Raw genomic sequence first — 115,343 nt, forward strand, 5'->3', positions numbered from 1 at the left:
ATGCCGTCAGGGTGTTGACGGATTTCACCCCGTCGGGTGCCTCCAACTTCATCACCGCCCAGGTTTACCTGGCGTTTGTCCTGAGGCTCCTGCTGGCGTTCGGCATCGCCTTCCTGGTTCCCGTGGTGCTCGTTGGGCTGAACCTTGCCGGGATCGTCAAAGGCAAGCAACTCATCAAGAGTTGGCGCATTACCATCTTCCTGGTCTGCTTGTTCGCTGCGATGGCCGCTCCCGGCGCTGACGCCATGAGCATGTTCTATCTCGCAGCACCCATGCTGCTCCTGTTCTTTGCGGCCATTGGAGTCTGCGTCCTTAACGACCGTCGCCGTGAACGCCGTGCCATCAAGCGGGCAGCTGAGACTGAAGCCACGGCGGACATCGCCACCCGGGCATCGGATCTGGAGAATCTCTAGACCGTGGGCCACTAGGCTTGATGCATGTCCTCCATCTCCGGGTCTCCATCACCATCAGAGAGCTACCAGGCTGCAGCGCAGCGGGCCTCTGAGTCCAAAACCTATCTGGGCGCCTTCGCCCGTTCCTTGGATTTTGACCTGGATGACTTTCAACGCGAGGCATGCAGGTCCCTCCAGGAGGGCCGTGGCGTCCTGGTGGCAGCACCCACGGGGGCAGGCAAGACGATCGTGGGGGAGTTCGCGATCTACCTTGCTCTGGAACGAGGCCTCAAGGCTTTCTACACCACCCCCATCAAGGCGCTGAGCAACCAGAAGTTCTCGGAGCTGGCATCAAAATACGGCGCTGCGAACGTAGGCCTGCTGACAGGCGATACCACCATCAATGGCGACGCCCCTGTGGTGGTCATGACCACCGAAGTCCTGCGGAACATGCTGTATGCAGACTCCGAGACCCTGGGCGACCTGGGGTTTGTGGTAATGGACGAAGTCCATTACCTGGCTGATCGCTTCCGGGGTGCAGTCTGGGAAGAAGTCATCATCCATTTGCCCAGCGAGGTCCAGGTGGCTTCGCTCAGTGCCACCGTTTCCAACGCTGAAGAGTTTGGCGCCTGGCTGGATACTGTCCGGGGTGATACAGACGTCATCGTCTCCGAACACCGGCCGGTACCGCTGTGGCAGCACGTCATGGTGGGCCGCGAAATAGTCGATCTCTTCGCCGGCGACACCACCTTCGATGAAATTGCACCCCAGGCCACCGGGGCGCCGGAGACTGAGGTGCCCGATATTTCCGAGGCCGCCGAGGTAGCCAGCGAACCCGCCCCCACGGACCGGCGAAACGTCCATGCCAAGCGTTCCTCCGCCGCCAAAGTCCAGCAGGCCGTCACTGGACCTGAGTTTGAGGTCAATCCGGATCTGCTGGCCATGGCCCGTTCCGAGAGCCGCATGAACATGAGCGGCCGTTTTGGCCACGGGGGACGCAGCCGCCGCCGTCAGGACCGTCACCGCGATGAACGCCAGCAGTCAGAGCAACGCAGCCCGGTTCGCAAGGCAAGCCGGCCCCAGGTCATTGAGAGCCTCAGGCGCCAGGATCTGCTGCCTGCGATCACGTTTATTTTCTCCAGGGCCGGCTGTGACGCAGCCGTCGCACAGTGTGCAGCCTCCGGGCTATGGCTGACAACGGAGCGTGAACAACAAATCATCGCCCAGCGCGTGGACGAAGCCAGTCACGAAATTCCTGCAGACGATCTCGACGTCCTCGGTTTCTGGGGCTGGCGCGACGGACTCCTCAGGGGCTTTGCCGCCCACCACGCGGGTATGCTGCCCACCTTCAAGGAAGTGGTGGAAAAACTCTTTGCCGATGGCTTGGTCAAGGCCGTCTTCGCCACCGAAACGCTGGCCCTGGGCGTCAACATGCCGGCCCGCTGCGTGGTGCTGGAGAAACTGGAAAAGTTCAACGGTGAAGCCCATGTCAATATCACAGCGGGGGAGTACACCCAGCTGACGGGCCGGGCAGGACGCCGGGGCATCGACGTCGAAGGCCATGCGGTGGTGCTCTGGCAGCCGGGGACCGACCCCGCAGCCGTGGCAGGCTTGGCCTCACGGCGGACGTACCCCCTGAACTCCAGCTTCCGGCCCACCTACAACATGAGCATCAACTTGATTGCCCAGTTTGGCCGTGTTCGCGCCCGCGAAATCCTGGAGTCCTCTTTTGCCCAGTTCCAGGCAGACCGCTCCGTGGTGGGTATCGCCCGGCAGGTGCGGGGGCGCGAAGAGTCTCTGGCTGGCTACGCCAAATCCATGCAGTGCCATCTGGGTGACTTTACCGAGTACGCAAAACTCCGGCGGGAGCTGAGCGACGCAGAGAATTTCGCGGCCCGCGACCATCAGCGCGCCCGCAAGTCCCACGTTGCCGATTCCCTGGCCCGGCTGATCCCCGGCGATGTCATCAGTATCTTCAGCGGCAGGCTGGCCGGCCATGCGGTTGTTCTCGAAGTGGATCCGAATGCCCGTGAGCCCCGGCCATCGGTGCTGACCTCGGATAACCAGCTTCGCCGGATCGGCGTGCACGATCTCGACGGACCGGTCTCGCCCGTGACGCGGATCCGCATACCCAAATCGTTCAATGCCAAGGTGCCCAAGGCCCGCCGCGACCTCGCCTCCTCCATGCGCCACGCCATCAGTGAAGATGCACCGCACAGCCGCCGCAACAGCAGGCACGAGGACTTCGGCCTGGGGGCCCGCCTGCCCGACCAGGAAAAGAAGATCGCCGATCTGAGGCGTGCACTGCGCGCCCACCCCTGCCACGGCTGCAGCGAACGCGAAGACCACGCCCGCTGGTCGGAGCGCTGGTGGAAGTTGCGGAAGGAAACCGACGGACTGGTCCGCCAGATCCAGAGCCGCACCAACACCATCGCCAAAACCTTCGACCGCGTGTGTGATCTGCTCTCCGCGTATGGCTACCTGGAGACGAACGACGCCGGCCACGTCAGCATCAGTTTCGACGGGCAGCGGCTTCGCCGGATCTATGGCGAGAAGGATCTGCTCATTTCACAGTCGGTCCGACGCGGGGCATTGAACGATCTCGATGCCGCCGAGTTGGCGTCCTTGGCCAGCACGCTGGTCTACCAAGCCAAACGCGAAGACCGCGGCCTGCGGCCCAAGATGCCCAGTGTTTCGCTGGAGACCGCCGTGGATATTGTCGTCCGCGAATGGTCCCAGCTGGAGGATACCGAGGAACATTACAGGCTCCCTTTGACGGGCGAGCCGGAACTTGGACTGATGTGGCCCATGTATAAGTGGGCCAAGGGCCGCCACCTGCAGGATGTCCTGAGCGGAACCGACCTCGCCGCCGGCGACTTTGTCCGTTGGGCCAAGCAGGTAGTGGACCTCCTTGACCAATTGGCCAAGATCCCCCAACTCGACCCCAGAGTGGCAAGGATCTGCCGTGAGGCCATTGAGCTGGTTCGTCGCGGCGTTGTTGCCTACTCCACTGTGGCCTAGCGCCACCCTTCACTGATTGACCGTTTCCAACGCTCAAGGAGCACAACGCATGAACCAGCCAGGCGTGCCAGCCGGCCACAACCGTACCGCTGAGGGCCGCAAGGTCACCATGTACCGCAACGGATCCATTTATACGGCCGCTGATCCCTTTGCCACGGCCATGGTGGTGGACGGCGATACCGTCGCCTGGGTGGGCTCCGAGCAAGCCGCCACGTCCATCGCTGACTCATCCATGGAGATCATCGATCTCCGCGGCGCCCTCCTTGCGCCCGGCTTTGTGGACTCGCATGCGCACCTCACAGAAACGGGCCTTGCCCTTTCCGGCGTGGACCTCGCCACCGTGCGCTCAGCCAAGGAACTGCTCGACGCCGTTGCCACTGCCGGCGGCGACGGCACCATTATCGGGCACGGATGGGATGAGACAGCGTGGAACGACTCCTCGCTGCCCACCATCGAAGAACTTGACCGGGCAGGGACTGGACGGCAGGTCTACCTCTCCCGCATTGATGTCCACTCCGCCTTGGTTTCTTCATCGTTGGCCGCAGCTGCCGGCCTGAAAGGCGTGGACGGGTTCTCCGGCGGCCCACGGGTTGTACGTGCAGCGCATACCGCTGCGCGCCTCACAGCCCGGCAGTTTCCCGAAGCGGTGCGGCGGGGACTCCAGGAACGTGCCCTCAAGGAAGCGGCGTCCCAAGGCTATGTAGCAGTGGCTGAAATGTCGGCACCCCACATCTGCGGCCCGGACGACTTGCGACTGGCAGCGTCGTGGAACGACCTCGGTGGCAGCCCTGAAGTGCTCCCGTACTGGGGCGAGCTGGCCTCGTCTGTGGAGCACGCCGAGAACATTCTGGGCGGCCTGGGGACCAAGGTCCTGGGTCTCGCCGGAGACCTTAACGTAGACGGTTCGCTTGGTTCCCGAACAGCTGCCCTCCTGGATGACTATTCCGATGCGCCTGGGCACCGCGGCAGCCTGTACCTCTCCGTGGATGATGCAGCCCGGCACCTTGCTGCAACCTCCCAGCTTGGCGTCCAAGCGGGCTTCCACGTCATTGGCGACGCTGGCCTCGCCACCGTTCTGGAAGCCTTGGACGTTGCCGCAGCTGAGGTAGGGGAGCAGCGGATCCGGGCCGCGGGCCACCGGCTGGAGCACGTTGAACTGGCCGATCAGTCCGCCATCGACAAGCTGGCCAAGTACTCCATCACCGTCAGCGTGCAACCTGGCTTCGACGCCGCGTGGGGCGCTCCAGGCGGGTTGTACGAGCAGCGCCTGGGAGGTCGAAGCAAGGCCATGAACCCCTTCGCGTCCTTCTACGCGAGTGGTGTCCCTATCGCCTTTGGCAGCGACAGCCCTGTCACGCCTCTTCGTCCGTGGACCAGCGTGCGCGCGTGCTTGGAACACAGCAACCCGGAACAACGGATATCCGCCAGGGCCGCTTTCCTGGGCCATACACGCGCCGGCTGGCGCGCCGCGAAGTACCGCAACCCCCTGATGGGCCAGCTGGTGCCCGGTGCACCTGCCAGTTTCGCGGTGTGGGAAGTGGAGGAGCTGATGGTCCAGGTGGCAGACAGCCGCGTCCAATCATGGAGCACGGACCCGCGGGCGCGGACACCGCTGTTGCCCGCACTGGATACCGGCAGCGACCCCCGGTGCCTGCAGACCGTCCGTGAAGGACAAGAGCTGTTCGCCCACGGGTCGCTCCGGGTTTAGGGGAATCAATTTCCAGCCGCCAGTAGCCTGCTGAACTGGGCCGATGCCAGGATCCGCAGGTCACCGGGCGGTTGACAGCGTGGGGTGAATCCGTAGCATTGAGGCTCAACGGATGATCAGCCCGCGGGCGAAAGCCACGGTTTGATGGTTCGGTCGCGGCCGGAGCACGTTCATGGTGGCGGCAAACAGGTGGGCAGGTCCGCAGCGACCCAGAAAACAGTTCGTCCGGGACTCAGTTGCCCGGCGCCACTGGACCTGGGCTTGTGGACCTGCCCGCGGCATGCCGCCTCCGGCACCTCCGCCTGTGTCCCACGCCACTACCGCCCAGGGAGCGCGCTGCGGCGTCCTATAATGGAGAGTTGCGCCAGAATGCCAGCCGCCACGGCTGGTCCGGCACACTGACCGCTCCATCAAGGAAAGGCCTCTTCTTGCGTGTCCTGACGATCATTCCCACCTACAACGAGCTCGAATCGCTCCCGGTGACCCTGGGGCGGCTGCGCGCAGCAGTTCCCGAGTCCGATGTTCTAGTGGTTGACGACAACAGCCCTGATGGTACCGGACAACTGGCCGATGAGTTTGCTGCCAAAGACCACCAGGTTCATGTCTTGCATCGTAAGGGCAAGGAAGGCCTCGGTGCGGCCTATATCGCCGGTTTCAAGTGGGGGCTCGCCGCCGGATATGACGTCCTGGTGGAAATGGACGCCGACGGTTCGCACAAACCGGAACAGTTGCCGTTGCTCCTGGATGCCGTCAGGGATGGAGCCGACCTCGCCATGGGCTCACGCTGGGTCCCCGGTGGCAGCGTGGTCAACTGGCCGCTCTACCGCCAGGCCATCTCACGTGTCGGCAGTACCTATGCCCGCATCATGCTCGGCGTGAAGATCAAGGATGTCACCGGAGGCTACCGCGCCTTCAAGCGCAGCACCCTGGAGGCGCTGAACCTGGATGAGGTCGAGTCGGTCGGCTACGGCTTCCAGGTGGACCTCGCCTGGCGGGTGGCCAAGCTGGGCCTCCGCATCGAGGAACGCCCCATTACCTTTGTGGAGCGGGAGCTGGGTGCGTCGAAGATGAGCGGCAACATTGTGGTGGAAGCCATGATCAACGTCACCAAGTGGGGATTGGCGGCCCGCTGGGCAAAGCTCACCCGCAAGACGCCCGCCACGGCAAAGTAGCTCTGCCAAAAGAAAGGCCGGGTCTGGTTCCCTAGGGAACCAGACCCGGCCTTTCTTGGTCTGGGCGTGCTTTTGTCTGGGTTGCAGACTAAGCCGAGCGGCGCTCTCCGCGGCGCTCACGCAGAATGTTCAAACGATCTTCAAGGATCTGCTCCAGCTCAGGAAGGCTGCGGCGTTCCAGCAGCATGTCCCAGTGAGTGCGGACGGCTTTCTCGTTGGCATCCACAGGACGCTCGCCATCGACCAGAAGAGCTTCCTTGCCGGTCTTCGAAACCCAAACCGGGGGAATCTCTGCCTCGGAGGAGAAAGTTACGAAGACCTGCTCGCCGTCCTCGCAGCGGTACTCGACCCGCTGGCGCGGTGCCGGTTCAACGCCGGATTCGGTTTCCATGCTTTGGGCGCCAAGACGCATACCCCGCAGGCTGCGATCGCTCATGATTACTCCCTCTGTCTGTACGCGGAGCAGGAACCCCGCGCTGGCCGTAAGCCGTTTTCACGATCCTTACGGACTACTTCTGCACACCTTGCATCACTAATTGCAACGCCTGGCCAAGCTTTTATGTTCCATCCAGGCTGAACCAGCCGGACAAATATCCCATTATACGCGGAACATCTCCTACTACTCAAAAGCCACGACACGCAACGAGCGGCCAGCCGGAATGGCTGACCGCTCGTAAAGCCTTAACCTCTGGTTATTCGGCAGGCCGTGCATGCTCCGCGGACGCTGCGGGAGCGGGCGTCTTACTTTCGTCCCCGCCACCGAAAAGACCTACGGGGGAGTCCCCGTTGTTCCCTCCGAGGGCGCCGCCGATGCCCTTGAGGGCTTCGCCGACTTCGCTGGGAATGATCCAGAGTTTGTTCGAGCTTCCTTCAGCGATCTTCGGGAGGGTCTGCAAATACTGGTAAGCAAGAAGCTTCTGGTCCGGGTTGCCCTTGTGGATGGCGTCGAAGACCTTCTGGATGGCCTGGGCTTCACCGTCGGCGCGGAGGATGGCCGCCTTGGCATCACCCTCAGCGGCGAGAATGGCCGCTTGGCGCTGGCCTTCAGCAGTGAGGATTTGCGACTGCTTGGTACCTTCGGCGGTCAGAATGGCCGCACGGCGATCCCGCTCTGCGCGCATCTGCTTTTCCATCGAGTCCTGGATCGAATGGGGCGGATCAATCGCTTTCAGCTCCACGCGCGACACGCGGATTCCCCAACGGCCCGTGGCTTCGTCCAGGACGCCACGCAACTGACCATTGATCTGGTCGCGCGATGTGAGCGCCTCTTCGAGGTTCAGCCCACCGACCACGTTGCGGAGCGTGGTGGTTGTCAGCTGCTCGACCGCCTGGATGTAGTTGGCGATCTCATACGTAGCCGCCCGGGGATCGGTGACCTGGAAATAGACCACGGTGTCGATCGAGACCACCAGGTTGTCCTCAGTGATAACAGGCTGCGGCGGGAAGGACACCACTTGTTCGCGGAGGTCCAGGAGCGGCAGGAGCCGGTCAACAAACGGGATCAGGATGGTGAGGCCCGGGTTCAGCGTGCGCTGGTACTTACCGAGTCGTTCAACGACGCCGGCGCGGGCCTGCGGGATGATCCTTACCGAGCGGACCAACACTATGATGACAAAAATAACGAGAACAATCAGCACAATTGCTGCTGCTGTTCCTCCTAAGCCGTCCATACATCTCCTTCGTTCCCCAATTGCGTGGTTTGATGCGCCGGTCCGGCCAGGCTGCCGAACCGCGTGAATTCAAGGCGCGTGGTCAGCGCGGGCTGTTGTCGGCCGGCGAGGTGACTACCGCCGTCGCGCCGTCGATTTTGGTGACCTGGACTGTGGCGCCGGCGTCGATGACACCGGCGGTGCTGCGGGCGCTCCAGACGTCACCGCCAATTTTGACGAGCCCACTGGTGCCGCTCACGGCTTCAATGACGAGAGCGGGCTGGCCAATCAGCCGGTCGATGTTGGATCGCTGCTCTTCGGGACCCTTGTGAAGGTGCTTGAGCGCTACGGGCCGCACAAAGGCGATCATCAGGAGGGAAACCACGCAGAAGATGACAATCTGAAGCCAGAAATCCGCGCCGGCGAAGTCGGCAACCAGGCCGGCCAAGGCTCCTCCGCCCAGCATGATGAAGAAGAGGTCCAAGGTGAGCATTTCCACCACTGCGAACGCGAGGAAGACCGTGAGCCAGAGGGCCCACCAATTCTCGCCGAGCCATTCAAACATCATTCCCCCTTGGTCCCGGACCCCGCAGGCGGGATCACAGTCGCTGTTCTTCCATCCTAGCCCGCTGCGCTGTCCCACGTCAGGGCACGGTAAAGACGTTGATCCGGAATTTCGCGGTGGTGGACACAGAACCAGTGGGCTCACCCATCTGTCCCTGATCCCGGAGATGGTGGCCGGCAGGACCCATGTAGGCGAGGTCGCCCAGCTGCGGTCCGGTCAGCTCCAAGGGCACATCCAGTCCGTACACCGCAGCGGGGCTGAAATACTCCTTCATGGTGTCAGCCAGACGTTCCTCCTTGCCCTCTTCGATGCCCAGCATTCCTGTCCTGGCAGCAACCTCGGCGAGATGGCCCGGCCGGGGTGTCACCACGATCAGTTTCCCGCCTGGGCGGGTGACCCTCGCGAACTCGGCTGGGTTGCGCGGGGCAAAGACCACCATGACCACGTCCACCGAATTGTCAGCCACCGGTAATGGACGCCAAATGTCCCACACGAGGTTTGCCGCCTGGGGGTTGAGCCGGGCCGCCCTGCGGAGCGCGAACTTGGAGATGTCCAGGCCGATCGCAGCAGCCCCGGATTCTTCGACAACCGCGTGGAGGTAGTGACCTGTGCCGGTGCCTGCATCCAGAACCACCGCACCGGGAAGGCGGAGCGCGCCGGCCGCTTCTTCGGCGACGGCGGCGGCTAAAGCAGCGTAGTGGCCTGCGTCCAGGAACCGGTGACGTGCTGCCACCATGGCTGCAGTGTCGGATTCAAAGACTGTTCCCTTGCCTGTCAACAGATTGAAGTACCCCTGTTTGGCGGAGTCGAAAAGGTGCCCGGACGCGCAAGCCAACGTCCTCTGCGGATCTTCCTTCAGCTGGAGCGCTCCTTGGCACAGCGGACAACGGAGGGCAGCGACGGCTTCGGACAACATGGCTTCAATCCTACGGCTGGACGGAGTGTCAGGTGCCGGGCGCCGGGCTCCCGGGCTAGGCTCACCCTCGTGAAACCCGAGCAACTGCCACTGCTGAACTCCGTGTCCGCCCCTGCCATCCACCCCGATGGGACCAAGGCGGTGGTTTCTGTCACCAGGCCGGATTTTGACGCAGACAGTTATGTTGGCCAACTGTGGACGGTCCCCTTGGACACCACCAAACACCCGCGTCGCATTACCCGCGGCTTCAGGGACAGTTCGCCTGCCTTCTCACCCGACGGCCTTGTCCTGGCCTTCCTCCGGAGCGATCCGGACGGCAAGCCGCAAATATTCGTCGTGGAGGCTGCCGGCGGCGAGCCGCAGCGGATCACGGATCAGCACACCGGAGTGGCAGGATTCGTGTGGGCGCCCGATTCGCACCGGATTGCTTTCCTGGCGCGCGTCCCGGAACAAGGACGTTACGGAACGGTGGAGGGTGTGACCTCCGGCGGCGAGGATGCCCGACTGCTCACTGCGAACCAGTACAGAATGAACGGCGTGGGGTACACCTCCGATCAGCGCCAGCAGGTCTTCGTTGTTGAAGTACCGGAATTGGGCGGTGAGCCCGCGGTAGCGCCCCGTGGGCGCGCGGCCCACGAACGGCCAGCACCTGCTGCGCCCGGGATTCCAGCGGCCAGGCAACTGACGTTTGGTGATTCAGACCACGAGTCCCCGTGCTTTTCTGCCGACGGCGCGCACCTCTACTTCGTGGCGGCGCTGCATGAAGGGCACGACGACGATCTTGTCACCTCGGTTTACAGGGTGGAGGCCGGCGGAAGCCAGCCGTCCGTCGTCGAACCATCCAATGCAGGCCTTCAAACCGTCACCGGCGTCCGGACCTCCTTGGATGGACGCTGGCTGTTCTATACCGCCCAGGACCTGGGCACTACAGGCAAGGACTTTGTTGCCCGGAACGGTGTCCTGTACGTCATGCCGGTGGACGGGGGAGAAGCAACGGCCCTGACCGATGAAGAACATCTGGACGTTTCAGGGCCTTTGGAACCGAGCGGACCTGCCAGCGTGCTTGTCCTGAATACCGCCCTGGGCAGCGTTGAACTGCTCGACGTTCCCGCCGATGGCGAGATCATGCCGCTGGTCCATGGTGCCAGGGTAGTCATTGGCGCAACGGTTGCCGCCAACGGTGAGATCGCCGTGAGTCTCGCGGACGCTTCAACCATGGGCGACGTCGCTTCCCTGGTTCGTGGGGAACTGCGCTTGTTGACCGACTTCTCAGCCGCGCTCAGGAACAATTCCCGCGTCAGCGAGCCCTTGGACTTCGACACCGAATCCTCTGATGGGCATCCGGTGCATGGTTGGCTGGTCCTGCCGGACGGGCCCGGACCGCATCCGGTGCTGCTGTCCATCCACGGTGGTCCATTCGCCCAGTACACGGGAGCTTATTTCGATGAAGCGCAAGTCTACGCTGCCGCCGGATACGCAGTAGTGATGTGCAATCCCCGTGGCTCAGCCGGTTACGGCCAAACGCACGGCCGCGCCATCAAAGGGCGCATGGGAACCTTGGACATGCAGGACGTGCTGGCATTTCTGGATGCGGCCTTGGCCGCCCATAGCACGGTGCTGGACAAGGACCGGGTGGGCATCATGGGTGGTTCCTACGGGGGTTACCTGACCGCCTGGACCATCGCCCACGATCACCGCTTCAAAGCAGCAATCGTTGAACGCGGATTCCTGGACCCGGTCAGCTTCGCGGGGTCCTCGGATATCGGCTGGTTTTTCGGCGGTGAGTACACGGGTGGCACTCCTGAGCAGATGACGGCCCAGAGCCCCATGGCAGTTGTGGGTGCCGTTCAAACTCCAACGCTGGTGGTGCACAGCGAAAACGATCTTCGATGCCCCATCGAACAAGGGCAGCGCTACTACTCACACCTGAAGGCCCAGGGCGTTGAGACCGCTTTGTTGGTTTTCCCCGGCGAGGACCACGAGTTGTCCAGGTCCGGGACGCCGCACCACCGCAAGCAGCGCTTTGACCACATCCTTGACTGGTGGGCACGGTATTTGCCTACTGCCTCGAATCAGGCGGAGGGCCAGGTGCACTAACCCAGCGGGCCGCTTGACCTGACCTGGCCGTCAGCGCAGGAAGCCCAGGCTCCGGCGTGCATCCTCGATCTCCGGAGTTGCCCAGCGGGCCGAGTGCTCCGCGTTACTGGACAACGACCTGATTTCGGCACGGTCCAGGTACAGCGTGCCGAGGAGATGGTCCGTCTCATGTTGCACTATGCGCGCCTGCCAGCCTGAGAACCATTCCTCCACTGGCTCACCCGCGGGCGTAACGTAGCTCAGTTCTACATTCCGGTGACGGGTCACCACAGCCTGGTAACCGTTGACGGAGAGGCAGCCCTCATAGAAGGAGGCCGTCTCCACCCCCAGCGGACGGCACTGCGGGTTCACGATGGCGAAAAACTCCATATGCTCCCGATGCCGTACCGCGGCGGAGGCGGGGTCAAGATCGTACTGGTCCTCCAGCACGGCCAACTGCAGGGGGATGCCCAGCTGGGGTGCAGCCAACCCGACGCCGGGAGCGTCGTGCATCACCTCGCGCATCCGCTCCACCAACGCCATCAGTTCGACGTCGTCCAGCTGGCCATCGAAGGGGGCGGCGAGTTGACGCAGCACGGGGTGTCCAGCCTGGACGATCGTGGGAAGTTCTTCCGCATCAAGCAACCTGCGGACGGCGTCCCGGATCTGGGTGGGGTTGTAGTCCGTGGCTGGGCTCGCGGCCTCGTGATGAGGTTGATGGTTCATGGCACGAGCCTATCGCCATGCCAGTCTGTTGCGTTGGGCTAGGCTCGATGAATGACCGATTCATCTTCTTTGGACCACGTATTGGGGTTCGTCAGGACTGTTGAAGCCGGCGGCGGAGCTGCTGAGCTGCGGCCCTACCTTGCTGAGGACTTCCAACTCACGGAGTGGCCCCATGCGTTGTCCAAAACAGGTTCCACCAGGAACCTGCAGGACACTCTGGCCGGCGCCGACCACAGCAAGGACATTGTTGCCGATCAGCGTTTCGAGGTGGTCCGCACCACCAGCGAAGGCGACCGCGTGGTACTCGAGATGAACTGGTCGGCCACGCTGCTCCTTGACCTCCCGCACTGGGACCGCGGCGATACCATCAGGGCCAGGAGCACAGCGGTCTTTGAGCTGCGGGACGGGCTGATAGTCAGCCAGGATACGTACGACTGCTATTACACGACGCCGGAGTAGCTAACGCATGGTGAAACGCCGTTCCACCACCCCTGCTATTGATGGAAGCCCGAGCACGCCGGCGAAGAACCTGTTCCGGGCGTCCATGACCGACGGTGGCAACGGCCTGCCCAGCGCCATGTTAAGTCCGGCCTGACGCGAAGCCCGTTGGGCCGCCTTTTTGCGGGACCGTTCGAAATGCTCCAGCAGCCGCCCCACGTCGGCCCCACCAAATGAAGCATCCATGATCGGTGCAAGTGCCGCGGCGTCCAACCAGCCCAGGTTCATGCCTTGACCACCGATCGGACTGATTTCGTGGGCGGCGTCGCCGAGCAACACCACCCGGCCGTGGACCATTCGCGCCGCAAGCCGGGACCGCACCTCGAAGGCACTCAGCATGGTGTTGCTGCGGGCGTCCGGAACTTCGCCCGTTCTGGCGCCGATCAGCTCAGCCAGCCCGGCCGCCGTCGTGCCCTTGTCGGGTGACCCCAGCCTCACCACCCATCGGCGCACCCCGTCCGGCAGCGGAAACGACTCCACAATCCCGGCCGGTTCCAGATAGAGGACGGCATCCGTGCCATGGGGAGTGGCATCAGCGAAATCACCCATGATGTAGCAGTCCGGATAGCTCCGTGACGGCAAGTGCGGCAGGATCCTTTGGCGGATCGCTGAGTGCGCCCCGTCTGCGGCTACCACCAACCGGGCGCGGAACTCCAGGCCTCCAACGGCTGAATCCGCCAAGACGCGCACGGACCTGAAGTCATCCACCACTTCCTGGACATCCGCACCGCGGACGATCGCCGCGGAGTCCAGATCCATGACAGTCCTTTCCAGGACCTTTTCGGTAACCGTCTGCGGTACCGCAAGGATGAACGGGAAGTGGGGGTCGCCGTCGAACGCCAGCCGGGCAACCATGCGCCCCTGGCTGTAGGCAACTCCACGGTGGATATGAACGCCGGCTGCAATCAACTCTCCGGCAACCCCGGCGCGGGCCAGCTCCGCCAACGCCGGTGGATGGATACCGATGGCCCGCGAACTGTCACTGTGGCTGGCCCTCCGTTCCAGTATCCGCACCTGATGCCCTTGCTGAAGCAACAGGGCTCCCATGAACAGTCCCACGGGCCCGGCACCGACGATCACTACGTCAAACATTCTCTTCCCTTGTTTCCGAATCCGGGCGCTCCTCGTGGACCAGCAGGTGATGCCAAAGACCATTTGCCTGGACCCTCCAACTCGCCGGAACGGTGGATGCCAGTTCCGCGGCGGTGTAGCTGCGCTTGATGGATACAAGGCCGTCGCCCCAGATAAAGGAGCCCAGGCCCAAGGGCCAGAAAAAGGCCATGAACAGCAGGTAGGAGACGTTGCTGCGTTTGAGGTCGTTGTGGAGGACGAGGCCGCGGCTGAGCGCCTCCGAGTCGCGCAGGACACCGGCGATCTGCCCGGCGTCGAGGTGGTGAAGGATGTGGTTGGAGATAACGAAATCGAACACCAGCCCTTCTGCGACGAGCTCGGAACTGTGTGCTTGACGGTAGGTGACACCCTCCATCGCGGGAAGCTTCGCGGCAAAGGCAAAAGCCCTGGCATCCGGATCGATCGCAGTCACAGTGAGACGGAAGCCATCCTTCCGGGCCCACCCAGCAAGGCTCCGTGCCACGTCACCACTGCCGCACCCGATGTCCAACAGCGACGCTGCGCCCTTGGCAGCCAACACCGGGCGGATCCTGCGGCGATAGGTACCGCTCCACCCCGAAAGAAGACTGTTGACCACCGGAAACCTGGCATAGGTCCGGGTGAGGCGGTCGGGGTCGCAGTCAGCCCTGTCCATCTCCTCCACAGACGACAGATCCCTGTCCCGAAGGGACCCCCAAGGACTCACAGATCGGGGGAGACCAGCGTGAAGAGGCCCGTCTCCACCGTCAGGCCTGGACCGAACGCCATGGAACAGATACGTTCTTCGCGTTCGGTAGCGGCCTGGCCCAACATGTACTTCAGGACGAAGAGCACCGTAGCGCTGCTCATGTTGCCGTATTCACGCAGTGTCTCCCGGGCCGGAATCAATTGTTCCTGGGTTAGCTCCAGCTTGGACTCGACCTTGTCAAGGATGCTGCGGCCGCCCGGGTGGATGGCCCAATGGGTGATATCCCGGTAAGGGAGCCCAGCGAGATTGGGTTCCTTGGCGAGGAGTGGTTCCAATGCCCCTGTGATGTGTTCCTCGATGATGTGGGGTACGTAGGAGCCCAGCACCATTTCGAATCCTTCGTCGCCGATGTTCCAGGCCATGGCTTCCTCGCCCACAGGCGTGAGAACCGTTTCGAAGTGGTCCAGCCTGATGACCGGTTCCGGTCCTTCGGGTTCCCGGGCCGTCACGACGGCTGCCGCCGCGCCGTCACCGAAGATGGCCGAACCCATGATGGTGTCGGGATCGTTGGAGGTGCGGACGTGAAGGGAGCAGAGTTCAACACAGATGACCAGGACCACGGCCTCCGGATCAGCCACGCAGAACTGTTTGGCGGCTTTGAGGGCAGGGAACGCGGCGTAGCAGCCCATGAAACCCAGGTGGTAGCGCTGGACGGCAGGGTTCAGGCCCAAGGCCCTGACAACCTTGTAATCGGGGCCCGGATTGAAGAAGCCCGTACAGGACACGGTGATGACGTGGGTGATGTCGTCGAGGTCGATACCGGAAGCTTGGGCAACCGCCGTCTTTCCGGCCTCCACAAACAGCTTGGTGGCTTCGGTAGCGAAAATTTCGTTGCGTACTTTGGTGCTGGGGCTAAGGACCCTGTTGGTTTCGGGGTCGAAGAACTTGGGATTCTCCGGATGGGCATCAAGGCTGAGCTCGGCAACGGCCGTGTAGCGGGTGTCGATTGCCGCCGAGTCGAAACAGGTGGTGACCAGGCGCGTTCCCAGTCGTGTCAGGCCTGGTTGGGAGGCGAAGACTTCGCGGGCCTGCTGCTGCACGAGGATTGTTGGCGGAACTGCGGTTTCAAGGGACCTCACGTATACCGGCATGCTTCATTCTTAGCGAGTAAACGGAGGAAGACAATGGCAGAATCGAACTTACTGACCGAGGCTGGTCACGGAAAGCCAGGCGACGCCGACGGGGGACTGTTGGGCAGCGTCGCCCCACAGATGGAGAAATGATGACTATTGCCGCGAGCACTGACACAGAGTTTCCCGAGCCGCATGTCGCAGACACCCACGATCTCATCAGGGTCCAGGGTGCGCGCGAGAACAACCTGAAGGACGTCAGCATCGAGATTCCGAAGCGCCGGCTGACGGTGTTCACGGGCGTCTCCGGCTCAGGAAAGAGCTCCCTGGTTTTCGCCACGATCGCTGCAGAGTCGCAGCGCATGATCAACGAAACGTACAGCGCTTTTGTCCAAGGGTTCATGCCCTCGCTGGCCCGCCCCGACGTGGACGTGTTGGAAGGCCTGACGACGGCCATCATCGTTGACCAGGAGCGCATGGGCTCCAACCCCCGTTCAACAGTTGGCACCGCCACGGACGCCAACGCCATGCTCCGGATCCTCTTCAGCCGTCTCGGCCAACCACACATTGGTTCACCCAACGCCTACTCCTTCAACGTCCCCACGGTGAAGGCCAGTGGAGCCATCACAGTAGAGCGCGGCGAGGGGAAAACGAAGACAGAGAAAGCCACGTTCAACCGCTTGGGCGGTATGTGTTCACGCTGCGAAGGCATGGGATCCGTCAATGACTTCGATCTCACGGCACTCTACGACGACACCAAGTCGCTCAGCGAAGGCGCGCTCACCATTCCCGGGTACACCATGGATGGTTGGTATGGACGGATCTTCAGCGGTTCCGGGTTCTTCAATATGGACAAGCCCATAGCCAAGTTCACCAAGAAGGAACTCCACGATCTCCTGTACCGTGAGCCCACCAAAATCAAGGTGGAGGGAATCAACCTCACCTACGAAGGCGTCATCCCCAAGATCCAGAAGTCGATGCTCAGCAAGGACGTGGACGCCTTGCAGCCCCACATCCGCGCATTCGTTGAGCGGGCCATCACGTTCACCACATGCCCGGAGTGCGAGGGCACCAGGTTAAGCCCCGAAGCACGGTCTTCGAAGATTAACGGCAAGAGTATCGCCGATGTCTGCACCATGCAGATCAGCGACCTCGCTGGCTGGATCCGCGAACTCCATGAGCCCTCAGTGGCGCCCCTCCTGAAAGGACTCCAGCACCTTTTGGATTCTTTCGCGGAGATCGGCCTGGGCTATCTGTCGCTCGACCGGCCTGCCGGCACGTTATCCGGGGGAGAGGCGCAGCGTACCAAGATGATCCGGCACCTGGGATCCTCCCTCACCGATGTGACGTACGTTTTTGATGAACCCACCATCGGACTCCACCCGCACGACATCGAGCGAATGAACCAACTGTTGCTGCAGTTGCGGGACAAGGGCAACACGGTGCTCGTGGTGGAACACAAGCCCGAAACGATCGCAATCGCAGACCACGTGGTTGACCTTGGCCCCGGCGCAGGAAGCGGCGGGGGCTCTGTCTGCTACGAGGGAGATCTGGAGGGTTTGCGGGGGAGCGACACCATCACTGGGCGCCACCTGGACGACCGTGCTTCGATCAAGGATTCAGTACGTTCTGCCACCGGCCAGCTGGAGATCCGGGGCGCCTCAACCAACAACCTCAAAAACGTCGACGTCGACATCCCCTTGGGCGTTCTCTGCGTTCTGACCGGCGTGGCAGGCTCAGGCAAAAGCTCACTGATCCATGGCTCGGTGGCCACGCGTGAGGGCGTGCTGGTGATCGACCAAGGCGCCATCCGCGGCTCGCGCAGGAGCAACCCCGCCACCTACACCGGACTCCTGGAACCCGTCCGTAAAGCCTTCGCGAAGGCAAACGGTGTGAAGCCGGCCCTGTTCAGCTCCAACTCGGAAGGCGCCTGCCCTACATGTAATGGCGCCGGTGTCATTTACACTGACCTCGGAGTCATGGCGACCGTGGAATCCACCTGTGAAGAATGCGATGGAAAGCGCTTTCAGGCATCAGTTCTGGAATACAGGCTGGGGGACCGCAATATTGCAGAAGTGCTTGCAATGTCTGTGGATGAGGCGGAAGTCTTCTTCAAAGAAGGAGAGGCCAAAACGCCGGCCGCGCACAAAATTCTGGACCGCTTGGCAGATGTTGGCCTCGGCTATCTGACCCTTGGCCAGCCGCTGACCACGTTGTCCGGCGGTGAGCGCCAGCGCCTGAAGCTCGCCACGCAGATGTCCGAAAAGGGTGACATCTACATCCTGGACGAGCCGACCACCGGCCTACACCTGGCCGATGTCCAAAATTTGCTGGGAATGCTGGACCGCCTGGTGGAGTCGGGCAAATCCGTGATTGTGATCGAACACCACCAAGCAGTGATGGCGCACGCCGACTGGATTATCGACCTGGGACCTGGCGCAGGACACGACGGCGGAACGATAGTTTTCGCCGGAACGCCGGCTGAGCTTGTGGCCGGGAAATCAACGCTGACGGGCAAGCACTTGGCGGCTTACGTAGGTGCCTGACGGCTCCAAGCACTGCTGGCCGATAGATTTACGCCGGCCAGCAGTGCCGTTGTGGGCTCTTCCGCGGTAGATCTCAGGCAGGACCCTCACCCCTTCCTGATACCTTTCCAGAACGCCGATAATCTACATTATGTAAAGTAAGGTGGATGAGGTCCTCCCCGTTGACGCCAGCCGCATCGCGCCTTGCCTCATGCTGCTTTATTTCACGCCGAACTTCGCACTAGTGCGGCCAGCATTGGGCTGACGTCAGGACATTCTGCGGCGCCGAGTCAGGGAAACCAACCGTCTTCGCTGCACTTGACCCTTGCTGCACTCCTGCTAGTATCGAAAAAACGAAAGCATGTCCTATCAAAAGAACAAAGGGTGACATACTCGGCGCGTCGTACGTAGTGGCGGAGCGGAGTTGAGCCGGGAACGCGGGGAACATTCAGTGGCGAATCAACTTGGCCTGAACATCGACCGATCCTCCCCCGTGCCCCTTTACCATCAGGTCGTCCAAGGCATCGAAGCCGCGATCCACAGCGGCCTCCTGGAGCCCGGAAGTCGGCTGGATAACGAGATTGACCTCGCAGCACAGCTCAACCTGTCCCGGCCCACCATGCGTAAAGCCATGGATGAACTGGTCCGTTCCGGCCTTCTGGTCCGCAAACGCGGCGTCGGAACCCAGGTGGTCTCCAGTCAGGTTCGTCGGCCGCTGGAGCTCTCAAGCCTGTTTGACGACCTCACCAACAACGGCAAGAAACCCACCACGGAAGTACTGAGTTTCTCCCACATGGAGGCTGACGCGCCAACTCTGGCAACTCTGCAACTCCCGGCCGGTTCCAAGGTTTACCACTTCACCCGCCTACGCAAAGTGGGCGGTAAGCCATTGGCGTTGATGGAGAACTGGGTTCGCGACGACATCGCCACTATGGACGAAGCCATGCTTGCGGCCGAGGGCCTCTATGCGATTCTGCGCAGGGGTGGTGTGAACTTCCGCTTGGCCACGCAGCGGATCGGCGCAATGATCGCCAATGACTACCAGGCACCCCTTCTTGAAACCGACGTCAACTCTGCTTTGGTCACCATGGAACGCACCGCGGTAGACGACACCGGGCGACGGGTCGAAACCGGCCATCACGTGTACCGCGCCGATTCCTACAGCTTTGAAATGACCCTCGTACAGCGCTAAACGCAAAGGACTCCCCTGCCATGACCAATTGGGTCTACCCCCTGGGCACCGCCGCAGACGGCGACTGGGATATTTCACTCGGAACCTCCGACTCCGCAACGGTGGTGGACGGCTGGGCCCATACGGGACTGAAGGTCGCGACGCTCGCCGCGGGCGCCGCCGTCGAACTTCCAGCGGTGAGTGAGGAACGGATTGTGGTTCCCCTCAACGGATCATTCACTGTCACAGTGGACGGCGTCGAACACCCCCTTGGGGGACGTTCATCCGTATTCAACGGTCCCACTGACGTCTTGTATTCAGGCATAGGCAAAGCAGTCACCATCAGTTCGTCCGACGGCGGTCGCGTCGCTGTGGCCACTGCCCCGGCACAAGCCTCCCACCCAACGCGACTGGTAACAGCTGCTGAGACGCCTGTTGAATTGCGTGGAGCCGGCAATTGCTCACGGCAAGTCCACAATTTCGGGACACCGGCTGCCCTGGAAGCAGACCGTTTTATTGTCTGCGAGGTCATCACCCCTGCCGGCAACTGGTCCTCCTATCCCCCGCATAAGCATGATGAGGAGAAGGACGGAGAAACGCACCTCGAGGAAATCTACTATTTCGAGACCCAGGTTGCCGCCGGCTCCGGCGCTCCTTCCGACGCGGATGCCATTGGCTATCAGCGCGTTTATGCCTCTGATGAGCGCCCCATTGATGTTTCGGCAGAGGTCCGCACGGGTGACGTAGTCCTGGTTCCCTACGGCTGGCATGGCCCCGCCATGGCGGCTCCTGGCTATGACATGTATTACCTCAACGTGATGGCTGGTCCCGGACCGGTCCGCGAATGGCTTATCAGCGACGACCCCCACCATGGCTGGGTCCGGCAGAGTTGGGACGGCCAGGACATCGACCCACGGCTTCCGTTCGGGGTTTGATCCGGCCGGTGGCCTTTCGCTGCAAAGAGAAAGCCTCCTCCAGAATCCTTTGGATCCTGGAGGAGGCTTTTCGTTCGTCAGAACGTGACTGTCAAGGCCACCTTTACCGGCGATCCGGTGACCAACGATTCCTGGGCCGCGTCTGCCACCCGGGATGCTGCTACGGCATCTTCAGGCGTGCACGGGTTCTCCCGCTCCCCCAGAATCAACTCAACGAATGCCGCCATTTCGGTGCGGTATGCCGCCTCGAAGCGCTCGGCAAAGGTCTGGTGCGGAGTCCCCGCCGGGAAGTTGACACCCGGTTCAGCCGAAACCATGGCAGTCTTCGCGTCCAAGCCCACCATGACTGATTTGTTGGAACCCTGGATCTCCAGGCGGACGTCGTGGCCCGCCCCGTTGTAGCGGCTTGCCGAGACTGTTCCCATGGTGCCGTCGTCGAAGGTGACCACGGCAAGTGCCGTGTCCACATCGCCCACAGCACCAATGGCGGGATCACCGTTGTTGGAACCCTTGGCATACACCTCAACGATTTCCCGCCCCGTCAGCCAGCGGAGGATGTCGAAATCGTGAACCGAGCAGTCGCGGAACAGACCACCGGATGTCGCCAGGAACTCCACGGGCGGCGGGGTCATATCGCAGGTAACGGCACGCAACGAATGGATCCACCCCAGTTCTCCGGCCTGGTAGGCGCGTTGAGCTTCGAGGTAGCCCGCGTCGAACCGGCGTTGATGGCCGATTTGCACCACGCCGTTGTTGTCCCTGATGTAGTCCAGCACCGGAAGCGCATCAGCCACGTTCATTGCCACCGGCTTCTCACAGAAGACCGGAATGCCGGCGTCCACACCCGCCCGAATGAGCTCGGGGTGTGTCCCTGTTCCAGTGGCTATGACCAGGCCGTCCAGTCCGGACGCGACGAGCTCCGGGACAGTCGGCACAAATTCAGCGCCGAGGTCCGCCGCAACCGTCCTCGCGTGCTCAGATGCAACGTCAGTGAGGCGAAGTCGCACCTTGACACCTTTGTTACTGAGGTCCGCGTTCAAGGCAGTGATGTTGTTCGCGTGCATGACGCCGATGCGTCCCACGCCGACCAAGCCGAGAATGATGTCTTTCATGATGTTCCTTCCGGGAAAGTACTGCTACAAGATCGGATGGGCTGAGCCGTCATGTCGCCTTCGCCAGGGAACACGATTCCCACCTGGCGGCGGATCACGTCAGCAACTTCAAGTGTGCGAATGGAATCTGCGAGCATTCGTTGGCCCGCCTGCAGGCCACCCTCGGCAATGGTGCGGGCCACGGCTACAGCCTCGTAGTGCAGGCCTTCGAAATGTCCGCCTCGTGCTTCGTCGTAACGAAGCCGGTGACCCTCGGGGAATCTGACCTCGAACGCGCCCGGCATATTAAAGGGGCCTTCAATCACCAGAGTCGCCAGGGTACCCACAATCGTGGCTGCCGTGGGTGTGAAATTGTGCAGGTGGGTGTTCACGGTTGCCTGCGCACCGCCGTCGAACGACATGATGGCTGATAATTGGGCATTGACCCCTGTCTCGTGGGGCTGACCCAGTGAATGGAGCCGACGTGGACTGCCCAACACCTCCGTGACCAGTGCCAGAGGGTACGTCCCGAGGTCAAGAAGCGGGCCTCCGGCCAGTTCGGGATTAAAAATTGTCAATGGCCAGTTGTTTCTGCCCATGGACGGCCACTAAAAGTGCCCGCTGGTGGCCAGTAAAACTGCCCGGTGATGGCCAACAGATCTGCCCACTGATTGGTTCGGCGGGATTGGCCATCGTGGGGTTGATCAGTTCAGTCGGGTTACTCCTTTCCCGGCGAGGGCCTGGGTGAGGCGGACGGAATCGCCGCTGGTCTGACAGACGTGGGCGTGGTGCAGCAGCCGGTCAACGGTGGCGGTTGCGAGGGTTTTGGGCATGAGCTCGTCGAATCCGGCGGGGTGGAGGTTGGAGCTGATCGCGATGGACCGTTTTTCGTAGGCTGCGTCCACGACCCGGTAGAGACCTTCGGCGGCGTCCGTGGCCACCGGCAACAGGCCAATATCGTCAATGACCACGAGCTCCGCGCGGAGAATCCTGGCCACGGCCCGGGTGACGCTGTCGTCGGTTCGGTGGGCGCGGATCAGGACGCCGAGGTCTTCGAGCCTGAACCAGGCGACCCGCATTCCGGCTTCAACGGCCTGCTGGCCGAGGGCTTCGAGGAAGAACGTCTTCCCGGTCCCGGAGGGCCCGCAGACGACGAGGTTTTCCCTGCGGGTGATCCATTCCAGGGTCCGGAGGGCCTGCTGGGTCGGGGCAGGGATGGAGGACGCTGCAGGGTCCCACGCCTCGAAGGTCTTCCCGGTCGGGAAGCCTGCTGCTTTGCGGCGGGAAGCGAGCATGGACCGGGCCCGACCGGCGGCTTCCTCGGTGAAGAGTGCTTTGATGACCTCGGTTGGTTCCCACCGCTGGGCGCGGGCGGTCGCGATCAGGTCCGGTGCCAGTGCACGGGCGTGGGGCATTTTCAGGGACCGCATAAGGGCTTCCAGGTCCGCCGGCAACGGCGGAGCGGCGGTGTTGGCTGTGGTGACGGGGCTCATCGGGCCTCCTCCGGCGTGATTTTGGTCGTGGTGTTGGTTGTGGTGTTCAGGGTCGGGTTGCCGATCGCGGCCCACGCGCCGGTTCCCTGAGTCAGGGAGGTGGCTTCGTTGGCCGCGTGGGTGGTCGTGCGGCGGATGTTGGCGTTCAGGATCGAGGCGAGGTCCTGGTGCGCGAACCGGCCATGTAGTGCGGCGTCGCCCAGGGCCCGGTCGACCTGGTCGGTGCCGGCGATTTTGGCCAGCGTGACGGCTTCTGCCATTTTCACGTTGATCCGTGCGGTCCCGGCCGCGGCGGCCTCCATCAGCCAGGTCCTGGCGCCTTCGCCGATGGCCAGGAACGCTGCCTCGTCCGCGCTGCGGGCCCTGACCTCGTAATCGCCGGGGACCCTGGTCCGGGTTCCCGGGAAGTGTTCGTCGTTGATGGCGGGACTGCCGGGCCGGGCCCGATCATGGCGGGCGACTTCGACGGGCCCTGCAGTGCCGTGGTGGACGATGATGACCTGCTCGCCGGGCCCGGTCCCGTGGGTGCGGACGAACACCCGGGCTCCGAGCAGGTGGGCCGGGACGGAGTACTGGGCGTTTTCGAAGGTGACCATTGGGGTGTTCTCCGGAACCATGCGGGCGAGTCCGAAGGCGACCGTGTGGGCGGTGTCCGGGATACGGTGCAGCCGCGGGGCTTCCTCGGCGAGCATGGCTGCGGGTTTGCGCCGCGTCGTCCGGTGCTCACGGTGATTGACCTCGTCCATGAACGCCGTGCAGGCGGCCTCGAGCTCGGCGAAGGTGGCGTATTCGTCGCGGAGGTTGGTGTCTTTGGGCACGAGGTCGGCCTTGGCGAGCTTCACGGACGCTTCCACCCCGCCTTTGGTGGCCGGGTCCGCGGGCTGGCAGGTCAGCACGGTCACCCCGTAGTGCCGGGCGAAGTCCAGGGTCTGCTGGTTCCGCACCGGGACCCCGGCAACGTGGGAGGTGGTCACGGTCTTCTCGTTGTCCGTGAGGACATAGGTCGGTGCTCCGCCGAGGATCCGGAAGCACCGGTCCAGGGCCGCGAACACGCTCGGCGCCGTCCTGTCCTTGAGCGGGATCACGATGCGGAAGCGTGAGAACGCCAGCCACGCCACGAACAGGATCGTCTTCACCCCGCCGATCCGTGGCCCGTCGCCGAAGTCGTACTGCAACCACATCCCAGGTTCAGTGATCCACGGCCGATGGACGCGGGTGTGGCCCAGCCGCCACGCGTCCTTGACCTGCGCAATCGCCCGGCGGGTGGAGCGCTCCGAACCCGCATAGCCCAGAGCGAGGAGCTTCTCGTGGGCCTTGTCAGCGCGGATCCGGCCCTTGGAGGCTTCCACCCATTCTTCGATCTTGGGCAGGAACGGGTCGGTGACCCGGCCCCGTGCCGTCGGTTCCCCGATCGGCCGGCCTGCGTCCCGGGCGGTCACGTGTTTGGCAACAGTGTGGTGCGAGCAGCCCGTGAGCTCCGCAGTGGCGCGCAACGATCCGGTCAGGTCGTAGGCAGCAAGAATTTCCATGATTTCTCCGTCAGACTTCATACAGGGCCTCTTCCTGGTTCGCTTGGTGCGCTTAGACACCGTCATCAAACCCCAGGGAGAGGCTCCCACCGCTTAAGACGCGGTCGGTTCAGTAAGGAAGTGGGCAGATCTCATGGCCACCATCGGGCAGTTTTACTGGCCGTCAGTGGGCACTTTCGTGGCCGCCTATGGGCAGTTTTTCATGGCCGCTAACAAAAAATGCGGTGTGCGGGATCGAAGTGCTCACCATACTCGGCAACAACAGTGGTGATGGAACCCAGCGTTCCGGCCTCCAGGAGTTGCCTGATCACATCGAACTTCGGCAGGAAGAAGGTCCACATGGCTTCGGCGGCAAACACTCCCGCGGCCCCTGCCCGCGCAGCAATGTCCTTCGCTTCGCGGGCATTGAGCCCCAGGGGCTTTTCGATCAGTACATGCTTGCCGGCGTCGATCGCCAATACCGCTGACGCGTGATGCACGGTGTGGGGCGTACAGACGTAGACAATGTCCACGTCCGCAGCGGCGGCAAGTTCCTCATAGCTGCCATAGGCGGCTGGTATGTTGAATGCCTCCGCAAAGGCTTTTGACCGGCTTAGCGAACGGGATCCGACGGCGGTTATCACCTGCCCGGTATGCGCCTGGACAGATTCCGTGAACCGTTCGGCGATCCACCCCGGTCCCATGATGCCCCAGCGAAAGGCCGGAGCATCCCGGGATTCCGGGACACGGGACTGTGGCAGCAAAGCAGGCCTCATGAATAGCTGACTTTCGTAGAGGCACCGTCGTGGTGCAGTGACTGGATCATTGCCTGCGCAACGAGTGCTGCGTTGAGTCCTTCCTGCGCGCCGGCCAGCGGAGGCTTCCCTCCGTTGGCAAGTGCGGAGATCCAGGCCTGCAACTGGATCCGGTACGCATCGGCGAACCGGGGACGCCAGTCAGGCGGAATGGCCTGTTGCTTTGTTCCGTCCTGTTCCATACCGAGCAGGGAAGTATCCCGCAACGCCGTAGTTCCCAGCTCGGAGACCACCTCACAGCGTGTGGTGTAGCCGTACCGGGCATTGAGGTACAACTCCAAAGTAGTGAGTGTTCCATCCGCGGTACGAAGTGTCATGAACGACGGATCCTGAAGTCCGTCTCCTGCATTTCGGGTGCACTTTCCTGCCTGCCACGACACTTCTGCAATGGGCGAGTCCAAGAGCCAGGGAATGATATCCAGCTCGTGAATCGCTGAATTGGTAATAGCGGATTCCGAAGTGGTTCCGGGTGCTGCGGAAGCATTGCGACTGATGCAATGAACCATCAGGGGCTCCCCTTGCGACCTCTCCTGCACGGTTTTCCGGAGTGCCACGTAGCCAGGGTCAAAACGCCTCATGAAACCAAGGGAAAGAAGCGAGGTTCCCGTTGCGGCAACCATGTCGGCGTCGGCTGCCACCACTTCCAGGCTTTCCAAAAGCGTCGGTGCCAGCGGCTTCTCGCACAGCACCGGGGTCATCGCCTCGAAGCACTCCAAAACCAAGCCGGCGTGCGTGGCATCGTGTGAGGCAACCACCACGGCGTCCACCACGCTGGAATTGATCAGTTCTGACGGGTCCGTAGTGACGCGTGCGGAAGCCGGCGCCGCCGCGGCTGCGCGTTCGGCGTCGAGATCTGCCACAAAAGTGACTTCGGCTCCGCCGATGGTGGTGGAGAGGTTCCTGATGTGGTCCGCGCCCATGATTCCGGCGCCAATGACGCCTACACGGATCGGCATGGTGTTCCCTTCTGATGTATGACGTGAGTCCCGCCTGGATGGAGTGCACAGCGACGCGGGGTGCTCCGGAACAAGCTCCGGAACACCCCGCCTCCTGCTCGCGTCAGGCGTGTTTCGGGCCGCCCGCGTTGACAGTGTCGTCGACGTCGGCAACCTCGGCCTTGACCGCTTCGACCACATCGCCATGGCCCCCCAACTGCTCCAGCTCGTGGGCGAGTTCGGCAAGCTCTGCACCGCCGGCCATCTGGGCCGTCAGCTCGTCCAGGGTGATGTCCTTCTTGTCGTAGTAGCCAATTGATTTGCCGCGTTTGAGCAGCAGGAACCGATCACCCACTGGGAACGCGTGGTGCGGGTTGTGGGTAATGAAGATGACGCCGAGGCCGCGGTCGCGGGCTTGGAGGATGTAGCGGAGCACCACACCGGACTGTTTGACGCCCAACGCCGCCGTGGGTTCGTCCAGAATGAGGACTTTGGCGCCAAAGTACACGGCACGGGCAATCGCGACACACTGGCGTTCGCCGCCGGAAAGCTGCCCAATGGGCTGCTCCACATCGCGCAGGTCAATGCCCATCTCGGCCAGTTCCTTGAGCGTGATGGCCTTCATCTGTTCAACATCCATGCTCTTGAACGGTCCGAAGCCCTTGGTTAGCTCCGAGCCGAGGAAGAAGTTCCGCCAGATCGGCATCAACGGAACCACTGCAAGGTCTTGGTAAACAGTTGCGATACCCGCATCCAAGGCATCACGGGGGGAACCGAACTTGCGTTCCTCCCCCATGATGTTGAGCAGGCCTTCGTCGTGCTGGTGGAGGCCCGCGATGATTTTGATCAGCGTTGACTTGCCCGCGCCGTTATCGCCCAGCACACAGGTCACTCGGCCGTTGTCCACGGCCATGGTGACGTCACTCAGCGCGATGATGTTGCCGTAGTGTTTGCCCACTCCCTCAAGGGAGAGAAGGTGCACAGGTGTATGGGTCAGGGGGTCGCTTTCGTTCTTAAGCAGTGTTTCCTGGTCGATTGCTTTGGCATTCATTTCCTTGGCCCCTTACTTGAGTTCCGCGCGGCGCTTGACGATGAGGTTGACGATGGTGGCGAGCAACAGCATCAGGCCCAGGAAGAACTTGAACCAGTCCGGGTTCCACTGTGCGTACACAATTCCCTTGTTGGCCATGCCGAAGATAAACGCGCCGATGGCACCGCCCACCGCTGAGCCGTAGCCACCCGTCAGAAGGCACCCACCGATGACTGCGGCGATGATGTAGAGAAACTCATTGCCCACGCCTTCGCCGGACTGCACCGTGTCGAAAGCGAAGAGGTTGTGCATGCCCAGGATCCAACCGCAGAAGCCAACGCCCATGAACAACCCAATCTTGGTGGCCTTGACCGGAACACCAACAGCCCGGGCGGCATTCGCGTCGCCTCCAACTGCGAAGATCCAGTTCCCCACCCGGGTCCGCATGAGGACCCAGGTGGCGACGGCTACGAGGGCGATCCAGATGAACACGGTGATCTTTACGTCGATGCCCGCGATGTTCACCGACGAGGCAAAGACACCACGTGCGGAGTCAAATCCGTCCATGTTCGAGATGGACGGTGAGGAGACGGAGCCACCGATCAACCGGGTCAAACCCAAATTAAGGCCGGTCAGCATCAGGAACGTTGCGAGGGTGACGATGAAGCTGGGGAGCTTGGTCTTCATAAGGATCCACCCGTTGATGAACCCTATGGCCAGTGACACCAGCAAGGCCAGGATCACACCGACCCAGACATTGGTGCTGAAGTACCAGCTGAACATCGAGGCAGTCAGGGCCGACGAGATCACAGCGACGCCTGTGGAAAGGTCGAACTCTCCACCGATCATCAGAAGCGACACTCCAACGGCCATGATTCCGATGGTTGAGCTTCCGTACAGCACGGTGGCGAGGGCATTGGGCTGGGTGAACGTCGGGGAGACCAAAGCAAAGAAGATAAAAAGTACGATGGCACCGACGAGGGCACCCACCTCGGGCCGGCCGAGCATCTTCTGCAATGGGCTGCGGCGGGCGACCCGCTCATCAAGGGCGGGAGGAGTGAGCTTTTGAGTGATGGTCATGATAATTCTCCTTGTTGCCGGGCCGGCCGCTGGGCCGGCCCGGCCAGCTGGCTGTTAGCGGATACCCTGTTCAGCGAACTTCAGGACGTCGGCAGCGTTGGACTGATCAACGATGGCAGGTCCCGTGAGCACTGACTGCCCGCCGCCGACTTTGAAACCGCCACGCTTGTTCTGCCACAGCGCATCCACGGCCCCGTAACCCTGGAGCCACGGCTGCTGGTCCACAGTGAACAGGACGCTGCCATCGGCAACCTTTTGGGCGAGTTCCTTATTGAGATCGAAGCTCGCGACCTTTGCCGAACTCCCGGCCGTGCTGACTGATTTCAACAGTGTCAGGGTGATGGGCGCACCGAGGCCGATGATGACGTCGGCATCCTTGGAGGCCTGCAGTTTTGCAGTGGCCGTTGACTCCACCGATGTCATGTCAGCTCCATTGACGTAGAGGATCTCCGTCCCAGGGACTTTTGCCTTAACACCTGCGCACCGGGCTTCCAGTCCTACGTGCCCTTGCGCCTGGATGACGCATACCGGGTGCTTGTATCCGCCCTCTGCCAGGCGCGAACCCACTGCCTCACCGGCGAGCTTTTCATTTGAACCAAAGTGCGTAAACGCTCCAAGCTGCGCGGAGGCCGCCTCCCCCGCATTGAAGCTGACGATCGGAATGCCGGCGTCCGCTGCCTTCTTCAAGGCATCTTTTAATGCATCCGGGGTGGCAAGCGTTACGGCGATGCCGTCAACCTTCTGATCCACAGCCTGCTCAATGAGCTGCGCCTGCCGGCCGGCCTCCGGATCGGAGGTGTACAGGAGCTCCACATTGTCCTTCGCCGCGGCTTCCTCAGCACCTTTCCGTACGGTGTCCCAGAAGGTGTCACCCGCGGGTGCGTGGGCAATCAACGCAATCTTCATCCGCTCCGTGGTGGCCACCTGGCCTCCCCCACCGGCGGAGCCAGCCTCGGGAGCCCTCCCGCCGGTACTCGAACAAGCACTCAGAGCCACCATCGGCACAACTGCCGCAACCAGTGCTGCTTTGCGCCACGAAAAACCAGTCACCATAATCTCCTTTGATCCCAGGCCCGGGCCGCCACCTTGCAGCCTCCGGAGCACCGTCTACGTTTGATCATGGTGACTTGGCTCACGAATGTCAATAGTTTGTCCTGACATTAGTATGTTTGGACGTGGCCGCCGTTGGTTTTATTGCCTGCCCGCCGCGGGGACAGCGGTTGTTCCCCGGATAACCAAAGCTGGCTCGATCAACTTCCTGTGGGAACCCGCCGGGTTGCCTTGGATTCGATCCAGCAGCGCCCGCGCCACCGCCATGCCCACCATGTCGCTGCGGTTGTCAACGGACGTCAGCTCCAAAAAGCGCGACTTTGCCAGGGACGAATTGTCATAACCGACCAACGAAATATCCTCCGGCACCGTCAGGCCGCGGGACTTTATGGCGCCGAGGGCGCCCAGCGCCATGGTGTCATTGGCAGCGAAAATCGCTGTAATGCCGGGATGATGGTCTAAAAGCCAGCAAGCGGAGGCGTAGCCGTCCTCTTCCGAGGTACCTCCCTCCTCCCCCACAATCACCGGATCCATGCCGGCCTGGCGGGTACGCCACTGAAAACCATCCCTTCTGTGGGCAGCGGCGCCACCAGTTCCCGAAAGGTGTCCGATGCTGCGATGCCCAAGGCGCATCAGGTGGTCCGCGGCCATGGCGCCGCCACCATCGTCATCGTTGGTTATCAGGCTTACCTCCTCCGGCACGCCATGACGCCACCCAGCCACGACGGTGGGAACCTCGGCGCCGCCCAGCGCAGTGCCCCCAGGTTCCGCCGCAATGACCAAGCCATCAACGTGCATCGCCAGCAAGCCATCCGCGGCCTCCTTGATGCGGTTTTCACCCGGACGCGAGTCAGCGAGCATGACCTGGAAGCCCGGTTCCGTCAGGACGGATTCCATCCCGCGCAGCAGGTCAACAAACCATAGGTTGCGGTAGTCGTCGATGACGAGCCCGATACTTTTAGTCCGGTTGCTCGCGAGCGTGGTCGCCGCCCGACTGGGACGGTATCCCAGCTCCGCAATGGCATTCCGGACCGCCTCGCGGCGCTTGTCACTGACCCGATCAGGGTTCTGCAGGACCAGCGAAACGAGCGACGGCGAGACGCCGGCCGACTTTGCGACATCGTAAATGGTTGGTCGTCGAGCCTGGGGTATGCGTGGAGTCATGAGGCATATCCCCCACGGGCCTGGTCACGGCACAGGCAATGATTGACAGGACATATAGACATAGTTACGCTCAAAGTCAGCATACAAAATTGTAGCGCTACAAAATGCCGTTGAGCCTCCCGCCACGGCTGAATTTCAAAGGAGAAATCATGGCTGACAGCCTTGGTGTCGCGGTTATCGGCGCAGGTATGGCCGGTAAGGCCCACGCGGCGGCCTACCGGACAGCGTCTACCCTCTACAGCCCGGTGTTGCCGCAGATCCGATTGGTTTCCATAGGTGACGTCAACGCCGAATTTGGCTCACTTGCTGCCCGCCGCTTTGGCTACGAGCGCCATGACACCTCGTGGCAGGCCATCGCCGACGCAGACGATATTGACGTCGTCAGCGTGGTCATTGCCAACTCGCTCCATCGCGAGGTAGTTGAAGGCCTCCTGGCCGCCGGCAAGCACGTGCTGTGTGAGAAGCCCCTCAGCGATTCGTTGGAGGACGCTCGCGCCATGGCCGAAGCTGCGCGGGCTGCCGAGGGCCGCGGAAACCTGGCCCGAATCGGCTTCACCTTCCGCCGCACCCCGGGCATTGCCTATATCCGGGACCTCATTCAGAACGGTGTTCTTGGCAACGTCCTGCACTTCAGCGGCCGGTACTGGACCGACTACGGCTTCAGCCCCTCCGCCCCCATGAGCTGGCGCTATAAGGGCGGCCCCGGTTCCGGCGCGCTGGCCGACGTCGGAAGCCACCTGACCTATGTTTCCGAATTCCTCTGCGGCGACATCAAATCCATCAGCGGCGGCCGCCTGACCACCGCGATCGACAAGCGGCCCCTGCCGCTGAGCGCCGTCATGGGTCATGACCACGTTGCCGTCAGCGACACCTTCGAGGCCGTCGAGAACGACGACTATGCAGCCTTCAACGCAGAGTTCGCCAACGGCGCTGGCAGCTTCGAGGTCTCCCGCGTCGCCGCAGGACACGCCAACAGCCTCCAGTTTGAGGTCTTCTGCGAAAACGGCGCAGCAAAGTTCGACCAGCGCCGCCCCAGCGAAATCCAGCTGTTCCTCACCGACGGGTCCGGCAACGAGAATGGCTACCGCCAAGTCATCCTCGGCCCAGGCCACCCCTACATCACTGGCGGGCTGGCCATGGACGCTCCGGAGGTCGGCTTCGGCCAGAACGATGCGTTCGGTTACCAGGCCCGCGCGTTCCTTGAAGAAGTGGCAGGGCTCAGCGATGAAGCATCACTGCCCCGCTGCGCCACGTTCGAAGACGGCGTACGCAACATGGAACTTCTCGGCGCCGTTACCGAATCCGCCCTGAACAACGGAAAGAAGATCCAGCTATGAAGCTCGGCGTCTACAACGCGATTCTCCATGACCGTCCCCTGCCGGAGGCTTTGAAGGTCATTGCGGATCTGGGACTTACGGGAATTGAGATCAACACCGGCGGTTTCCTGCCTGCCGTGCACGTCCCAACTTTTGACGAGATCCTTCAAAGTGATGCCGCCCGGGACGATTACCTCGGAATTTTCGAGGGAACCGGGGTTTCCATTGCAGGATTGAACTGCAATGGCAACCCGCTGCACCCCAAGCGCGAAATCGGTGAGAAGCATTCCGAAGACATCCGCCGCTCGATCCGTTTGGCCGAACGCCTCGGACAGAACCGCGTGGTGACGATGTCCGGTCTGCCCGGCGGTGAGCCCGGAGCCACAACGGTCAACTGGGTGGTCAACGCTTGGAATTCCGCAGCACTGGATGTACTCGACTATCAGTGGGGCGTCGCCGCGGAATTCTGGAAGGAAACCGACCGCCTTGCTGCGGACCATGGGGTAAAAGTGGCCTTGGAACTGCACCCGCAGAACATCGTCTTCAACACCGCGGACGTCCACAAACTGATTGAGCTCACGGGCGCCACGCACGTCGGGGTCGAACTGGACGCTTCCCACCTGTTTTGGCAGCAGATGGACCCGGTCGCTGTAGTCCGCGAACTGGGGCCGCTGGTATTCCAGGCAGCCGCCAAGGATGTCCGCGTCAACACGGAGAATGCTGCACTCTACGGCGTACTGGACAACAGCTTCCGTCGGCTTTCCCCAGAGGAGAACCGCACCAACCTCGGCGGGGACGAATGGGCCAACGAATGGCCGAAAAATTCCGCGTGGGACTTCGTGGCCCTGGGCCGGGGACACGATACGGGGTTCTGGACAGAGTTCCTCCGCGCACTGCATGAGGTGGACCCTGAGATGCTGGTCAACATCGAGCATGAAGACGTCTCCCTCGGCCGGATCGAAGGATTGCAGGTGGCAGCCCAAGTTCTGCTGGACGCAGATTCGGCTCTTTCAGCTTCCTTGAAGCCTGCCCAAGGCTAGACGGCTTTGAACTGTCGGGCATGACATCCCGACCCTGAGGGGGACAGCGCCAACGCGCCGTCCCCCTCATCTTTTACCCTGGGACACCGACAGGAGGAAAGATATGCGCATTGGCATTGTCGGCTGCGGAACAGGGGGAAGCGGCAACTTCCATAACCGCCGCTGGGATGCGGACATCCTGACGCTCGCCACGGTGTTGGCATCAGGCGAGCCGGGTGAGTTATGGCGCGCGCAGGGCCAGCATGGGCTTGTCCCGTCCGCGCAGGGCCAGCATGGGCTTGTCCCGTCCGCGCAGGAAAACTACGCCGGCTTCCACACAGAGTTCCCAGGGGCAATCCGTGGCGAAGGCCCCCAACCAGTTCCGGCGTCAGAAGGGATCCATACCCTCGAAGTCCTGGACGCGGCCCGCCGCAGCGCGCTGGAGAATGTTGTGGTTGCACTCTGAAGAGGCCCTGCTCCAAGCGCAGAAAACGCCCGATGCCTGCCGGCGTCGGGCGTTTTCTGCATGGTTGTCATCAAGCACAGTCTCCGAGGAAAGCAATTCTGCCAGTCAGCCGCTTACTCCGGCTTCCTCTTTGAAAAGGTGCTCCAGTTCCTCAAGGGACTTGCCTTTGGTCTCCGGAACAGTGCGTTTCACCCACACAATGGCACACAACTGCAGCGCCACGAAGATAAAGAATGTCGCGGAGACTCCCATCAGCGAGACCAACTGCGGGAAGAAGAATCCGATCAGGAAGTTGATCATCCACAACACAAAGACGCAGATACCCATGCCGATGCCACGGACGTGCATGGGGAAGATCTCGGACATGGTCAGCCACGTCACGGTTCCAATACATCCCTGCATGGAAGCAAGGAATGTCACCATGAACAGCAACACCAAGTAGCCACGCAACGTACTTTCCGGCAAGGCAAGGGAGATAAGCGCAATGGCAGTCAGTGATGACGCCGTCCCCATCAACCCCACAATGAGCATGGGCTTCCGGCGCACCCGCGTCATCAAATACATGCCTACGATGACGGCTGCTACGGACGTCATGCCGTTGAGGACGTTGGCAATCAGGGCCCCTTGGTCCCCAAAACCGGATGAGGACAAGATGGTGGTCCCGTAATACATGATGGCATTGACGCCGCTGATCTGGTTGATGATGGCCATGCCAAGACCGACCACGAAGATCCTGCGTATCCAGGGGACGGCGAGATCCTTGAACGTGCCGAGCTTGGACTGATAGTCCTCCCTGGCCGCCTGGCGCACTTCGTCGAACTCAGCCCCGACATCCCCTGCACTCCTTGTCGAGCGCAGAACTTCCAGGACTTCGCCGAATCGACCGGCTGACGCCAGCCAGCGTGGGCTCTCCGGCAGGACGAGCATGCCGAACCATAGAATCACGGCGGGAAGCGTGGCAATCACCAGCATCCAGCGCCACACGTGCATCTCTTCAGGGAACAGGTTTCCCAGCACCGCGTTGGAAGTAAAGGCCAGGAACTGGCCGGTGACGATCATGAGCTCGTTCTGCGTGACGATCCTGCCGCGCTGGGCAGCCGGCGACATTTCGGCCAGATACACGGGAACGATGACCGATGCACCGCCGACGGCGAGACCCAGGACTGTACGGGCAAGGACCAGGAGCTCCGTGCTTGGCGCCAGCGAGCAACCCACGGTGGCAAAGGCGAAGACCAGGGCCAGGCCCATGATCGTCCTGCGCCTTCCAAACCGGTCAGACAACCGGCCCGCGCTGATCGCGCCAAATGCCGCGCCGAACAGCAGCGTTGAGGTGACAAGGCCCTCGGTCAGCGGTGTCAGGCCGAGGTCTTTCTGCATGAACGGCAAAGCACCATTGATCACGCCGGTGTCATAGCCGAACAGCAGTCCACCGAACGTGGAGAACAGCGCTACCTTGCGGAGGAATTTCTTTGGATCAGACGGCTTGCCGGTCTTCCCGGAAGTGGCGGGAGGGGCAGCTGTCCGACCAGTGTCGGTCTCGATGGAAGAAGACTTGGTCATGGTTTCCTTTCCTCGCTACCGCTCCTCAGTTTGTCCGGGCAACATAGTCCACCATTGTCTTGAGCTGGTAGCGGGAAACATCTTCCCCGTTCTCATCCTCGGCGAAGACCGAGGAGACCATTACGGTGTTCTCCTTGTCCAGGAACCCGATCTCCTTCAGACCGCCAAAGAACTCGTCCCAGTTCACGTCACCATCGCCGATCTTGAGGTGCTGGTGGACGCGGACGGCATTGCCGGGCGGGTTGGTGATGTAGCGGAGGCCGTGGGAGGCGTGGTGGTTCATGGTGTCGGAGACGTGCACCAAGCGAAGCTTGTCCCCCGCCGCCCGCATGATCTCCAACGGCTTGTTTCCCATGTGGAACGTGTGCGAGGCAACGTAAACCATCCCGATGTTCGGCGAGTTGACGCCCCGAATGACGCGCAGGGCTGCCAGCCCGTCTTCCACAAAGTCATCAGGGTGCGGATCGATGAGCACGTCCATGTCCTCGCGTTCAATGATCGGCAACAGCTCTTCCATGGAGCGGTAGAACGCGCGCTCGGATTCCTCGGCCCTCTCAGGACGGCCGCTGAACTCGGTGTTCATGGTCTGGACGCCCAAGTCAACCGCGATCTGGATGGCACGCTTCCAGTAGCGAACGGCTGCCTCCCGGGCATCCTCGTCCGGCCCCGACCAGCGAAGAACGGGCAGGACAGACGCGATTTCAACGCCGGAGTCCTTACACGCTGCTTTCAGCTTGGCCACCAGTTCGTCGTCTGCCTTGGGGTGGTTGAAGAATGGGATGAGGTCCGCGTGCGGTGTCATCTGCAGGTACTTGTAGCCAAGGTCTGCAGCTACCCGGGGAAACTCCAACAAGCTGTGGCTGTGGTGGAACGGCGTGGGATCAAGTGCGATTTTCATGGCCCATCCCCTACTTGTAAAGATCCGGTTTGGTGTTCAGCCGGACTTTGACCTTTTCGCCGGACTTCTGGGCTTCGACGCCTGCTTCGCAGCAAGCAGCGGTGGCATAACCGTCCCAGGCGGTTGGACCGCCGATGTCGCCGCGAAGGGCGGCGTCCACCCAAGCCTGCACCTCGACGTCGTACGCTGCTCCGAAACGGTCCTCGAAGCCGGGCGTGACGTTGCCGCCCCACTTGCCGGCGCTTTGAACGTAGGGGCCGTTGTCGCCACCGATGCTGACGATCCCGTCTTCGAAGGACGCCTGCGTGGCCACCTGGTAACCGAACTTTGCGTTGACATAGATTTCGACGTCGGCCAACACACCTGACTCCGTCTCCAGCAGTACGTGCTGGGGGTCATGCTGGCCGTTCGGTGCATTGCGTGTCGCCTTACCCATACGGACCTGCACGGAGGTGATTTCCTCACCGGTGAAGTAGCGGATCGCGTCGAACTCGTGGACCACGGAGTCGTTGATCAGCATCTCGTTGGTGAAGCCCTCGGGCGTACTCGGGTTGCGGTGCTGGTGGTGCAACATCAACAGCTCCCCCAATTCGTTGTTGCGAATGATCGCACCCAACGCCGAGTACTCGGCATCGAAGCGGCGCATGAAACCCACTTGGATACGTTTGTGGCCCAACGCCTGTTCAGCCTGGACAATCTTCCACGCACTTTCGGCGTCCGGCGTCAGGGGCTTCTCGCAGAGAATCGGGAAGTCTTTCTCCAAAGCCTTGTACAGGATTTCCTCGTGAAGGAAGCCGGGGGTCGCGATCAGGACGGCGTTCACGTCGCCGTTGTTCAGGGCCTCATCGGCGCTGGACAGCGCGACGGCGCCATTGATGCCCTCGACGGCGGCCTGCGCCCGGGCAAGGTCGACATCGACGACGGCGGCAACTTCAGCGCCGTGGATGCGGGTGCTGAGGCGCTTGATGTGGTCCGCACCCATGCGGCCCGCACCGATGACGGCAACGCGGAGAGTCTTGGTCACTGTATTTGTCCTTCGTGAAGTTCTTCTGGCTGGCTGTTGCTGGCAGTGTTACTGGACCCTGGTACGGGATCCGCAGGACAGCAGGTAATTGCGGGTTCGCTTGGCGATCGGCATGGGTATGTCGAAGGCTACCGGGTACATGTCCTGTTCCACGATGCCGAAGATCGGCCGGTTGAGTGCCTCGACGGCTTCGATGACGGCGCGCAAATCGGGGAGGCCGTTCGGCGGCTCGGTCATCACACCGGCCAGGTTGGCGGCTGCCCAGGTCATGTTCTTTTCGTTGACCTCGACGAGGACCTCAGGATTGATCTGCTTCAGATGCAGGTATCCAATGCGGTCAGGATAGTTCTTGATGAGTTCCAGGCTGGACGCGCCGCAGTACTCCGCGTGCCCAGTGTCCAGGCAGAGGTTCAGGTACCGCGGATCCGTGGCAGCAAGAAGGGTCTCGATGTCCTGCTGGGCTCCAACGTGGGAGTCGGCGTGGGAGTGGAACTGTTGATGCAGCCCGAAGTCCTCCAGGAGGACCTTGCCCATACGGTTGTGGCCTGCGAACAGGTCAGCCCATTGCTCATCTGTCAGTTCGCCGTTCTCCACAGCTTCGCCGGTGACGTCATCGCGCCACATCGCGGGGATGACCACGATGTGTTCACCGCCCAGGGCGGCCGTGAGTTCGGCCACCTTGCGGGCCGGTTCCCACGCCTGGTCGTACTGCGCCGCACCGCGGTGGAACGCCGTGAAGACCGTGCCCGCCGTGACTTTGAGGTCGCGCTGCTTCAGTTCCTCAGCCAGCCGGGTGGGGTCGTCGGGCAAATAGCCATACGGACCCAATTCAATCCACTTGTAGCCGGACTCCGCTACTTCATCCAGGAATCGCTCCCATGGCGTTTGCTGGGGGTCATCTGCGAACCATACGCCCCAGGAGTCGGGGGCGGTACCGATGATCAGCTTGTTCTCGACATCAGTCATGACGGCGTTGTCTTCCTTCGCGGCGGTGGGGGTGGGTTTAGTTGGAGGGGAAGTTGTACGAGGCGCCGGAGGCGTGGGTGGGTTCGGGCCAGCGTGAGGTGATGACTTTGCCGCGGGTGTAGAAGGAGACGCCCTCGGGGCCGTAGATGTGCTTGTCGCCGAAGAGGGAGTTCTTCCAGCCGCCGAAGGAGTGGTAGGCCACCGGGACGGGAAGGGGCACGTTGATGCCGACCATGCCTACGGTCACGGAGCGCTGGAACTTGCGGGCATGTGCACCCGAAGAGGTGAAGATCGCGGTCCCGTTGCCGTAGGGGTTGGAATTGATCAACGCGATGCCCTCTTCGAGGTCTGCGACGCGGACTACGACGAGGACGGGGCCGAAGATTTCCTCGGTGTAGGCGGTCATTTCGGTCTTGACGTGGTCGATCACGGTGGGACCCACCCAGAAACCGTCTTCGTGGCCGGGGACCACCAGATCGCGGCCGTCCACCACCATGGCAGCGCCGGCGGTTTCGGCTTCCGTGACGATCTTGACGATGCGTTCCTTGGACGCCGGGGTAATCACCGGGCCCATTTCGGCGTCGGGTTCGGTGCCGTTCTTGACCTTCACGGCCAGGGCGCGTTCTTCGACCTTCTTCACGATCAGGTCCGCGGCGTCCCCGACGGCAACGGCGACGGAGATGGCCATGCAGCGCTCCCCCGCGGAGCCGAAAGCGGCAGCAGCGAGGTGGTCTGCTGCGTTGTCCAGGTCGGCGTCGGGCATCACGATCGCGTGGTTCTTCGCGCCGCCCAGGGCCTGGACGCGTTTGCCGTGCTTGGTGGCGGTCTCGTGGACGTACTGGGCGATCGGAGTGGAGCCGACGAAGGAAATGCCATCCACGTCCGGGTGGGTCAGGAGGCCGTCCACGGTTTCCTTGCCGCCGTGCAGGACCTGGAACACGCCATCGGGCAGGCCGGCCTGCTTCCAGAGTTTGGCCAGCAGCATGGACGCTGACGGGTCACGCTCGGAGGGCTTAAGGATGAAGGCATTTCCGGTGGCGATGGCCATCGGGGCCATCCACAACGGCACCATGACGGGGAAGTTGAAAGGCGTAATACCTGCAACCACGCCCAAGGGTTCGCGGAAGGAGAAGACATCGATGCCGGTGGAGACCTGGTCCGAGTAGTCGCCCTTGAGCAGCTGCGGGATGCCACAGGCGAACTCGATGACTTCCAGGCCGCGGCCGATCTCGCCCTTCGCATCGGAGAGGACCTTGCCGTGCTCGGCGGTGATCAGCTCGGCAAGTTCGTCCACGTGGGCGGCGACGAGCTCGCGGAACTTGAACAACACCGCGGTGCGCTTGGCCAGGGAAATGTCGCCCCACGAATCCGCGGCCTTGCGGGCCGCGGCAACTGTGGTGTTCAGGTCAGCCTCGTTGGCCAGGCGCAGTTCAGCCGAAACCTGGCCGGTAGCCGGGTTGTAGACCGGCTGGGTGCGGTCCCCTTCGCCTGTGGTTTCAGCGCCGTTGATGAAGTGGTGAATGGTGGTCAGTGTGGTCGTCGTCGACATGTGCGGACTTCCTTGTAGTCTGTGGCTTTTAGGCGGGGCTGTGACTAGCCGAGCAGTTTGCGCTGGCGGTTCTTGTGGTCGGTGTACGTCTTGTAGGCCTGCTGGGTGGATTCGAGATCAGAGACCTGCGAGACCGGAACATCCCACCAGGACTCGGAGCTCGGGGCGTCCAGCAAAGGATCGGACTCGACGTGGATCACGATCGGCCCGGTTTCCGGGGCGGCCTTGGCTTCCTTGATGGCAGCGCCGAGGGCTTCGATGACGTTCTCCCCCGGTTCGATCCGGATGACCCTTGCGCCCAGCGATTCGGCGTTGGTGGCGAGGTCGATGGGAAGGTTCTCGCCGGCGTCGAAGCTGTGCTGTTCCTTGTCCAGGACGCGGTACTGCGTGCCGAAGCGCTGGGATCCGAGCGACTCGGAGAGGGAACCGATGGAGGCGTAGCCGTGGTTCTGGATGAGGACCACAATCAGTTTGATGCGTTCGGCGACGGCGGTGACCAGTTCGGTGTGCATCATCAGGTAGGAACCGTCCCCCACCATGACGACGACGTCGCGCTCAGGCCCGCCTGCTGCCGCTTCGGCCAGTGCGGCGCGCTTTACGCCCAAACCGCCGGGGATTTCGTAGCCCATGCAGGAGTACGCGTATTCCACGTGGTAGCCGAATGGATCCCGGACCCGCCACATCTTGTGCAGGTCCCCCGGCAGGGAACCGGCGGCGCAAATGACCACGTCCTGGTCATCCATGGCCTTGTTGGTGGCTCCGATGATCTCGTTCTGGGCAGGCAGCGGCGTGTAACGGGTCTCGAAAGCCTCATCTACGATCGCGTTCCAGCGTTTCTTTTCGGCAGCGACCTTCTGTTCCAGGTCGGCACCGACGCGGTAACCGCCCAGGGCCTGGTTGAGCTTCACCAGTGCCTTGCGTGCGTCAGCGACAATCGGCAGCGTGGTGCCGTGTTTGTACGCGTCGATCGGGGCGACGTTGATGTTCACGAACTTCACGTCCGGGTTCTGGAACGCCGTGCGGGACGCAGTGGTGAAGTCCTCGTAGCGTGTCCCGATGCCAATGATGAGGTCCGCTTCGGCAGCAAAGGCGTTGGCCGCCGTCGTACCGGTTGAACCGATGGCACCGAGGGAGGACGCGTGGTCCCACGGCAGGACGCCGACGCCGGCCTGGGTGTTCCCTACTGGAATGCCTGTCAGTTCGGCGAACCTGGCGAGTTCGTCGTTGGCGTAAGCGTAGAGGACGCCCCCGCCGGCAATGATCAGCGGGCGCTTGGCGGCGCGGATGGCCTCCACGGCGCGGCGGATGTCGTCATCCTCGGCCTCAGGACGGCGGATCCGCCATTCACGCGCGGCCAGGAACTCTTCCGGGACGTCGAAGGCCTCAGCCTGGACATCCTGCGGCAGCGAAATGGTCACCGCGCCGGTCTCCGCCGGGTCCGTCAGGACCCGCAGGCCATGGTGGAACGCGGAGAACAGCTGCTCCGGACGCGAAACGCGGTCGAAGAACTTCGACAACGGACGGAAAGCATCATTGACCGTGATGTCGTAGGCGTACGGGAGTTCCAGCTGCTGCAACACCGGGTCAGCCGCGCGGGTGGCGAAAGTGTCACTGGGCAGCAGCAGCACCGGCAGGCGGTTGGTGGTGGCCAACGCTGCACCGGTCAGCAAGTTCGAGGAACCCGGGCCAATGGAGGTGCTGATCGCGAATGTCTGCCGGCGACGGGTGTGCCGCGCGTAGCCAACAGCCTGATGTACCTGGGCCTGCTCATTCCGGCCTTGGTAGTACGGCATGATGGACGGGTCCGCGGCCTGGTACTGCTTCAACGCCTGGCCAACACCGGCAACGTTGCCGTGCCCGAAGATGCCGAACGTGCCCGGAATCAGCCGCTCGCGGTAGTCCACACCGTTGATGGAGTCCACGGTGTATTGCTTGGAAAGAAATTCGACCACGGCCTGCGCCACGGTCATCCGACGGGTTGCTGTACCCATTGCTAGCTACTCCGATACTTTCACTGGAATACGGTCTGACATGGTCTGCTCATCCGCGGCGGCGACCACAGGCGAAGTTTTCAGCAACGACGCGGCAGTCGCAACGGCACCGGCCACATCGCCGTCGTGCGGGTAAAGCAGCGTCCTGCCCACAGTGAGGCCCCGAACGCCGGGCAATGCCAGGGCTGCCTGCCAACTGGCGAACACCTCCTCCTGGCTTCCGTCCGGATCGCCACCCAACAGCACGGTAGGCATGGTGGTGGAAGCCATGACACGTTCCATCTCTGCCACCACCGGCAGCTTCATCCAGGTATACGCACTGGTGGAGCCAAGGCCTTCGGCGATGCCGACAGATTTGATCACGGCGTCAGCGCGAAGGTCGTTGCGGACCTTTCCGTGCGCATCCCGTACTGAAAGGAACGGCTCCACCATGGCGATGAGCTTGCGTTCGGCCAGAGAATCGATCGCCTTGGCAGTGGATTCAAGGGTGGCCACAGTGTCCGGGTCGCCGAGACAGATCCGTGTCAGCATTTTGCCGCCGTCGGCACCGAGCGCCTCCAACGCGGCAGCGGTATGGCCGGTGAAACGGTCATCGAACTCGTTCACCAGGCCTGCCAGCCCACCGCGGTTCATGGATCCGAAAACGAGCTTGCCTTCCAAGGCTCCCAGCAAAAGCAGATCGTCCATGATGTCCGGAGAGGCGAGAATGCCATCAACGGCAGGGTTCGCCAAAGCGATCTGCAAACGGTCCAGAAGATCCCTGCGATCAGCCATGGCCATCGGCTGCGAACCTACGGACAGTGCGCCGCGGGCCGGGTGGTCGGCAGCGACGATGAAGTTCTGGGTATCGTGCTTAAGGCCCGGGTGCTTGCGGCGGGTGGCCGCAGCGCGGGCAACAGCCTCAGGGTCTTCGAGCCTGATCCGGCTCAGGTGTTCATAACGGCGTGGATCATCGTTGAGGTTCAACGCACTGCTCCTTCTGCAAAAGTGGAGGAGGCTGCAAGGGTGGCACCAGGGATGGACCGGCCACGCTCTGCCAGCAGCGAGGTGACCTCGTCCGGCGTCGGCATCGCATCCGCACAGGAAAGGCGGGAGGCGACGATCGCACCGGAAGCGTTGGCGTAGTCCAAGACCTCTGACAGCGGCCAGCCGGACAGCAGCCCGTGGCAGAAGGCGCCACCAAAGGAATCGCCGGCACCCAGGCCATTGACGGTTTCCACGGGGACCGGAGCGGACACCACGCGTTCGGTACGGGTCTTGGCCATAACCCCTTCGGGCCCGAGTTTTACGACGGCGATTTCGACGCCGGCAGCCAGCAGGCGGTCCGCCTGCTCATCAGGCGTTCCCTCCCCCACGGCAACAGCGCATTCCTTGTCGTTGCCGATCGCTACAGTCACGTGCGGGAGAACCTTCGCAACCTCGGCGCGGGCTTCGGCTTCCGAGGCCCAGAACATGGGGCGGTAATCCAGATCCAGGATGGTGAACTGGCCCTCCTTGAGTCCGGTGCGGGGGCGGGCCTCGTGTGCTGTGATATGGGCTTTGCGGCTGGGTTCCTGGCAGAGGCCGGTGACAGTGGACCAAAAGATCCCGGCGTTCCTGATGGCGTCAAGATCGAGGTCTTCAGCGTTGATCTGCAGGTCGGGGGCGGTGGGAAACCGGCCGTAGAAGTACAGAGGGAAGTCTTCCGGCGGTTTGATCGCGCAGAAGGTCACGGCGGTGGGGTACTCCTTGACCGGCAAGACGAAAGAATCGTCCACGTTGAACTTTTGCAGTTCCCGGTGAAGGTAATTACCGAACGCGTCGTCACCGGTGCGGGTGATGATTCCCGCACGTCGACCATGACGTGCGGCAGCAACGGCCACGTTGGAGGGTGAACCTCCAAGGTATTTGCCGAAGGACGTCACGTCTTCCAGGTCCACCCCAATGTCGTTCGGGTAGATATCAACGCTGATGCGCCCGATCGTAAGCAGTTCGTGGGTCACGGTGATCGTTGACCTTTCTTTTGTGAACTCTGAACCTTTGAGCGCTGGGCCCCAATGCCTTGCCACCCCTCAGTGAGCGGGGCCACATGACTACTCTGCACCAGAATCAATGTCCTGTCAAAGGTTTGTACTGACATATTTACAACGAAACGTATGGACCCTGCACACTCCGGAAGGACACACTCCGCGGACCGCCCGCGGCGACGCCTCTTGGCCCGACGGCAGAGGCTACTTGCTCGGAACCGCCAATTCGCCCGTCACGTACTGGGCGCGGCCAAAACCAAAGGACCAATCGCTTGCAGTGTTTTCGACATACCCAAGGAACACGTCCTCACCTGCGACCCCAACCCCACCCAGTCGGTCGGCAATCGCCGCGAACAAGGACTGCTTTGCTTCCCCGCTCCGCCCCTCCTGGGTGAATATTTGGATCATGACGACGTTTGACGTCCGTTCAAAACCCAACCCGGCATCCTGGGCGTAGATCTGGCCCTCGGAGTGCTCCGTGACGATATGGAAGTAGTCTCGCTCAGGGATGCCATACTCAGCGAGGATCGCGTCATGGATGCTTCGGCTGATGGCGGCCAGCTCCTCCGGACCCCTGCCGGCATTTACGTCAATTCGAACAAGCGGCATCTTGACCCCCTAGTAAGTTTGTCCTGACATACTAACAAATCGTGAATGGGGGATGCAAGGACGGACGGGGAACGCTGGAATCAGGAGTACTGAAGGATCAAGGGATCCCTACAGGAGCCCGGCCTTGCCCACGCCGAGACTCTTGGCACATCGGTTTGACCCCGCCCGGATGCGGATGAGGTGACTTAACCAGCGAATGCCCCACCCCTGATGAAAGGGCGGGGCATTCTTCATCGGCTGCGGCGCTATTCGGCGGCCCGGCCTCCCTGATGCGCACCCGCGATGTTCACCAGCCACCCAATGCCGAACCTGTCGACGCACATCCCGAAGGTGTCACCCCAAGGTGCCGTTTCCAGCGGTACGGTGACGGTACCGCCCTCCACCAGCTTGTCCCAGAAACCACGGAGTTCACTTTCGTCCGTGGCTTCGCCGCTGAGCGAGACAGAGATGTTATCGCCAGGGTTGTACGGCATGCCGTTGGGAGTATCAGCAGCCATGAGCGTCAATCCACCCGGCGCTTCCAGCATGGCATGCATGACCTTGCCGGCCTCAGCCGGGTCCTCACTCGCCTGGTAGTCGCCGAAAGTGCTGATATTCAGCTCACCGCCGAAAACCGATTGATAGAAGGTGATGGCATCGCGGGCGTTGTCACGGAATGAGATGTAAGGGTTCAGACGGGTTGTCATTGGTCGGTCTCCTTCTGGTTGATTTTTGGTTGGTACAGAGCAGCGTTCGTTACAGTGCGGCAATGCCGACTGCGCCAGGTGGCGCCCTTTCCGCAAGTCCTCAGCCGCCGTCGTACGCCTTTTGCAGGGCGTCGATGTCCAGCTTCCGCATCTTCATCATGGCCTCCATGGCACGCCGCGACCCGTCAGGATCAGAGCCACCCAAAAGGGCGGACATGGCCGTGGGGACAATCTGCCATGACAAACCAAACCTGTCCTTCAGCCACCCGCACATGCCCTCCTCACCCCCGGCGAGGAGAGCATCCGAGTAACGGTCCACCTCCTCCTGGGAATCGCAGTTCACCATCAAGGAGACGGCCTCATTGAACTTGTGGGCCGGTCCACCATTGAGGCCCATGAACTGCCGGCCATCAATCTCGAATTCAACGGTCAGGGCTTGACCATCGGGCCCGGGCGTGATGCGTCCCATGGAGGATCCATCAAAAATCGATGTGTAGAACTCTGCCGCTTCGGCCGCTTGGCCGTCGAACCATAGACAGGTGGAAATCTTCTGCATGAAGCACTCCTCAGCGATCCGGGGGAAGCCCTGCTCCCCAGACAGACGCTAGTCCTGTGAGTTGCTCCACACAACGCTCCACTCAAGCAAACGCGACTTCGCGTACGGGTGACACCCCGGATAGTGTCGTGGGCATGCCTTCACCTTCACGACTGTGGATCCCCGCAGCCATCGCGGACGTTCTGTTGATTCTTGTCTTCGCAGCCATTGGCAGGGACGCGCACGCCCGCGGAGACATAGTTTCCGGCGCCTTCGCCACGGCGTGGCCCTTCCTGACCGGGGCAGCCCTTGCGTGGCTGGCAGCGCGCGCCTGGCGCAGTCCATTGGCTGTCTGGCCAACAGGCGTCCTCGTCTGGATCAGCGCAGTACTGGTGGGAATGCTGCTCCGGGCTGTTACAGGCCAAACGGTGGTCCTGCCTTTCATGATCGTCGCACTCATCTCCCTCGGGATTTTCCTGCTCAGCTACCGGGCCCTGGCCGCACTCTGGCTGCGCGTCTCCCGGAGGCGGCAACGCCGCGTTTGAACAGGACCTGTCCCCAGCCGATGCACTAGGCTGAAACAGTCCGCAACGCTGCTTTTCCGGAAAGGCCCCACGTGATCACCGCTTTCGTCCTGATCAAGACAGATGCCTCACGCATCCCGGAGACAGCAGAGCAAATCTCTGCCATACAGGGCATCAGCGAGGTCTATTCGGTCACGGGTGAATGGGATCTCATAGCCGTAGCCAGGGTGACCAAGCACGAAGAGTTGGCCGACGTCATCGCCGACAAGTTATCGAAGGTGGATTCTGTGGTTCATACCACCACCCACATTGCCTTCAGGGCCTACTCGCAGCACGACCTTGACGCGGCGTTCGCGCTCGGCTTCGAGTAAGAGACTCCCTGCCCTAAAGATCACTCCGGCTGAGTTCCGTCCACTTCGCGAGGACGCCGGCAGCCTTGCCTGAGTCCACCGACTCGGCCGCCCGGGCGAATGCCTTGCGCATGCGCTCAGTCAGGGTTCCCTCAGCGTCCGGGGCATAAGACACCAGGCCCGCGGCTGCATTGAGGAGGACGGCGTCCCGCACCGGGCCCGCCTTACCCTCGAGGATGTCGCGTACAACTCCCGCGTTTGCAGCAGCGTCACCCCCACGCAGATCCGCCACCGTAGAGGGGCCGATACCAAGTTCCGCCGGAGAGAACACCTGCTCGGTGACTGTGCCGTTCCTGATTTCCCAGACTGTGGATGGTCCCGTAGGCGTGAGCTCATCGAGTCCGTCGTCCCCACGGAAGACCAGTCCACGGCTGCCGCGGCGGGCCAGCACGCCAGCCACCAGCGGAGCCATACGGACATTGGCAACACCCACAGCAGAGGCCTGTACGTGGGCCGGGTTGGTCAGGGGGCCCAGGAAATTGAAGGCAGTGGGAACCGCCAATTCGCGGCGGGGCACAGCCGTATGCCGGAATGAAGGATGGAAAACCTGCGCGAAACAGAAGGTGATTCCTGCCTCTTCAGCATTCCGGGCCACTTGCTCGATCGAGAGGTCCAGCCGAACACCCAAGGCCTCCAACACGTCTGCCGAACCGGAAGTCGACGAAGCTGCCCTGTTGCCGTGCTTGACCACCTTGGCGCCGGCGCCGGCAGCAACGAGCGCTGCCATGGTGGAGATGTTCACGGTATTGAGCCGGTCACCACCTGTCCCTACGATGTCGAGCTTCTCACCGGTGATTTCAATCGGGTTGGCGTGCTGGACCATGGCTTGAACCAGGCCCGCCAGCTCCTCCACGGTCTCTCCCTTGGCACGGAGGGCAACAAGGAACCCGGCAATCTGCGCAGGAGTCGCTTCACCGGACATGATCGTGTTCATGGCCCACTCTGTATTGCCCACTGCAAGGTCGTCGCCGTTGATCAGTGCTGAGATGAGCCCAGGCCAGGTATTGCTGGCTGCAGGTGCCGATGCCGGAGAAGTCACCCACTGATGCTATCGACCCTGCCACGCCGATGACCAATGTGAACGCGGTCGGGAACTTTTCCGCGCGATTTCGCGTCTTTGTAGAAAAAGTCTCCCGAATCGGTGGTTTGCATTGGGAACTCTGGACTTTTACAGACATAATGTCCTTGTGACATCTGCGACCCATGCCCCCAGTACCCCGGCGCACCCGACGCTGAACCGCCCCAACCTGGTTTCTGTTGGAACCGTTGTTTGGCTGTCCAGTGAGTTGATGTTCTTCGCCGGCCTCTTTGCCATGTACTTCACCCTGCGCTCCACATCCGGACTGATGTGGGCCGAGGAGACGGCCAAGCTCAACTTCCCGTTTGCGCTCGTCAACACGATCGTCCTTGTGGCAAGTTCGTTTACTTGCCAGATGGGCGTTTTTGCCGCCGAGCGGCTCGAACCGCGCCGTACCGGCCGCCCGCTCCAAATCACCCGCTGGGGCATGTCTGAATGGTTTGTCCTCACCTTCATCATGGGTGCCTTCTTCGTAGCCGGACAGACCACGGAATACGCCATGCTCGTCTCCGAGCATGTGTCCTTGTCCTCCAACGCCTACGGCTCCGCCTTCTACATGACAACGGGCTTCCACGGCCTGCACGTCATTGGCGGCCTGATCGCCTTCCTGTTCATCATTGGCCGCGCTTTTGCAGCCAAGAAGTTCGGACACTTTGAAGCGACGTCGGCGATCGTCACCTCGTACTACTGGCACTTTGTCGACGTTGTGTGGATCGGCCTCTTCCTGGTCATCTACGTCCTCAAGTAAGCCCGGCTTTGACTCTTTTTCTACAAGAGGCAGAATTTCAAGAAGCGGCTCGCGGAGCCGACGCAGGATCGAATAAAGGAACCACCACGTGAAGGCACTATCGCAGAAGCGACGTCACCCACTGGCAGCCATTGCGCTGCTGTTGATGGGCCTCCTCCTCACTGGTGGGCTGTACGCCGTTGCCACAACTGTCAACCAAGCCAAGGCCGACACCACCAGCTACAGCGCCAGTGACGTAGAAGAAGGCGGCAAGCTCTTCGCCGCCAACTGCGCCACCTGCCACGGCATGGGTGCGTCCGGAACCCAGGACGGCCCCTCGCTGGTCGGCGTGGGTGCTGCAGCTGTTGACTTCCAGGTTGGCACCGGACGTATGCCCATGCAGATGAGCGGACCGCAGGCCCAGCAGAAGCCCGCCCAGTTCAACGCAGAGCAGACCAAGCAGCTGTCCGCTTACGTTGCTTCCCTCGGAGCAGGCCCGGCCATTCCCGAGGAACACCTCCTCGACGGCAAGGGGGATGCCGCCAATGGTGGCGAACTCTTCCGCGTCAACTGCGCCATGTGCCACAACGCAGCCGCTGCCGGCGGTGCACTGACCCGCGGCAAGTTTGCTCCTGCACTGGCCGGCGTCAGCGCAGAGCACATCTACGAGGCCATGGTGACCGGACCGCAGAACATGCCTGTGTTCAGTGATTCCAATGTCACTCCTGAAGACAAGCGCGACATCATCACCTTCCTGAAGACCATCGAAGCCAACGGTTCCCCCGGTGGCGCGGACCTGGGAGCACTGGGCCCGGTGTCTGAAGGCCTCTTCGTCTGGGTTGCCGGTTTGGGTGTCATCATCGCATTCACCATCTGGTTGACGTCCCGCACGTCCTGATCCGGACACGACAAAACTTCTGCTGCACAGTCAGCAGTTTGAAACTGAAAATAACTCGGCCCCGGCCGAGACAACGAGAGAAGGATGAGGCGAATTATGGGCAACCATAGTGACGGCAGTCCGAACCACTCGGGCACCGTAGCTACGGCTGGTCAGAATGAGGTGGAGAAGTTCCAGGATCCTGGACTACCTCCGCATCGTTTGCGCCTGGCTGACACGGACCCGGTAGCCGCAAAGCGAGCCGAGCGTCAGGTAGCCATTCTGTTTGGCACCTCCGTCATTGGCACGCTGGTCTTCCTGGTGGCGTACTTCGCCATCGATCTGGGCGACGACACCACCATTGCGACCATCCGTAACCAAAACCTCCTTCTGGGGCTAGGCACGGCCTTCGCAATGCTCGGCATCGGCACCGGTATCGTGCACTGGGCCAAGGCCCTGATGCCCGATCACGAAGTGTCTGAAGAGCGCCACGCCATCCGTACCGAAGAGGATCGCCAGGCAGCTGTCCGGATCGTCGACGACATCGTCGAAGAGACCGGCATCAAGCGCCGCCCGCTGATCCGCAACACCCTTCTTGGTGCAGTTGCGCTTGCCCCGCTGCCTGCTCTCGCCATCTTCGGCGACTTGGGCCCGCGTCCTGACGATGCTCTGGCACACACCATGTGGGCTCCTGAAGGCGGCAAGCTGAAGCGCCTGACCCGCGACCCCGATGGCACTCCCATCAAGGCCTCGGACGTCACAATTGGCTCTGCCTTCCACGTCATTCCCGAAGGCCTCAATGAGCTCCACGAAGGCAAGTTGAACGAAAAGGCGAAAGCCGTCGTCCTGCTGATGCGCCTGGATCCGAATTCATTGCACCCCTCAGAGGGCCGTGAAAACTGGAGCTACAACGGAATCGTTGCTTACTCCAAGATCTGCACGCACGTCGGATGCCCCGTTGCTCTTTACGAGCAGCAGACGCACCACCTTCTGTGCCCGTGCCACCAGTCCACGTTTGACCTCACGCAGGAATGCAAGGTCATCTTTGGACCGGCCAGCCGTCCGCTCCCCCAGCTGCCTATTGCAGTTGACGCAGAAGGCTACCTCGTCGCCACAAGCGACTTCAGAGAACCTGTAGGACCGAGTTACTGGGAGCGTGACGAGCATGAGCGCCTCATCAACAGCTGAAGCCCCCTTCGTTCCGAAGACCAAGGTTGGTAGTTTCACCAACTTCGTTGACGAGCGCGTGGGTGGCTCCGGCATCCTGCGTGAGTTCGGCCGAAAGGTCTTCCCCGACCACTGGTCGTTCATGTTCGGTGAGGTGGCGCTGTACTCCTTCGTCATCCTGCTGATGTCAGGTACCTTCCTGACCTTCTTCTTCGATCCGTCCATGGCGGAAACCCATTACCAGGGTTCGTACACTCCGCTGTACAACGTAGAAATGTCCGTTGCCTACAGCTCGTCGCTGAACATCTCCTTTGATGTACGTGGCGGTCTGTTCATGCGTCAGGTACACCACTGGGCAGCACTGCTTTTTGTGGCCTCCTTGGGTGTCCACATGCTGCGCGTCTTCTTCACCGGTGCTTTCCGCAAGCCGCGCGAAATGAACTGGGTGGTGGGCGGCGTGCTGCTCATCCTGGCGATGGCAGCCGGCTTCACCGGTTACTCGCTCCCCGATGACCTGCTCTCCGGCAACGGCCTGCGCATCATCGATGGCGTTATCAAGTCCATCCCGGTGATTGGCACGTACATCTCCTTCTTCCTCTTCGGTGGAGAATTCCCGGGTACGGCCATCATTGGCCGCCTGTACGTCCTGCACATCCTCCTGGTCCCCGCACTCATCCTGCTGATGATCGTGATCCACCTCTTCATGGTGGTTGTGCACAAGCACACCCAGTACCCCGGCCCGGGCCGTAACGACGGGAACGTTGTCGGCTACCCCCTCGGCCCGGTTTACGCTGCCAAAGCCGGTGGATTCTTCTTCATCGTCTTCGGTGTCCTGGCACTCATGGCCGCAGCATTCACGATCAACCCGATCTGGAACTACGGTCCGTATGACCCGTCCCCTGTTTCCGCAGGTACCCAGCCTGACTGGTACATCGGGTTCGTGGACGGCGCCCTGCGCCTCATGCCGGGTGTCATCAATGACTTCCACTTCGAATGGGTCATCTTCGGACGCACCCTGACCCTGAACGTGCTGCTTCCGGCCTTGGTTCCTGCTGGAATCATCTTCACGGTTCTGTTCATGTACCCGTGGATCGAACGCTGGATCACCAAGGACAACCGCGAACACCACGTTCTCGACCGTCCCCGCAACGTGCCTACCCGCACAGCGATCGGTGTTGCAGGCTTTACCTGGTACTGCGTGATGTGGGCAGCCGCTGGTTCCGACCTCATCGCAACCCACTTCCACGTTTCCCTGAACGACGTCACCTACTGGCTGCGAACACTGTTCTTCATCGGGCCGGTCATCGCCTTCATCGTGACCAAGCGCATCGCACTCGCCCTCCAGCGCAAGGACCGCGAGATTGCCCTGCATGGCCGGGAAACAGGACGCATCGTCCGTCTCCCGCACGGTGAATTCATCGAGGTCCACGCTCCACTTGATGAGTACAAGCGCTACAAGCTTGTTGGATTCGAATCACCGGCTCCCCTGCCGGCTGAGCCGAACGAACACGGTGTTGTCACCAGCAAGGAAAAGCGCCGCGCGGCACTTTCCAAGTGGTTCTTCGAGGACCGTGTTGCCCCGGCAACACCCGCCGAACTCGAAGCCGCCCACGCACATGGCCACCATGAAGCCATTGAAGCAGGCGAAGACCAGAAGAGCCTGAGCCACTAACGCTTGGAACTCGCATAAAAGTAGGGGCCCGGTCCAATGGACCGGGCCCCTACTTTTTGTGCACCAGCTTTACCCCCGTAAACCCTTTTCCCCGGGCTCTGTGCGGCTGTACTTCCGCACTGCCGCCATACATGTATGGGCGCGCCCGTCCTGGCGGGCGCTAGGGCTGAGTGCGGTACCCCGATGAGTAGTTGCGCGTAGGCCTCACTCCTGGGCGTTGCAGGGGGACCCAGAGCTTGTAGCGGTCAGCCCTATAGTAAGAAACGGAGTAGTCCACCATGGCGCGGGCTACGAAAGCGTGCCGTTGAATCTTCAGCAAAGGGGCACCGACATCGACGTTGAGAAGCCGGGCTGTGGAGGGCGACGCTGCCGTGGCCTCAATCATGTCCTCGCCCCACTCCATCACCAAGCCAAACCGTTCGCTCAGGACGTTGTACAGGGATGTGGGCGGCGCTTCATCCAAAAGGCCTGGGACGCGATGGGCCGGTATGAAGTTCTCATCAACGCTCATGGGTTCATTGTCAGCGAGCAGCAGCCGCCTGAACCGCACCAGAGGTGTGCCTTCCTCCAGTTGGAGCTCCCGCGCGAGGAATGCACTGGCTGCGATCTGTTCGAAGCTGAGTACCTTCGCAGCCGGGACCATACCTCGACGTTGCATCTCTTCGCTATAGGACGTCAGTTTCACTTGAAGGTCCAGCTTGGGCTTCCTCACGAAAGTCCCCAGACCCACAACACGCTCAATGACTTCCTCACCAACCAAGGCATCAATAGCCTGTCGCACCGTCATCCGGGCCAGACCGAAGCGCTCTGACAGATCCCGTTCCGAGGGAAGCGCAGAACCTGGCGGGCAGGATTGGGCAATAAAGGCCCGCAGAATCTCCCGGAGCTGCACGTAAATCGGCGTGCCACTGGTGCGGTCGATCTCGCCTGCGATGCTTGCTGCTTCAGGCACCGCGGCGGTCCAGCAATTGAGTCATGCCTCAAGGATAATTCAGTGATACTTCAGGTCTAGACCACTTACGGCGCATGTGGAGCGACGGGGCCTAGGGAGCTACGCTTGTATGGACAATTTTCCGACGGATGATCCGTCGGCTACCAAGGGAGCTGGGTTGCCGGAGCAGAAGGCTATTGTTGCCGCGGAAATCGGATTGCACGCTCGTGCTGCAGCTGTATTCGTCCGCGCAGTTACTGACACCGGCCTGCCGGTCACCATTCGCAAGCACGACGGGCAACCTGTTGATGCACGCTCACTGCTCGAAGTGATGACGGAGGACTTCGGACACGGCTGCGAAGTACTTCTGGAAGTCGCTCCAGACGCGCTCCTCAGCGGACAAACCGTTCCTGAAGTTGAGAGTGCTTTGACCGCTCTTTCGGCCGTCCTTGGGGCCACAGAGGCGCGCTGAGCCCCTATTCAGAAATAAGAAATGGGCCCCACCTTCCGGTGGGGCCCATTTCTGTGTGCTCGTAGCTGGCTGCTAGTGCGCGTGGTCGCCGCGGCTGTATTCGAAGACCCAGCCAACCAATGCCACGAGGGCGAGGCCGCCGGCGACGTATGTCACCCAGAAGCCAATGGCGAGGCCAAGGAATCCACCGGCACAAGCGAGGCCCAGAACCAGCGGCCACCAGCTCCAAGGGCTGAAGTGCCCTTGCTCGCCGGCGCCTTCGTGGATCTCGGCGTCGGGACGGTCTTCGGGTCGAAGACCGATCCGCTTACCGGTGAAACCAAGATATGCACCGATCATGCCCGCCAAGCCACCGACAAGGAGGATGCCCAAGACACCAACCCACTCGGACCATTCAGTCAGGAATCCGTAGGCGATAGCCACGGGGACGAAGAAGAAGACTCCGGCTCCAAAGAGCCACGATTCGATTTTCACTTACTCACGTCCTTCTGGTCGGCATTACCCAAAACAGCTGCTGCAGGCGACGGGGCCTCGGCAGTGTGGACCTGTGCCAACTCTGGGTGGTGCAGGTCCAGTGCCGGGCGCTCCGAACGGATACGCGGCAAGGAAGTGAAGTTGTGACGCGGCGGCGGGCAGGACGTTGCCCACTCCAGCGAAGCGCCGAAGCCCCACGGATCATCCACTTCTACCTTCTTGTTGCTGCGCCACGTGATGTAGACGTTCCAGAAGAACGGCAGGAGCGAAGCACCCAGGACGAAGGAGGAGATGGTGGAGAACTGGTTCATCCAGGTGAAGTTATCCTGCGGCATGTAGTCGGCGTAACGACGCGGCATACCCTCAACACCCAACCAGTGCTGGATCAGGAACGTGCCGTGGAAGCCGAGGAACAGGAGCCAGAAGTGAATCTTGCCAAGGCGCTCGTTGAGCATCTTGCCTGTCCACTTGGGCCACCAGAAGTAGAACCCTGCGAACATGGCGAACACGACCGTACCGAACACCACGTAGTGGAAGTGGGCCACCACGAAGTAGGAGTCGGAAACGTGGAAGTCAAGCGGCGGCGAGGCCAGGATGATGCCGGTGAGACCACCGAAGAGGAATGTCACCAGGAAGCCGATGCTCCAAAGCATGGGCGTTTCAAACGTGATGGAACCCTGCCACAAGGTGCCGATCCAGTTGAAGAACTTCACGCCGGTGGGCACTGCGATCAACATGGTCATGAAGGCGAAGAACGGCAGCAGCACAGAACCGGTCACGTACATGTGGTGTGCCCACACGGTGACGGACAGCGCCGCAATGGCGATGGTTGCGTAGACAAGACCCTTGTAGCCGAAGATCGGCTTGCGGCTGAAGACCGGGAAGATCTCCGAAACGATGCCGAAGAACGGCAGCGCGATGATGTACACCTCGGGGTGCCCGAAGAACCAGAACAGGTGCTGCCAGAGGACTGCACCGCCATTCTCGGGGTCGAAGATGTGGGCACCGAAGCGTCGGTCGGCGCCAAGGGCGAACAAGGCAGCTGCCAGCGGCGGGAAGGCCATCAGGACCAGGATTGCCGTGACCAGCGTGTTCCAGGTGAAAATCGGCATACGCCACATGGTCATGCCCGGGGCACGCATGCAGATGATGGTGGTGATGAAGTTGACGGCACCAAGGATGGTTCCGAACCCGGAAAGGGCCAGGCCGAAGACCCACAGGTCACCACCTACGCCAGGGCTGAAGGTGGTGTTCGACAACGGCGCATAAGCGAACCAGCCGAAGGAAGCCGCTCCCTGGGGGGTGATGAAGCCCGAGACTGCGATGGTCGAACCGAAGAGGAAGAACCAGAAAGCCAGCGCGTTCAGACGCGGGAAGGCGACATCGGGGGCGCCGATCTGCAACGGCATAATGACGTTCGCGAAGCCGGCAAACAGCGGCGTTGCGAACATCAGGAGCATGACGGTGCCGTGCATCGTGAACATCTGGTTGTACTGCTCTTTGGTCTGCAGGATCTGCATACCGGGTTCAAACAGTTCAGCGCGGATCAGCAACGCCATGACGCCACCGAGGCAGAAGAACACGAAGGACGCGATCAGATACATGTACCCGATGGTCTTGTGGTCCGTGGAGGTAATCCAGTTGACGACGATGCGCCCCTTGGACTTAGGAACTACGGGGGCTTCTAGGACCCCCGGTGCGGATTGAGTGTACGTAGCCACGTCGCTCCCCTTACTTGGTTTCGTTCAGGTTCGGGTTGCGGTCGTATTCCGCACCGAGGAGGCCCGTGTTGCCTTCCTGGCGAAGCTTGTCCATGTGGGCCTGGAACTCAGACTCGGAGACAACCTTGACGCGGAAGAGCATTTCGGAGTGGTATTCACCGCAGAGTTCGGCACACTTACCATCGAAGGTGCCCTCCTTTGTGGGGGTGAACCTGATGTAGTTCGTCTTGCCGGGGATCATGTCGCGCTTCTGAAGGAAGGCGGGAACCCAGAATGAGTGGATGACGTCGCGGGAGTTCAGCTCCAGGTCCACGGACTTGCCAACCGGCAAGTACAGGGTGGGGAGCAGTTCCTTGTTGACCTCATTGCCGGTCAGGTGAGCCTGGACGCCGGCCTCGTGGAGGTCTTCATTGATGACCTCACCCTTTTTGTAGTTGAAGTCCCAGGCCCACTGCTTGCCGCGGACGTCAACAACGACGTCGGCCGGCTGCGAGCGGTCATCGATCGCGCGCTGGTCCTGGTCGGTGAAGTAGAAGAACACCAGCACCATGAAGAGCGGAATGGTCAAGTAGAAGACCTCAAGCGGCAGGTTGTAGCTGAGCTGCTTGGGGAATCCCGTGGTGCCCTTGCGGCGACGGTAAGCGATGATGCACCAGACCAGAAGGCCCCACGTGATAATACCGACTGCCAAGGCGGCGATCCATGAGTTGACCCAGAGGTCCATGATCCGGTCAGTGTGGTTGGTCGTGCCGCGCTCTGTAGGCAGCCAACCCTTCTCTACCTCTGGTGAACATCCGGTCAAAACCAACGCGCCGGCTAGTGCCAAGCCAGTGATCGATGTGATCTTTATGCGTCGGCTGCCGGTTCGGTTCTGCGAACTCACAGACGGCCCTTCCTCTTGTTGCTGTCTCCCGGCAGGCCGAAGGCCCACCGGGCACACTAAAAGTTTTACTACCCGATGTAGAGCTTACCGCTATCAAGCGGTTTTCGCGCACATGTCAGCGCCGTGGCTCCGAATGGTTTTAAACCCACCCGGAGTGGCGCCGACATGCGGCGATGGCTCACATCAGTGGAACGAATCGCCGCAGGCGCAAGACCCGCCGGCGTTCGGGTTGTCGATGGTGAAGCCCTGCTTCGAAATGGTGTCCTCGAAGTCGATGCTGGCACCGCTGAGGTACGGAACGCTCATCTTGTCGACAACAACTTCAACGCCGTCGTAGTCCCGTACGGCATCCCCATCAAGCAGTCGCTCGTCGAAGTAGAGCTGGTAGATCAGTCCGGAGCAACCTCCAGGCTGGACTGCAACGCGCAGCCGAAGGTCGGTGCGCCCTTCCTGTTCCAGAAGGCTGCGGACCTTGCCTGCGGCGACGTCGGTCAGATTGACCTCGTGCGTGGCCAACCCGTCGTTGGCGACGAGCTGTTCTCCGGTGCTGTTTTCGTTGGTTGCAGTGCTCATTGGCCTACCTTCTTATGAAGCTCCTGGCGGCGGCGCCGGAACGCTGCCTGCCCTTACCCAAATTACCTACGGGTTATACCTAATGCTACGTCGCGCAGACGCTTAGCTATAACTCCTGTCGTAACCACCGACAGCATTTGGTTGTTCCCGGCGCGCCGCCAAGGACTAATCCGACACTAGCCCCTGAGTCCTTCAGCATTCAGCCTGGCCAGCATCAGGGCTTCAGCCAGCACGGCATGCCGGAAATCGCCGATGTGCAGGGATTCGTTGGCGCTATGTGCGCGGGAATCAGGGTCCTCTACTCCCGTCACAAGGATCTGCACGTCCGGATACACATCCATGAGGTCCGCAATGAACGGAATGGAACCGCCAATTCCCATTTCCACTGGTTGTACACCCCACGATTCGCCCAGCGCCCAAAGGGCTACCCTTGCAGCCGCTGAAGATGTGTCGGTGGAAAAGGCGTTGCCGCGCTCCCCCGGCGTAAACGTCACTTTGGCACCAAACGGTGCATGTGATTCGACGTGGGTCTTCAGGGCATCCATCGCGGACCCTGGGTCCTGCCCTGGGGCCAACCGCATGCTGAACTTTGCCCGGGCGGCCGGAATCAGTGTGTTGGACGCAACATCAACGGACGGGACGTCCATACCGATGATGGACAGCGCGGGCTTGGTCCAGAGTCGGGAGGCGATGGTCCCGCTGCCGGCGAGTTTCACGCCGTCGAGCACTGACGCATCAGTGCGGTAGTCCTCTTCGGCAAGGTCCACGGCTACGTCGTCACGGGCCACCAGGCCCGCAACCGCGACGTTGCCCTCGTCGTCATGCAGGGTGGCGATGAGCCGTGAAAGGAGGGTGGGAGCATCCAGCACAGGTCCACCAAACATGCCGGAGTGGACTGCATGGTCCAGGACACGCACCTCGAAAGTCCCGTCCACGAGTCCCCGAAGGCTGGTGGTGAGGGCCGGAACGCCGACTTTCCAGTTGCTGGAATCAGCTACAACAATGACATCGGCCCGCAGGAGCTCCTGATGTTCCTCCAGGAAAGTACGGAACGTGGGCGAGCCTGCCTCTTCCTCGCCTTCGAAGAAGAAGGTCACGCCGAGCCCGAACCCGTCACCCAGAACTTGGGTCACGGCGCTGTAGGCGGCCAGGTGCGCCATGATTCCTGCTTTATCGTCAGCCGCCCCGCGGCCGTACAGCCGGCCCTCGCGCTCCTCAGCCACAAAGGGCTCGGAGTTCCAGAGGCTCCGGTCCCCCGGTGGCTGAACATCATGGTGGGCGTACAGCAGGATGGTCGGCTTGCCGTCCGCGGCAGGACGGCGCGCGACGACGGCAGGGCCACCGGGGGTGCCGTCGGCTTTGTCGCACCGCAATACCCGGACGTCTTCCATGCCCGCGGCCTTGACCAAGGCAGCGACTGCATCGGCGCTGCGGTCCAGTTCGTTCGGGTCGAAACTTGCCCACGCAATGCCCGGAATGCTCACGAGGTGCTTGAGGGACGCCAGGGTGGTGTCGAAGGAATCGTTGACTGCCCGGGACAGTTCCTCCACTGGAGTATTGCCGGCGTGCCCTTGCTTGTGCTGCGGGATCTCCGCATGTGCTGAAGTCATGGCCACACTTTACCGCCGTGATTTGGGCGTCCACAGCAGGCGCGGCCACCCGCCGCTGGCCCCGGACGGCCGTCCACGTAACCTACGCCACCTCCACGAGGGGTATTCTGTAGGGGTGTTCGGACGCAAAAAGGAAGAGCCCAGCGCTCAATCAGTAGTAGACCAGGCCTACGCCACCGCCACGGAGCCCGGTGCCGGAAAGGGCACCCCCACTCCCAAGCGGAAAGACCAGGAAGCAGCCCGTAAGCGCCCACTGGTTCCCAATGACCGCAAGGCCTCCAAGGCTGCGGAAAGGGTCGCCATCCAGGATCAGCGGCAGAAAATGCGGCAGGCGTTGGATACGGGTGACGAAAAATACCTGCCCCTCCGTGACAAGGGTCCCCAGAAGCGCTACACGCGTGACTACGTGGACGCACGGTTCAGCCTGGGTGAATACCTCATGTTCGGCGCCTTGCTGTTCGTGGTGATCTCCCTGATCATTCCGCCCACAAGCGCCGGCATCAGCTACGTCCTGGTTGGCTTCTGGATCATGTTCCTTGCCGTCTTCGTGGATGTTTTCATCCTGTCCCGCAAGCTCAGGAAGCGCCTCACCGAGAAATTCGGCGAGGTGGAACGCGGTTCCGTCTGGTACGGCTGCATGCGCGCCCTTCAGTTCCGCAAGCTCCGCCTGCCCAAGCCGCAGGTGAAGCGCGGGCAGTACCCGGCCTAAGCGCCCCCACCCCTTCATCAACAGGAAGACCCCGGACCAATGGTCCGGGGTCTTCCTTATGGGCGCAGGGTCTTCCTTATAGGCGCACGGCACCAGGACGGTTGGGCCTAACGCGCCTTCTTACGGATCTTAACGAGGCCCCTGTTGATGCTGGAAGCCCAGAATGGACCCTCATACAGGAACGCTGTGTAGCCCTGGACCAGTGTTGCGCCCGCTTCCAGGCGCTCTTGAACGTCCGAGGCGGTCTCCACTCCTCCTACCGCGATGAGCACGAGCTGGTCACCCACGGCGTCCTTGAGCCTCCGCAGTACTTCAAGCGACCGCGTCTTTAGGGGTGCTCCCGACAATCCACCGGCACCCAGAGACTCCACCTTGGCGGCGTCCGAAACGAGCCCCTCCCGGGAAATGGTGGTGTTGGTGGCGATGATGCCGTCCAGCTTCAGGTCCAGCGCCAGCCGGGCGACGTCGTCGATGTCGTCATTGGACAGGTCAGGCGCAATCTTGACCAGCAGCGGAATATGCCGTCCGGCGGCTTCATCGGCGGCGTCGCCTACTGCCCTCAGCAGCGGCCGCAGGGACTCCACGTTCTGCAGCAAACGAAGGCCGGGTGTGTTGGGAGAGCTGACATTGACCACCAGGTAATCTGCCGCGGGCGCCAGGCTGCGTGCACTCACGAGGTAATCCTCAGTGGCGTCCTCGAGCTCAACCACTTTGGTCTTGCCGATGTTGACGCCGATGACGGGCCGGACGTCCGGGTGCTTCCTTTGCAGAGCAGCCCGCGCAGACTTGAGCCGGGGCGCAACGGCTGCTGCGCCGTCGTTGTTGAATCCCATCCGGTTAACCACCGCACGATCCTCAATCAGGCGGAACAACCGGGGCTTCTCATTGCCTGGCTGCGCCTGGCCGGTGATGGTACCCACCTCTACGTGGCCAAAGCCGAGTTCGGCCAGGGCTTCTATGCCGTGGCCTTCCTTGTCGAAACCGGCCGCCAGGCCGAACGGGGATGGGAAGGTCAGGCCCAACGCCTCAGTCCGGAGCGAAGCGTCAGGGGCGGTCAGCCGGGCCAGGATCCGGCCGGCGCCCGAGCGATGTGCCGCCCGGATCCCTTGGAAGCCGATCTTGTGTGCCTTTTCGGCATCCATCCAGGAGAAGGCCAGCTTGAAGAATGTGGGGTAAACACGCATGGTCCTAGTTTTCCGGTTTACGGACGACTCGCCAAACCCGTGACCGCCGATGCCGTCGGCATATACGCATCCCGCGGGCAAACAGTGACGCGGATCATGGAAGTTATTCGACTTTCCTTGCCGACCTGCCACCGGGCGGGACGCCTCCGCCAGTGTCTAAGCTAAAGCCATGGAGTGGACGGCTGACATCCTGGGTACAGACTTCCAATCCTGTGGCGTTGATGCCACAGGACCTGACGGCGTGACCCGCCACGCCACCCTGATCCGCCACCGGGCAGAGCAAAGCGAATCCGGGGATGCACCGAGGCGCTACGGCGCCGTCCTGTTTCTGCACGGGTGGAGCGACTACTTCTTCAATACCGAACTTGCCAGGTTCTGGGCCGGGCAGGGCTACGACTTTTACGCCCTTGACATGCACAACCATGGCCGGAGCCTGACGACGGACATGCCGGGGGGCTACGTGGCAAACCTGATGGACTATGACGCCGAAATCAACCAGGCACTGGACATCATCCGTCATCACACAGCCTCGACACCGGAAGGCAGCGTGACCCTGATGGGCCACTCGACCGGCGGGTTGGTGGCCGCATTGTGGGCAAGCCGCCACCCGGAATCCATTCAGTTCCTGATTCTCGACAGCCCGTGGTTGGAAATGCACGGCAGTTCATTGGTGCGGAGGGCTGCGCAGGCCATGGTGGCTCCCATAGCAAAGTTAAGGCCGGAAACCGTCCTGAAGCTGCCGGAGCGGGGTTTCTACTTCCGCAGCATCAGCAGTACCGCGGAGGGTGAATGGGCCCTGGACGAAAATTATCGTCCACCGTTGGCTTTCCCAGTCCGGGCCGGGTGGCTCAGTGCCGTATTTGCCGGGCATTCCCAAGTTGCCCGCGGGCTGAACCTCGAGGTGCCTGTCCTCGTCCTAACGTCTTCGGCCAGCGCCAATGGCATGGTGTGGCAGGAGTCAATGCGCCGTTCGGATGCCGTGCTGGATGTTGGGGTTATTGCGCTCAGAGCCATGGCGCTGGGCCGGAGCGTCACTCTGGAACGCATCGACGGCGGCCTCCACGACGTCTTCCTCTCCGCACCAGCAGTGCGGAAAGACGCCTATGCGCGGCTTGCGCGGTGGATCAAGGGATTCATGCAGAACGATGTGACGGCAGAGCGGCAGGAAGGGGACCAATGAACACCACGGAGGCCCGGGCAACCAGGTGGCGGCGGGACGTCCTGGGCCATGGCTACGAATGCATGGACCTGCCACTGAAGCCTGACGAGGAAGGTCCCGTCCACGCCACACTCATCCGGTATGCTCCACCTGCGCCGCAAGCCACCCAGAATGGCGTCCTTGACTTCCTGTCGTCCTTCACAAAGAGAAGACGCCGTCCAGTCCCGGCCGATCCAGGTGGAGCGCCAAGGGTTGTTCTTTACCTGCATGGTTGGGCCGACTACTTTCTGCAAACCGAATTGGCTGAGTACCTCACGGCGTCGGGTTTTTACTTCTACGCAGTGGACCTCCGAAAATTCGGCCGCAGCCTGCTGCCTGGACAGACGCCCGGATACATCACGGACCTCAGCGCCTATGACGAGGACCTGGCAGCAGCGCTGGTGGAAATTGAACGGGACGTGGCTGAACGGACTGGCGACACCACCACGCCAACCATCCACATGCTGGCCCATTCCCTGGGAGGTTTGATCGGGGCACTCTGGGCCGATCGCAACCCAGGCCGGCTGGGCACCTTGGTCCTGAACTCGCCGTGGCTGGAGCTTCAGGGCAGCAGTCTGGTCCGCAGCATTGCCATGCACCTGGTGGAACCCTTTGCACGTACGGACCCCAAGCGCCCCTTCCGCTTTCCTGAGATGCCTGCCTACTGGGAGAGCGTCAGCAATGAAGCACATGGTGAATGGATACTGGATCCCCTGTGGCGTCCGCGGACCTCGTTCCCTATCCGCGCAGGGTGGACCAAAGCCGTCCTGGCCGGGCACGCCGCGGTGGAACGAAAGCTCGCCATCGATTCTCCCGTCCTGGTCCTGCTGTCCGGAAGGACAAGGATCCAAGCGGAGTGGACAGCTGACCTGATGCGGGCCGATGCGGTCATCGACGTAGAGGAAACCTCACGGAGGGCTCTTGGACTTGCCCGCCGCACCGCCGTCTTCCGGTATCCAGGTGCGCTTCATGATGTTTTTCTCTCACGACGTACCGTCCGTCAGCAGGCATACCGCGACGTGGCTGTATGGCTCGCTGCGTACCCCTACTGATGTAGCGGGGGCGTGCTATTTGCCGGCGGGCGCCGCGTCCACGGCCCCTCCGTAGCGCCTGTCGCGCTTGGCATAAATCTCGACGGCGTCCCACAGCGTCCGCCTGTCGACATCCGGCCACAGCGTGTCCATGAAGACGAACTCCGCATAGGCAGACTGCCACAGGAGGAAATTAGAGAGCCGCTGCTCCCCCGAACTGCGAAGAAAAAGGTCTACATCCGGGAGGTCGGGTTCGTCCAGGTATTTCTGGATGGTTTTCTCGGATACAGATCCGGGTTTCAAACGCCCTTCGGCGACATCGTGGGCAATGGCAGAGACGGCGTCGGCAATCTCGGCGCGGCCGCCGTAATTAACACACATGGTCAACGTGCACGTGTCGTTGGCCTTCGTGTATTCCTCGGCTTCTTCAAGTTCCTTGATGACAGAACCCCAAAGCCGCGGGCGTCTTCCGGCCCATCGGATGCGCACGCCCCATTCGTCAAGCTGGTTCCGCTGGCGTCGTAGTACATCCTTGTTAAATCCCATAAGGAAGCGGATTTCTTCGGGCGAACGCCGCCAGTTCTCGGTTGAAAAGGCGTACACGCTGACGTACTTGATTCCCAGTTCGATGGCCCCTGCCATCACATCAAGCAAGGCAGGCTCACCGGCCTTGTGACCCTCGATGCGGGGAAGTCCACGCTGGTTTGCCCACCGCCCATTGCCGTCCATGACGATCGCCACGTGCTGCGGAATAAGTTCACTGGGAATACCCGGCGGCACTGCACCGGAGGGGTGCCCGTACGGCGCAACGACCGGTGCCGTCCTGGCCGTTGTTGTCTTGCTCTTCTTACCAAGTGCCACTGTCAGCTTCGCTCCACGTGTTTGAGTGATTTCAGCGCCCGTTCCAAATGCCATTGCAGATACGTGGCAACCAGTCCTGCGGCTTCACGCCGATGCCGGGGATCCGATGCATCAGCCACGCCCCAGTTGCCTGTCAGCAATGCACCAAGCAACACCACTGTCTCCGCTGCCGGCGCCGGTGAACCAGGAGGGCGGCAGTCGCTGCACACCATACCGCCAACCGGGGCGGCAAAGGCCGTATGAGGTCCCGGCCGGCCACAACGGGCACAATCGGTGAAACTCGGCGCCCACCCTCCCGTGGCCAAAGCGCGCAGCAGATAGGAGTCCAGGATAAGTTCGGGTGGATGGTCTGAACGGCTCAAGGCAGCCAAGGCTCCCACCAGCAGGTTGTAGTGGGCGGTCCCGGACTCCGTGTCGGCATCCGTGAGTTTTTCGGCGGTCTCCGTCATGGCAGCGGCCACCGTGAACCTGCCATAGTCTGCGGCGATACTGCTTCCATAGGCGCCCTTGGCCACCGCCTGCGTCACAATGTCCAACGTCCGCCCGGAGACAAGCTGCAAGTCCGCCACCATGAACGGCTCCAGACGAGCGCCGAAACGGCTGCTGGTCCTGCGCACACCCTTGGCGACGGCGCGGACTTGGCCATGATGCTTGGTCAAGAGAGTGATGATGCGATCCGCTTCACCCAGCTTGTGGGTACGGAGCACCACGGCATCGTCCCTGTAGGACCGTGCTGCAAACGACGGATTGGCCACAACTAATCTTCGCACTATGACCGGCCCGCTCGGCGACCACCGGACCGTGTGGTGACGGTATTTCCCGTCACCACACGCTGGGTACCCTAGGCCCGGGAGTCCCGCACGGCGCGGTTCACGGCCGAAATCAGGGCCTTGAGGGATGACGTGGTGGTGCTGGGGTCAATGCCCACGCCCCACAGGACCCGCTCGCCGACGGCACATTCGACGTAGGCTGCTGCACTGGCGCTGCCGCCCTCGGACAGGGCATGCTCGCTGTAATCAAGCACGCGGACGTCTACGCCGTCGTGGTGCAGGATGTCCAACAGAGCAGCGATGGGTCCGTTGCCGTGGCCGGTCCGCCGAACCTCCACGCCGTCGATCCGCAGGGTTGCGTTCATGGTCATGGCGCCGGACTCGTCGGTCTCAGTGCTGACACTTCCCAGCGCATAGCGACCCCACTGTGCCTGCTCTTCGTCGGATGGCAGGTACTCATCCTGGAAGACCTGCCACAGCTGTGCACCACTGACCTCGCCACCCACTGCATCCGTGCGCCGCTGGATGACTCCGGAGAATTCAATCTGGGCGCGCCGGGGCAGGTCCAGGTTGTGCTCGTTCTTCAGCAGGTAGGCGACACCGCCCTTACCCGATTGCGAGTTAACCCGGATCACGGCTTCATAGCTGCGGCCGAGGTCCTTCGGGTCAACCGGCAGGTACGGAACTTGCCAGGTGAAGTCATCCACCGGCTTACCCGCCGCCGCAGCGTCCTTCTCCAGCGCTTCGAAACCCTTTTTGATGGCGTCCTGGTGCGACCCTGAGAACGCCGTGAAGACGAGGTCACCACCGTACGGAGAACGTTCCGGGACAGGCAGCTGGTTGCAGTACTCAACGGTGCGGCGGACTTCATCGATGTCGGAGAAGTCGATCATGGGGTCGACGCCCTGCACGAACATGTTCAACCCCAGCGTTACGAGGTCCACGTTGCCGGTGCGCTCACCATTGCCGAACAAGCAACCTTCAATCCGATCGGCACCCGCCAGGTAACCCAGTTCGGCAGCGGCCACGCCCGTACCGCGGTCATTGTGCGGGTGCAGGGAAATGATGATGCCTTCACGGGGGTGCAGGTTACGGTGCATCCACTCAATGGAGTCGGCATAGACATTCGGGGTTGCCATCTCCACAGTGGCCGGAAGGTTGATGATGACCTGATTGTCGGCAGAAGCCTCGAAGACGTCGGCAATGGCGTTGCAGACCCGGGCAGCGTACTCCAGCTCGGTTCCCGTGAAAGACTCCGGCGAGTATTCATAGGTGATGTGCGTATCTTCGAGGGTTTCTTCGTACTTCTTGCACAGTCGGGCACCCTGCAGAGCGATATCCAGAATGCCATCCTCGTCCTGGTTGAACACGACGCGCCGCTGCAGTACGGACGTGGAGTTGTACAAGTGGACGATCGCCTGTTTGGCGCCCACCAGCGACTCATAGGTTCTCTCGATCAGGTGTTCACGCGCCTGGGTCAGGACCTGGATGGTGACGTCATCCGGGATATGGCCGCCCTCGATGAGCTGGCGTACGAAGTCGAAGTCGGTCTGCGATGCCGAGGGGAAGCCGACCTCAATCTCCTTGTAGCCCATCTTGACGAGCAGCTGGAACATCTTCAGCTTGCGGGCCGGGCTCATGGGGTCGATCAGTGCCTGGTTACCATCGCGCAGGTCAACCGCGCACCAGCGCGGGGCCTTGGTGATGACCTTGTCCGGCCACGTGCGGTCAGGAACCTCTACGGTGATCTGGTCCTGGAATGGCAGGTAGCGGTGAATCGGCATACCGGAGGGCTTTTGTGCATTACGCATGACGTGTGGCCTTTTCTCTAAGAACTAAATGAAAGCTTAGCCGGACACAACGGAACTCCGCGGCGAGGATGGCCCAGCTTCAGATAGCTTTCAGGCCCCGCCGCGGCAGCTAAGAAGAAGCATCGCCGTACGCACAAAATCACAGTAACACGATGCGTATGATGACAGTGCAACACCTCATGCAACGTCCACTATGCAGACGCAGCGACGGTGGCAACGCCGGCTGCTGTGTCCACACAAGGAGCCACAGTGCCACAGTCGGGGATCACTCTTTCGAACATCGATCACAGCGTCCGGCCCCAGGACGACCTCTACCAACACGTCAACGGCGCGTGGCTCAACAACACAACCATCCCTGACGACAGGCCGCTGGAAGGCACGTTCACCGCTTTGCGGGACGGAGCCGAGTTGGCCGTCAAAGCAATTATCGAAGAAGCTGCAGGCAAAGGAGAGTCGGCAACCGGCGTCGAGCAGCAGGTGGGTGGACTCTACGCGAGCTTCATGGATGAGGCCGCAGCAGAGGCCAAAGGCCTTGACCCCATCCGGGGCCGGCTCGAGGACGTCAACGCCGTGGGATCAACCCAGGAACTGGCCGGCCTGATCGGCCGCCTCTTCCGTTCCGACGTCTCCGGGCTTTTCTCAATCTACCCGGCCCCTGACGCCGGCAACCCCGAGCGCATCCTCCTGTATATCGGGCAGGGCGGCCTTGGACTACCGGACGAGTCCTACTACCGGGAAGAAAAGTTTGCCGATATCGTTTCGGCCTACACCGGGTACGTTGCCAAGATGCTCGCCCTCGCCGGAATCAAGGACGCCGAAGCAGCGTCAGTGCGCATCGTCGCCCTCGAAACTGCCTTGGCTGCGCACCACTGGGACAACGTCACGTTGCGGAATCCCCAGAAGACCTACAACCTCAAGACGGCAGAAGAAGCAACGGAACTGTTCCCCTTGCTGGAGACCTGGTTCCAGGCAGCCCGTGTCGACGCAGCCAAGCGAAACGAGATCGTTGTCAGCACCCCGGACTTCTTCGCCGGCGCAGCAGGCTTGCTGGAGTCCGAGCCGTTGGAAACGTGGAAGGAATGGTTGACACTGAGGGTGCTGAGTTCGGCGGCCCCGTACCTCTCGTCCGAATTCGTGGACACCAACTTCGAGTTCTACGGCACTACACTCAGCGGCACGCCCCAGAACAAGGAACGCTGGAAGCGTGGAGTTGCCGTTGTCGAAGCTGCGCTTGGCGAAGCCGTCGGACAGATATACGTGGAGCGGCACTTCCCCCCGGGCCACAAAGCGAGGATGGAGACGCTCGTTGCCAATCTGATCGAGGCTTACCGTGACAGCATCTCCTCCCTGGCATGGATGGGTGAGGAAACCAAGAAGGAAGCGCTCAAGAAGCTGGAGGCATTCCGCCCCAAGATTGGCTTCCCGGAAAAATGGATCGACTACTCAGTCGTGGTCATCGATCCATCCGACCTGTTGGGCAACGTGGAGCGCGCACATGATGCTGACGTCGACCGTCACCTGGACGAGATCGGCAAGCCTGTTGACCTTAATAAGTGGCTGATGACTCCGCAGACGGTCAATGCCTACTACCACCCCATGCTGAATGAGATCGTCTTCCCGGCCGCAATTCTCCAGCCGCCCTTCTTCACGGCAGATGCTGATGACGCCGTGAACTATGGCGGAATCGGTGCCGTCATAGGCCACGAGATCGGCCACGGCTTCGACGACCAAGGATCGCAGTTCGACGGCAGCGGTGCACTGCGCAACTGGTGGACTGATGAGGACCGGACCGCGTTCGAAGCCCTCACGGCCAAATTGGTGGCTCAATACGACGCCCTCTCCCCCTACGCGGCGCCAGAACACAAGGTCAACGGCAAGCTCACCCTCGGCGAGAACATCGGCGACCTCGGCGGCCTGACCATTGCCTACAAGGCCTACCTCCTCAGCCTGGAAGGCAAAGAGCCTGAGGAGATCGACGGCTTCACTGGCCAGCAACGCTTCTTCATGTCGTGGGCAGCAGGCTGGCGCCAGGTAATCCGCCGTGAAGAGGCGATCCGACGGCTTGCCACCGATCCGCACTCCCCCAACGAGTTCCGCACCAACGCCATCGCCCGCAACCTCGATGCGTTCCATGAAGCATTTGGTGTCGGCGCAGCAGACGGCATGTGGTTGGAATCCGGAGACCGCGTCAGCATCTGGTAAGAAGGGAAAAATGAGGCCGGGCCAGTTCGTAAAGAACTGGCCCGGCCTCTTCAGTCTATGGCTGCCTCGCAGCCCGCTACTGGTCCATGTACTGACTATTGGTCGATGTACAACGGGTTCACTTGTTGGCAGACGGCATCGCTCGCGGTCTGGTTGACCACGTCCGATGGCACGGAGGTTGCTCCGTAGGTAGTGCCGGCGGCGAAGTCCGTACCCACATAAAGCTGAACTCCCGCCACGCCGGGAGCCTCCTGCACTTGGGCCGCCGGAATACCGTAGAGCGCAGCCACGTCTGCAGCGACATCGGCGAAGCCTGCCCCGTAGTAAATCACTGTCTGGTCCACAGGGTTTGCCAAATAGGAAACCGCCTGGGTAAAGCCACCGCCTGTCAGAACCGACATGATCTCCTGGGCCCGCGCGGCTGCTCCGCTGCCGTTGGCCACTGCCACCGGCTGGATCGCTTTGTCGTAGGCGGGGACCGCAGGAGTCGATGCCGTGGGCTGCGGTGCGGGAGTTTCGCTGGCAGCGGGCGACGATGTGGCACCGGGTGTGGTCAGGTCAAGGTCGGCACGCAACGCTGAAAAGAGCTGGGATGACTGCGGTTCCACAAGCTCCAGCCTGTTCGGATCAACTGCTGCTGCCTGGGTCGGGACAGCCACGAACGCAACCTTGGAAACATCAATGTCCTTCAACCGCCCTCCGATGGTTAGCAGCGACGGAACGGATGCCAGGCCCTCATCGACGGTGAGGTTCTGGGTGACCACGTCGGCAATCTGGAGGAGCCTCTGCGGGTTACCCAACGTTCCTTCGTCTTTGAGCTTCCTGGTCAAGGACGAGAGGAAAGCCTGCTGTCCCTTGATACGACCGAGGTCGCCTCCATCGCCAAAAGCGTGGCGGGTCCGCAGGAAAGCCAGGGCTTGTTCGCCCTCAACCAGGGAATCACCTTTGGGCAGGCGAAGGCGGGAGTCCGGGTCAAAGACGGGGTCGCTGACACAGACATTCACGCCGCCAATAGCGTGGGACAACTCCTTGACGGCGTTGAAGTCCGCCATCATGAAGTGGTCGATTTCCAAACCGGTCAATTTATTGACGGTGTCAACAGCGCAGCCGATGCCCGCCTCGGCCATGGCCTCGTTGATCATCACACCGCTGCGGGCAGGGAACGTCTGGTTGTTTGTCCGATCGGTGCATTGCGGCACGTCCACCAGCAGGTCACGCGGGAAGCTCATGACGCTGACGCGCTTGTTGTCTGCTGAGATATCCAGCAGCATCATGACGTCCGAATGACCGTAGCCGGTGGAGTCTTCCGTGCTTCCGTACTCCGAGTTTTTCCCGTCACGGGTATCAGAACCAAGAATAAGGATTTGCAGGCGGTCCGATTTGTCATTGGCCAGGGTTTCACCGCTGTCGCGGGTCTCCCCTGCACTCAGCGGAGCCTTGGTGATGTTGCTCTGCAACCGGATGAACCAAAAGGCAGCAAAAGCCACGCCCGCAACCAGGGCCACAGAGACCACGCCAGTAACAATCTTCAACCACAACGGAAGTCCCTTGCGGGCCTTCATGTGGCGGGGAGTGCCCTCGGCATCCTCACCGTGGCGAGCCGCAACGGGGTCAGCGGTGCCGGTGCCCTGTGGGCGGGCGTCACGACGTCGCACTATTCGGTTTACCTTTCCTCAAACACGTGGATTCCCGCCATCATAGTTGCCGATTCTGGGAAGTTCCTTATCGCGCCTCTACGATGCCGGGACGTGTCTTGCCCGCTAGAACCCGAGTTTGACCAGTTGCTTGGGATCCCGCTGCCAGTCCTTGGCCACCTTAACATGCAGATCCAGGTAGATTCGGGTGCCCAGAAGTGTCTCGATGCCCTTCCGTGCGTTGGTACCGACTTCACGCAGCCGGCTGCCACCCTTGCCGATGATGATGGCCTTCTGGGAGGGCCGCTCAACATAGAGGTTGACCCGAACGTCCAGGAGCGGGTTGTCCTCGGTTCGACCTTCACGGGGAACGATTTCCTCCACCACTACGGCCAGCGAGTGGGGAAGTTCGTCGCGGACACCTTCCAGGGCAGCCTCTCGAATAAGTTCCGCAATCATGACTGCTTCGGGCTCGTCCGTCAGTTCACCGTCGGGGTACAGCGGGGGCGATGACGGCATGTGGCTGATCAATACGTCCGCGACAGTGGAGACCTGGAATCCGTCGGCCGCTGAAACGGGGACGATGTCTGCCCAACCTTGCTCCCCCAGGACATCGCGTCCCAAAGCAGCGACAGCGAGCAATTGCTCGGTCAAGGCCTGGCGGTCAACAAGGTCTGTTTTGGTGACAAGGGCAACGATCGGTTTCCTCCCCACGGCCGCCAACTGAGCCGCGATGTACTTATCGCCGGGGCCGATCTTCTCGTTCGCCGGCAGGCAGAATCCAATGGCATCCACTTCGGCCAGGGTATCGGCCACAAGATCATTGAGCCGCTTACCCAGGAGCGTGCGCGGCCTGTGCAGGCCAGGGGTGTCCACCAGGATCAGCTGCGCATCCTCGCGGTGGACAATACCGCGGATGGTGTGCCGCGTGGTCTGCGGCTTGGCCGAGGTGATGGCCACCTTCTGGCCAACCAAGGCATTGGTCAGTGTCGATTTGCCGGCGTTGGGCCGGCCCACCAGCACAGAGAAGCCTGCGTGGAAGCCACCGAAGTCATTATCGGCATCGAATTTCTTATTTTGCTTGCTCACGTGGAACTCCCTGTTGCGTTGAGTCGGCGTCATCGAGTAGGTCTTCAAAGTCAGTGTCTTCCTTTGGCATGGCTGCCGCAATGATGTGGCTGACCCTGTTTCGGCGACCCTCAAGCCTATCCGCCTTGAGCGATATTCCATCCACATCAACTGAACTGCCGACAATCGGGACCTGCCCCAGGGCCTTGGCAAGGAGGCCGCCTACGGTGTCCACCTCGTCGTCGTCGAGGTCAATGTCGAACAGTTCACCGAGGTCGTCGATGCTCATGCGGGCGCTGACCCGGAACGTACCGTCACCGAGGTCCACTGCTTCTTCTGCCGCGGCATCGTATTCATCCACGATTTCACCCACGATTTCCTCGATGAGGTCCTCAAGGGTCACCAGTCCGGCGGTACCGCCGTACTCATCGATCACGATCGCCACGTGGGTGGATTCCTGCTGCAGTTCCCTGAGAAGGTCACTCACGGGCTTGGATTCAGGAACGTAGCGGACGTCCCGGGCGAGGGAGTCGACGTCGTGCGCCTGCAGTCCGGGTTCGCCTCGATACATGGCCGCGGCGACGTCCTTCAAATAAAGGATTCCGCGGATCTGGTCGGTATTCTCACCGATGACCGGAATCCTGGAATAGCCCGACCGCAAGAAGAGGCCCATGGCTGTCTCGAGGTCCGATCCGGTACCGATGCTGACAATGTCTGTGCGGGGAACCATGACGGAACGGACCAACGTGTCGCCGAAGTCGAAGACCGAATGGATGAGTTCAGCCTCGTTGTCCTCGATCATGTCCGATTCTGCGGCGCGGTCCACGAATTCGCGGAACTCTTCTTCGCTGACGAATGCGTCATCACCGCTGGGCGCGCCAGGAGCCACTGCCTGGCCGAGGGCCACGAGCCACCCGGGAATGGGGCCGAGAACCCAGCAGAGGAAGCGGATCAGCGGAGCCGTGAAGCGAACAACGGGACCGGAATGGGCCCTCCCCAGCTGCCTCGGCGACACCCCCACCAGCACGAATCCGATGACGGCCATGATGCCGGTAGCAGCAAGCCCGGCAAGCCAGACGTTGTCGAGCAAACTGTGCAGCACTACCGCCACAGCTACTGCAGCGGCCATCTCGAACCACACACGCCAGAATCGCAGGGCCCTCATGTGGGCAATGGGAGCTTTGAGGATTCCGCTCAGGGCCTTGCCCTTGCTGCGCACAATTGATTGTTCGGCCTCGTGCCGGGGAAGGAAATTGAACGCGGCTTCAGCAGCCGTCAACAGGGCGACAAAGCTGAGGAAAACCAGCGCCATGCCGACCAGGATGATCCAGGTCACTGCATGGTCTCCATGGGGGCATCCTTGCCCAGGAATTCAGACAGCAGTTCGCGCTGCAAACCGAACATCTCTTCTTTTTCCTCGGGTTCGGCGTGGTCGAATCCCAGAAGGTGGAGGATGCCATGGGTTGTCAGGAGCAGCATCTCATCCTGGGTGGCGTGACCGGCATTGCGGGCCTGTACCTCGGCCACCTGGGGGCAGATGGCGATGTCGCCCAGCATTCCCTGCGGGGTTGGCTTATCCGGGGTGCCTGGAGTGAGCTCGTCCATGGGCACAGACAGGACGTCGGTGGCCCCGGGTTCATCCATCAGTTCGATGTGAAGCTTCTCCATGGCGGGTTCATCCACCAGGAGAATGGAAAGCTCCGCTTGCGGATGGATGTAGAGCCGTTCGAAGATGAAGCGGGACAACGTCACCAGCTGGGCTTCGTCCACCGTCACACCGGACTCGTTGTTGACTTCAATGCTCATTGACGTTCTCCACGTTTGTAATGTGTGCCTGACGCGTCTTTGCGGTGCGCGTCATCCCAGGTGCTGTAGGCGGACACGATGTCGGCCACCAGGCGATGCCGGACTACGTCGGCCGCCTCAAGAATGGAGAAATTGACGTCGTTTATGCCTGTCAGGATCTCCCGGACGATCCGAAGGCCTGACGTTGCGCCCAGCGGAAGGTCGATCTGGGTGACGTCGCCGGTGACTACCATTTTTGAACCGAAGCCGAGGCGGGTCAGGAACATCTTCATCTGTTCCGGTGTGGTGTTCTGCGCTTCATCAAGAATGATGAAGGCGTCATTGAGCGTACGTCCGCGCATGTACGCCAACGGTGCCACCTCAATGGTGCCTGCAGCCATCAACCGTGGGATGGATTCCGGATCCATCATGTCGTGGAGGGCGTCATACAGCGGGCGCAGGTACGGATCGATCTTGTCGCTCAATGTACCTGGCAGGAAACCGAGCCGCTCCCCCGCCTCCACCGCAGGCCGCGTCAGGATTATCCTGCTGACTTCCTTCATCTGCAACGCCTGCACGGCCTTGGCCATGGCCAGGTACGTCTTGCCCGTGCCAGCTGGACCGATACCAAAAATCACCGTGTTTGCGTCGATGGCATCCACGTAGTTCTTCTGATTCAGTGTCTTTGGACGGATGGTCTTGCCGCGGCTGGAAAGGATGTTGTGGGTCAGCACATCAGCCGGGTTCTGCACCGACTGGGCCCTCAACAGGGACACCAGCTGCTGAAGGATGTCCGGGCTCACCACGGTCCCTTTCGCCACAAGCCCACGGACTTCCTCCAGGAGGCGCATGACGCGGGGAATGACGGTGGAGGGGCCGGTCATGGAGAGCTCGTTGCCGCGGACATGGAAGCTGACATCCTGGAATTGTTCCTCGATGTACCTCAGGGCTTCGTCATGGCTGCCCAGCGAGTGAACCATCTGGTCGGAGTTGTCGAAGGTGACGACTTCCGTGCGTGTGCCCGGTAATGTGTGCGGGAACTCGTTGGGCGGCTGGTTGCCGTTTCCGGTCCTGAGCCGCCCGTTCAAAGATTCACTCATAGTGCTGGCCCGCGGGCCTTTTCTCCTCCGGTTGGTCTGTAATAACGCCATCGATTCGACATTCTCTGCGGACTTTCGTTGCCCGCATTGATGCCGGAATGTCTCCAATCCTACGCCAGCCCGCCCGCGATGAACCTCCCCCGGCAGCCTCATTCGGCACCCTGGGGCTGATGCGGACATTTTGTCTCAACTCGGCATCAAGCCGGTATCAATCATGTTTCAGTTGGCGCCCTCCCCCGGAAACCCGGCCGACCGCCGTCGACGATGTGCCAAGCTGGCATTGCGGGTGAAAACACGACCCCGCACCCCAGCCGACAAATGGCTGCCAAACCATGCAGGGCAGGACAGGAAACCCATCAAGAAAACAGCCAGCAACGATCATGGCGCGAACAAGCGGACCAAGTCCGCTGTTGCCGTGCCGGCGATGCTCGCTGTCCTCCTGCTGACCGGTTGCATCGCCAACGGTGGCGGCACCCAAGCCACCTCCACCCCGCCGCCGCTGACCGTCCAGGAAGCCCCGGCCAGCAACGCCCCGCTGGAAACCACCCAGGCCTCCACCAAGATCCCGGTCTACTGGATCGGGCGGAGCAAGGAAGAGGTCTACCTTTACCGCGAGTTCCGGGACATCTCCGGCGACGGAAATCCTGTAACCACCGCCCTGAAAATCATGATGGCGGAAAAGCCGTTGGATCATGACTTCTTCACTCCCTGGCAGGAACCCGCCAACCTGGCCACGTCCATTTCCGGCAAAAACGTCATTACAGTCGATATTTCCCGCGATGCTTTCAACTCAAACCTGGATGCCGGCATGGCGCAGCGTGCAGTGCAGCAACTCGTCTACACGGCAACGGCCGCAGCTTCGTCTTCAGGGCTCATCAATTCAGGCCAGCAGATCCAAGTGGTCATCCTGGTTGATGGCCACAAGGACTACATGGCGTTCGGGCAAGTGCAGCTGGGTGAGCCGATGACCCGCGACGCCTCCTTGGTTGCCCCGCTCTGGATCATCGATCCGCAGGAAGAGACCACCCTGCCCACAGGACTGGTCAAGTTCAACGGGCGGAGCACTGACAGCTCCAAGCCCATCGCCTGGCAGGTACTGCAGGACAATGGCAAGGGCGAAAAGACCAGCCTTCTCACGGGCCAAACGCAAGCCACCGGCGAACCCGGGCAGTATGGGTTGTTCACTTTTGGCGCGACATTGAAGGCCGGCCAGTATGAGGTACGTGTTTCCCAGGTGGACAGCGCCGGAGACATCATCGCGACAAGCACCGACACGCGGCTGTTCAGGGTCGGGTAGCTGTTCACGGTCGGTAGCTGCCCGGAGCCGGAAGCGGACCAAGGCCGCCCGGCTGCAGCGCTACCAGCGGCCCAGGATGTCGCTCGCAAGCACGACGGCGGCAGGTCCCGCCGTCGACGACCTCAAGACATGATGCCCCAAGAGAGCCGTCACGGCGCCGGCATCACTGAGCCGCGTCACTTCGCGGGGCGAGATCCCACCCTCGGGCCCCACTATCAACAGCACCTCGCGGGGTGAGGTGGCCTTGGTTGCCGCCAGCTCTTCAAGAATGGTCCGCAAAGGATTCTTGGCGTCTTCATGCAGGATGATGGCAAGGTCAGACTGGGCAACGGCTTTCGCCAGGGACCCGGTGTCCACCATGGTCCGCACCTCGGGGATCCATGCCCGCCGGGCCTGCTTGGAGGCGGCAGCAACCACTGATTCCCACTTCGCATGGGCCTTTGCTGCGCGATCGCCTTTCCATCGAACAATGGAACGCTCTGACTGCCACGGGAGCACAGCGTCGATTCCGAGCTCCGTGGCCGTTTCGATGGCAAGTTCGTCGCGATCGCCCTTGGCCAGGGCCTGGACCAGTACCAGCCGGACGTCCGGCTGTTCTTCAAAGGCCATGTCGGAGGCAGTGACGACGAGGCCGGCGGGCCCGGCCGCGGCGACCGTGCCGGTCAACCGCGCGCCGGCACCATCGGCTATGTCAACGGGCTCTCCCACACCAAGTCGCTTGACCGTAACCGCGTGCCGTGCCTCTGGACCTTCCAGCACGAACGTGCCGCCGGGTATGACATCGCTGAGGCTGCCGGCCGACGTGAAGAAAACGGGGTTGCTCACCGCTACAGGTTACCGAGCTTGTCCCGAAGCTTGGCGAACATTCCGCCGCTGGCCACAAGCTTTCCTTCAGTGAACTGCTCCCCGCGAAGCTTGGCGAGCTGCTGCAGCAATTCTTCCTGCGCAGGATCCAGCTTGCTCGGCGTTTCAACGTGGAGGTGTACCTTGAGGTCGCCACGGCCATAACCACGCAGGTGCGTGACGCCCAGGCCCCGAAGGGTGATGATCTCCCCTGACTGGGTTCCGGCCTTCACATCAATGTCCTGTGCGCCGTCGAAAGTATCCAACTGCAACTCCGTACCCAGCGCTGCGGCCGTCATGGGCACGCTGAGGGTGGCATGGAGGTCGTCGCCTTCGCGCATGAACATGGAATCGTTGTTGACGCGGATCTCCACGTAGAGGTCGCCGGACGGGCCGCCTGCGGGTCCTGCTTCGCCTTGGCCGGACAACTGGATGCGCGTACCGGTGGCAACACCGGCAGGAACCTTGATGGTCAGGGAACGGCGACTGCGGATGCGGCCTTGGCCGTTGCACTCATTGCAGGGGTCTTTGATGACCGTTCCGAAGCCCTCGCAGGAACCGCAGGGGGCAGCGGTCATGACCTGGCCAAGGATGGACCGGACAGCGCGCTGGACCTGGCCGCTGCCGCCACAGATGTCACAACGTTCCGGGTGGGTGCCCGGTCGGCAGCAGCTGCCGTCACAGGTGGGGCAGGTCACGGCCGTGTCCACTTCGAGCTTCTTGTTGACGCCGAAAACGGCGTCCTTCAGGTCAATGCGGACACTGATAAGTGCGTCCTGGCCGCGTCGGACACGGGAGGCCGGCCCGCCGTGACCGCCGCCGCCACCAAAGAACGTATCGAAGATGTCCTGGAACGCGAAGCCCTGGCCGGAATATCCGCCGCCAAACCCGTTGTCCGTTCCATTCTCATTGCCGGTGGCGTCGTAGACGCGGCGCTTCTGGGGATCGGACAGCACCTCATAAGCATGGGTCACGGCCTTAAACTGCTCCGCGACATCCTCACCTGGGTTTACGTCCGGGTGGAGTTTCCGCGCCAACTTGCGGTACGCCTTTTTGATCTCTTCCCCGGTGGCTTCCGGCGAGACTCCCAAAACGTCATAGTGGCTGCTCAAAGTCGGTATCTCTTCCTTGTTGTACTGCGGATGTTTCTTCGGGACGGCGTTCAGCCGCCAAGAATGCGTGAAAGGTAACGGGCCACGGCCCGGACTGCGGCCATGGTAGTGGGGTAATCCATGCGGGTTGGGCCCAGGATCCCCACCTTGGCACCGGAACCGTATCCGGTGGCCACAACGGAAGCCTCAGCCAATCCGTCGTAGGGTTTCTCCCGGCCGATACTCACGGTGACGCCCCTGGGGTCATCCCCCATGTCTGACAACAACCGAAGCATGACAACTTGTTCCTCAAGGGCTTCCAGCACCGGACCGATGCTCAAGGGGAAGTCCACGTTGGACCTGGCGAGGTTGGCCGTACCGGCCATCAGGATGCGTTCTTCGCGGCTGTTGTCGCTCAAGGCCTGCAGTCCGTTGGCCAACGTCTGGGCCAGCCCCCGGAGCTCCGGCGGACACAGGGCAATCACCGACGGAAGCACCTGCGGCAACAGGGCCAGTTGCGTCCCTGCGATGCTGCCCAGGAAGCGGGATCTCAATCGCATCAAAGCGTCGTCGCCCACGTCCGAACCAGCGTCGATGACCTTCTGGCTGACGCTGCCGGTATCGGCAATCAGCACCACCAACACTTGTTGTGGTGCCAACAGGACGAACTCAACATGCCGTACCAAGGCGCGGTTGGAGTGCGGATACTGCACGACGGCGACCTGGTTGGTCAGTTGGGACAGGAGCCTTACCGTGCGCTCCAGGATGTCGTCTACATCATCAGGGCCTTCAAGCAGCGAGTGGATGGCCCTCCGCTCTGCGGCCGAAAGGGGCTTGACTTGGGAGATGCGATCGACGAAAAGGCGGTAGCCCTTGTCGGTGGGAATGCGACCGGCACTGGTGTGGGGCGCTGCAATGAGGCCTTCTTCTTCCAGAACGGCCATGTCGTTACGGATGGTGGCGCTTGAAACTCCAAGATGGTGCCGTTCAACAAGGGCCTTCGATCCAACAGGCTCCCGTGAATGCACGTAATCTTCAACGATGGCACGCAGCACTTCCAATTTGCGTGGCTCACTCATTGCTCCACCTCCTGACGACTGCCGTGGTCTCTGAGACCGGGTCCACTTAGCACTCAACATGCCCAAGTGCTAACCAGTCTAGTATGAGCCAACCCGTTGCTAGCATTGAACTTTCCTTTCCCAAGCCAGCACAAACCAACACTGAACAATTCAACCCAGCACAAAAGGTAGGAACTCCTTGGCTTTCGACACGTGGGGTCCGCAGGATCTGTCAGCTCCCGCCAAACGGCAACTGCCGGAGGTAGCTGTACAACGCGGGATGGTCCTCGAAGATGTCCAATCAGGCTGGGTGGGCGAAGTCACCCGGGTGGAGAAGACCGGCGGCATGCACATCGTGTCCCTCGAGGACAGGCGGGGGAAGACGAAGTCGTTCCAGCTCGGATTTGGCTTCCTGCTCGAGGGGCAGCCCATCCGCTTGATGCCCCCGGCCCCCCGACAATCGACGCCGCCCGTTCAGGCCGGTCGCACGGCGTCGGGTTCGGTGAAGGTTGAAGGACAACGCGCCCAGGTGGCCAAAGCCAGCCGCATTTGGGTGGAGGGAAAACACGACGCCGAACTCGTAGAGAAAGTTTGGGGCGACGATCTTCGCGTCGAGGGCATTGTGGTGGAGCCCCTGCACGGAGTCGATGACCTCAAGTCGGCAATCTCCGCCTTTAACCCCGGGCCCGGCCGGCGCCTCGGCATCCTGGTGGACCACCTCGTGGCCGGCTCCAAAGAGTCCCGCATCGCAGCTGACGCCATGACTGTGCCCGGCGCCGCAGGAAACGTCCTGATTGTCGGCCATCCCTACATCGATGTCTGGCAGGCCATCAGGCCCAAAGTTCTGGGAATTGAGGCCTGGCCGTCCGTACCCCGCGGCACCGACTGGAAGACCGGGATTCTCACCGCCTTCGGGTGGCCTCACGAGACCGCTGAGGATATAGGACTGGGCTGGCAACGTCTTCTTGGAGCGGTTCGCAGCTACGCCGACCTTGAGGCCTCGCTGCTGGGCCGCGTGGAGGAAGTCATCGATTTCCTCACAGTTCCCTGACCTTTGGCCTCAAAGCAGCAGCAACTGACGTGTCATCGTGGCGCTTGTCCCGGGAAGCCTGCCGGGGCCGGTATTCTGGGACAGCAACACCGCACTATCTTTACAGCAAAGGGAACACACCGTGGCAGAGAACGCTCCTGAAGAACCGGGCAGCGCCGCAGGCCAGCCCCAGTACCATGGCGCGCCTGCAAATGCGCTGCCACTGACCGCCAGCGAGGACAGGCAGTGGGCTACCTTGGCACACTTTGGCGGTATTCTCGGATGCCTGCCATCTCTCCTGATCTACTTGATCTTCCGTGACCGCGGACCGTTCACGGCACAGGAATCCAAGGAGGCGTTGAACTTCACGCTGCCTCCCACCATCGCTGCGGTTCTGGCCAACATCCTGGTGCTGTTGCCGGTAGTAGGCAACATCTTTGCTGTGATCGCCACTGGCATCTGGGTAGCCCTGACATGCTTCTCCGTCTCAGCCGGAATCCGCGTCAACCACGGCCAGCCGCACCGTTACAAGCTCAACCTGCGCTGGGTCAAGTAGCCCTCCCCCAGCCATTCAAGCGGCTGGGGGTTAGTCGGGGAGAATCCTCCGGACTACGGCGTCAGCCAGCAGCCGGCCCTTCAGCGTAAGGGTCAACCGGCCTTTGAACGCTTGCACGGGATCAACCAGCTCGTCGGCGATCAGCCCTGCCATTGCATGGCGGCCAACCGCGTCCAAGGCATCTACTTCAAGCCCTGTACCGAGCCGTGCTTCCAGCATGATGCGTTCGACTTCCCGGGTTTCGGCGTCGAGGGTCTCCCGGCCTGCCGCCGGTGAGCTTCCCGCACCCAACCGTCCTGCGTACGCTGTGGGGTGCTTAACGTTCCACCACCGGACACCTCCTACGTGGGAGTGCGCACCGGGGCCGATGCCCCACCAGTCATCGCCGCGCCAGTAGGCCAGATTGTGCCGGCACGCTTGATCGGGTGTCCGGGACCAGTTGCTGACCTCGTACCAGTTCAAACCAGCTGCGGAGATCAACGAATCAGCCAACTCGTATTTGGCTGCATGATCGTCGTCGTCAATTCCGGGCACTTCGCCGCGGCGGATCTGGGCCGCCAACTTGGTGCCGTCCTCCACGATCAATGCGTAGGCGCTGATGTGGTCAGGCTCGTAGGACAGTGCTGTTTCAAGGGACAACCGCCAGTCCGCCATGGACTCCCCCGGCGTACCGTAAATAAGGTCCAGGCTCACCGCGAGTCCGGCCTCACGGGCCCACTGGACCACGAGCGGCACACGACTGGGGGTATGGGTCCGGTCAAGGACCTTCAACACGTGCGGCACAGCCGACTGCATGCCAAACGAAACCCTGGTGAATCCGGCATCGGCCAGCACCTTCAGGGACTCAGGGGTTACGGAATCCGGATTGGCTTCGGTGGTTACCTCGGCACCGGGCTCAAGCCCCCAATGGTCGACGGCGGCCCGCAGGATTCGTGCAAGGTCTTCCGCGGGGAGGAGCGTGGGCGTACCGCCTCCAAAGAAGACTGTGCTCATGCGCCGCCGGGGCAGCCCTGAGGCCTCCAGTGCCAGAGCCGCGAAGTCGAGTTCGGACACCGCGGTTGTGGCGTAGGCATCCTGGGAGGCCCCGCCGCCAAGCTCGGTGGCCGTATAGGTATTGAAGTCACAGTAGCCGCAGCGAACGGCGCAAAACGGGATATGGACGTAGAGCCCGAAGTTGCGGTGCTCGACGCCATCCAGCACCTGCGGGGGAAGTACTCCGTCCGCAGGCGCCGGATCGCCCAAAGGTAGGACGCTGGGCATCTACTTCTTGGCCTTGTCCTTGGACTCGTCGGTGGTCAGTGCTGCGATGAATGCTTCCTGGGGAACCTCCACGCGACCCACCATCTTCATGCGCCTCTTGCCTTCCTTCTGCTTTTCCAGCAGTTTGCGCTTACGGGTGATGTCACCGCCGTAGCACTTGGCAAGAACGTCCTTGCGGATGGCCCGGATGCTCTCACGGGCGATGATTCGCGATCCGATGGCCGCCTGGATGGGCACCTCGAATTGCTGCCTCGGGATGAGCTCACGGAGCTTGCCGGTCATCATGACACCGTAGGCGTAGGCCTTGTCGCGGTGGGTGATGGCACTGAAGGCATCCACTTGTTCGCCCTGCAGCAGGATGTCCACCTTGACGAGGTCTGCAACCTGCTCGCCGTCGGCTTTCCAGTCCAGCGAGGCGTAACCACGGGTTTTGGACTTCAGGAGGTCGAAGAAGTCGAACACAATCTCGGCCAGCGGAATCCAGTAGCGGAGTTCCACTCGGTCCTCGGACAGGTAATCCATGCCGCGCATTTGGCCGCGGCGGCTTTGGCAGAGTTCCATGATGGAACCAACAAACTCGTTCGGAGCCAGGATGGTGGCGGAAACCATAGGCTCGCGAACTTCGGAGATCTTGCCCGTGGGGTACTCGCTGGGGTTGGTGACATGGATGACCTTCTTGTCCTCCAGTGTCACCTCGTATTCCACGTTGGGAGCAGTGGAGATGAGGTCCAGGTTGTACTCACGTTCAAGGCGCTCACGGGTAATTTCCAGGTGCAGCAAACCGAGGAACCCGACGCGGAAACCGAAGCCCAGTGCTGCCGACGTCTCGGGTTCGTAAACCAGTGCGGCGTCGTTAAGCATCAGTTTTTCGAGGGCGTCGCGGAGGACAGGGTAGTCCGTTCCGTCCAGCGGGTAGAGACCTGAGAAGACCATCGGTTTGGCGTCGGCGTAGCCGCTGAGCGACTCCGAGGCAGGCTTGGCCAGGTTGGTGACAGTATCGCCAACCTTCGACTGGCGGACGTCTTTCACGCCGGTGATCAGGTATCCCACCTCGCCGACCCCCAGGCCCTTGGATGGCGTGGGCTCCGGAGAGCTGACACCAATCTCCAGGAGCTCGTGCGTTGCCCGGGTGGACATCATCTGAATGCGTTCGCGCGGGTGGAGCATGCCGTCCACCACGCGGACGTACGTCACGACACCGCGGTACGTGTCATAGACGGAGTCGAAAATCATGGCGCGGGCCGGCGCATTGGGATCGCCAACGGGAGCAGGAAGGTCGCGGACAATTTTGTCCAACAGCGCCTCAACACCCACACCGGTTTTGCCGGAGACCTTGAGGACGTCCTCGGGGTCACCGCCAATGAGGTTGGCAAGCTCTGCCGCGTACTTCTCGGGCTGGGCAGCCGGAAGATCGATCTTGTTCAGCACAGGAATGATGGTGAGGTTGTTCTCCATTGCCAGATACAGGTTGGCAAGGGTTTGGGCCTCGATGCCCTGGGCCGCGTCCACCAGCAGCACTGCGCCTTCGCAAGCGGCGAGCGAGCGGGAAACCTCATAGGTGAAGTCGACGTGGCCGGGAGTATCGATCATGTTCAGTGCATAGCTGTTGCCATCAAGTTCCCACGGCATGCGAACAGCCTGGGACTTGATGGTGATGCCACGCTCACGTTCGATATCCATGCGGTCCAGATACTGGGCCTTCATGTCGCGTTGCTTAACGACGCCGGTGTACTGCAGCATGCGGTCGGCCAAGGTGGACTTACCGTGGTCAATGTGGGCAATGATGCAGAAGTTCCGGATGATGGCCGGATCTGTTGCGGCGGGCACCGGTGCGGTGCGGGCCATGGGAGACACGCAGGATCCTTACTGTCGACACTCACACGGCAATTCCCGGAGCTGGGCATAGGCCAGCCGGAACACGCCGCGCATCTGATCCTCTAGTCTCCCATGAACCTGCGCTTCGCCGTACATTGCCTGCCCAGGTGTCAGCTCCACGCAGCTGTAGCGTTGTCACATGGCTTTCGACTTGCGCCCTTTGGGCAAACTCATCCTGCGATCATTCAAAGCCCTCGGTGGCAACAGCACTAAAGCAGCCACACCGGCAGGTGCCCGCAGGACACAAACCCGGCAGTCCGACGTCGTACGCCAGCCAGGTTCTTACCCGGGCGATTTTCGCGGTTCCCTCAAGGTCAGCTACTCCCCCAAGCCAGATGGTCAGCCGGATCCCGGCGAGATTGTCTGGAGCTGGGTTCCCTACGAAGAGGACCACACACAAGGCAAGGACCGGCCCGTACTCCTGGTGGGCCGGGATCGCGGATGGCTGTTGGGTCTTATGCTGACCTCCAAGGACCACGACAATGGCGCACGCGCGGACGACTATGTTGATATAGGAACCGGCCCTTGGGATCGGCAGGGCAGGCCCAGCGAAATCAACGTTGGGCGCATTATCCGCCTCGATCCTGGTGCGATCCGGCGCGAAGGCGCCGTTTTGGGAAAACCGCAATTCCGGGAGGTCGCACGGGCCCTCCAAGAACGGCAATAGCCGGACCGGGGGCCCAGTTCCTTAAGAGCCCGGACTTTCTGCTATCCTTTATAGCTGTGTGTCCGTGCAGGTCGACGGCCATACATGGTTGGCTGCCATAGGCATCCCCACGCCGCTCAGTCGATGGCCAACCTGAAAACCCTCTAGACCATTTCCGCATTAAAAAGAGAGTTCATACGTGGCTAATATCAAGTCCCAGAAGAAGCGCATCCTCACCAACGAGAAGGCTCGCCTGCGCAACAACGCAGTCAAGTCCGAGCTGAAGACGGCCATCCGCGCCGTCAACACCGCCGTTGAGTCTGCTGACAAGGATGCTGCTGGAACTGCACTTGCTGCTGCCAGCCGCAAGCTGGACAAGGCTGTCAGCAAGGGCGTTATTCACAAGAACAACGCTGCAAACCGCAAGTCTGCGATCTCCAAGAAGGTCAACGCACTCTAAGGTTTTTCCAGTTCGACTGAGCTGATCAAAAGGCCGGCACCCGTTGGGTGCCGGCCTTTGGGTTTAAGCGGCTGTATCAGTGGCGGCGATGCCGCCGCTGACTGGCATCAACGTCGGCTGGCTGACATGGCAATTACAGTCACCGCGTGCTCCACTGCGTAGACAGGGTCCCGCGACTCACCCTTCACCTGCGCGTCCGCTTCTGCGATGACCTGGATGGAACGGATCAGGCCCTCGGGAGTCCATCGCCGGACATCCCGCTGCGCCTGCTCAACAAGCCACGGCTGCATTCCCAGATTCCTGGCGATGGTGGCTGGAGAACCATTGGCCCCTGCAACTTTGGCCAGCGTCCGCAGCTTGGCCGCCAGTGCCGCAACCAAGGGAACCGGATCCACCCCGGTGGCCAAGGCATGCCTCAACGTGGACAGTGCCACCGGCCCATTACCAGCCATCGCAGCATCCGCAACCTTGAAGGCCGTCGCCTCAACCCGGCCGCCGTAGTAGCGTTCAACGGTCTCCGCCGTCACGGCGGTAGTGGCGTCGGCGATCAACTGGTTGCACGCTGCTGCAAGTTCGGAAAGGTTTGCGCCCACTGCGTCCACCAGGGCCTGGACAGCATCGCCCTCAATGCGTCGCCCTCCGGCCCTGAACTCGGAGACGACGAACGCGGTTTTGTCAGAGTCCTTCTTCAACGGTTGGCAATCAATGACGGGCCAGCCAGCGGACTTCACGGCATCGAGCAGCTTCTTGCCACGAACGCCACCGGCATGACGCAAGACCAGGACAACGTCCTGGTCCGGGTGCTGGAGGTAGGCCAGTCCGTCCGCCAGAAAAGCATCATTCATGGCCTCGAGGCCATCGACCTCAATGAGCTTCCCCTCACCGAAAAGGGATGGCGTGACGGTCATCGCCAGGGATCCGGCCTCGTAGGAGCCCGCGTTGAGTCTGCTCAGTTCGACATCAGGGGTGGTGGTTCGCACCTGGGTCCGGATGCCGTCCACGGCCCGGATACCGAGATATTCTTCTGGTCCCATGACCAGGACGACGGCGGCCGGTGCCGCATCCCGCCAGCTGACGGTGTTCGCCGCGACGCTCTTGGCCCGGGTATTTTGGGCAGCAGCCACAGGTGGTTCCTTCCGGACGTTTCTTTGCAGGATTCAAGTCTGCCATGTTTTGCAGGGGGTGGGATTTGGTGTTCGGGGGTGCCTGACACCCTGGCGGCGTACAACCGCTTCTCGCCCCTTGGGGGCGGCTCGGTGCAGGCGGCCGAGGGCTGCAGATTAGGTGCGTCGCCAATTCTTCACCTCTGAGTTGGTTTTGTGCATCTGCCCAGTCAGCCTTGGTCTCCAGGAAGGCCCTCTCCAACGCCAGCGCACAGATCCTTGCGGCGTCTCCGTCGGCAGCCCGCCCCTACGCCCCCGGACGATCACCAAGCGATCAAGGAGCGCCACTACAGCGCCATGAAGTCCCATGACGTGACCCATCACCTGCGCAGGGCGGAGCACCATCCAAACAACCAGGACGGTCACCAAGGATGAGAGCACCATGGCCACTATTCCAACCGGCCCCTCTGCCCACGGCAGGGCAGCCCCTGGCAGGCCGGCAAAAAGCCGCGCCACTGCCGCAACCAACCCAGCACAGGTCCCGGAGACAGCGATGGGCACCACCGCGAGCCAGGGAAGAAGTGTGGCCAAAGGTACGGCAATTGTGCCGAAAATCGTCACCGGAGCCACCAACGGGCCTGCTACCACGTTGGCAATCAGCGCGAATGTGGTGAACTGTGGCTGAAGTGCCACGATCACCGGGCCACACAGCAGCTGGGCAGACAACGGCACGGCAACCCCGGCAGCCAACCACCGTGGCACCCAGGAAGGGATCCACGACGCAATTCTCGCCGCCAGCAGCACAATTCCGAACGTCGCCAGAACCGAGAGGAGAAACCCCACGTTGGCCGCCATGGCCGGGTCCAACAGCAGCAGGATGGTTGTGGCGAGGCAGAGGAAGGACAAGGACCGTCCGCGCAGCCCACCCGCCAGGGCAGCCAGCCCCACTGTCCCCATGACTGCGGCCCGTAGGACGCTGGGATCCGGCCCCACCATGGTGACGAATGCCACCAGCCCGCACGCAGCAAAAGCCCCTGCTGCCGGGCGCGCCAACCGGAAGCACCGTGCCAACAAAATGAAGCCACCCAGAATGAGGCTGCAGTTGGCTCCCGAGACCGCCGTCAAGTGAGTCATTCCCGTAGTCTTCATTGCCGCCTCCAGGCTTTCCGGCAGCGCGCTGGTATCGCCCGTCACCATTCCAGGGAGCAGCCCGGACGCGTCCGGAGGCAGCCAGTCAGCAGCGGAGACAAACCCTTTCCGCACGTCGGCCGCTGCCTGTCGGGCATCGAACCCGGATCCGGTAACGACGGGGTCAGAGGACGCGCTGAGAAGCGCAGCTTCGGATTGCCCTTCCCGCACCTGTTTCAGCGTTCCGGTTGTTCTGACTCTCTGCCCCGCCCGTACATTCCGCCAGGCAGCACCGCCCGTCACAACGATGCCGGCAGTTCCACGTATCACGTTTCCCTTGGACGTGAGATGAATCAGACCCGCATCAACCATCCATCTGTCGTCACTTGAAGGCGCAGGTGAAGGCACCGGTGTGGGGCTGCCCGTAATGAGAAGGTGAACGACGACCCCCTCATCGGCGGACATCGCCGGGGCCAGTGGTCCGTTCTTACGGTTGTCGGCGATGACAGCACAATGAACCGCAACAGCGGCGCCCAGGACACACGCGAGGGCCAGGGTGGCCCACAGTGTTCGGGGCCGCACTCCGGACGGCCCCTGGCGATGCCCCACCACCAGGAACACTCCGCCAAACAAGCCCAGTGCAACCGCCACCACAGCCGACCAGACCGCATCCATGCGGCCACCTGCCAGCGCTGCAGACCACGTCACCACCACCATCGGCACGAGCCTCAGGTCTATGCGTTTTCCCGCTTCCGGACCTCCCACGGACTCAGCCACCCTCCACCGTCACAAGGTCTTTGAGGGACTCCATGAGCTTGGGCCCAATCCCATCAATGGCATCCAGTTCGTCCACCGAGGCGAACGGTCCATGGTCTTTCCGCCAGTCCAGAATCCGCTGGGCAGTGACGGGCCCCACCCGGGGCAATGTCCCCAACTCCTCCAAGGTGGCAGTGTTGATGTTGACCTTCGTGGCCCCGCCGCTGGAACTGCCAGTGCCAGTACTGCCAGCAATCGCAGACGGGGCGCCCTGCGGGGCTTCCCCCGCTACTGGAACGGCAACCTTGGCTCCATCGCTGAGCACCTCGGCAAGGTTCAGCCCGCCGAGTTCGGCGTTTGGCGCTGCACCCCCGGCGGCCTCAATGGCCTGGAAGACGCGGCTACCCAGCGGCAAAGTGACGACGCCGGGCTGCTGCACGGCCCCCGCCACGTGAACAATCAGGCTCCCCTGGGACTCCGAACCCACTGGTTGCGGCGATTCTGACGAACCCGGCACAACGGGGCCAACAGACGTGGAAGAATCCAACGGTTCTGATGTTGGCTGGCCCAGGGAAGACTGCCATAAATGCCACCCGATGAGGCCTGCCCCTACCACCGCCAGGAGTACCGCTACGCGCCAAGGGGCACGCCATCGAAGACGGGATCTGCGAAGGAGGTCTCCGGGGTCTTCCTCGTCGCCAACTGGAACAGAAGGATAATTGTCCGGCAACTCCAACAGCGGAGAAGCCAGGGTCTCTCCGGCCAATCGGGAGGTAAAGCGCTGCCGTGCTGCCGTCGCTGCGGCATCTGGGGACGAATCCCGGTTCCAGCGTGGCATGAAATGAGCTTATGGCCGGCGCCGCAGGGTCAGTCCGCCCCACATGGGCTATGTGGATAAACAGCCGGATGATCAGTCCGTTGGCGTGCTGCTCTCCCCCACAATGACAGCCAGAACCCCCAGGCCGGCATGAGCCGCCAGGACGGCAGGCAAGGCACTGATTTGCGGCGGCGGGCAGTCGGGGCATTTCTCGTTCAGCCGGGCGGCCAGGGCTTCGGCCTCCATCTGGTTGCCAAAGTGATGTACAGCCAGGCGTTGCTGTCCGGCCGGGCGGGAAGCAACATCCGCTGCAACGATCTCCTCCAAGCGAGCCACGGCGCGCACGGCGGACCTGACCTTTTCCAGCGGAACGATCTTGCCGCCGTCGACGGCCAGGATGGGCTTGATGGCGAGGACCGTACCCAACAGGGACGCTGCGGCACCGATCCGCCCACCACGGCGTAGCTGTTCCAGGCTGGGCACGTAGAAGTAGACCTTGGTGCGCTCCATGCGCCGCTCGGCGAAACCACGGACTTCGGCAGCCTCTTGCCCATCGGCAGCAGCAACCACGGCACTTTGGACCCCCATGCCCTGCGCCATGCCCACCGTGCGGGAGTCCACCACTTCCACCGGAATGCTGACGCGGGCCGCAGCCAGTCGGGCAGCATCGGCGGTTCCGGAGAGCTCGGACGAAATGTGGATGGAAACCACTGACTCGAAACCGCGACGCTGGGCAGCGAGGTAGGCCTGCTCGAATTGTCCGGGTGATGGCCGGGACGTTTTCACCGAGGCACCCGAGGCCAGGGCCAGCGATAAAGTCTGGGTGATGTCGTCTTCGCCCTCGCCATAAATTTCGTTCCCCACCATGACGGGCATGGGAACAACAGCGAGCCGTCCGTCGGCGGTAAAGGCCGAGACCCAGTCCGAGGGAAGCGCAGCCGCCGAATCCGTGACTACTGCTGTCTTGACGACGGCGGCCAACGGTACGTCAGCTGCTGGAACCGGCGCAGTGGGCTGCCTAAGGCGCGCCACTCTTTCCTTGAGCCATATCCATGCGGGTGGTTCTCGCTCAGGCACGCAACCTCCAAAGATGATGGCCGGCCGCCGGCAGACTGCCGGCGGCCGCATTGTCCCTGCTAGGCGGGGACGATGTTCACCAGTTTAGGTGCCCGGACGATCACGGTCCGGATGCCGCGACCGTCCATGGCACGCTGGACGTTTTCCGAAGCCAGGGCAAGTTCCCGCAAGGCGTCCTCAGTGATGTCAGGCGACACTTCCAGGCGATCGCGAACCTTGCCCTGCACCTGAACCACAGCGGTGACGGTATCCTGCACCAGCAATGCTTCGTCGTGCTTCGGCCAGCCTGCATTCGCTACGGAAGCAGGGTGGCCCAGGGTGTTCCACAGGTCCTCGGCTGTGTACGGAGCAAACAGGCTCAGGATGACCGCTACGGCTTCCACCGCTTCGCGTACGGCGGGGTCTGCGGCACCTGCGCCGGAATCAATGGTCTTGCGGGTCGCGTTCACCAACTCCATCAGGCGGGCCACCACGACGTTGAACTTGTTGTTGTCCAACAGTTCCGCGGCATCGGCGATGGTCTTGTGCGTGACAGTGCGCAGTACGCGGTCGCCAGCAGCCGGATCCACACCCGGCTCGCTGCTGACGTCCTGGCCAAGCCGCCAGGCCCGGGCCAGGAACTTGGCAGAACCCGACGGCGAAACGTCGGCCCAGTCGACGTCGTCTTCCGGTGGGGAGGCAAAGACCATGGTGAGGCGCACGGCGTCGACGCCGAACTTGTCCAACTGCTCGCCGAGGTCCACACCGTTGCCGAGGGACTTGCTCATGGCCTTGCCGCCGTTGAGCACCTGGCCCTGGTTGAGCAGCGCCGAGAACGGTTCATTGGTTTCGATCAGGCCGATGTCCTTGATGACCTTGGTGAAGAAGCGGGCGTACAGCAGGTGCAGGATGGCGTGCTCAACGCCACCTACGTACTGCCCGACCGGCATCCAGTTGTTGATCTTTTCAGGATCGAACGGGCCCTCGGTGTAGTCCGGGGACACGAAGCGCAGGAAGTACCAGGACGAGTCAACGAACGTATCCATGGTGTCGGTATCGCGCTGCGCAGCGCGGCCGCAGTTGGGGCACTCAACATTGACCCACTCGACGGCGGCGGCCAACGGGGAGGTCCCCTTGGGCGAGAGCGCCTCACCCCGCAGGTTATCGGGCAACCTGACGGGCAACTGGTCATCGGGGACGGGAACTTCGCCGCATTCGCCGCAGTGGATGATGGGGATGGGCGTACCCCAGAAACGCTGACGGCTCAGCAGCCAGTCACGCAAACGGAAGTTGACGAACTTCTCGCCGGTTCCCAGCTTCTCGAGGATCTCGATCGCTGCCGGAATGCCCTCGGACTTGGACAAGCCGTCCAAGTCGCCGGAGTTCTTCAGTGTGCCTTCGCCGGCAGTGGCCACGCCGGTCTCTGCGGGATCTTCGGCGCCTGTTTCCACCACTGCCCGGACGGGCAGGTTGAAGGCCTTGGCGAAGTCGAGGTCGCGCTGGTCATGCGCAGGCACGGCCATGATGGCACCCGTACCGTAGTCGGCCAACACGTAATCAGCGGCCCATACCGGGAGCTTCTCGCCGTTGAGCGGGTTGATGGCGTAACGGCCGGTGAAGACGCCGGTCTTCTCGCGTTCGGTGGACTGGCGCTCAATTTCGGAGAGCGCCTTGACCTTTTCGCGGTACGCCATAAGTTCGTCGTGCTGTTCCGGAGTCACCAGGTCCAGCGCCAGATGCGCATCTGCTGCAACAACGAAGAACGTTGCGCCATAGAGAGTGTCAGGACGGGTAGTGAAGACCGTGACTTCGCGCTCGGCACGCTCTTCCGTGGCTTCGATGACGAACCGCACGTGCGCGCCTTCAGAGCGGCCGATCCAGTTGCGCTGCATGGCCAGGACACGCTCGGGCCAGTGGCCTTGCAGCTGGTCCATGTCCTCCAGCAAGCGGTCAGCGTAGTCGGTGATCTTGAAGTACCACTGGTTCAGCGACTTCTTGGTGACGGGTGTGCCGCAGCGTTCACAGGCGCCGTTGACAACCTGTTCGTTCGCCAGGACGGTGAGGTCCTTGGGGCACCAGTTGACCGGCGAATCCTTGCGGTAGGCCAGGCCGCGCTCGTAGAAGCGCTTGAACAGCCACTGCGTCCACCGGTAGTACTCGGGATCCGAGGTGTGGATGCGCCGGGACCAGTCGGCGGAGATGGCGTATCGCTTGAACGACGCCGCCTGGGTGTCGATGTTCGCGTAGGTCCACTCGCTGGGGTGCGCGTTGCGCTTGATCGCGGCGTTCTCCGCGGGGAGGCCGAAAGAGTCCCAACCGATGGGGTGCAGGACGTCGAAGCCCTTCTGGCGCAGGTATCGCGCCACCACGTCGCCCATCGCGAATGCTTCGGCGTGGCCCATGTGCAGGTCACCGGAAGGGTAGGGGAACATGTCCAGCACGTAGCGCCGTTCCCGCGAACCGTCGTCGGCAGGCGTGAAGACCTTGAGGTCTTCCCAGACTTGCGGCCACTTGGCTTCCATCGCCGCGAAGCTGTAGACGCCCTCTTCAGGCGCTTCAGCTGCGGCTGTCTGTGCTGTTCCGGTCTCTGTCTCCGGCTGAACGCTCACTGCTGCCCTCTTCTGTTCTTCGATGGCGGTTTTGCCTCCTGCTGCGGTCCCGGATAGCCCCGGACACACAAAAGCCCCTCAACAATGGAGGGGCGGCCGCACGGCTGATAAAAGCCGGGCGGCTAGCTAAGCAGAAGGATCTCACGCATACCAATACCTTACCCCACCAAACCCGTGGGCCGGGTGCAAGACGTCCGTACGCCCAAGAGGTTCCGGGGACTCCGCGCCATAGTGTGGTGGGCACCGCGAAGCGGGCGGGCGGGAGTCCCCGGAACCTCTGTCGAGGTCAGACTACTTAACGTCCTCGTCGACCCAGTCCATTGATTTGGTCACTGCCTTCTTCCAGAGCCGCAGCTGACGCTCCTGCTCTTCTGCCGGCAGCTGCGGTTCCCAGCGCTTGTCTTCGTTCCAGTTGGCGCTGAGCTCACCCAGGTCCTTCCAGAATCCGACGGCGAGACCCGCCGCGTAGGCAGCGCCGAGGGCCGTGGTTTCCACCACCTTGGGACGGACCACCGGTACGCCCAGGATGTCTGCCTGGAACTGCATGAGTGCCTCGTTGGCGACCATGCCGCCGTCGACCTTCAACTCGGTGAGCGGAACACCCGAGTCCGCGTTGACGGCGTCCAGCACCTCGCGGGTCTGGAAGGCAGTTGCTTCCAGCGCGGCGCGGGCAATGTGGCCCTTGTTGGCGAAACGGGTCAGGCCGACGATGGCGCCGCGGGCGTCCGCGCGCCAGTACGGCGCGAAGAGGCCGGAGAAGGCGGGGACGATGTACACGCCACCGTTGTCCTTGACACCCGCAGCCAAGTCCTCAACTTCCGGAGCGGAGCTGATCATGCCCAGGTTGTCGCGGAGCCACTGGATCAAGGAACCGGTGACCGCGATGGAACCTTCCAGGGCGTAGTGCGGCTTGGCGTCGCCCAGCTTGTATCCCAACGTGGTGAGGAGGCCGTTCTTGGAGTGAACAATTTCCTCGCCAGTGTTGAAGATCAGGAAGCAGCCTGTGCCGTAGGTGTTCTTCGCTTCGCCGGCCTGGAAGGCTGCCTGGCCGAAGGTGGCCGCCTGCTGGTCGCCCAGGATGCCTGCTACCGGAGTTTCCCGAAGGAGCTGGGAGGTGTGGACCTGGCCGTAGACCTCGGAGGAGGACTTGATGGCCGGCATCATGGAGGCCGGAACGCCAAAGACGTCCAGGATTTCCTGGTCCCATTGGAGCGTCTCGAGGTCCATGAAGAGGGTGCGGGATGCGTTGGTGACATCGGTGACATGGACGCCGCCGTCCACACCTCCGGTCAGGTTCCACAGAACCCAGGCATCGGTGTTGCCGAACAGGAGGTCGCCGGCTTCCGCACGTTCGCGGGCACCGTCGACGTTGTCCAGGATCCACTTGATCTTGGTGCCGGAGAAGTAGGTGGCCAGTGGCAGGCCCACCTTTTGCTTGAAGCGTTCGAGCCCGCCGTCCTGGGCCAACTGGTCCACGATCGGCTGGGTGCGGGTGTCCTGCCAGACGATGGCGTTATAGACAGCCTCACCGGTGTTCTTGTCCCAGACAACCGCAGTTTCACGCTGGTTGGTGATTCCGACGGCGGCGATGTCGTGCCGCGTCAGGTTCGCCTTGGACAGGGCGGAGGCAATAACTTCCCGGGTGTTGTTCCAGATTTCGGCGGGGTTGTGCTCAACCCAGCCAGCCTGCGGGAAGATCTGCTCGTGTTCCATCTGGCCGGTGGAGACGATGTTGCCGGAGTGGTCGAACACGATGGCGCGGGAGCTGGTGGTGCCCTGATCAATGGCGATGACGTATTGATTCATGGTGACGTCCTTGTCTTAGTGATGGTCGTTGCTGGTTACTCAGTGGTGATTGAGGGTGTGTGCGGTTGGTACGGGCAGGATCAGCCGGCGACCGCAGGCATGATGTCGGGAACCCACAGAGCTACGACGCCCGCAAGTGCGCCGCCAACCAGCGGTCCAACAATGGGGATCCAGGAGTAGGCCCAGTCGCTGCTGCCCTTGCCCTTGATGGGAAGGAGGGCGTGCGCGATGCGGGGGCCGAGGTCACGTGCAGGGTTGATGGCGTAACCGGTGGGGCCACCGAGGGAAACGCCGATACCGACAACGAGCAGTGCCACGGCCAGCGGGCCGAGTCCTGAGGGGGTACCGCCGAAGGTCAGGATGACGAAGACCAGGACGAAAGTGCCGATGATCTCTGTGACGAGGTTCCACGGGGTGGAACGGATGGCGGGACCGGTGGAGAAAGTACCCAGCTTGTTGGCTGCCAGGGGTTCTTCATCGAAGTGCTGCTTGTATGCGAGCCAGCAGACAACCGCACCCAGGAAGGCACCCAGCAGTTCAGCGCCGAAGTACGTCAGGGTGGACGCGAAGGTGACGGCTACGTCCGGGGCATACTCTGCCTTGCCGTTGACCAGCAGGCCCAACGTCACGGCCGGGTTCAGGTGCGCACCGGACTTTGCAGCCACGAAAACGCCCGCGAAGACCGCAATACCCCAGCCCCACGTCACCATCAAGAATCCAGCGTTGTTGCCCTTGGTGCCTTTGAGCGCAACGTTTGCCACGACGCCGCAACCCAACAGGGTCAGCATCATGGTTCCGAATACTTCGGAAAGGAAAACAATTCCAAGAGACATCTTTGACTCCTCATTTTTCTGTTATCAGCCCCCTCGCGGGTGAAGAGGCCGTTTGGGACGGTTCCGCTCTCCGGAACCGTCCCGGTGTGGTGGTCCCCTGTCGGGCCCACCTACCCCATTCCGCCCCTGCCGCACGTTGGGACGGTCAAGCTGTTTCCGCTACTTGGGCTCAGGCTACGAGACTGTGCACGTCAACCTTGTGGAACCGCTGCAGTACTTCCTGGGCGTGGCGGATTTCTGCTTCACGGGCGGCAGCATCCCAGCCGAGCGGTTCGGCCAAGGCGGCGGCAATTTCGTTCAGCAGCTCACCGGTGACCAAGCCACGGAACGCCAGGGACGTCCTGCGGATAAGGACGTCCACCAAGTGCCCGATCTGCTCATGCTCGGCCATGAACTCCAACTCACGGACGCTGAGTTCACGCGTTGACCGCAATGGCTGGTCATGGCCTGCGTTGAGGTACGCGATGACCGCGTCAGCCCGCGTACCGTAGCGGGTCAGCAGCCCGGCAACCCGGTCAGCGTCCAGGCCCGGACCCATGTGCTTCTTGATCCATTCCTGTTCGCCCTGTTCAGTGGCAGGGAAGCCGGCGCCGCCGCCGATGGCGAGTTTCGCCGTCGAGACTTTGCGTTCCATGCCGAGTTCACGCAGGACGTCGTTGGTCATGTGCTCGGCCAGGGCGCGGAACGTTGTCCACTTGCCGCCTACCAAGCTGAGTACGACGGCGGCCTTACCGCCTGGCGTGGCTACCGCACCATCGCCGGTGCGGACGCTGCGCTCGATCCGGTAGTCCCTGGAAACGAAGCCGGGCTGGGTTTCGTCGTGGCGGGGCAACGGACGGACGCCGGCGAAGCTGTAGACAATCTGGTCCCGCTCCACCTTGATGGTGGGGAACACGTGTCCTACCAGGTCGAAGAAGTAGTCGATCTCTTCTTCGGTGCACACGGCGTCTTCGGACATGTCCGCGTCGACGTCGGTGGTGCCCACCAGGACGCGGTCGCCCATCGGGTAGATGAGGACGATGCGGCCGTCGGTGTGTTCGAAGAAGATCTCCCTGCCGTTGCAGGCGGCAAGAAGTTCCGGGTGGTCAAGGACAATGTGGGAGCCCTTGGTTCCGCCCATGAACTTGCTGACGGCACCCATGGCCTGGTTGGTGAGATCCACCCAGGCGCCTGTGGTGTTGACGATCACGTCTGCCTGGAATTCAAATTCCTTGCCGGTCAGTTCATCGCGGAGGAGAACCCCGTCCGCGCCCATGGAAACGAGTGACACATAGTTGCTGGCGCGGGCGCTTCCACCGGGAAGTCCGCCGCCCAGGCCTGCCTTCTCGCCATCCTGAAGGACATCGAGGGTCAGGCGTTCGGGGTTGTGGACCGAGGCATCAAAGTAGGTTGCCGCGTACTTGATCCCCGAGTGCAGCTTGGGAAGCTCGGCCAGGGCCCGGGTCCTTCCACGGAACTGGTGGCGGGGCACACTTCCTCCGTCACGGGAGAAGAAGTCATACATGCTCAGGCCAACCTTGATGAGGAATGCGCCGCGTTCCTTGGGCTTGCCCTGCTTGTGGGTGAGGAAACGCATGGGTGCGGAAAGGATTCCGGAGAAGGTGCTGAAGATGGGGATGGTGGTCTGGAGCGGCTTGACGTAGTGCGGTGCAATGCGCAGGAGCCGGTTGCGCTCCACCACGGATTCCTGGACCAGGCGGAACTCGCCATTTTCGAGATAGCGGATGCCACCGTGGATCATGTGCGAGGAAGCACCACTGGCACCTTGGCAGTAGTCGCCGCGTTCAACAAGCGCCACATCCACACCTTGCAGGGCCAGGTCGCGGAACGTTCCTACACCGTTGATGCCGCCGCCAATGATAAGTACCTTGGCCGAGGGCCGCTCCTGCAGCGCAACGACGGAGTCGCGCTCTGTGTGCTGTGAGGTACCGGAAATCCTGTTGTGTCCCAAAACTGCTCCCTTGGGCTTGGTTCGTGCGCCGCGCCACTCGCTGCTGCACCGTTCACCACTAATCTTGCGAAGGTGGAAAATGGAGTCAAGCTATTTGCACAAACGTGCAGGAAGGAAATGAGATGGCACGATCACGTCACTCGGATGCGCTCCGGGCTGCACAGATGTATTACCTTCAGGACCTGACCATGGACGCCATCGCCCGGGAGCTGAGAACGTCCCGGTCCACGGTGTCCCGGCTGCTGTCCTCGGCACGCGAAACCGGCCTTGTGCAGGTACAGATCAGGAGCCCTTTTGACACCGGACCCGAACTGGAGAGCCAGATCCGCAACCAATATGGAGTGGACGTCCATGTGGTTCCTGTGTTGGACACGCTCAACGAAGCAGAGACCCTGGACCGCGTTGCCATGCAGGCCGCGCGAACAATAGGCCCCTTGGTGGACTCGAACGCCATCATCGGCGTGGCCTGGGGCGCGACGCTGAGTGCGGTCAGCCGGCATCTCACGCGGAAGGTGACGCACGACAGCATTGTGGTCCAGCTCAACGGTGCTGGAAACATGCAAACCACCGGCATTACCTACGCCAGCGACATCATGCGCCGCTTCGGCAGCGCCTACGGTGCACGCGTTGAGCAGTTCCCTGTTCCGGCATTCTTTGATCATGCATCCACCAAGACGGCCATGTGGAATGAGCGCAGCGTTCAACGCATTCTTGATCTGCAGGCCCGCATGAGCATCGCTATTTTCGGCGTGGGTTCGGTGGATTCGGACTATCCCAGCCACGTCTATGCCGGCGGTTACCTCGATGAACGCGACCTCACCATGCTGGCCGCCGATGACGTGGTGGGCGACGTCGCCACCGTATTTTTCCGCAGCGATGGATCGTCGGACGGCATCACCCTCAACGAACGGTCCACGGGCCCCAGCCATGAGCAATTGCGGCAAGTCAGGCGCCGCATTTGCGTGGTGTCCGGTGCCTCCAAGATCAATGGACTCCAGGGAGCACTGGCCGCCGGGCTGGCCACGGACCTCATTTTGGACGAAGCCTCGGCCCGGCGACTTGTCAGTTTCAATGGCCACTCCTGAAGCATTCGTGCAAGGAATGGGTAGAGTCTTTGCTATGAGATTCCCGTCCCGGCAGACATTGAACAACGGCGTACAGATGGACAGCCTGGGATACGGACTCTATAAAGTGCCCCCGAAGGACGCCGAGGCCCTGGTAGCCACAGCCCTGGGTGAGGGGTATCGGCGCTTCGATACGGCCGCGATGTACGGCAACGAAGTCGGCGTCGGACGAGCCATCGGCGGCGCAGTCGGAGATGCCGCGGAAGCAAACAGGGGAACGGGCGGTTCCGGAGAATCCGTTCACACCCTGGCACGGGAGGACCTCTTCGTCACCACCAAGGTCTGGAACGATGACCACGGCTACGACGCCACCCTTCGCGCCTTCGACACGTCCATCTCAAACCTTGGGCTCGACTACGTGGATCTTTACCTCATTCACTGGCCCTGCCCCCGACGTGGACTGTTGGTGGAGACGTGGAAAGCCATGGAGACCTTGTACAGGGAAGGCAAAATCCGGGCCATTGGTGTTTCCAACTTCCAACCCGGCCACCTGGACGATTTGATGCAGAAGGCCGAAGTAGTCCCGGCCGTCAACCAAATCGAGCTGCACCCCTGGTTGCAGCAGACCAGGTTGCGCACCTTGCACGAACAACTCGGTATACGCACTGAGGCGTGGAGCCCACTCGGCAGAGGGCAGGTACTGGCAGATCCGGCCATCATCCGCCTGGCGGAGAAGTACGGCAGGACTCCTGCGCAGGTTGTTCTCCGCTGGCATCTCCAACTGGGGAACCTGGTCATCCCGAAAGCAAGCTCTGCAGGCCGTATCAAAGAGAACTTCGCCGTTTTTGATTTCGAACTCGACGCCACGGACATGGACGGCATCGCAGGGCTTGAGCGGCACCATCGAACCGGATCGCATCCGGACAACGTGAATTAGGAACAGCTGCATGGAAAAAGTGGACACCGCCAACTCCCCCGAAGGAACACAGGCCCCTGGCACATTCTTCAGCGAAGCCCTTCCAGGGCGGACTGTAGCTTCGGACATTGATGTTGACGGCAGCAACGTGGCGTATTGGACGTACGAACCGGTCACCGTCACCCCCAAAACCCGTACCATCCTGGTGATCCACGGATTCCGGGGAGACCACCACGGGTTGCTCCGGGTGGCCGACCAGCTCCCGGAAATGCGGATCATCATGCCGGACCTGCCGGCCTTCGGAAGCTCCGATCCGTTCGTTGATGATGAGCACACTGTTGAACGCTACGGTCAGTTCATTTCCAGCTTCATGGCAGCGCTCGGCCTCGGGCCAAAGACCGTGTTGCTGGGTCACTCCTTCGGCTCGATCGTCGCCAGCCACTTCGCAGCGACGCACCCACACGCCATCTACCCGCTGATCCTGATCAACCCCATTGCGGCGCCCGCGCTGGAGGGTCCAAAGGGCATCATGACCAAGCTCGCTGTGCTGTACTACCAGGCGTCGGCCAGGCTTCCGCGCCCCCTGGGACTCGCAATCCTTCGCAACCGGGCAATCGTGCGCATCATGAGCATCACCATGGCCAAAACCAAGGACAAAGCCCTGCGCCGTTTCATCCACGGCCAGCACGACGCCTACTTCAGCGCCTTCGCCGACAGGAAGAGCCTGCTGGAATCCTTCAAGGCCTCCGTCTCAGGACACGTGGCCGAGGTTGCCGAACAACTCACCCTCCCGGTGCTCCTTGTGGCCGGTGAAAAAGATGAGATCGCCACCCTTCCCAACCAGTACAAACTCATGGAGCGCCTTCCGGACGCGAGGCTGGAAGTCATTCCCGGCGTCGGGCACTTAATCCACTATGAGACGCCGGTCCCGGCGGCAGAAGCCATCCGCACCTTCCTGGAGGAACATCCCGCGTGAAAATTGTCATCGACGCCCGCTTTACCAGGACGGACCACCACGATGGCATCAGCCGCTACGGTTCAAGCCTCATAGCCGCAACATCCAAAATCGCCGACGTCACCATGCTGATCAGCGATAAGCGCCAACTTGCCCTGCTGCCGGACGTCCCCTACGTGCTCGTCAACAGCCCATTGTCACCCGTCGAACTCTTCGTAGCCCGCAAGGTCAATCCCCTCAACGCCGATGTGGTGGTGTGCCCCATGCAGACCATGGGCACCTTCGGCCGCCGGTACGGACTGGTGCTCACACTCCACGACCTCATTTACTACCAGCACCCGACACCCCCTGGCTTCCTGCCCGCACCCGTGCGTTTGCTGTGGAGGCTGTACCACAAGGCCTACTGGCCGCAGCGTCTCCTGCTGAACCGAGCGGATATCGTGGCCACCATCAGCCGAACCACTGAAGCGTTGATGGCCAAATACAAACTGACCAAACGGCCCGTCCGGATAGTCGGCAATGCCCCTCAGCCGGGTCAGTCGCCGCGCGATCCTGGCTCCGGCGCAGATAAAACCCTTCTCTACATGGGTTCGTTCATGCCGTACAAGAACGTAGAGACGATGATTCGGGGAATGGCCGGATTGCACGATTACACCCTGCACTTGCTCAGCCGCATCACCCCGCAACGTCAGTCTGAACTTGAGGCTATGGTTCCCACCGGAGCCAAGGTCCAGTTCCACAACGGCGTCACCGACGCCCAGTACGACGAACTGCTGCTGAGGGCAACTGCCCTGATCAGTCTCTCCCGCGCTGAGGGGTATGGCTTGCCGTTGGTGGAAGCCATGGCACTGGGAACCCCTGTCATTGCCAGCGACATTCCGATCTTCCGTGAAGTGGGCGGAGACGCTGTCAGCTATGTGGACCCCGGATCACCTACGGAGTTCGCCGGCGCTGTGGCTGAGCTCGGTGACGACGCTCTCTGGCAGCAGCGCTCCCGCCAGTCCGTTAAGCGGGCATCCGAATTCACCTGGGACGAGTCGGCGCGGCAACTGCTTGCTGCAGCCGAGGAAGTCGTGGCACTGCGCAAACGCCGGGCCTAGGGATCCCCTAGAGGACGTCCACGCCGTCCAGGCGAAGTTGTACCGGACCCGACGTGCGCTTGGCGGCGCTGGCGGCCTTCACAGCCCGCAGGGCACGCGTGGCTTCAGCAGCGTCGCCGTACGGCAGGAAATACAACGTCCGGACGTCCTCATCTGCCTCGCTGGAGGCACCCTGCGAGGCCCCTGGGTAAAGCTGAACCGGCGCAGGACCGGCCTTCCGGAGCTTGTTGCCCGACGGCAACGTCGCGGTAGCTTCAAAAGCATCGGCGAAATGCCCGACGTCGGCCCTGGTCCCGGTAATTGACGCCACCCGCACCGCTGGGGGCAAATGGAGTTCCTTCCTCAGCGCCAGTTCCCGTGATGCGAAGCCCGGCGCGTCCCAGCGCAGCAGCGCACCCGTGGCGACGGTATCGTCAGCCGTGATCACCACGAGGCCCCCCTCGTGGGCAGGTTTGACCAAGGCAGCGGCATTGAACCAACGCCTGACAGTGTCCTCCCCCGCCCGGAGGTTTTCCCTCCGGAGCAGCGAGTTGCCGTCCAACAGCAGAGCGGCAGCATAGCCCCCTGGAGCCACCGGCTCGGCTCCCACGGTTGCCACCACAAGGGCAGCAGTATCGGGAACTGTTGCCTTAATGTGTTCACCGGAGGAAGTCACCACAGCCTTGCCAGGGAACGCACGGCCCAATTCCTCTGCGGTGCGCATGACGCCGACTGCGCCACGACGCAGCCGGGTTCCGCTGCAGTGGGTGCATCTCCACTGTGGCGCCGGTGTGGAGCACCACCTGCACGCAGGTATGGCGGAGCCGCTGGAAACCGCCAGCGGCCCCTGGCAGGCGTTGCAGCGGGCCAGTTCCCGGCACGTCTCGCAGACCAGCGACGGCGCATATCCAGCGCGTGCCACCTGGACCAGGACAGGCCCGCGCTCCAAGCCTTCCTTGGCCGCACGCCACGCCGAGCCCGGCAAACGGGCGATCCGTGCCAGGGGATCCCGTTCCTGTTCGAAACTGTCGGCGGTGTTCAAGACCCGCGGAACAGTCGAACGCACCACGTTTCGTGGCGCTTCAATGGCTACGGCCCAGTGCATCTCGACCAGACGCTGGAGTTCGGTGCTGCGGCTGTGGGAAGCCATGAGGCACGCGGCGTTCTCCTGCTCGGCACGCAGCAGCAAAACTTCCCGGGAGTGCGCGTACGGTGCCCGTTGCTCAATGTGGAGATCGTCACCGTCATCCCAGCACACCACCAGGCCAAGGTCGCGTACAGGCGCATAGGCAGCCGAACGTGTGCCGATGGCTACCCCGGCGGATCCATTCAGCAGCCGAAGGAAGTTCCGGTAACGGGGCGTCTGCCCGTCGTCCGCGGTGAGCCGTGCGACGTCGGACTTCGGCAGGACCCTCTCCAGGGCGGCTTCCAGTTGCTCCAAGTCCCGGTAGTCAGGCACGACCACCACGGCGCCCCGTCCCGAGGACCGCACCGCAGCAACGGCGGAAGCAACAAGTGCGGGCCACCCGTCCGGACCGAAACCCTGAAGCGCCGTGAGGACAGCCTTCGGCGAGCCGCCACTGGCGAGGTGCTGCAAATAGGAGGCCCCGTTGGAGTACGAAGCCCATGCGTGGGCATCACTGTCCGGCGCCGGATCCACCACGGCCTCATCTGAATCTCCGGACAGCAACTCCTTCTCCACCTTGGCGATACGGGGAGGAACAGCAGTCCGAAGGACATCGCTCAGTGTTCCGGCGTACCTGGCAGCAACCCTGGCCGCGAGCTCTGCAATGGCCGGGGTAAGGACAGCTACCGGCGAGACGACTTTGTGCAGGGCCGTCAACGGGTGAGCCGCGTCGGAGGTCGCGCGCCGCTCTGTGATGTAGCCGTTGAGTTCCTGGCCGTTGAACTTGACCTTGGCCCTGACCCCGGGGGCAGCCGCTTCGGCCAGCACAGCTGGAACACTGTAATCGAAGGGCCGGTCCAGGTGGGGCAGGGAGGACTCCAGAACCACGCGGGCAACGGGGTCCGTTTCTGCCAGGGGCGGGCCGTTGACGGGCAGGCGGTCCGGGAAACCTTGCAGCAGCGAGGGTTGAAGCAGGGACGGCTGGGCCTCGGGTCCTGCCATGCACTTCACCTCCAACTCATCAAGCGGAAAACCGCTGCGCGTCACCAACGCAGATGCCCGCAGCAGGATGGAACCCGCTGCGGGCATCTCACTGGCACCAGCCAATCACGGGCCACCGACAAAGTAGTAACCCCGGATGGCACCGGCAAAATCGACAAAGCGATCAGGCGTTGAAATATTCCTTCAGGTCAGCAACCCGGTCCAGACGCTCCCAGGTGAAATCGGGCTCGTCGCGGCCAAAGTGTCCGTGGGCTGCCGTCTTGGCGTAGATGGGCCGCTTGAGGTCCAGGGCATCGATGATGGCGCGCGGACGCAGGTCGAAGAGTTCGTCGATGGCTTCGCTGATGCGGGCCGGGTCCACGGTCTCCGTGCCGAACGTCTCAACGTACGTCCCGACCGGGCGGGCCTGGCCAATCGCGTAGGCAATCTGGATTTCGGCACGCTTGGCCAGTCCGGCGGCCACCACGTTCTTGGCAACCCACCGCATGGCGTAGGCAGCCGAACGGTCAACCTTGGACGGATCCTTGCCTGAGAAGGCGCCGCCGCCATGCCGGGAGAACCCGCCATAAGTGTCGACGATGATCTTGCGCCCCGTGAGGCCTGCATCGCCTACCGGACCGCCGATGACGAAGGCACCGGCCGGGTTCAGAATATTGGCCGTGCGCGAGAGGTCCAGGCTTGACGCCGCGAGGACGGGGTCGATGACGTAACTGGCGAGATCGGCCCGAAGCTGCTCAAGGCCAGCTTCCTCGGCGTGCTGGCTGGAAATCACCACGGTTTCAACGGAAACCGGGCGGTCGCCGTCGTACCCTACGGTAACCTGCGTCTTGCCGTCCGGGCGGAGGTAAGCCAATTCGCCGTTCTTGCGCACTTCAGTGAGCCGTTCGGACAAGCGGTGGGCAAGCCAGATGGGCGTGGGCATGTAGGAAGCTGTTTCATCACTGGCGTAGCCGAACATGATGCCTTGGTCGCCCGCACCCTGGAGATCGTAGTCATCCTCCTGGCGGCCCTCGCGGGCCTCGAGGGAGTTGAACACCCCGCCTGCGATGTCGTTGGACTGCTGGCCGATGGACACCGAAACACCACAACGGGCACCGTCGAAGCCGTTGGCTGAAGAGTCATATCCGATGCCGAGGATAGTCTCACGGACTATCTGCGGGATCTCTACGTAAGCGTCTGTAGTGACCTCACCAGCCACGTGCACCAGGCCGGTGGTGGCCATGGTTTCAACGGCCACGCGGGACTCAGGATCAGCGGCCAGCAGCGCGTCAAGGATGGCATCGCTGATCTGGTCGCAGATTTTGTCCGGGTGCCCTTCAGTGACCGACTCGGAAGTGAAGAGCCGGAGCTTGGACGGGGTGCCATGGTGTTCATGGTGCAGCGGTAAAGTCACTCGACCACCTTACTGGGTTGCGGGACGGCGGCATCTGCCGTGTGTCCCTTTGCTAAGAATTCGGGTGTGGGCTCAGTTACAACGCCGGGAAGACCCGTGTGAGCTCGGCGCCCACCCGATCAACCACTGCAGCGGCGACATCGGCCTTGGAACCGGCGGCCGACTGCGGTTCGGCTCCGTGATCGGAGAGGATCACCACGGAATTTTCATCCTGGCCGAACACGCGCCCAATGCCCACCTGGTTAACTACCAGGAGGTCGCAGCCCTTGCGCTTGAGCTTGGCCGTTGCGTGTTCCAGGACGTCTCCCTGGGCGTCGCCTGTTTCGGCCGCGAAACCGACAATCAGTTGCCGGCCACCCTCGGCGTTGCGGCGTTCCACGAGCTCATGCAGGATGTCAGGATTCCGGATCAACCGCACCACGGGCGCATCCTCGCCGTCGACCTTTTTGATCTTGGTGTCCGAGACCTCGCCCGGACGGAAATCCGCCACAGCGGCGGCCATGATGACGACGTCGGAATCCACTGCCGCCTTCAGCGCGGCCTCGCGCAGTTCCAACGCCGACTCAACACGGACAAGCTCGACGCCGGCGGGCGGCTCGACGTCCATATGTGCGGCAAGGAAGCGAACAGTTGCCCCGCCAGCCAAGGCCGCGGCGGCCAGGGCGGCACCCTGCTTGCCGGACGAGCGGTTGCCCAGGAAGCGGACCGGGTCCAGCGCCTCCCTGGTGCCACCGGCTGAGATCGTTACGATCCGGCCTGCCAACGGCTGCTCCGTGGCGGGTGAAGCCTTGGCGCCATCCGCCACCTCAGTCAAAGCCATCGCAGCCGTGAAGATTGCTTCCGGCTCCGGCAGGCGGCCAGGGCCCGAGTCGGACCCGGTGAGGCGACCGGAGGCTGGCTCGAGTACTGTCACACCGCGGCTGCGCAACGTCTCCACGTTCGCCTGGGTTGCGGCATGCTGCCACATCTCAGTGTGCATGGCCGGAGCAAAGAGCACTGGACCGTGGGCCATGAGCAGCGTATTGGTGAGGAGGTCGCCCGCTTGTCCTGTTGCAGCCTTGGCCAGGAGGTCCGCCGTGGCGGGCGCAACCACAATCAGGTCGGCTTCATGGCCCAAGCGCACATGGTTGACCTTCTCGACGTCGTCAAAGACGCTGTTGCTCACAGGGTTGCCCGAGAGGGCCTCCCACGTCGCGACTCCAACAAACCGTGTGGCCGCTTCCGTGGGGATGACCGTGACCTTGTGGCCGGCTTCAGTAAAAAGCCGGAGGAGCGATGCAACCTTGTAGGCTGCAATCCCTCCCCCGACTCCGAGGACTATGCGCACGTGACCTCCGTCAACAGGCAGTCTGTACTTATTCTGCGGGCTCGATCGGCGTGGAAACCAAAAGGCCTTCGTTGATCTCGCGCAGGGCGATGGACAGCGACTTCTCATTCAGCTTGGTGTCAACCAGCGGGCCAACGTACTCAAACAGGCCCTCGTGGAGCTGGGCGTAGTAGGCGTTGATCTGGCGGGCACGCTTGGCGCCGAAGATGACCAGGCCGTACTTGGAATCAGCAGCCTCAAGCAGCGAATCGATCGGCGGGTTGATGATGCCTTCAAGGTTCGTGGACACGAATTCTCCAAATTTTAGCGGGCCAACAAATGCAAGCGCTTAGCGCTGGTGCGGGGTAAGCCCCATGAGTGAAACAAGCTCGTCCGCTGCCCGGCGAACGTCGTCATTGATGACGGTGTGGTCAAACTCCGGTTCAGCAGCAAGTTCCAGTTTAGCGGTTTCCAGCCTGCGCTGCTGTTCCTCGGGAGTTTCCGTGCCGCGGCCCACCAGGCGGCGGACCATTTCGTCCCACGTGGGCGGTGCCAGGAACACAAAATTCGCGTCCGGAACAGCCTTCTTGACTTGGCGTGCGCCCTGGAGGTCAATCTCCAGGAGGACGGACTTTCCTTCGGCGATGGCAGCGTTGACAGTACTGCGGAGCGTCCCGTAGCGGTTCTGTCCATGCACCACAGCCCACTCCAGCAATTCACCATCCGCCACCAGGGAGTCGAACTCCTCGGCGGACTTGAAGAAGTAGTGAACGCCATCCTGCTCACCCGGACGCGCGGCCCGGGTGGTTGCCGAGACTGAGAGCCAGACCTCTGGATAGTTGTCCCTGATGTAGGTGGATACGGTTCCCTTGCCAACGGCAGTGGGGCCTGCAAGGACAGTCAGTCCGGGTTTCTTGCTCACGGATTCCTTCGGGGAGATGCGTCAAACGCTTTGCTGGGTGTCCATAAAATCTACCAGCGCCCGGGCCTGGTGAATTCCCAGGCCCCTGATGCGCCGGGATCCGGCGATGCCTATCTCCGCCATGATCCCGGCCGCCCTGACGGGGCCAATGCCCGGCAGGGCCTCCAGGAGTTCCACCACACGCATGCGCGCAATCGCCTCGTCCGTTGCCCCGGAAGAGATCAGCTCCGCAACACTGACCTCGCCGCGCTTGAGCCGTTCCTTGGCGGCGGCACGGACTGCCCTCGCCTTGGCGGCCTTCTCCAGCGCATCGGAACGCTCCTGTGGTGTCAGCTCTTTAAGGCCCACTGCCAAACCCCTGTCAGATCGCGATTGTGATCCAGATCACGCGGACTGATCCTGAACCTACCGGCAGGGGCGCTGTTGCGCAATGCGGCCAGGCAACTTACTCCGACCGAAGCCCGCCCAACGTCTCTTCGGTTGCGGCACGAAGGCCCACCACGGAGGGACCTGCGGCCAGGATGCCCCGGCTGGAGGTAGCCAGGACCGAAGGATAGGCAGCACCGAACGTCGCACGAAGGTCAGCAGGGGTTGCACCCTGGGCGCCGAGCCCCGGTGCGAGGATCGCGCCGCGGACCTGGCCCAGATCGATGTCCAGGTCCTCAAGCGCCGACCCAATGGTGGCGCCCACAACCAAACCAACGGAACCAAGGGTCCCCTCGTACCGCTGGTTCTCCGCTGCAGCAGCGGCCACGATCCTGCGTGCCACCGAATCATCGCCACCAACGTGCTGGACCGACTTCCCTTCCGGGTTGGACGTCAGGGCCAGGACAAACACTCCCCTGCCATATTGCGCAGCGAGGTCCAGCGCCGGACGCAGCGACTCAAAGCCCAGGTAGGGGCTGAGGGTCACGGAGTCTGCGGCCAAGGACGAACCGTCACGCAACCAGGCGTCCGCGTACGCCGCCATGGTTGAGCCGATGTCGCCACGCTTGGCATCGGCGATGCTGAGCACGCCTGCTTCCGAGGAAGCGGCAAGCGTGCGCTCCAGGACGGCCATGCCGGCGGAGCCGTGACGCTCGTAGAGTGCCACCTGCGGCTTGACCGCGGCAGCGAGGGAAGCGACCGCCTCCACCACTGTCAGCGAGAAGCGTTCCAGGCCGGCGGCGTCGTCGTTCAATCCCCAGTCAACCAAAAGCTGCGGGTGGGGATCGATTCCGACGCACAGCGGACCGCGGGAGGCCATGGCGGCCGCCAGCCGGGAGCCAAAAGACTCCCGGACCGGCGGCTGCGCCTGCTGCAATTGGGCAGACTCAGGCATTGGCTGCTTCCACTGCTGCTGCCAGGTTGGCCGCGTGCTCCTGCAAGCTGGTCACGGACCACTCGTAGGTACGCAGCGCCTCGATGGCCTGCACAGCCGCGTTGAATTCGGCGACGGTGGTGATGCAGGGAATCCCGATGGACGTTGCTGCGGCGCGGAGTTCGTAGCCGTCGCTGCGGGCTTCGCCGCCGGACGGGGTGTTGAAGACCATATCGATCTCGCCAGCGATGACGAGGTCAGCAATGGTTCCTTCACCTTCAGCGCTGCTGCCCTCGGCCACCTTGCGGACCGGAGTCGCCTGGATGCCGTTACGGCGCAGGACGTCCGCCGTGCCACCGGTGGAGACGATCTCGAAGCCGAGGTCCGAGAGGCGCTTGACACCCATGATGACCGAGCGCTTATCGCGGTTGGCCACGGAAACGAAGATCTTACCCTCGGTGGGCAGTGCGTTGTTGGCAGCGGCCTGGCTCTTGGCGAAAGCGGTGTCGAAGTGCTTATCGATGCCCATGACTTCACCTGTGGAGCGCATCTCCGGGCCGAGCAGGGAGTCAACAACCTTGCCTTCGGGAGTGCGGAAGCGGCTGAACGGAAGCACGGCTTCCTTGACGGCAACCGGCGCGTCCAGGGGCAGCGTGGAACCATCACCGGTTTCCGGCAGCATCTTGTAGGCGCCGCGGAGCTGGTTGATGGTGACCCCGGTACCGATGAGGGCTGCTGCTTTGGCCATCTGCACGCCCGTTGCCTTGGAGACAAACGGAACCGTGCGCGAGGCGCGTGGGTTGGCTTCAAGAACGTACAGGACGTCTGAGGCCAGCGCGAACTGGATGTTGATGAGGCCGCGGACGCCCACACCTTCAGCGATGGCACGGGTTGCCGTGCGCACGCGCTCGATCACGTTATTGCCCAGGGTGATCGGAGGAAGCACGCAGGCGGAGTCACCGGAGTGGATACCGGCTTCTTCGATGTGTTCCATGATGCCGCCGAGGTACATGTCGGTGCCGTCGAAGAGTGCGTCGACGTCGATCTCCACGGCGTCCTCGAGGAAGCGGTCGATCAGTACCGGGTGGTCCGGCGTAATTTCCGTGGCGTTGGCGATGTAGCGGGAGAGGTTCGCTTCGTCATAGACGATCTCCATGCCACGGCCGCCCAGGACGTAGGACGGCCGAACCAGCACCGGATAGCCGATTTCGTCGGCAATCTTCTTGGCGTCCTCGAAGGACACCGCGGTGCCGTTCTTCGGGGAGGTCAGTCCGGCTTCGTCCAGCACGCGGGCGAAAGCACCACGGTGTTCGGCGAGGTCGATCGCTTCCGGCGAGGTACCCAGGATGGGCACGCCGGCGTCGGCGAGCTGCTGTGCCAGCTTCAGCGGAGTCTGCCCACCGAGCTGCACGAAGACGCCCATCACGCCGCCTGTGCGTTCCTCGGCTGCGATGACCTCAAGGACGTCCTCAAGGGTCAGCGGCTCGAAGTAGAGACGCGTGGAGACGTCATAGTCCGTGGAGACAGTTTCAGGGTTGCAGTTGACCATGACGGTCTCGTAGCCGGCCTTGCGCAGCGCCATGGAGGCGTGGACGCAGGAGTAGTCGAACTCAATGCCCTGGCCGATGCGGTTGGGGCCGGAGCCGAGGATGATCACTGACGGCTTGGCGTGCAGGCCTACCTCGTCCTCTTCGTCGTAGGAAGAGTAGTGGTAGGGGGTGTAAGCGGCGAACTCCGCGGCACAGGTGTCCACCGTCTTGTAGACCGGACGGATACCCAAAGCCTGACGGACTCCGCGGACCACGGCCTCGTTGTTGTGCGTCAGGGCACCGATCTGCTCGTCGGAGAAACCGTGGCGCTTGGCGTTGCGCAGCATTTCCTCCGTGAGCACACCGGCCTTGCGGATCTCCTGGGCTGTCTCGTTGAGCAGCTGCAACTGGTCCAGGAACCAAGGGTCGATCTTGGTGGCCTCGAATAGTTCTTCCACGGTGGCGCCGCCGAGCATGGCGCGCTGCACCTGGTGCAGGCGGTCCGTCGTGGGTCGCTTGGCCTTCTCGATGAGCTCTGCGACTTCGTATTCCGGCACGGAGCTGAAGTCCAGCTGGGAACCCTTCTGCTCAAGCGAGCGGAGGGCCTTTTGCAGGGCTTCGGTGAAGTTACGGCCCATGGCCATGGCTTCGCCAACGGACTTCATGGTGGTGGTCAGCGTGTTGTCTGCTGCCGGGAACTTCTCGAACGCGAAACGCGGGACCTTGACCACAACGTAGTCCAGGGTCGGCTCGAAGGAAGCCGGGGTCTTCTGCGTGATGTCGTTCGGGATTTCGTCCAGGGTGTAACCCAGGGAGAGCTTGGTGGCGATCTTGGCAATGGCGAAGCCGGTTGCCTTGGACGCCAGTGCTGAGGAACGCGAAACGCGGGGGTTCATTTCGATGACCACGACGCGGCCAGTGGCGGGGTCGATGGCGAACTGGATGTTGCAGCCACCGGTGTCCACGCCAACCTCGCGGATGACGGCAATGGAGACGTCGCGCAGCTTCTGGTACTCGCGGTCCGTCAGGGTCAGCGCCGGCGCAACAGTGATGGAGTCACCAGTATGGACGCCTACGGGATCGAAGTTCTCGATGGAGCACACAACAACGACGTTGTCGTTCTTGTCGCGCATCATCTCGAGCTCGTATTCCTTCCAGCCGAGGATGCTCTCTTCAAGCAGGACCTCGGTGGTGGGGCTGTACTGAAGGCCCTGGCCCACGATCCGGCGAAGGTCGTCCTCGTTGTACGCCAGGCCCGATCCCAGTCCACCCATGGTGAAGGACGGACGGACCACCATCGGGTAGCCGAGGTCCTCGGCAGCGGCGAAGGCCTCTTCCATGGTGTGGATAATGTGGCTGCGTGCGGATTCTGCACCGCAGCGCTCCACGACGCCCTTGAACTTCTCGCGGTCTTCGCCAAGCTCGATGGCGGCAATGTTCGCGCCAATGAGTTCCACGTTGTACTTCTCCAGTACACCGTTCTTGTCCAGGGCGATGGCCGTATTCAAAGCCGTCTGGCCACCCAGGGTGGGCAGGATGGCGTCCGGGCGCTCCTTGGCGATGATCTTCTCCACCACCTCCGGGGTGATGGGCTCAACATAGGTGGCATCGGCGAACTCGGGGTCCGTCATGATGGTGGCCGGGTTGGAGTTCACGAGGATGACCCGCAGGCCCTCCTCCTTGAGGACGCGCAGTGCCTGGGTGCCTGAGTAGTCGAACTCGGCTGCCTGGCCGATGACGATCGGGCCCGAACCAATGACAAGGACGCTCTTGAGATCTGTACGTTTGGGCATTACTTCTTGTCCTCAGTCTTGGATTCGGTGGAGTTTTCGTCTGTGGCCTTGGACTTGGTGCCGGCCATGAGGTCGATGAAGCGGTCGAAGAGGTAGGCGGCATCATGCGGACCAGCGGCAGCTTCGGGGTGGTACTGAACCGAGAAGGCGGGGATGTCGAGGCAGGCGAGTCCTTCAACGACGTCGTCGTTCAACGAAACGTGGCTGACTTCAACCCGTCCGTAACGCTCTTCAGGCGCCACGGTGGAACCGTTCAGCGGGGCGTCAACGGCAAAGCCGTGGTTCTGCGAGGTGATTTCCACCTTGCCGGTGCGGCGGTCCATGACGGGCTGGTTGATGCCGCGGTGGCCGTAGCGGAGCTTGTACGTGCCAAACCCAAGGGCACGGCCCAGGATCTGGTTGCCGAAGCAGATGCCGAAGTACGGCAGCTTCTCGTCCAGGACTGAACGCAGCAGGGAGACCTGGTGGTCCGCCGTGGCGGGGTCGCCGGGACCGTTGGACATAAAGAAGCCGTCAGGGTTGACTGCGTTGACGTCCTCCAGCGTGGAGGTGGCCGGCAGCACGTGGACGCGGACACCGCGCTCTGCGAAACGCACGGGCGTCATGGCCTTGATGCCGAGGTCGACGGCGGCGATGGAGAACCGCGGTTCGCCTTCCCAACCGTGGTCCTTGGGCTCAACGACATAGGCCTCATCGATGGAGACTTCCTCCGCCAGGGCTGCGCCTTCCATGGGAGCGCTGGCAAGCACGGCGTCCAACAGTTCCTTGTCGGTGGCCTGGGCAGCCTCGCCGGAGAAGATGCCTGCGCGCATGGTTTTGTGCTCGCGGAGGTGGCGGGTGATGGCACGGGTGTCTACGCCCTGGATGCCAACGATGCCCTGTTCCACCAGTTCGTCATCGAGGCTTCGTTCCGAACGCCAGTTGGAGGGACGGCGTGCGGCGTCGCGTACGACGTAGCCTGCCACCCAGATCCGGCGGGACTCAGCGTCTTCGCTGTTGACGCCGGTGTTACCGATGTGCGGCGCAGTCTGGACTACCAGCTGGCGCGCGTAGGAGGGATCCGTGATGGTCTCCTGGTAACCGGTCATGCCGGTGGCGAACACCGCTTCACCGAGCGCAGTTCCCTGCGCGCCGTAGCTGCGGCCGCGGAAGATGCGGCCGTCTTCGAGCACCAGCACTGCTGCTGAGGGGGCGGGTGTGGTGGCTGCTTTACTATCCGTCACTTTATTACTTTCCACTATCGGCATCTGCCTGAGGGGCTGCGGAGATCAATTCCTGGAGGGCTTCGAGGAGGAGCTGCTTGTCGGCTGCGTGCCTGGACCGGAATCCGGTATCCAGTTCCCGGCCACCGAGTTTCCAGCTGATGACCAGGAGCCCGTCTTTTTCGACGAACTTCCCTGCCATGCCGCTGGACTCACGGCTGTCGGCCAGTGCGGAGCGGGGGATGAAGACCGGGGCGGCACCGGAGCGGTCGAACAGCACGCCTTCGGCGTGGATGCTCAGTTCCGCGTTGGTCCGGATACCCAGGCCCTGAACCGCGATCCGGTCCAGCCAGTCGCCCGCCGTGGTGGTGGCAACGTACTGGCCATCTGCGACGACGGTGGCCGGCGTCAGCTGCTCCGGCACCGCTGGTAGGCGTTCGACGTCGGCTTGTCGCCGCAGCCTGTTACGCCACCCCAGCCAGATCATCGCCAGGACGACGACGATCAACGGCACCGTGATGAGCACGGTCAGTGTCTGGTTATCCATTAATTGCTGCTGACTTCCGGGTACCGGTACGGCGTGTTGAGCCGGCCGTCGAGGACCGTGGGATGGCCTTTGAAGAAGGTTGCCACAACGGATCCGGGCAGCTCCTTGCCCTTGAACGGTGAATTGCGGCCCATGGTTGCCATTTTATGGGGGTCAACGGTCCATCGCGCAGCCGGGTCCACCAGGATGACGTTGGCCGGTTCGCCAACCTCCAGCGGACGGCCCTGGTCAGCGACACGGCCGATGACCGCCGGAGTGAAGGACGTCACCCTGGCGAAGTCGGCCCAGGACATCAGGCCAGTCTCGATCATGGTCTCCTGGACCACCGACAGAGCTGTCTCCAGTCCGGTCATGCCCATTGCGGCCTGGGCCCACTCACATTCCTTATGTTCGCTGGGGTGCGGTGCGTGGTCGGTGCCCACGACGTCGATGGTGCCGTCTGCCAGGCCTTCACGCAAAGCTTGCACGTCAGCATCGGTACGCAACGGCGGATTGACTTTGTAGACGGGGTCATAGCTGCGGACCAGTTCATCAGTGAGGAGCAGGTGGTGCGGCGTGACCTCGGCCGTGACGTTGATCCCCCGGGCCTTGGCCCAGCGCACGATTTCCACGGATCCAGCGGTGGAGACGTGGCAGACGTGGAGGCGGGACCCAACATGCTGGGCCAGCAGGACATCCCGGGCGATGATGCTTTCTTCGGCAACAGCCGGCCACCCGGTCAGTCCGAGGACCGCTGAGACAGTGCCTTCGTTCATTTGTGCCCCGGCGGTAAGGCGCGGTTCCTGCGCGTGCTGGGCCACCACGCCGTCGAACGCTTTCACGTACTCCAGGGCGCGACGCATCAGGACGGGATCATGGACGCAGATACCGTCGTCGGAGAACATGCGCACCTGGGCACGGGAATCGGCCATGGCCCCCAGCTCGGCGAGCTGTTCGCCGGCCAGACCCACAGTGACTGCTCCTACGGGACGCACGTCCACCCAACCCGACGCGCGGCCCAGGCTGTGAACCTGCTCCACCACGCCCGCAGTGTCAGCCACCGGGTTGCTGTTGGCCATCGCGTGGACGGCCGTGAAACCGCCCAAGGCAGCGGCACGGGTACCGGTTTCGACCGTTTCGGCGTCTTCGCGGCCGGGTTCGCGCAAGTGGGTGTGCACGTCAACCATGCCGGGCAGGGCGATGAGGCCTGCGGCGTCAATCACCGTAGCGCCGTCAGCGGCGAGGCCCTGGCCGCGCGCTTCGATGACGCCATTGCGGATCAGCAGGTCTTCAGCTTCGCCACCGAGGATGGCGGCCCCACGAAGCAGGTAGGTATTCTCGGCCATCATTTGGTCTCCTTGCTGGACTGGCTTAAGGTGTGGGCGGCTTCGCGGGAGTCTCCGGAGAGCAGCAGGTAGAGGGCGGCCATGCGGACCGAAACACCGTTGCGCACCTGGGCAAGCACGGTGGAGCGCGGCGAATCCGCGGCGGCGGAGGATATTTCCAAGCCCCGGTTCATGGGACCGGGGTGCATGATGATGGTGTCTTTCATGCCGAGGTCATCCAGAGCACGGAGCCTGGCGTCGTCGAAACCCCAGCGACGCGAGTACTCCCGGGTTGAGGGGAAGAACGACGCGTTCATACGCTCACCCTGGACGCGCAGCATCATCATGGCGTCAATGCCGGCTTCGAGCGTCTCGTCCAGGTTGTAACTGACTTTGCAAGGCCAGTGCTCCACGCCGATGGGCAGCAGGGTCGGTGGCGCCACCAAGGTGACTTCAGCGCCGAGGGTCTTCAACAACCAGACGTTGGACCGGGCAACGCGGGAGTGCAGGACATCGCCGGCGATCGCTACCCGCATGCCCTTAAGGTCAGCACCGGTGGATTCGCTGCCGTTGACCTTGGACCAGTGCCGGCGCATGGTGAACGCATCCAGGAGCGCCTGCGTCGGATGCTCGTGGGTGCCGTCGCCGGCATTGATAACGGCGGCGTCAATCCAGTCTGTCGCGGCAAGCCGGTGCGGGGCCCCGGATGCCCAGTGACGGATGACCACGGCGTCTGCGCCCATGGCGGCCAGGGTCTGTGCCGTGTCCTTGAGGGACTCCCCCTTGGACACCGAGGATCCCTTGGCGGCGAAGTTGATGACGTCGGCAGAGAGTCGCTTTGCGGCAGCCTCGAAGGAGATGCGGGTGCGGGTTGAGTCTTCGAAGAAGAGGTTCACCACTGTCCGGCCGCGCAACGCGGGCAGCTTTTTCACTTCACGCTCACCAACGGCGGACATCTCTTCTGCCGTGTCAAGGATTCGGATGGCGTCGAAAGCACTCAGGTTCTCGGTGGAAAGGAGGTGCTTCACTTGCCGGCCTCGATAACTACCTCGTTGACGGGCACACCGTCCACGGAGTCGATTTCCTCGAGGTGGACACGGACCTTTTCAGAAGAGGAAGTAGGCAGGTTCTTGCCCACGTGGTCCGCGCGGATGGGCAGTTCCCGGTGGCCCCGGTCCACCAGAACGGCCAAGCGGACAATCCGGGGGCGGCCAAGGTCCACCAGCGCGTCCAGTGCAGCACGGATGGTACGGCCCGAGTACAGGACGTCGTCGATCAGGACAACCACTTTGTTGTCGATCCCTGACAACGGCAGGCGTGTGTGGCGCGGGGGCCGGGTGGGCTGATGGGAGAGATCGTCACGGAACATGGTGACATCCAATTGGCCGACAATCGTTTCAGCGTTGACCGAGGGGTCCGCAGCTGCGATCTTTTGGGCGAGCCGTACGGCCAACGGATAGCCGCGGCTGGGAATGCCCAGCAGGACCAGGTCCTGGGAGCCTTTATTGGCTTCGAGGATCTCATGGGCGATACGAGTGAGCGCACGGTCAATGTCCGCCTGGTTAAGAACAACCCGCGACGGCACGTGCGCTGAAGTGACTTCAGTCATCGCTCGTCTCCCCTTTCCCCGCCTCACGGGACGGAATTAAAAAAGGAATATTTGCTTTTCAAAACTACCACAGGGGCCCTTCGCCACCGCACCGCCCGACCAACCCAAGCGTGAGTTTAAGCTCACACTGCGTGCCGTGGAATAGGCTCTTGCCCATGACCATGAACCACCACGGCCAACCCGGCGGACAACCCTATCCGCGACCCTATCTGGAACCTGGCGCCAACCCCACGTGGATCGGACGGGTACAGCCGGGAAACTATCAACCGGCTCCAGGGAATCCAGCCTCACTCCCCCGGCAAACCTGGGCCACACCACAGGCTCCGCGCACCCGCCGATCGCTGGGCACACTCCCCTTGGTCATTGTTGGTGGGGTCCTTGCCCTTGCCAGCCTGATGCTGGTGCTGCCGTTCCTGCTGGGCAACACCGGGGTGACAGGCTTCGTGATCGGCTTTATTGCTTCGTTGATTCCGTTGTCCGTGGTGCTGCTGACGGTACGACTCATCGATCGCTGGGAGCCGGAACCAAAAAGGCTGCTGTGGTTCGCCTTCACCTGGGGTGCCGCAGTGTCCATCG

General features: G+C 62.1%; 104 protein-coding genes (2 of these 104 cut by a window edge). 33 read left to right on the top strand and 71 right to left on the bottom strand.

Translation table 11 applies throughout. The features are described from left to right. The 4 genes from tatC to AYX22_RS11430 all read left to right on the top strand — a co-directional run. Nucleotides 1–413, top strand: the 3' portion of a protein-coding gene (gene tatC, locus AYX22_RS11415; protein WP_207593588.1) for a twin-arginine translocase subunit TatC. Its footprint begins 424 nt before the window's first position; only the last 413 of its 837 coding nucleotides appear in the window; its start codon lies beyond the left edge, outside the window; its stop codon occupies nt 411–413. Nucleotides 414–437: 24 nt separating this feature from the next. Continuing rightward, nucleotides 438–3,413 carry a DEAD/DEAH box helicase gene (locus AYX22_RS11420; RefSeq protein ID WP_207593589.1) on the top strand — a complete coding sequence of 992 codons (2,976 nt, stop codon included), beginning with the start codon at nt 438–440 and terminating at the stop codon, nt 3,411–3,413. Nucleotides 3,414–3,462: 49 nt separating this feature from the next. Then, nucleotides 3,463–5,121 carry an amidohydrolase family protein gene (locus tag AYX22_RS11425; RefSeq protein WP_207593590.1) on the top strand — a complete coding sequence of 553 codons (1,659 nt, stop codon included), beginning with the start codon at nt 3,463–3,465 and terminating at the stop codon, nt 5,119–5,121. 428 nt (nt 5,122–5,549) lie between these two features. After that, nucleotides 5,550–6,293 (top strand): polyprenol monophosphomannose synthase, encoded by a 744-nt coding sequence (locus AYX22_RS11430; protein WP_207593591.1) that lies wholly within the window; start codon nt 5,550–5,552, stop codon nt 6,291–6,293. An 88-nt stretch (nt 6,294–6,381) separates the two neighbouring features. Here AYX22_RS11430 and AYX22_RS11435 read toward each other — a convergent pair whose 3' ends face one another. The 4 genes from AYX22_RS11435 to AYX22_RS11450 form a co-directional block, all read right to left on the bottom strand. Continuing rightward, a complete protein-coding gene (locus AYX22_RS11435; protein ID WP_011774875.1) occupies nt 6,382–6,729 on the bottom strand; it encodes an RNA polymerase-binding protein RbpA in 348 nt (115 codons plus the stop codon). A gap of 256 nt (nt 6,730–6,985) precedes the next feature. Beyond that, on the bottom strand, nt 6,986–7,963 hold the full coding sequence (locus tag AYX22_RS11440; RefSeq protein WP_207593592.1) for an SPFH domain-containing protein: 978 nt from the start codon (nt 7,961–7,963) through the stop codon (nt 6,986–6,988). 82 nt (nt 7,964–8,045) lie between these two features. After that, nucleotides 8,046–8,507: an NfeD family protein gene (locus tag AYX22_RS11445; RefSeq protein ID WP_207597560.1), complete on the bottom strand. Its 462-nt coding sequence runs from the start codon at nt 8,505–8,507 to the stop codon at nt 8,046–8,048. A 79-nt stretch (nt 8,508–8,586) separates the two neighbouring features. Then, nucleotides 8,587–9,423 carry a putative RNA methyltransferase gene (locus tag AYX22_RS11450; RefSeq protein ID WP_207593593.1) on the bottom strand — a complete coding sequence of 279 codons (837 nt, stop codon included), beginning with the start codon at nt 9,421–9,423 and terminating at the stop codon, nt 8,587–8,589. Between the two features lie 69 nt (nt 9,424–9,492). Between AYX22_RS11450 and AYX22_RS11455 the strand changes: the two genes are divergently transcribed. Beyond that, nucleotides 9,493–11,520 carry a S9 family peptidase gene (locus AYX22_RS11455; RefSeq protein WP_207593594.1) on the top strand — a complete coding sequence of 676 codons (2,028 nt, stop codon included), beginning with the start codon at nt 9,493–9,495 and terminating at the stop codon, nt 11,518–11,520. Between the two features lie 30 nt (nt 11,521–11,550). Here the strand turns inward: AYX22_RS11455 and AYX22_RS11460 are convergent, their stop codons facing one another. Beyond that, complete coding sequence (locus tag AYX22_RS11460; RefSeq protein ID WP_207593595.1) at nt 11,551–12,225, bottom strand: peptide deformylase; 675 nt, start codon at nt 12,223–12,225, stop codon at nt 11,551–11,553. A gap of 51 nt (nt 12,226–12,276) precedes the next feature. On the opposite strand from AYX22_RS11460, the gene AYX22_RS11465 reads away from it, so the two are divergent. Further along, the gene (locus tag AYX22_RS11465) at nt 12,277–12,684 is read left to right on the top strand and encodes a nuclear transport factor 2 family protein (protein ID WP_207593596.1); all 408 of its coding nucleotides are present in this window, start codon (nt 12,277–12,279) and stop codon (nt 12,682–12,684) included. Here AYX22_RS11465 and AYX22_RS11470 read toward each other — a convergent pair whose 3' ends face one another. The 3 genes from AYX22_RS11470 to AYX22_RS11480 are packed head-to-tail and all read right to left on the bottom strand — an operon-like array spanning nt 12,685 to nt 15,672. Beyond that, a complete protein-coding gene (locus AYX22_RS11470; protein ID WP_207593597.1) occupies nt 12,685–13,815 on the bottom strand; it encodes an NAD(P)/FAD-dependent oxidoreductase in 1,131 nt (376 codons plus the stop codon). Further along, nucleotides 13,808–14,488 carry a class I SAM-dependent methyltransferase gene (locus AYX22_RS11475; protein ID WP_347565585.1) on the bottom strand — a complete coding sequence of 227 codons (681 nt, stop codon included), beginning with the start codon at nt 14,486–14,488 and terminating at the stop codon, nt 13,808–13,810. Before AYX22_RS11475 ends, AYX22_RS11470 begins: the two co-directional genes overlap by 8 nt. Nucleotides 14,489–14,535: 47 nt before the next feature. Beyond that, nucleotides 14,536–15,672 (bottom strand): type III polyketide synthase, encoded by a 1,137-nt coding sequence (locus AYX22_RS11480; RefSeq protein ID WP_207593599.1) that lies wholly within the window; start codon nt 15,670–15,672, stop codon nt 14,536–14,538. Nucleotides 15,673–15,800: 128 nt separating this feature from the next. Here AYX22_RS11480 and AYX22_RS11485 point away from each other — a divergent pair, with 128 nt between their 5' ends. The 3 genes from AYX22_RS11485 (at nt 15,801) to iolB (ending at nt 20,282) form a co-directional block, all read left to right on the top strand. Beyond that, on the top strand, nt 15,801–18,197 hold the full coding sequence (locus AYX22_RS11485; protein ID WP_207593600.1) for an excinuclease ABC subunit UvrA: 2,397 nt from the start codon (nt 15,801–15,803) through the stop codon (nt 18,195–18,197). Between the two features lie 430 nt (nt 18,198–18,627). Further along, nucleotides 18,628–19,368 (top strand): GntR family transcriptional regulator, encoded by a 741-nt coding sequence (locus AYX22_RS11490; RefSeq protein ID WP_207593601.1) that lies wholly within the window; start codon nt 18,628–18,630, stop codon nt 19,366–19,368. Nucleotides 19,369–19,388: 20 nt separating this feature from the next. After that, on the top strand, nt 19,389–20,282 hold the full coding sequence (gene iolB, locus AYX22_RS11495; protein ID WP_207593602.1) for a 5-deoxy-glucuronate isomerase: 894 nt from the start codon (nt 19,389–19,391) through the stop codon (nt 20,280–20,282). A gap of 77 nt (nt 20,283–20,359) precedes the next feature. On the opposite strand, the gene AYX22_RS11500 is transcribed toward iolB, so the two are convergent. The 10 genes from AYX22_RS11500 to AYX22_RS11545 all read right to left on the bottom strand — a co-directional run bounded on the left by AYX22_RS11500 (nt 20,360) and on the right by AYX22_RS11545 (nt 30,448). After that, nucleotides 20,360–21,394: a Gfo/Idh/MocA family oxidoreductase gene (locus AYX22_RS11500; protein WP_207593603.1), complete on the bottom strand. Its 1,035-nt coding sequence runs from the start codon at nt 21,392–21,394 to the stop codon at nt 20,360–20,362. Further along, the gene (locus tag AYX22_RS11505; protein ID WP_242703311.1) at nt 21,391–21,951 is read right to left on the bottom strand and encodes a hypothetical protein; all 561 of its coding nucleotides are present in this window, start codon (nt 21,949–21,951) and stop codon (nt 21,391–21,393) included. Before AYX22_RS11505 ends, AYX22_RS11500 begins: the two co-directional genes overlap by 4 nt. 126 nt (nt 21,952–22,077) lie before the next feature. Beyond that, the gene (gene istB / locus AYX22_RS11510) at nt 22,078–22,866 is read right to left on the bottom strand and encodes an IS21-like element helper ATPase IstB (protein ID WP_071416162.1); all 789 of its coding nucleotides are present in this window, start codon (nt 22,864–22,866) and stop codon (nt 22,078–22,080) included. After that, nucleotides 22,863–24,416, bottom strand: a complete 1,554-nt coding sequence (gene istA / locus AYX22_RS11515; protein ID WP_071416161.1) for an IS21 family transposase — start codon at nt 24,414–24,416, stop codon at nt 22,863–22,865. The genes istB and istA overlap by 4 nt, the downstream gene beginning before the upstream one ends. 188 nt (nt 24,417–24,604) lie before the next feature. Next, nucleotides 24,605–25,150, bottom strand: coding sequence for a Gfo/Idh/MocA family oxidoreductase (locus tag AYX22_RS11520; RefSeq protein WP_242703312.1), 546 nt, complete (start codon nt 25,148–25,150; stop codon nt 24,605–24,607). Continuing rightward, entirely contained in the window at nt 25,147–26,145 is a 999-nt protein-coding gene (locus tag AYX22_RS11525) for a Gfo/Idh/MocA family oxidoreductase (RefSeq protein WP_207593604.1), read from the bottom strand. The genes AYX22_RS11520 and AYX22_RS11525 overlap by 4 nt, the downstream gene beginning before the upstream one ends. 103 nt (nt 26,146–26,248) lie before the next feature. Continuing rightward, on the bottom strand, nt 26,249–27,175 hold the full coding sequence (locus AYX22_RS11530) for an ATP-binding cassette domain-containing protein (RefSeq protein WP_089595159.1): 927 nt from the start codon (nt 27,173–27,175) through the stop codon (nt 26,249–26,251). Between the two features lie 12 nt (nt 27,176–27,187). Beyond that, a complete protein-coding gene (locus AYX22_RS11535) occupies nt 27,188–28,234 on the bottom strand; it encodes an ABC transporter permease (RefSeq protein ID WP_207593605.1) in 1,047 nt (348 codons plus the stop codon). A gap of 54 nt (nt 28,235–28,288) precedes the next feature. Further along, nucleotides 28,289–29,284: a substrate-binding domain-containing protein gene (locus tag AYX22_RS11540; protein WP_207597561.1), complete on the bottom strand. Its 996-nt coding sequence runs from the start codon at nt 29,282–29,284 to the stop codon at nt 28,289–28,291. 141 nt (nt 29,285–29,425) lie between these two features. Then, entirely contained in the window at nt 29,426–30,448 is a 1,023-nt protein-coding gene (locus AYX22_RS11545; protein ID WP_207593606.1) for a LacI family DNA-binding transcriptional regulator, read from the bottom strand. 149 nt (nt 30,449–30,597) lie between these two features. On the opposite strand from AYX22_RS11545, the gene AYX22_RS11550 reads away from it, so the two are divergent. The 3 genes from AYX22_RS11550 (at nt 30,598) to AYX22_RS24080 (ending at nt 33,249) form a co-directional block, all read left to right on the top strand. Next, a complete protein-coding gene (locus AYX22_RS11550; protein ID WP_207593607.1) occupies nt 30,598–31,785 on the top strand; it encodes a Gfo/Idh/MocA family oxidoreductase in 1,188 nt (395 codons plus the stop codon). Continuing rightward, nucleotides 31,782–32,804: a sugar phosphate isomerase/epimerase gene (locus AYX22_RS11555; RefSeq protein ID WP_207593608.1), complete on the top strand. Its 1,023-nt coding sequence runs from the start codon at nt 31,782–31,784 to the stop codon at nt 32,802–32,804. The genes AYX22_RS11550 and AYX22_RS11555 overlap by 4 nt, the downstream gene beginning before the upstream one ends. Nucleotides 32,805–32,907: 103 nt before the next feature. Further along, nucleotides 32,908–33,249, top strand: a complete 342-nt coding sequence (locus tag AYX22_RS24080) for a hypothetical protein (RefSeq protein ID WP_242703313.1) — start codon at nt 32,908–32,910, stop codon at nt 33,247–33,249. 105 nt (nt 33,250–33,354) lie between these two features. On the opposite strand, the gene AYX22_RS11565 is transcribed toward AYX22_RS24080, so the two are convergent. From AYX22_RS11565 to AYX22_RS11615, 11 genes are all read right to left on the bottom strand, one after another. Next, nucleotides 33,355–34,809, bottom strand: a complete 1,455-nt coding sequence (locus AYX22_RS11565; protein WP_242703314.1) for a sugar porter family MFS transporter — start codon at nt 34,807–34,809, stop codon at nt 33,355–33,357. A 25-nt stretch (nt 34,810–34,834) separates the two neighbouring features. After that, nucleotides 34,835–35,707 (bottom strand): sugar phosphate isomerase/epimerase family protein, encoded by an 873-nt coding sequence (locus AYX22_RS11570; RefSeq protein WP_207593609.1) that lies wholly within the window; start codon nt 35,705–35,707, stop codon nt 34,835–34,837. A 10-nt stretch (nt 35,708–35,717) separates the two neighbouring features. Beyond that, on the bottom strand, nt 35,718–36,731 hold the full coding sequence (locus AYX22_RS11575) for a Gfo/Idh/MocA family oxidoreductase (RefSeq protein WP_207593610.1): 1,014 nt from the start codon (nt 36,729–36,731) through the stop codon (nt 35,718–35,720). Between the two features lie 48 nt (nt 36,732–36,779). After that, entirely contained in the window at nt 36,780–37,697 is a 918-nt protein-coding gene (locus AYX22_RS11580; RefSeq protein WP_207593611.1) for a sugar phosphate isomerase/epimerase, read from the bottom strand. Between the two features lie 37 nt (nt 37,698–37,734). After that, a complete protein-coding gene (locus tag AYX22_RS11585; RefSeq protein WP_207593612.1) occupies nt 37,735–39,246 on the bottom strand; it encodes a CoA-acylating methylmalonate-semialdehyde dehydrogenase in 1,512 nt (503 codons plus the stop codon). Nucleotides 39,247–39,290: 44 nt separating this feature from the next. After that, complete coding sequence (iolD, locus tag AYX22_RS11590) at nt 39,291–41,237, bottom strand: 3D-(3,5/4)-trihydroxycyclohexane-1,2-dione acylhydrolase (decyclizing) (RefSeq protein WP_207593613.1); 1,947 nt, start codon at nt 41,235–41,237, stop codon at nt 39,291–39,293. Nucleotides 41,238–41,243: 6 nt separating this feature from the next. After that, nucleotides 41,244–42,203 carry a deoxyribose-phosphate aldolase gene (locus tag AYX22_RS11595; protein ID WP_207593614.1) on the bottom strand — a complete coding sequence of 320 codons (960 nt, stop codon included), beginning with the start codon at nt 42,201–42,203 and terminating at the stop codon, nt 41,244–41,246. Beyond that, complete coding sequence (iolC, locus tag AYX22_RS11600; protein ID WP_207593615.1) at nt 42,200–43,219, bottom strand: 5-dehydro-2-deoxygluconokinase; 1,020 nt, start codon at nt 43,217–43,219, stop codon at nt 42,200–42,202. Before iolC ends, AYX22_RS11595 begins: the two co-directional genes overlap by 4 nt. A gap of 228 nt (nt 43,220–43,447) precedes the next feature. Next, nucleotides 43,448–43,852: a tautomerase family protein gene (locus AYX22_RS11605; protein ID WP_207593616.1), complete on the bottom strand. Its 405-nt coding sequence runs from the start codon at nt 43,850–43,852 to the stop codon at nt 43,448–43,450. Nucleotides 43,853–44,097: 245 nt separating this feature from the next. Beyond that, nucleotides 44,098–44,538: a VOC family protein gene (locus AYX22_RS11610; protein WP_207593617.1), complete on the bottom strand. Its 441-nt coding sequence runs from the start codon at nt 44,536–44,538 to the stop codon at nt 44,098–44,100. 100 nt (nt 44,539–44,638) lie between these two features. Further along, on the bottom strand, nt 44,639–45,094 hold the full coding sequence (locus tag AYX22_RS11615; RefSeq protein WP_207593618.1) for a VOC family protein: 456 nt from the start codon (nt 45,092–45,094) through the stop codon (nt 44,639–44,641). Nucleotides 45,095–45,228: 134 nt separating this feature from the next. Between AYX22_RS11615 and AYX22_RS11620 the strand changes: the two genes are divergently transcribed. Together AYX22_RS11620 and AYX22_RS11625 are read left to right on the top strand one after the other, a co-directional pair. Then, nucleotides 45,229–45,618, top strand: coding sequence for a DUF3054 domain-containing protein (locus AYX22_RS11620; RefSeq protein WP_207593619.1), 390 nt, complete (start codon nt 45,229–45,231; stop codon nt 45,616–45,618). A 71-nt stretch (nt 45,619–45,689) separates the two neighbouring features. After that, nucleotides 45,690–45,968, top strand: coding sequence for an Lrp/AsnC ligand binding domain-containing protein (locus AYX22_RS11625; protein WP_207593620.1), 279 nt, complete (start codon nt 45,690–45,692; stop codon nt 45,966–45,968). A 13-nt stretch (nt 45,969–45,981) separates the two neighbouring features. On the opposite strand, the gene trpD is transcribed toward AYX22_RS11625, so the two are convergent. Then, nucleotides 45,982–47,046, bottom strand: a complete 1,065-nt coding sequence (trpD, locus tag AYX22_RS11630; RefSeq protein ID WP_207593621.1) for an anthranilate phosphoribosyltransferase — start codon at nt 47,044–47,046, stop codon at nt 45,982–45,984. A 148-nt stretch (nt 47,047–47,194) separates the two neighbouring features. On the opposite strand from trpD, the gene AYX22_RS11635 reads away from it, so the two are divergent. From AYX22_RS11635 to AYX22_RS11650, 4 genes are all read left to right on the top strand, one after another. After that, nucleotides 47,195–47,833 carry a heme-copper oxidase subunit III gene (locus AYX22_RS11635; protein WP_089595178.1) on the top strand — a complete coding sequence of 213 codons (639 nt, stop codon included), beginning with the start codon at nt 47,195–47,197 and terminating at the stop codon, nt 47,831–47,833. 88 nt (nt 47,834–47,921) lie between these two features. Continuing rightward, complete coding sequence (locus tag AYX22_RS11640; protein ID WP_089595179.1) at nt 47,922–48,710, top strand: c-type cytochrome; 789 nt, start codon at nt 47,922–47,924, stop codon at nt 48,708–48,710. A 96-nt stretch (nt 48,711–48,806) separates the two neighbouring features. After that, a complete protein-coding gene (locus AYX22_RS11645; protein WP_089595180.1) occupies nt 48,807–49,877 on the top strand; it encodes a Rieske 2Fe-2S domain-containing protein in 1,071 nt (356 codons plus the stop codon). Then, nucleotides 49,855–51,528 (top strand): cytochrome bc complex cytochrome b subunit, encoded by a 1,674-nt coding sequence (locus AYX22_RS11650; protein WP_089595181.1) that lies wholly within the window; start codon nt 49,855–49,857, stop codon nt 51,526–51,528. The genes AYX22_RS11645 and AYX22_RS11650 overlap by 23 nt, the downstream gene beginning before the upstream one ends. A gap of 160 nt (nt 51,529–51,688) precedes the next feature. Here the strand turns inward: AYX22_RS11650 and AYX22_RS11655 are convergent, their stop codons facing one another. Next, nucleotides 51,689–52,480: a GntR family transcriptional regulator gene (locus tag AYX22_RS11655; RefSeq protein WP_207593622.1), complete on the bottom strand. Its 792-nt coding sequence runs from the start codon at nt 52,478–52,480 to the stop codon at nt 51,689–51,691. A gap of 157 nt (nt 52,481–52,637) precedes the next feature. Between AYX22_RS11655 and AYX22_RS11660 the strand changes: the two genes are divergently transcribed. After that, entirely contained in the window at nt 52,638–52,931 is a 294-nt protein-coding gene (locus AYX22_RS11660; protein WP_207597563.1) for an HPr family phosphocarrier protein, read from the top strand. Between the two features lie 72 nt (nt 52,932–53,003). Here AYX22_RS11660 and AYX22_RS11665 read toward each other — a convergent pair whose 3' ends face one another. The 5 genes from AYX22_RS11665 to AYX22_RS11685 form a co-directional block, all read right to left on the bottom strand. Next, entirely contained in the window at nt 53,004–53,405 is a 402-nt protein-coding gene (locus AYX22_RS11665; protein ID WP_089595184.1) for a cytochrome c oxidase subunit 4, read from the bottom strand. Then, entirely contained in the window at nt 53,402–55,126 is a 1,725-nt protein-coding gene (ctaD, locus tag AYX22_RS11670; RefSeq protein ID WP_089595185.1) for a cytochrome c oxidase subunit I, read from the bottom strand. The genes AYX22_RS11665 and ctaD overlap by 4 nt, the downstream gene beginning before the upstream one ends. Before the next feature lie 10 nt (nt 55,127–55,136). Beyond that, complete coding sequence (gene coxB / locus AYX22_RS11675) at nt 55,137–56,009, bottom strand: cytochrome c oxidase subunit II (protein WP_089595186.1); 873 nt, start codon at nt 56,007–56,009, stop codon at nt 55,137–55,139. Nucleotides 56,010–56,192: 183 nt separating this feature from the next. After that, the gene (locus AYX22_RS11680; protein WP_207593623.1) at nt 56,193–56,582 is read right to left on the bottom strand and encodes an iron-sulfur cluster assembly accessory protein; all 390 of its coding nucleotides are present in this window, start codon (nt 56,580–56,582) and stop codon (nt 56,193–56,195) included. A gap of 176 nt (nt 56,583–56,758) precedes the next feature. After that, nucleotides 56,759–58,192 (bottom strand): dipeptidase, encoded by a 1,434-nt coding sequence (locus AYX22_RS11685; RefSeq protein ID WP_207593624.1) that lies wholly within the window; start codon nt 58,190–58,192, stop codon nt 56,759–56,761. A gap of 115 nt (nt 58,193–58,307) precedes the next feature. Here AYX22_RS11685 and AYX22_RS11690 point away from each other — a divergent pair, with 115 nt between their 5' ends. Next, nucleotides 58,308–58,901, top strand: a complete 594-nt coding sequence (locus AYX22_RS11690) for a DUF3043 domain-containing protein (RefSeq protein WP_207597564.1) — start codon at nt 58,308–58,310, stop codon at nt 58,899–58,901. A 107-nt stretch (nt 58,902–59,008) separates the two neighbouring features. Here the strand turns inward: AYX22_RS11690 and AYX22_RS11695 are convergent, their stop codons facing one another. Then, nucleotides 59,009–60,085, bottom strand: coding sequence for a quinone-dependent dihydroorotate dehydrogenase (locus AYX22_RS11695; RefSeq protein WP_207593625.1), 1,077 nt, complete (start codon nt 60,083–60,085; stop codon nt 59,009–59,011). Between the two features lie 169 nt (nt 60,086–60,254). Here AYX22_RS11695 and AYX22_RS11700 point away from each other — a divergent pair, with 169 nt between their 5' ends. Continuing rightward, nucleotides 60,255–61,265: an alpha/beta hydrolase gene (locus AYX22_RS11700; protein ID WP_207593626.1), complete on the top strand. Its 1,011-nt coding sequence runs from the start codon at nt 60,255–60,257 to the stop codon at nt 61,263–61,265. Further along, nucleotides 61,262–62,335, top strand: coding sequence for an alpha/beta hydrolase (locus AYX22_RS11705; protein WP_207593627.1), 1,074 nt, complete (start codon nt 61,262–61,264; stop codon nt 62,333–62,335). Before AYX22_RS11700 ends, AYX22_RS11705 begins: the two co-directional genes overlap by 4 nt. 15 nt (nt 62,336–62,350) lie before the next feature. Here the strand turns inward: AYX22_RS11705 and AYX22_RS11710 are convergent, their stop codons facing one another. The 3 genes from AYX22_RS11710 to leuA form a co-directional block, all read right to left on the bottom strand. Beyond that, complete coding sequence (locus AYX22_RS11710) at nt 62,351–63,175, bottom strand: isoprenyl transferase (protein WP_207593628.1); 825 nt, start codon at nt 63,173–63,175, stop codon at nt 62,351–62,353. A 2-nt stretch (nt 63,176–63,177) separates the two neighbouring features. Then, nucleotides 63,178–63,930 carry a DNA repair protein RecO gene (gene recO, locus AYX22_RS11715; RefSeq protein WP_207593629.1) on the bottom strand — a complete coding sequence of 251 codons (753 nt, stop codon included), beginning with the start codon at nt 63,928–63,930 and terminating at the stop codon, nt 63,178–63,180. 86 nt (nt 63,931–64,016) lie between these two features. Then, nucleotides 64,017–65,756: a 2-isopropylmalate synthase gene (gene leuA, locus AYX22_RS11720; protein ID WP_207593630.1), complete on the bottom strand. Its 1,740-nt coding sequence runs from the start codon at nt 65,754–65,756 to the stop codon at nt 64,017–64,019. Between the two features lie 249 nt (nt 65,757–66,005). On the opposite strand from leuA, the gene AYX22_RS11725 reads away from it, so the two are divergent. Further along, nucleotides 66,006–67,958, top strand: coding sequence for a M13-type metalloendopeptidase (locus tag AYX22_RS11725; RefSeq protein WP_207593631.1), 1,953 nt, complete (start codon nt 66,006–66,008; stop codon nt 67,956–67,958). Between the two features lie 95 nt (nt 67,959–68,053). Here AYX22_RS11725 and AYX22_RS11730 read toward each other — a convergent pair whose 3' ends face one another. The 5 genes from AYX22_RS11730 to AYX22_RS11750 all read right to left on the bottom strand — a co-directional run bounded on the left by AYX22_RS11730 (nt 68,054) and on the right by AYX22_RS11750 (nt 73,545). Next, nucleotides 68,054–69,613, bottom strand: coding sequence for an LCP family protein (locus tag AYX22_RS11730; RefSeq protein ID WP_207593632.1), 1,560 nt, complete (start codon nt 69,611–69,613; stop codon nt 68,054–68,056). 105 nt (nt 69,614–69,718) lie between these two features. Next, nucleotides 69,719–70,681, bottom strand: coding sequence for a GTPase Era (gene era / locus AYX22_RS11735; protein ID WP_207593633.1), 963 nt, complete (start codon nt 70,679–70,681; stop codon nt 69,719–69,721). After that, complete coding sequence (locus tag AYX22_RS11740) at nt 70,665–71,996, bottom strand: hemolysin family protein (RefSeq protein WP_207593634.1); 1,332 nt, start codon at nt 71,994–71,996, stop codon at nt 70,665–70,667. The genes era and AYX22_RS11740 overlap by 17 nt, the downstream gene beginning before the upstream one ends. Continuing rightward, the gene (ybeY, locus tag AYX22_RS11745; protein WP_207593635.1) at nt 71,993–72,466 is read right to left on the bottom strand and encodes an rRNA maturation RNase YbeY; all 474 of its coding nucleotides are present in this window, start codon (nt 72,464–72,466) and stop codon (nt 71,993–71,995) included. The genes AYX22_RS11740 and ybeY overlap by 4 nt, the downstream gene beginning before the upstream one ends. Further along, on the bottom strand, nt 72,463–73,545 hold the full coding sequence (locus AYX22_RS11750; RefSeq protein ID WP_207593636.1) for a PhoH family protein: 1,083 nt from the start codon (nt 73,543–73,545) through the stop codon (nt 72,463–72,465). The genes ybeY and AYX22_RS11750 overlap by 4 nt, the downstream gene beginning before the upstream one ends. Before the next feature lie 424 nt (nt 73,546–73,969). Here AYX22_RS11750 and AYX22_RS11755 point away from each other — a divergent pair, with 424 nt between their 5' ends. Next, entirely contained in the window at nt 73,970–74,842 is an 873-nt protein-coding gene (locus AYX22_RS11755; RefSeq protein WP_207597565.1) for a GerMN domain-containing protein, read from the top strand. 60 nt (nt 74,843–74,902) lie between these two features. Here AYX22_RS11755 and AYX22_RS11760 read toward each other — a convergent pair whose 3' ends face one another. From AYX22_RS11760 to hrcA, 3 genes are read right to left on the bottom strand one after another with little or no spacing between them, the layout of a single operon-like run. Beyond that, nucleotides 74,903–75,667, bottom strand: a complete 765-nt coding sequence (locus AYX22_RS11760; protein ID WP_207593637.1) for a 16S rRNA (uracil(1498)-N(3))-methyltransferase — start codon at nt 75,665–75,667, stop codon at nt 74,903–74,905. Nucleotides 75,668–75,669: 2 nt separating this feature from the next. Further along, entirely contained in the window at nt 75,670–76,797 is a 1,128-nt protein-coding gene (dnaJ, locus tag AYX22_RS11765) for a molecular chaperone DnaJ (protein ID WP_207593638.1), read from the bottom strand. A gap of 50 nt (nt 76,798–76,847) precedes the next feature. Further along, a complete protein-coding gene (gene hrcA / locus AYX22_RS11770) occupies nt 76,848–77,855 on the bottom strand; it encodes a heat-inducible transcriptional repressor HrcA (RefSeq protein WP_207593639.1) in 1,008 nt (335 codons plus the stop codon). Nucleotides 77,856–78,033: 178 nt separating this feature from the next. Between hrcA and AYX22_RS11775 the strand changes: the two genes are divergently transcribed. Together AYX22_RS11775 and AYX22_RS11780 are read left to right on the top strand one after the other, a co-directional pair. Then, the gene (locus tag AYX22_RS11775; RefSeq protein WP_207593640.1) at nt 78,034–78,885 is read left to right on the top strand and encodes a DUF3097 domain-containing protein; all 852 of its coding nucleotides are present in this window, start codon (nt 78,034–78,036) and stop codon (nt 78,883–78,885) included. 121 nt (nt 78,886–79,006) lie between these two features. Continuing rightward, a complete protein-coding gene (locus AYX22_RS11780) occupies nt 79,007–79,420 on the top strand; it encodes a DUF4870 domain-containing protein (RefSeq protein ID WP_207593641.1) in 414 nt (137 codons plus the stop codon). A gap of 30 nt (nt 79,421–79,450) precedes the next feature. Here the strand turns inward: AYX22_RS11780 and hemW are convergent, their stop codons facing one another. Together hemW and lepA are read right to left on the bottom strand one after the other, a co-directional pair. Further along, complete coding sequence (gene hemW / locus AYX22_RS11785) at nt 79,451–80,680, bottom strand: radical SAM family heme chaperone HemW (protein WP_207593642.1); 1,230 nt, start codon at nt 80,678–80,680, stop codon at nt 79,451–79,453. Beyond that, nucleotides 80,681–82,534: a translation elongation factor 4 gene (gene lepA / locus AYX22_RS11790; protein ID WP_207593643.1), complete on the bottom strand. Its 1,854-nt coding sequence runs from the start codon at nt 82,532–82,534 to the stop codon at nt 80,681–80,683. 160 nt (nt 82,535–82,694) lie between these two features. On the opposite strand from lepA, the gene AYX22_RS11795 reads away from it, so the two are divergent. After that, the gene (locus AYX22_RS11795) at nt 82,695–83,222 is read left to right on the top strand and encodes a type II toxin-antitoxin system PemK/MazF family toxin (protein ID WP_207593644.1); all 528 of its coding nucleotides are present in this window, start codon (nt 82,695–82,697) and stop codon (nt 83,220–83,222) included. Between the two features lie 178 nt (nt 83,223–83,400). Then, nucleotides 83,401–83,661: a 30S ribosomal protein S20 gene (gene rpsT / locus AYX22_RS11800; protein WP_207593645.1), complete on the top strand. Its 261-nt coding sequence runs from the start codon at nt 83,401–83,403 to the stop codon at nt 83,659–83,661. A 107-nt stretch (nt 83,662–83,768) separates the two neighbouring features. Here rpsT and holA read toward each other — a convergent pair whose 3' ends face one another. The 8 genes from holA to AYX22_RS11840 form a co-directional block, all read right to left on the bottom strand. Then, nucleotides 83,769–84,785, bottom strand: a complete 1,017-nt coding sequence (gene holA, locus AYX22_RS11805; protein WP_207593646.1) for a DNA polymerase III subunit delta — start codon at nt 84,783–84,785, stop codon at nt 83,769–83,771. Between the two features lie 156 nt (nt 84,786–84,941). Continuing rightward, entirely contained in the window at nt 84,942–86,669 is a 1,728-nt protein-coding gene (locus tag AYX22_RS11810) for a ComEC/Rec2 family competence protein (RefSeq protein ID WP_242703315.1), read from the bottom strand. Continuing rightward, on the bottom strand, nt 86,662–87,486 hold the full coding sequence (locus tag AYX22_RS11815; RefSeq protein WP_207593647.1) for a helix-hairpin-helix domain-containing protein: 825 nt from the start codon (nt 87,484–87,486) through the stop codon (nt 86,662–86,664). Before AYX22_RS11815 ends, AYX22_RS11810 begins: the two co-directional genes overlap by 8 nt. Before the next feature lie 72 nt (nt 87,487–87,558). Next, nucleotides 87,559–88,593, bottom strand: a complete 1,035-nt coding sequence (locus AYX22_RS11820) for a DegV family protein (protein WP_207593648.1) — start codon at nt 88,591–88,593, stop codon at nt 87,559–87,561. A gap of 8 nt (nt 88,594–88,601) precedes the next feature. Further along, entirely contained in the window at nt 88,602–91,130 is a 2,529-nt protein-coding gene (gene leuS, locus AYX22_RS11825) for a leucine--tRNA ligase (RefSeq protein ID WP_207593649.1), read from the bottom strand. Between the two features lie 291 nt (nt 91,131–91,421). Beyond that, the gene (gene glpK, locus AYX22_RS11830) at nt 91,422–92,936 is read right to left on the bottom strand and encodes a glycerol kinase GlpK (protein ID WP_207593650.1); all 1,515 of its coding nucleotides are present in this window, start codon (nt 92,934–92,936) and stop codon (nt 91,422–91,424) included. Nucleotides 92,937–93,016: 80 nt separating this feature from the next. Next, nucleotides 93,017–93,769 (bottom strand): MIP/aquaporin family protein, encoded by a 753-nt coding sequence (locus tag AYX22_RS11835; protein WP_207593651.1) that lies wholly within the window; start codon nt 93,767–93,769, stop codon nt 93,017–93,019. Nucleotides 93,770–93,938: 169 nt separating this feature from the next. Next, on the bottom strand, nt 93,939–95,720 hold the full coding sequence (locus tag AYX22_RS11840) for a glycerol-3-phosphate dehydrogenase/oxidase (RefSeq protein WP_207593652.1): 1,782 nt from the start codon (nt 95,718–95,720) through the stop codon (nt 93,939–93,941). 122 nt (nt 95,721–95,842) lie between these two features. On the opposite strand from AYX22_RS11840, the gene AYX22_RS11845 reads away from it, so the two are divergent. From AYX22_RS11845 to AYX22_RS11860, 4 genes are read left to right on the top strand one after another with little or no spacing between them, the layout of a single operon-like run. Then, nucleotides 95,843–96,805 carry a sugar-binding domain-containing protein gene (locus AYX22_RS11845; RefSeq protein ID WP_207593653.1) on the top strand — a complete coding sequence of 321 codons (963 nt, stop codon included), beginning with the start codon at nt 95,843–95,845 and terminating at the stop codon, nt 96,803–96,805. A gap of 34 nt (nt 96,806–96,839) precedes the next feature. Then, a complete protein-coding gene (locus AYX22_RS11850; protein WP_207593654.1) occupies nt 96,840–97,721 on the top strand; it encodes an aldo/keto reductase in 882 nt (293 codons plus the stop codon). Between the two features lie 10 nt (nt 97,722–97,731). Beyond that, on the top strand, nt 97,732–98,676 hold the full coding sequence (locus tag AYX22_RS11855) for an alpha/beta hydrolase (RefSeq protein WP_207593655.1): 945 nt from the start codon (nt 97,732–97,734) through the stop codon (nt 98,674–98,676). Continuing rightward, entirely contained in the window at nt 98,673–99,755 is a 1,083-nt protein-coding gene (locus AYX22_RS11860) for a glycosyltransferase family 1 protein (protein ID WP_207593656.1), read from the top strand. Before AYX22_RS11855 ends, AYX22_RS11860 begins: the two co-directional genes overlap by 4 nt. Before the next feature lie 7 nt (nt 99,756–99,762). On the opposite strand, the gene AYX22_RS11865 is transcribed toward AYX22_RS11860, so the two are convergent. The 13 genes from AYX22_RS11865 to pyrR all read right to left on the bottom strand — a co-directional run bounded on the left by AYX22_RS11865 (nt 99,763) and on the right by pyrR (nt 114,767). Then, nucleotides 99,763–101,862 (bottom strand): primosomal protein N', encoded by a 2,100-nt coding sequence (locus AYX22_RS11865; RefSeq protein ID WP_207593657.1) that lies wholly within the window; start codon nt 101,860–101,862, stop codon nt 99,763–99,765. A 163-nt stretch (nt 101,863–102,025) separates the two neighbouring features. Further along, the gene (gene metK / locus AYX22_RS11870; RefSeq protein WP_089595220.1) at nt 102,026–103,255 is read right to left on the bottom strand and encodes a methionine adenosyltransferase; all 1,230 of its coding nucleotides are present in this window, start codon (nt 103,253–103,255) and stop codon (nt 102,026–102,028) included. A gap of 76 nt (nt 103,256–103,331) precedes the next feature. Then, nucleotides 103,332–104,582, bottom strand: a complete 1,251-nt coding sequence (coaBC, locus tag AYX22_RS11875) for a bifunctional phosphopantothenoylcysteine decarboxylase/phosphopantothenate--cysteine ligase CoaBC (protein WP_207593658.1) — start codon at nt 104,580–104,582, stop codon at nt 103,332–103,334. 28 nt (nt 104,583–104,610) lie between these two features. Next, nucleotides 104,611–104,871 carry a DNA-directed RNA polymerase subunit omega gene (gene rpoZ / locus AYX22_RS11880; RefSeq protein WP_017197559.1) on the bottom strand — a complete coding sequence of 87 codons (261 nt, stop codon included), beginning with the start codon at nt 104,869–104,871 and terminating at the stop codon, nt 104,611–104,613. Nucleotides 104,872–104,910: 39 nt separating this feature from the next. Beyond that, nucleotides 104,911–105,483 carry a guanylate kinase gene (gene gmk / locus AYX22_RS11885; RefSeq protein WP_207593659.1) on the bottom strand — a complete coding sequence of 191 codons (573 nt, stop codon included), beginning with the start codon at nt 105,481–105,483 and terminating at the stop codon, nt 104,911–104,913. A 21-nt stretch (nt 105,484–105,504) separates the two neighbouring features. Further along, complete coding sequence (mihF, locus tag AYX22_RS11890; RefSeq protein WP_207593660.1) at nt 105,505–105,831, bottom strand: integration host factor, actinobacterial type; 327 nt, start codon at nt 105,829–105,831, stop codon at nt 105,505–105,507. Nucleotides 105,832–105,928: 97 nt separating this feature from the next. Then, nucleotides 105,929–106,804: an orotidine-5'-phosphate decarboxylase gene (pyrF, locus tag AYX22_RS11895; RefSeq protein ID WP_207593661.1), complete on the bottom strand. Its 876-nt coding sequence runs from the start codon at nt 106,802–106,804 to the stop codon at nt 105,929–105,931. Further along, the gene (gene carB, locus AYX22_RS11900; RefSeq protein WP_207593662.1) at nt 106,797–110,105 is read right to left on the bottom strand and encodes a carbamoyl-phosphate synthase large subunit; all 3,309 of its coding nucleotides are present in this window, start codon (nt 110,103–110,105) and stop codon (nt 106,797–106,799) included. The genes pyrF and carB overlap by 8 nt, the downstream gene beginning before the upstream one ends. Continuing rightward, the gene (gene carA / locus AYX22_RS11905; protein ID WP_207593663.1) at nt 110,105–111,352 is read right to left on the bottom strand and encodes a glutamine-hydrolyzing carbamoyl-phosphate synthase small subunit; all 1,248 of its coding nucleotides are present in this window, start codon (nt 111,350–111,352) and stop codon (nt 110,105–110,107) included. Before carA ends, carB begins: the two co-directional genes overlap by 1 nt. Continuing rightward, nucleotides 111,333–111,854 carry a hypothetical protein gene (locus AYX22_RS11910; protein WP_207593664.1) on the bottom strand — a complete coding sequence of 174 codons (522 nt, stop codon included), beginning with the start codon at nt 111,852–111,854 and terminating at the stop codon, nt 111,333–111,335. Before AYX22_RS11910 ends, carA begins: the two co-directional genes overlap by 20 nt. Then, nucleotides 111,854–113,179, bottom strand: coding sequence for a dihydroorotase (locus AYX22_RS11915; RefSeq protein ID WP_207597567.1), 1,326 nt, complete (start codon nt 113,177–113,179; stop codon nt 111,854–111,856). Before AYX22_RS11915 ends, AYX22_RS11910 begins: the two co-directional genes overlap by 1 nt. Then, the gene (locus AYX22_RS11920; protein WP_207593665.1) at nt 113,179–114,186 is read right to left on the bottom strand and encodes an aspartate carbamoyltransferase catalytic subunit; all 1,008 of its coding nucleotides are present in this window, start codon (nt 114,184–114,186) and stop codon (nt 113,179–113,181) included. The genes AYX22_RS11915 and AYX22_RS11920 overlap by 1 nt, the downstream gene beginning before the upstream one ends. Continuing rightward, nucleotides 114,183–114,767 carry a bifunctional pyr operon transcriptional regulator/uracil phosphoribosyltransferase PyrR gene (gene pyrR / locus AYX22_RS11925; RefSeq protein ID WP_207593666.1) on the bottom strand — a complete coding sequence of 195 codons (585 nt, stop codon included), beginning with the start codon at nt 114,765–114,767 and terminating at the stop codon, nt 114,183–114,185. The genes AYX22_RS11920 and pyrR overlap by 4 nt, the downstream gene beginning before the upstream one ends. A 110-nt stretch (nt 114,768–114,877) precedes the next feature. On the opposite strand from pyrR, the gene AYX22_RS11930 reads away from it, so the two are divergent. After that, a protein-coding gene (locus tag AYX22_RS11930; RefSeq protein WP_207593667.1) for a PrsW family intramembrane metalloprotease crosses the window boundary here: on the top strand, nt 114,878–115,343 show its start. It continues 830 nt past the right edge of the window; 466 of the gene's 1,296 nt are visible here — the first part of the coding sequence; its start codon is at nt 114,878–114,880; the stop codon falls past the right edge of the window.

The organism is Arthrobacter sp. D5-1 (assembly GCF_017357425.1).
GTDB lineage: Bacteria > Actinomycetota > Actinomycetes > Actinomycetales > Micrococcaceae > Arthrobacter.

Excerpts from the sequence above, each read along its gene's own strand:
- ybeY (WP_207593635.1), bottom strand. The coding sequence starts at position 72,466 with ATGAGCATTGAAGTCAACAACGAGTCCGGTGTGACGGTGGACGAAGCC.
- AYX22_RS11865 (WP_207593657.1), bottom strand. The coding sequence starts at position 101,862 with ATGGCAGGACCCGAGGCCCAGCCGTCCCTGCTTCAACCCTCGCTGCTG.
- hemW (WP_207593642.1), bottom strand. The coding sequence starts at position 80,680 with ATGCCCAGCGTCCTACCTTTGGGCGATCCGGCGCCTGCGGACGGAGTA.
- carA (WP_207593663.1), bottom strand. The coding sequence starts at position 111,352 with ATGCCGATAGTGGAAAGTAATAAAGTGACGGATAGTAAAGCAGCCACC.
- AYX22_RS11795 (WP_207593644.1), top strand. The coding sequence starts at position 82,695 with ATGGCTTTCGACTTGCGCCCTTTGGGCAAACTCATCCTGCGATCATTC.
- AYX22_RS11700 (WP_207593626.1), top strand. The coding sequence starts at position 60,255 with ATGGAGTGGACGGCTGACATCCTGGGTACAGACTTCCAATCCTGTGGC.
- pyrR (WP_207593666.1), bottom strand. The coding sequence starts at position 114,767 with ATGACTGAAGTCACTTCAGCGCACGTGCCGTCGCGGGTTGTTCTTAAC.
- AYX22_RS11705 (WP_207593627.1), top strand. The coding sequence starts at position 61,262 with ATGAACACCACGGAGGCCCGGGCAACCAGGTGGCGGCGGGACGTCCTG.
- AYX22_RS11555 (WP_207593608.1), top strand. The coding sequence starts at position 31,782 with ATGAAGCTCGGCGTCTACAACGCGATTCTCCATGACCGTCCCCTGCCG.
- AYX22_RS11750 (WP_207593636.1), bottom strand. The coding sequence starts at position 73,545 with ATGAGTGAATCTTTGAACGGGCGGCTCAGGACCGGAAACGGCAACCAG.
- istA (WP_071416161.1), bottom strand. The coding sequence starts at position 24,416 with ATGAAGTCTGACGGAGAAATCATGGAAATTCTTGCTGCCTACGACCTG.
- pyrF (WP_207593661.1), bottom strand. The coding sequence starts at position 106,804 with ATGCCTGAGTCTGCCCAATTGCAGCAGGCGCAGCCGCCGGTCCGGGAG.
- AYX22_RS11850 (WP_207593654.1), top strand. The coding sequence starts at position 96,840 with ATGAGATTCCCGTCCCGGCAGACATTGAACAACGGCGTACAGATGGAC.
- AYX22_RS11485 (WP_207593600.1), top strand. The coding sequence starts at position 15,801 with ATGATGACTATTGCCGCGAGCACTGACACAGAGTTTCCCGAGCCGCAT.
- AYX22_RS11580 (WP_207593611.1), bottom strand. The coding sequence starts at position 37,697 with ATGACTGATGTCGAGAACAAGCTGATCATCGGTACCGCCCCCGACTCC.
- AYX22_RS11460 (WP_207593595.1), bottom strand. The coding sequence starts at position 12,225 with ATGAACCATCAACCTCATCACGAGGCCGCGAGCCCAGCCACGGACTAC.
- hrcA (WP_207593639.1), bottom strand. The coding sequence starts at position 77,855 with ATGAGTGAGCCACGCAAATTGGAAGTGCTGCGTGCCATCGTTGAAGAT.
- AYX22_RS11915 (WP_207597567.1), bottom strand. The coding sequence starts at position 113,179 with ATGGCCGAGAATACCTACCTGCTTCGTGGGGCCGCCATCCTCGGTGGC.
- iolD (WP_207593613.1), bottom strand. The coding sequence starts at position 41,237 with ATGGGTACAGCAACCCGTCGGATGACCGTGGCGCAGGCCGTGGTCGAA.
- istB (WP_071416162.1), bottom strand. The coding sequence starts at position 22,866 with ATGAGCCCCGTCACCACAGCCAACACCGCCGCTCCGCCGTTGCCGGCG.
- AYX22_RS11570 (WP_207593609.1), bottom strand. The coding sequence starts at position 35,707 with ATGAAAATCGCACTTGATCCCACGCCGTTCCACCACAGCCACAGCTTG.
- AYX22_RS11685 (WP_207593624.1), bottom strand. The coding sequence starts at position 58,192 with ATGACTTCAGCACATGCGGAGATCCCGCAGCACAAGCAAGGGCACGCC.
- AYX22_RS11465 (WP_207593596.1), top strand. The coding sequence starts at position 12,277 with ATGACCGATTCATCTTCTTTGGACCACGTATTGGGGTTCGTCAGGACT.
- AYX22_RS11425 (WP_207593590.1), top strand. The coding sequence starts at position 3,463 with ATGAACCAGCCAGGCGTGCCAGCCGGCCACAACCGTACCGCTGAGGGC.
- AYX22_RS11435 (WP_011774875.1), bottom strand. The coding sequence starts at position 6,729 with ATGAGCGATCGCAGCCTGCGGGGTATGCGTCTTGGCGCCCAAAGCATG.
- carB (WP_207593662.1), bottom strand. The coding sequence starts at position 110,105 with ATGCCCAAACGTACAGATCTCAAGAGCGTCCTTGTCATTGGTTCGGGC.
- AYX22_RS11820 (WP_207593648.1), bottom strand. The coding sequence starts at position 88,593 with ATGCGGCCGCCGGCAGTCTGCCGGCGGCCGGCCATCATCTTTGGAGGT.
- AYX22_RS11610 (WP_207593617.1), bottom strand. The coding sequence starts at position 44,538 with ATGACAACCCGTCTGAACCCTTACATCTCATTCCGTGACAACGCCCGC.
- AYX22_RS11855 (WP_207593655.1), top strand. The coding sequence starts at position 97,732 with ATGGAAAAAGTGGACACCGCCAACTCCCCCGAAGGAACACAGGCCCCT.
- AYX22_RS11650 (WP_089595181.1), top strand. The coding sequence starts at position 49,855 with ATGAGCGCCTCATCAACAGCTGAAGCCCCCTTCGTTCCGAAGACCAAG.
- AYX22_RS11755 (WP_207597565.1), top strand. The coding sequence starts at position 73,970 with ATGCTCGCTGTCCTCCTGCTGACCGGTTGCATCGCCAACGGTGGCGGC.
- AYX22_RS11475 (WP_347565585.1), bottom strand. The coding sequence starts at position 14,488 with ATGGACAGGGCTGACTGCGACCCCGACCGCCTCACCCGGACCTATGCC.
- AYX22_RS11500 (WP_207593603.1), bottom strand. The coding sequence starts at position 21,394 with ATGAAAGACATCATTCTCGGCTTGGTCGGCGTGGGACGCATCGGCGTC.
- AYX22_RS11440 (WP_207593592.1), bottom strand. The coding sequence starts at position 7,963 with ATGGACGGCTTAGGAGGAACAGCAGCAGCAATTGTGCTGATTGTTCTC.
- AYX22_RS11605 (WP_207593616.1), bottom strand. The coding sequence starts at position 43,852 with ATGCCGCTTGTTCGAATTGACGTAAATGCCGGCAGGGGTCCGGAGGAG.
- leuA (WP_207593630.1), bottom strand. The coding sequence starts at position 65,756 with ATGCGTAATGCACAAAAGCCCTCCGGTATGCCGATTCACCGCTACCTG.
- AYX22_RS11420 (WP_207593589.1), top strand. The coding sequence starts at position 438 with ATGTCCTCCATCTCCGGGTCTCCATCACCATCAGAGAGCTACCAGGCT.
- AYX22_RS11910 (WP_207593664.1), bottom strand. The coding sequence starts at position 111,854 with ATGGATAACCAGACACTGACCGTGCTCATCACGGTGCCGTTGATCGTC.
- AYX22_RS11615 (WP_207593618.1), bottom strand. The coding sequence starts at position 45,094 with ATGCAGAAGATTTCCACCTGTCTATGGTTCGACGGCCAAGCGGCCGAA.
- AYX22_RS11545 (WP_207593606.1), bottom strand. The coding sequence starts at position 30,448 with ATGACTCCACGCATACCCCAGGCTCGACGACCAACCATTTACGATGTC.
- AYX22_RS11520 (WP_242703312.1), bottom strand. The coding sequence starts at position 25,150 with ATGAGGCCTGCTTTGCTGCCACAGTCCCGTGTCCCGGAATCCCGGGAT.
- AYX22_RS11585 (WP_207593612.1), bottom strand. The coding sequence starts at position 39,246 with ATGTCGACGACGACCACACTGACCACCATTCACCACTTCATCAACGGC.
- AYX22_RS11835 (WP_207593651.1), bottom strand. The coding sequence starts at position 93,769 with ATGTCTCTTGGAATTGTTTTCCTTTCCGAAGTATTCGGAACCATGATG.
- AYX22_RS11645 (WP_089595180.1), top strand. The coding sequence starts at position 48,807 with ATGGGCAACCATAGTGACGGCAGTCCGAACCACTCGGGCACCGTAGCT.
- AYX22_RS11565 (WP_242703314.1), bottom strand. The coding sequence starts at position 34,809 with ATGACCAAGTCTTCTTCCATCGAGACCGACACTGGTCGGACAGCTGCC.
- AYX22_RS11535 (WP_207593605.1), bottom strand. The coding sequence starts at position 28,234 with ATGACCATCACTCAAAAGCTCACTCCTCCCGCCCTTGATGAGCGGGTC.
- AYX22_RS11620 (WP_207593619.1), top strand. The coding sequence starts at position 45,229 with ATGCCTTCACCTTCACGACTGTGGATCCCCGCAGCCATCGCGGACGTT.
- AYX22_RS11550 (WP_207593607.1), top strand. The coding sequence starts at position 30,598 with ATGGCTGACAGCCTTGGTGTCGCGGTTATCGGCGCAGGTATGGCCGGT.
- AYX22_RS11470 (WP_207593597.1), bottom strand. The coding sequence starts at position 13,815 with ATGTTTGACGTAGTGATCGTCGGTGCCGGGCCCGTGGGACTGTTCATG.
- AYX22_RS24080 (WP_242703313.1), top strand. The coding sequence starts at position 32,908 with ATGCGCATTGGCATTGTCGGCTGCGGAACAGGGGGAAGCGGCAACTTC.
- AYX22_RS11445 (WP_207597560.1), bottom strand. The coding sequence starts at position 8,507 with ATGTTTGAATGGCTCGGCGAGAATTGGTGGGCCCTCTGGCTCACGGTC.
- AYX22_RS11845 (WP_207593653.1), top strand. The coding sequence starts at position 95,843 with ATGGCACGATCACGTCACTCGGATGCGCTCCGGGCTGCACAGATGTAT.
- AYX22_RS11530 (WP_089595159.1), bottom strand. The coding sequence starts at position 27,175 with ATGAATGCCAAAGCAATCGACCAGGAAACACTGCTTAAGAACGAAAGC.
- glpK (WP_207593650.1), bottom strand. The coding sequence starts at position 92,936 with ATGAATCAATACGTCATCGCCATTGATCAGGGCACCACCAGCTCCCGC.
- AYX22_RS11480 (WP_207593599.1), bottom strand. The coding sequence starts at position 15,672 with ATGCCGGTATACGTGAGGTCCCTTGAAACCGCAGTTCCGCCAACAATC.
- AYX22_RS11525 (WP_207593604.1), bottom strand. The coding sequence starts at position 26,145 with ATGCCGATCCGTGTAGGCGTCATTGGCGCCGGAATCATGGGCGCGGAC.
- AYX22_RS11695 (WP_207593625.1), bottom strand. The coding sequence starts at position 60,085 with ATGCGTGTTTACCCCACATTCTTCAAGCTGGCCTTCTCCTGGATGGAT.
- AYX22_RS11450 (WP_207593593.1), bottom strand. The coding sequence starts at position 9,423 with ATGTTGTCCGAAGCCGTCGCTGCCCTCCGTTGTCCGCTGTGCCAAGGA.
- AYX22_RS11680 (WP_207593623.1), bottom strand. The coding sequence starts at position 56,582 with ATGAGCACTGCAACCAACGAAAACAGCACCGGAGAACAGCTCGTCGCC.
- iolB (WP_207593602.1), top strand. The coding sequence starts at position 19,389 with ATGACCAATTGGGTCTACCCCCTGGGCACCGCCGCAGACGGCGACTGG.
- AYX22_RS11815 (WP_207593647.1), bottom strand. The coding sequence starts at position 87,486 with ATGCCACGCTGGAACCGGGATTCGTCCCCAGATGCCGCAGCGACGGCA.